At 40.2% G+C, this 101,537-nt stretch carries 91 protein-coding genes (1 of these 91 cut by a window edge); 64 read left to right on the top strand and 27 right to left on the bottom strand.

Annotated features, from left to right (window positions below; translation table 11 throughout):
* Nucleotides 1-97: 97 nt before the first annotated feature.
* The 3 genes from ACFO6W_RS10035 to ACFO6W_RS10025 all read right to left on the bottom strand — a co-directional run bounded on the left by ACFO6W_RS10035 (nucleotide 98) and on the right by ACFO6W_RS10025 (nucleotide 1,982).
* The gene (locus tag ACFO6W_RS10035; protein WP_379995909.1) at nucleotides 98-1,078 is read right to left on the bottom strand and encodes a beta-ketoacyl-ACP synthase III; all 981 of its coding nucleotides are present in this window, start codon (nucleotides 1,076-1,078) and stop codon (nucleotides 98-100) included.
* Between the two features lie 77 nt (nucleotides 1,079-1,155).
* A complete protein-coding gene (gene rpmF / locus ACFO6W_RS10030; RefSeq protein ID WP_379995907.1) occupies nucleotides 1,156-1,341 on the bottom strand; it encodes a 50S ribosomal protein L32 in 186 nt (61 codons plus the stop codon).
* A 65-nt stretch (nucleotides 1,342-1,406) separates the two neighbouring features.
* Nucleotides 1,407-1,982, bottom strand: coding sequence for a YceD family protein (locus tag ACFO6W_RS10025; RefSeq protein ID WP_379995905.1), 576 nt, complete (start codon nucleotides 1,980-1,982; stop codon nucleotides 1,407-1,409).
* Nucleotides 1,983-2,600: 618 nt separating this feature from the next.
* Between ACFO6W_RS10025 and ACFO6W_RS10020 the strand changes: the two genes are divergently transcribed.
* Nucleotides 2,601-4,643, top strand: coding sequence for a copper-translocating P-type ATPase (locus ACFO6W_RS10020; RefSeq protein WP_379995903.1), 2,043 nt, complete (start codon nucleotides 2,601-2,603; stop codon nucleotides 4,641-4,643).
* Between the two features lie 98 nt (nucleotides 4,644-4,741).
* Here ACFO6W_RS10020 and ACFO6W_RS10015 read toward each other — a convergent pair whose 3' ends face one another.
* Entirely contained in the window at nucleotides 4,742-6,346 is a 1,605-nt protein-coding gene (locus ACFO6W_RS10015) for a SusD/RagB family nutrient-binding outer membrane lipoprotein (protein WP_291108015.1), read from the bottom strand.
* A gap of 11 nt (nucleotides 6,347-6,357) precedes the next feature.
* Entirely contained in the window at nucleotides 6,358-9,561 is a 3,204-nt protein-coding gene (locus ACFO6W_RS10010; protein ID WP_379995901.1) for a SusC/RagA family TonB-linked outer membrane protein, read from the bottom strand.
* 599 nt (nucleotides 9,562-10,160) lie between these two features.
* Here ACFO6W_RS10010 and ACFO6W_RS10005 point away from each other — a divergent pair.
* The 14 genes from ACFO6W_RS10005 to ACFO6W_RS09940 all read left to right on the top strand — a co-directional run bounded on the left by ACFO6W_RS10005 (nucleotide 10,161) and on the right by ACFO6W_RS09940 (nucleotide 23,606).
* Nucleotides 10,161-10,529, top strand: a complete 369-nt coding sequence (locus ACFO6W_RS10005; RefSeq protein ID WP_379995899.1) for an NADH-quinone oxidoreductase subunit A — start codon at nucleotides 10,161-10,163, stop codon at nucleotides 10,527-10,529.
* Between the two features lie 106 nt (nucleotides 10,530-10,635).
* Nucleotides 10,636-11,187, top strand: a complete 552-nt coding sequence (locus ACFO6W_RS10000; RefSeq protein WP_379995897.1) for an NADH-quinone oxidoreductase subunit B — start codon at nucleotides 10,636-10,638, stop codon at nucleotides 11,185-11,187.
* A gap of 9 nt (nucleotides 11,188-11,196) precedes the next feature.
* Nucleotides 11,197-11,730, top strand: coding sequence for an NADH-quinone oxidoreductase subunit C (locus ACFO6W_RS09995; protein ID WP_379995895.1), 534 nt, complete (start codon nucleotides 11,197-11,199; stop codon nucleotides 11,728-11,730).
* 14 nt (nucleotides 11,731-11,744) lie between these two features.
* Complete coding sequence (gene nuoD, locus ACFO6W_RS09990) at nucleotides 11,745-12,980, top strand: NADH dehydrogenase (quinone) subunit D (protein ID WP_379995893.1); 1,236 nt, start codon at nucleotides 11,745-11,747, stop codon at nucleotides 12,978-12,980.
* Nucleotides 12,981-13,079: 99 nt separating this feature from the next.
* Nucleotides 13,080-13,607, top strand: a complete 528-nt coding sequence (locus ACFO6W_RS09985; protein WP_379995891.1) for an NADH-quinone oxidoreductase subunit NuoE family protein — start codon at nucleotides 13,080-13,082, stop codon at nucleotides 13,605-13,607.
* A 5-nt stretch (nucleotides 13,608-13,612) separates the two neighbouring features.
* Entirely contained in the window at nucleotides 13,613-14,986 is a 1,374-nt protein-coding gene (gene nuoF, locus ACFO6W_RS09980) for an NADH-quinone oxidoreductase subunit NuoF (protein WP_291107995.1), read from the top strand.
* An 85-nt stretch (nucleotides 14,987-15,071) separates the two neighbouring features.
* A complete protein-coding gene (locus ACFO6W_RS09975; protein WP_379995889.1) occupies nucleotides 15,072-16,118 on the top strand; it encodes an NADH-quinone oxidoreductase subunit G in 1,047 nt (348 codons plus the stop codon).
* A 78-nt stretch (nucleotides 16,119-16,196) separates the two neighbouring features.
* Complete coding sequence (gene nuoH, locus ACFO6W_RS09970; RefSeq protein ID WP_379995887.1) at nucleotides 16,197-17,240, top strand: NADH-quinone oxidoreductase subunit NuoH; 1,044 nt, start codon at nucleotides 16,197-16,199, stop codon at nucleotides 17,238-17,240.
* A 16-nt stretch (nucleotides 17,241-17,256) separates the two neighbouring features.
* Complete coding sequence (locus ACFO6W_RS09965) at nucleotides 17,257-17,793, top strand: NuoI/complex I 23 kDa subunit family protein (RefSeq protein WP_379995885.1); 537 nt, start codon at nucleotides 17,257-17,259, stop codon at nucleotides 17,791-17,793.
* 134 nt (nucleotides 17,794-17,927) lie between these two features.
* Complete coding sequence (locus tag ACFO6W_RS09960; protein ID WP_379995883.1) at nucleotides 17,928-18,431, top strand: NADH-quinone oxidoreductase subunit J family protein; 504 nt, start codon at nucleotides 17,928-17,930, stop codon at nucleotides 18,429-18,431.
* A 3-nt stretch (nucleotides 18,432-18,434) separates the two neighbouring features.
* Nucleotides 18,435-18,758: an NADH-quinone oxidoreductase subunit NuoK gene (nuoK, locus tag ACFO6W_RS09955; protein ID WP_006798591.1), complete on the top strand. Its 324-nt coding sequence runs from the start codon at nucleotides 18,435-18,437 to the stop codon at nucleotides 18,756-18,758.
* A gap of 6 nt (nucleotides 18,759-18,764) precedes the next feature.
* On the top strand, nucleotides 18,765-20,660 hold the full coding sequence (nuoL, locus tag ACFO6W_RS09950; RefSeq protein WP_379995881.1) for an NADH-quinone oxidoreductase subunit L: 1,896 nt from the start codon (nucleotides 18,765-18,767) through the stop codon (nucleotides 20,658-20,660).
* Between the two features lie 16 nt (nucleotides 20,661-20,676).
* Nucleotides 20,677-22,107, top strand: coding sequence for a complex I subunit 4 family protein (locus ACFO6W_RS09945; protein ID WP_379995879.1), 1,431 nt, complete (start codon nucleotides 20,677-20,679; stop codon nucleotides 22,105-22,107).
* 113 nt (nucleotides 22,108-22,220) lie between these two features.
* Nucleotides 22,221-23,606 carry an NADH-quinone oxidoreductase subunit N gene (locus ACFO6W_RS09940; RefSeq protein ID WP_379995877.1) on the top strand — a complete coding sequence of 462 codons (1,386 nt, stop codon included), beginning with the start codon at nucleotides 22,221-22,223 and terminating at the stop codon, nucleotides 23,604-23,606.
* A gap of 57 nt (nucleotides 23,607-23,663) precedes the next feature.
* Here the strand turns inward: ACFO6W_RS09940 and ACFO6W_RS09935 are convergent, their stop codons facing one another.
* Both ACFO6W_RS09935 and ACFO6W_RS09930 read right to left on the bottom strand, forming a co-directional pair.
* Complete coding sequence (locus ACFO6W_RS09935) at nucleotides 23,664-23,864, bottom strand: helix-turn-helix transcriptional regulator (RefSeq protein ID WP_379995874.1); 201 nt, start codon at nucleotides 23,862-23,864, stop codon at nucleotides 23,664-23,666.
* A 5-nt stretch (nucleotides 23,865-23,869) separates the two neighbouring features.
* The gene (locus ACFO6W_RS09930) at nucleotides 23,870-24,223 is read right to left on the bottom strand and encodes a DUF3796 domain-containing protein (RefSeq protein ID WP_379995872.1); all 354 of its coding nucleotides are present in this window, start codon (nucleotides 24,221-24,223) and stop codon (nucleotides 23,870-23,872) included.
* An 803-nt stretch (nucleotides 24,224-25,026) separates the two neighbouring features.
* On the opposite strand from ACFO6W_RS09930, the gene ACFO6W_RS09925 reads away from it, so the two are divergent.
* The 3 genes from ACFO6W_RS09925 (at nucleotide 25,027) to ACFO6W_RS09915 (ending at nucleotide 30,339) form a co-directional block, all read left to right on the top strand.
* Nucleotides 25,027-27,030, top strand: a complete 2,004-nt coding sequence (locus tag ACFO6W_RS09925) for an OPT family oligopeptide transporter (RefSeq protein ID WP_379995869.1) — start codon at nucleotides 25,027-25,029, stop codon at nucleotides 27,028-27,030.
* A 306-nt stretch (nucleotides 27,031-27,336) separates the two neighbouring features.
* Entirely contained in the window at nucleotides 27,337-29,301 is a 1,965-nt protein-coding gene (locus ACFO6W_RS09920) for a carbohydrate-binding domain-containing protein (protein WP_379995867.1), read from the top strand.
* Nucleotides 29,302-29,514: 213 nt separating this feature from the next.
* Nucleotides 29,515-30,339, top strand: coding sequence for a hypothetical protein (locus ACFO6W_RS09915; RefSeq protein WP_379995864.1), 825 nt, complete (start codon nucleotides 29,515-29,517; stop codon nucleotides 30,337-30,339).
* Nucleotides 30,340-30,342: 3 nt separating this feature from the next.
* Here ACFO6W_RS09915 and ACFO6W_RS09910 read toward each other — a convergent pair whose 3' ends face one another.
* The 5 genes from ACFO6W_RS09910 to ACFO6W_RS09890 form a co-directional block, all read right to left on the bottom strand.
* Entirely contained in the window at nucleotides 30,343-31,647 is a 1,305-nt protein-coding gene (locus ACFO6W_RS09910; RefSeq protein WP_379995862.1) for an NAD(P)-dependent oxidoreductase, read from the bottom strand.
* A gap of 488 nt (nucleotides 31,648-32,135) precedes the next feature.
* The gene (locus ACFO6W_RS09905; protein ID WP_379995860.1) at nucleotides 32,136-32,699 is read right to left on the bottom strand and encodes an NUDIX hydrolase; all 564 of its coding nucleotides are present in this window, start codon (nucleotides 32,697-32,699) and stop codon (nucleotides 32,136-32,138) included.
* Nucleotides 32,700-32,720: 21 nt separating this feature from the next.
* Entirely contained in the window at nucleotides 32,721-33,056 is a 336-nt protein-coding gene (locus tag ACFO6W_RS09900; protein ID WP_379995858.1) for a cupin domain-containing protein, read from the bottom strand.
* Between the two features lie 62 nt (nucleotides 33,057-33,118).
* A complete protein-coding gene (locus ACFO6W_RS09895) occupies nucleotides 33,119-33,937 on the bottom strand; it encodes a peptidylprolyl isomerase (RefSeq protein WP_379995855.1) in 819 nt (272 codons plus the stop codon).
* A gap of 36 nt (nucleotides 33,938-33,973) precedes the next feature.
* Nucleotides 33,974-34,678, bottom strand: a complete 705-nt coding sequence (locus ACFO6W_RS09890; protein ID WP_379995853.1) for a hypothetical protein — start codon at nucleotides 34,676-34,678, stop codon at nucleotides 33,974-33,976.
* 502 nt (nucleotides 34,679-35,180) lie between these two features.
* Between ACFO6W_RS09890 and pyrH the strand changes: the two genes are divergently transcribed.
* From pyrH to ACFO6W_RS09850, 8 genes are all read left to right on the top strand, one after another.
* The gene (pyrH, locus tag ACFO6W_RS09885) at nucleotides 35,181-35,891 is read left to right on the top strand and encodes a UMP kinase (RefSeq protein ID WP_379995851.1); all 711 of its coding nucleotides are present in this window, start codon (nucleotides 35,181-35,183) and stop codon (nucleotides 35,889-35,891) included.
* Between the two features lie 115 nt (nucleotides 35,892-36,006).
* On the top strand, nucleotides 36,007-36,567 hold the full coding sequence (frr, locus tag ACFO6W_RS09880; protein WP_379995849.1) for a ribosome recycling factor: 561 nt from the start codon (nucleotides 36,007-36,009) through the stop codon (nucleotides 36,565-36,567).
* Between the two features lie 101 nt (nucleotides 36,568-36,668).
* Nucleotides 36,669-37,595, top strand: a complete 927-nt coding sequence (rsgA, locus tag ACFO6W_RS09875; RefSeq protein ID WP_379995847.1) for a ribosome small subunit-dependent GTPase A — start codon at nucleotides 36,669-36,671, stop codon at nucleotides 37,593-37,595.
* 111 nt (nucleotides 37,596-37,706) lie between these two features.
* Nucleotides 37,707-39,140, top strand: a complete 1,434-nt coding sequence (gene cls, locus ACFO6W_RS09870; RefSeq protein ID WP_379995917.1) for a cardiolipin synthase — start codon at nucleotides 37,707-37,709, stop codon at nucleotides 39,138-39,140.
* 33 nt (nucleotides 39,141-39,173) lie between these two features.
* Nucleotides 39,174-40,370, top strand: coding sequence for a peroxiredoxin family protein (locus ACFO6W_RS09865; RefSeq protein WP_379995845.1), 1,197 nt, complete (start codon nucleotides 39,174-39,176; stop codon nucleotides 40,368-40,370).
* A gap of 159 nt (nucleotides 40,371-40,529) precedes the next feature.
* Nucleotides 40,530-41,684 carry a GDP-mannose 4,6-dehydratase gene (gmd, locus tag ACFO6W_RS09860; protein ID WP_379995842.1) on the top strand — a complete coding sequence of 385 codons (1,155 nt, stop codon included), beginning with the start codon at nucleotides 40,530-40,532 and terminating at the stop codon, nucleotides 41,682-41,684.
* A gap of 23 nt (nucleotides 41,685-41,707) precedes the next feature.
* Nucleotides 41,708-42,805: a GDP-L-fucose synthase family protein gene (locus ACFO6W_RS09855; protein WP_379995915.1), complete on the top strand. Its 1,098-nt coding sequence runs from the start codon at nucleotides 41,708-41,710 to the stop codon at nucleotides 42,803-42,805.
* 36 nt (nucleotides 42,806-42,841) lie between these two features.
* The gene (locus ACFO6W_RS09850; RefSeq protein ID WP_379995840.1) at nucleotides 42,842-43,996 is read left to right on the top strand and encodes an OmpA family protein; all 1,155 of its coding nucleotides are present in this window, start codon (nucleotides 42,842-42,844) and stop codon (nucleotides 43,994-43,996) included.
* 236 nt (nucleotides 43,997-44,232) lie between these two features.
* Here ACFO6W_RS09850 and ACFO6W_RS09845 read toward each other — a convergent pair whose 3' ends face one another.
* The 3 genes from ACFO6W_RS09845 to ACFO6W_RS09835 all read right to left on the bottom strand — a co-directional run bounded on the left by ACFO6W_RS09845 (nucleotide 44,233) and on the right by ACFO6W_RS09835 (nucleotide 46,088).
* Nucleotides 44,233-44,670, bottom strand: a complete 438-nt coding sequence (locus ACFO6W_RS09845) for a DUF5606 family protein (protein WP_291107792.1) — start codon at nucleotides 44,668-44,670, stop codon at nucleotides 44,233-44,235.
* A gap of 144 nt (nucleotides 44,671-44,814) precedes the next feature.
* On the bottom strand, nucleotides 44,815-45,747 hold the full coding sequence (locus ACFO6W_RS09840; RefSeq protein WP_379995838.1) for a bifunctional methionine sulfoxide reductase B/A protein: 933 nt from the start codon (nucleotides 45,745-45,747) through the stop codon (nucleotides 44,815-44,817).
* A gap of 2 nt (nucleotides 45,748-45,749) precedes the next feature.
* A complete protein-coding gene (locus tag ACFO6W_RS09835; RefSeq protein ID WP_379995836.1) occupies nucleotides 45,750-46,088 on the bottom strand; it encodes a hypothetical protein in 339 nt (112 codons plus the stop codon).
* A 115-nt stretch (nucleotides 46,089-46,203) separates the two neighbouring features.
* Here ACFO6W_RS09835 and ACFO6W_RS09830 point away from each other — a divergent pair, with 115 nt between their 5' ends.
* The 4 genes from ACFO6W_RS09830 to ACFO6W_RS09815 all read left to right on the top strand — a co-directional run bounded on the left by ACFO6W_RS09830 (nucleotide 46,204) and on the right by ACFO6W_RS09815 (nucleotide 52,898).
* A complete protein-coding gene (locus tag ACFO6W_RS09830; RefSeq protein WP_379995834.1) occupies nucleotides 46,204-47,463 on the top strand; it encodes a DNA recombination protein RmuC in 1,260 nt (419 codons plus the stop codon).
* Nucleotides 47,464-47,916: 453 nt separating this feature from the next.
* Nucleotides 47,917-51,129: a leucine--tRNA ligase gene (gene leuS, locus ACFO6W_RS09825; protein WP_379995832.1), complete on the top strand. Its 3,213-nt coding sequence runs from the start codon at nucleotides 47,917-47,919 to the stop codon at nucleotides 51,127-51,129.
* 124 nt (nucleotides 51,130-51,253) lie between these two features.
* Nucleotides 51,254-52,120: a YitT family protein gene (locus ACFO6W_RS09820; protein ID WP_379995830.1), complete on the top strand. Its 867-nt coding sequence runs from the start codon at nucleotides 51,254-51,256 to the stop codon at nucleotides 52,118-52,120.
* Between the two features lie 4 nt (nucleotides 52,121-52,124).
* A complete protein-coding gene (locus ACFO6W_RS09815) occupies nucleotides 52,125-52,898 on the top strand; it encodes an SDR family NAD(P)-dependent oxidoreductase (RefSeq protein ID WP_379995828.1) in 774 nt (257 codons plus the stop codon).
* On the opposite strand, the gene ACFO6W_RS09810 is transcribed toward ACFO6W_RS09815, so the two are convergent.
* The gene (locus ACFO6W_RS09810) at nucleotides 52,887-53,456 is read right to left on the bottom strand and encodes a phosphatase PAP2 family protein (RefSeq protein ID WP_379995826.1); all 570 of its coding nucleotides are present in this window, start codon (nucleotides 53,454-53,456) and stop codon (nucleotides 52,887-52,889) included. The two genes, ACFO6W_RS09815 and ACFO6W_RS09810, sit on opposite strands and share 12 nt — an antisense overlap.
* 533 nt (nucleotides 53,457-53,989) lie before the next feature.
* Between ACFO6W_RS09810 and ruvB the strand changes: the two genes are divergently transcribed.
* Together ruvB and ACFO6W_RS09800 are read left to right on the top strand one after the other, a co-directional pair.
* Nucleotides 53,990-55,012 carry a Holliday junction branch migration DNA helicase RuvB gene (gene ruvB / locus ACFO6W_RS09805; protein WP_006798653.1) on the top strand — a complete coding sequence of 341 codons (1,023 nt, stop codon included), beginning with the start codon at nucleotides 53,990-53,992 and terminating at the stop codon, nucleotides 55,010-55,012.
* Nucleotides 55,013-55,090: 78 nt separating this feature from the next.
* Nucleotides 55,091-56,338: an ABC transporter permease gene (locus ACFO6W_RS09800; protein ID WP_379995824.1), complete on the top strand. Its 1,248-nt coding sequence runs from the start codon at nucleotides 55,091-55,093 to the stop codon at nucleotides 56,336-56,338.
* A gap of 89 nt (nucleotides 56,339-56,427) precedes the next feature.
* Here ACFO6W_RS09800 and ACFO6W_RS09795 read toward each other — a convergent pair whose 3' ends face one another.
* The 5 genes from ACFO6W_RS09795 to ACFO6W_RS09775 form a co-directional block, all read right to left on the bottom strand.
* Nucleotides 56,428-58,974, bottom strand: coding sequence for an adenosylcobalamin-dependent ribonucleoside-diphosphate reductase (locus ACFO6W_RS09795; protein WP_379995822.1), 2,547 nt, complete (start codon nucleotides 58,972-58,974; stop codon nucleotides 56,428-56,430).
* Between the two features lie 341 nt (nucleotides 58,975-59,315).
* Nucleotides 59,316-60,071, bottom strand: coding sequence for a zinc ribbon domain-containing protein (locus ACFO6W_RS09790; protein ID WP_379995820.1), 756 nt, complete (start codon nucleotides 60,069-60,071; stop codon nucleotides 59,316-59,318).
* 125 nt (nucleotides 60,072-60,196) lie between these two features.
* Nucleotides 60,197-61,291: a Nif3-like dinuclear metal center hexameric protein gene (locus ACFO6W_RS09785; protein ID WP_379995818.1), complete on the bottom strand. Its 1,095-nt coding sequence runs from the start codon at nucleotides 61,289-61,291 to the stop codon at nucleotides 60,197-60,199.
* Between the two features lie 179 nt (nucleotides 61,292-61,470).
* Nucleotides 61,471-62,616: a molecular chaperone DnaJ gene (gene dnaJ / locus ACFO6W_RS09780; protein WP_379995816.1), complete on the bottom strand. Its 1,146-nt coding sequence runs from the start codon at nucleotides 62,614-62,616 to the stop codon at nucleotides 61,471-61,473.
* Between the two features lie 16 nt (nucleotides 62,617-62,632).
* On the bottom strand, nucleotides 62,633-63,187 hold the full coding sequence (locus tag ACFO6W_RS09775) for a nucleotide exchange factor GrpE (RefSeq protein WP_379995814.1): 555 nt from the start codon (nucleotides 63,185-63,187) through the stop codon (nucleotides 62,633-62,635).
* Between the two features lie 1,046 nt (nucleotides 63,188-64,233).
* Between ACFO6W_RS09775 and ACFO6W_RS09770 the strand changes: the two genes are divergently transcribed.
* The 7 genes from ACFO6W_RS09770 (at nucleotide 64,234) to ACFO6W_RS09740 (ending at nucleotide 69,284) form a co-directional block, all read left to right on the top strand.
* Nucleotides 64,234-65,385: an HlyD family secretion protein gene (locus tag ACFO6W_RS09770; RefSeq protein ID WP_379995812.1), complete on the top strand. Its 1,152-nt coding sequence runs from the start codon at nucleotides 64,234-64,236 to the stop codon at nucleotides 65,383-65,385.
* On the top strand, nucleotides 65,372-67,549 hold the full coding sequence (locus ACFO6W_RS09765) for a peptidase domain-containing ABC transporter (RefSeq protein ID WP_379995809.1): 2,178 nt from the start codon (nucleotides 65,372-65,374) through the stop codon (nucleotides 67,547-67,549). The genes ACFO6W_RS09770 and ACFO6W_RS09765 overlap by 14 nt, the downstream gene beginning before the upstream one ends.
* Nucleotides 67,550-67,567: 18 nt before the next feature.
* Entirely contained in the window at nucleotides 67,568-67,894 is a 327-nt protein-coding gene (locus ACFO6W_RS09760) for an HTH domain-containing protein (protein WP_379995807.1), read from the top strand.
* Nucleotides 67,895-67,957: 63 nt separating this feature from the next.
* A complete protein-coding gene (locus ACFO6W_RS09755; protein WP_379995805.1) occupies nucleotides 67,958-68,125 on the top strand; it encodes a hypothetical protein in 168 nt (55 codons plus the stop codon).
* A gap of 30 nt (nucleotides 68,126-68,155) precedes the next feature.
* Nucleotides 68,156-68,314, top strand: a complete 159-nt coding sequence (locus ACFO6W_RS09750) for a hypothetical protein (RefSeq protein ID WP_379995803.1) — start codon at nucleotides 68,156-68,158, stop codon at nucleotides 68,312-68,314.
* A gap of 30 nt (nucleotides 68,315-68,344) precedes the next feature.
* Nucleotides 68,345-68,506: a hypothetical protein gene (locus tag ACFO6W_RS09745; RefSeq protein WP_379995800.1), complete on the top strand. Its 162-nt coding sequence runs from the start codon at nucleotides 68,345-68,347 to the stop codon at nucleotides 68,504-68,506.
* Between the two features lie 76 nt (nucleotides 68,507-68,582).
* Nucleotides 68,583-69,284 carry a CPBP family glutamic-type intramembrane protease gene (locus tag ACFO6W_RS09740; protein WP_379995798.1) on the top strand — a complete coding sequence of 234 codons (702 nt, stop codon included), beginning with the start codon at nucleotides 68,583-68,585 and terminating at the stop codon, nucleotides 69,282-69,284.
* An 842-nt stretch (nucleotides 69,285-70,126) separates the two neighbouring features.
* Here the strand turns inward: ACFO6W_RS09740 and ACFO6W_RS09735 are convergent.
* From ACFO6W_RS09735 to ACFO6W_RS09725, 3 genes are all read right to left on the bottom strand, one after another.
* Nucleotides 70,127-70,618 carry a metallophosphoesterase family protein gene (locus tag ACFO6W_RS09735; RefSeq protein ID WP_379995796.1) on the bottom strand — a complete coding sequence of 164 codons (492 nt, stop codon included), beginning with the start codon at nucleotides 70,616-70,618 and terminating at the stop codon, nucleotides 70,127-70,129.
* Nucleotides 70,615-71,523, bottom strand: coding sequence for a 1,4-dihydroxy-2-naphthoate octaprenyltransferase (gene menA, locus ACFO6W_RS09730; RefSeq protein ID WP_379995794.1), 909 nt, complete (start codon nucleotides 71,521-71,523; stop codon nucleotides 70,615-70,617). The genes ACFO6W_RS09735 and menA overlap by 4 nt, the downstream gene beginning before the upstream one ends.
* Nucleotides 71,524-71,619: 96 nt before the next feature.
* Nucleotides 71,620-74,073 carry a DUF5686 and carboxypeptidase regulatory-like domain-containing protein gene (locus ACFO6W_RS09725; RefSeq protein WP_379995792.1) on the bottom strand — a complete coding sequence of 818 codons (2,454 nt, stop codon included), beginning with the start codon at nucleotides 74,071-74,073 and terminating at the stop codon, nucleotides 71,620-71,622.
* A 195-nt stretch (nucleotides 74,074-74,268) separates the two neighbouring features.
* Here ACFO6W_RS09725 and ACFO6W_RS09720 point away from each other — a divergent pair, with 195 nt between their 5' ends.
* The 12 genes from ACFO6W_RS09720 to ACFO6W_RS09665 all read left to right on the top strand — a co-directional run bounded on the left by ACFO6W_RS09720 (nucleotide 74,269) and on the right by ACFO6W_RS09665 (nucleotide 86,064).
* Nucleotides 74,269-75,654: an aspartate kinase gene (locus ACFO6W_RS09720; RefSeq protein WP_379995790.1), complete on the top strand. Its 1,386-nt coding sequence runs from the start codon at nucleotides 74,269-74,271 to the stop codon at nucleotides 75,652-75,654.
* A gap of 406 nt (nucleotides 75,655-76,060) precedes the next feature.
* Nucleotides 76,061-76,882: a MotA/TolQ/ExbB proton channel family protein gene (locus ACFO6W_RS09715; protein ID WP_379995788.1), complete on the top strand. Its 822-nt coding sequence runs from the start codon at nucleotides 76,061-76,063 to the stop codon at nucleotides 76,880-76,882.
* 67 nt (nucleotides 76,883-76,949) lie between these two features.
* Nucleotides 76,950-77,561 (top strand): ExbD/TolR family protein, encoded by a 612-nt coding sequence (locus tag ACFO6W_RS09710; RefSeq protein WP_379995786.1) that lies wholly within the window; start codon nucleotides 76,950-76,952, stop codon nucleotides 77,559-77,561.
* A gap of 33 nt (nucleotides 77,562-77,594) precedes the next feature.
* A complete protein-coding gene (locus ACFO6W_RS09705) occupies nucleotides 77,595-78,254 on the top strand; it encodes an ExbD/TolR family protein (protein WP_379995784.1) in 660 nt (219 codons plus the stop codon).
* A gap of 24 nt (nucleotides 78,255-78,278) precedes the next feature.
* Nucleotides 78,279-79,112: an energy transducer TonB gene (locus ACFO6W_RS09700; RefSeq protein ID WP_291107855.1), complete on the top strand. Its 834-nt coding sequence runs from the start codon at nucleotides 78,279-78,281 to the stop codon at nucleotides 79,110-79,112.
* Nucleotides 79,113-79,202: 90 nt separating this feature from the next.
* Nucleotides 79,203-79,400: a hypothetical protein gene (locus tag ACFO6W_RS09695; RefSeq protein WP_379995782.1), complete on the top strand. Its 198-nt coding sequence runs from the start codon at nucleotides 79,203-79,205 to the stop codon at nucleotides 79,398-79,400.
* A gap of 25 nt (nucleotides 79,401-79,425) precedes the next feature.
* On the top strand, nucleotides 79,426-80,400 hold the full coding sequence (locus tag ACFO6W_RS09690; protein WP_379995780.1) for a PstS family phosphate ABC transporter substrate-binding protein: 975 nt from the start codon (nucleotides 79,426-79,428) through the stop codon (nucleotides 80,398-80,400).
* A gap of 63 nt (nucleotides 80,401-80,463) precedes the next feature.
* Nucleotides 80,464-82,113, top strand: coding sequence for a tetratricopeptide repeat protein (locus ACFO6W_RS09685; protein WP_379995778.1), 1,650 nt, complete (start codon nucleotides 80,464-80,466; stop codon nucleotides 82,111-82,113).
* Nucleotides 82,114-82,329: 216 nt separating this feature from the next.
* Nucleotides 82,330-83,598: a methionine adenosyltransferase gene (gene metK / locus ACFO6W_RS09680; protein WP_379995776.1), complete on the top strand. Its 1,269-nt coding sequence runs from the start codon at nucleotides 82,330-82,332 to the stop codon at nucleotides 83,596-83,598.
* Nucleotides 83,599-83,671: 73 nt separating this feature from the next.
* Nucleotides 83,672-84,556 (top strand): DUF4271 domain-containing protein, encoded by an 885-nt coding sequence (locus ACFO6W_RS09675; RefSeq protein WP_379995774.1) that lies wholly within the window; start codon nucleotides 83,672-83,674, stop codon nucleotides 84,554-84,556.
* Nucleotides 84,547-85,305 (top strand): uroporphyrinogen-III synthase, encoded by a 759-nt coding sequence (locus tag ACFO6W_RS09670; protein WP_379995772.1) that lies wholly within the window; start codon nucleotides 84,547-84,549, stop codon nucleotides 85,303-85,305. The genes ACFO6W_RS09675 and ACFO6W_RS09670 overlap by 10 nt, the downstream gene beginning before the upstream one ends.
* A gap of 60 nt (nucleotides 85,306-85,365) precedes the next feature.
* On the top strand, nucleotides 85,366-86,064 hold the full coding sequence (locus ACFO6W_RS09665) for a M48 family metallopeptidase (protein WP_379995770.1): 699 nt from the start codon (nucleotides 85,366-85,368) through the stop codon (nucleotides 86,062-86,064).
* Between the two features lie 87 nt (nucleotides 86,065-86,151).
* Here the strand turns inward: ACFO6W_RS09665 and cdd are convergent, their stop codons facing one another.
* On the bottom strand, nucleotides 86,152-86,634 hold the full coding sequence (gene cdd, locus ACFO6W_RS09660) for a cytidine deaminase (RefSeq protein ID WP_379995768.1): 483 nt from the start codon (nucleotides 86,632-86,634) through the stop codon (nucleotides 86,152-86,154).
* A 126-nt stretch (nucleotides 86,635-86,760) separates the two neighbouring features.
* On the opposite strand from cdd, the gene ACFO6W_RS09655 reads away from it, so the two are divergent.
* From ACFO6W_RS09655 to trmD, 5 genes are all read left to right on the top strand, one after another.
* Nucleotides 86,761-87,696, top strand: coding sequence for a glucosaminidase domain-containing protein (locus tag ACFO6W_RS09655; RefSeq protein WP_379995766.1), 936 nt, complete (start codon nucleotides 86,761-86,763; stop codon nucleotides 87,694-87,696).
* Nucleotides 87,697-87,730: 34 nt separating this feature from the next.
* Nucleotides 87,731-88,612, top strand: a complete 882-nt coding sequence (locus ACFO6W_RS09650; RefSeq protein WP_379995764.1) for a DUF3078 domain-containing protein — start codon at nucleotides 87,731-87,733, stop codon at nucleotides 88,610-88,612.
* A gap of 161 nt (nucleotides 88,613-88,773) precedes the next feature.
* Nucleotides 88,774-89,913: a DUF4468 domain-containing protein gene (locus ACFO6W_RS09645; protein WP_379995761.1), complete on the top strand. Its 1,140-nt coding sequence runs from the start codon at nucleotides 88,774-88,776 to the stop codon at nucleotides 89,911-89,913.
* Between the two features lie 17 nt (nucleotides 89,914-89,930).
* Complete coding sequence (locus ACFO6W_RS09640; RefSeq protein WP_379995759.1) at nucleotides 89,931-90,692, top strand: SDR family NAD(P)-dependent oxidoreductase; 762 nt, start codon at nucleotides 89,931-89,933, stop codon at nucleotides 90,690-90,692.
* Nucleotides 90,693-90,803: 111 nt separating this feature from the next.
* Nucleotides 90,804-91,487 (top strand): tRNA (guanosine(37)-N1)-methyltransferase TrmD, encoded by a 684-nt coding sequence (gene trmD / locus ACFO6W_RS09635; RefSeq protein WP_379995757.1) that lies wholly within the window; start codon nucleotides 90,804-90,806, stop codon nucleotides 91,485-91,487.
* A gap of 18 nt (nucleotides 91,488-91,505) precedes the next feature.
* Here trmD and ACFO6W_RS09630 read toward each other — a convergent pair whose 3' ends face one another.
* Nucleotides 91,506-92,345 carry a hypothetical protein gene (locus tag ACFO6W_RS09630; protein WP_379995755.1) on the bottom strand — a complete coding sequence of 280 codons (840 nt, stop codon included), beginning with the start codon at nucleotides 92,343-92,345 and terminating at the stop codon, nucleotides 91,506-91,508.
* The gene (locus tag ACFO6W_RS09625) at nucleotides 92,342-92,920 is read right to left on the bottom strand and encodes an RNA polymerase sigma factor (RefSeq protein WP_379995753.1); all 579 of its coding nucleotides are present in this window, start codon (nucleotides 92,918-92,920) and stop codon (nucleotides 92,342-92,344) included. Before ACFO6W_RS09625 ends, ACFO6W_RS09630 begins: the two co-directional genes overlap by 4 nt.
* A 186-nt stretch (nucleotides 92,921-93,106) precedes the next feature.
* Between ACFO6W_RS09625 and ACFO6W_RS09620 the strand changes: the two genes are divergently transcribed.
* The 8 genes from ACFO6W_RS09620 to dnaA form a co-directional block, all read left to right on the top strand.
* Nucleotides 93,107-93,304 (top strand): winged helix-turn-helix domain-containing protein, encoded by a 198-nt coding sequence (locus tag ACFO6W_RS09620; RefSeq protein WP_006798623.1) that lies wholly within the window; start codon nucleotides 93,107-93,109, stop codon nucleotides 93,302-93,304.
* A gap of 164 nt (nucleotides 93,305-93,468) precedes the next feature.
* A complete protein-coding gene (locus ACFO6W_RS09615) occupies nucleotides 93,469-93,762 on the top strand; it encodes a hypothetical protein (RefSeq protein WP_379995751.1) in 294 nt (97 codons plus the stop codon).
* 17 nt (nucleotides 93,763-93,779) lie between these two features.
* Nucleotides 93,780-94,085 (top strand): cell division protein ZapA, encoded by a 306-nt coding sequence (locus ACFO6W_RS09610; RefSeq protein ID WP_379995749.1) that lies wholly within the window; start codon nucleotides 93,780-93,782, stop codon nucleotides 94,083-94,085.
* A gap of 118 nt (nucleotides 94,086-94,203) precedes the next feature.
* A complete protein-coding gene (gene rny / locus ACFO6W_RS09605; protein WP_379995747.1) occupies nucleotides 94,204-95,733 on the top strand; it encodes a ribonuclease Y in 1,530 nt (509 codons plus the stop codon).
* 915 nt (nucleotides 95,734-96,648) lie between these two features.
* Entirely contained in the window at nucleotides 96,649-97,659 is a 1,011-nt protein-coding gene (locus ACFO6W_RS09600) for a 2-hydroxyacid dehydrogenase (RefSeq protein WP_379995745.1), read from the top strand.
* A gap of 29 nt (nucleotides 97,660-97,688) precedes the next feature.
* A complete protein-coding gene (locus tag ACFO6W_RS09595; protein WP_379995743.1) occupies nucleotides 97,689-98,960 on the top strand; it encodes an N-acetylmuramoyl-L-alanine amidase family protein in 1,272 nt (423 codons plus the stop codon).
* Nucleotides 98,961-99,093: 133 nt separating this feature from the next.
* Nucleotides 99,094-99,981 (top strand): MlaD family protein, encoded by an 888-nt coding sequence (locus ACFO6W_RS09590; RefSeq protein ID WP_379995741.1) that lies wholly within the window; start codon nucleotides 99,094-99,096, stop codon nucleotides 99,979-99,981.
* Between the two features lie 322 nt (nucleotides 99,982-100,303).
* Nucleotides 100,304-101,537, top strand: the 5' portion of a protein-coding gene (gene dnaA, locus ACFO6W_RS09585; RefSeq protein ID WP_379995739.1) for a chromosomal replication initiator protein DnaA. The gene runs 170 nt beyond the window's last position; 1,234 of the gene's 1,404 nt are visible here — the first part of the coding sequence; its start codon is at nucleotides 100,304-100,306; the stop codon falls past the right edge of the window.

Genomic DNA, 101,537 nt, shown 5'->3' with positions numbered 1-101,537 from the left:
TTAATATCAAATGATTATATAAAAAAATAGTCGGAAGATATTTCTTCCGACCACTCCTGACCGAAGGGTTGTCCTTTTTTAATATTATGGTTTTCGATCAATATGCCCATTTCAGATATACGGCACCCCATGTGAATCCGGCTCCAAATGCTGCAAGGATAACATTATCTCCTTTTTTCAGCTTCGATTCCCATTCATATAAGCATACAGGTATAGTACCCGAACTGGTATTGCCATATTTCTGTATATTTACCATCACCTTATCGGCCGATAAGCCCATACGGTTACCGACGGCTTCAATAATACGAACATTCGCCTGATGAGGAACAAGCCATGCCACGTCATCTTTCGACAGATTATTGCGTTCCATTATTTCTACGGAAGCGTCCGCCATACGCGACACTGCATGCTTGAATACAACCTGGCCTTCCTGATATACATAGTGCATATCGTTATCTACCGTTTCGTGTGAAGCGGGGTAAACCGAACCTCCGCCACGCATATGCAGATGCGGTATACCAACACCATCGACATGTAGTGAAGAATCCATTATACCTACCTCTTCGTCCGTTGGTTCCAGCATAACAGCACCTGCCGCGTCACCAAATAGAGGACAGGTGGTACGGTCTTTATAATTGGTTATCGCGGTCATTTTGTCTCCGGCCACAACAACCACTTTTTTGTATTGTCCCGAACGAATGAAATTAGACCCTATTTCCAATGCATAGATAAAGCCCGAACATGCAGCCTGTATATCGAAGCCTAAGGCATTCTTTATTCCACATGCTTCGGCTGTCATTGCTGCAGTAGACGGAAATATAAAGTCGGGAGTAGTAGTGGCAAAAATTATCACCTCTACCTCCTCGGGCTTCGTATTCGTTTTTTCCAACAACTCCTTCACTGCTTCGGCCCCCATAACAGAAGTGCCGAGACCTTTGCCTAATACATGACGTTCCTTGATACCTACACGCGACATAATCCATTCGTCGGTAGTATCAACAATTTTCGCTAATTCTTCATTGGTCAGGATATCCTTAGGGATATATGCACCAACACCGGTAATTGCGGCTCGAATCATTATTATTTTCTGGTTTTGTGAGTACTTAATAAAAAAAATGCCCTATTTCAGGGCCTGGAGTCTCGGTTAAATATGAATTAAACTTCAGCTCCTTTTTCTATAGCTAATTTGCCTCTGTAGTATCCGCACTCAGGACAAACTGTGTGAAATACATGCCAAGAACCACAGTTAGAACATACAGCTAATGTAGGGGCTACTGCTTTGTCATGAGTTCTTCTTTTAGCCGTTCTTGATTTCGACTGTTTTCGCTTCGGATGTGCCATTTTCTTGTTTTATTTAGTTATTTTTATTTATCTGAATTAGAAAAATCAATTTTCTATTATAGTATTCAATCTTCGTCGACAGGGGCATCTTTGAGGCCATCCCAACGCGAATCGGTAAATGAATCGTCATCGTCCAGCGAGATATCATCATCCGAATCATCGTCCAAATCATCATCCGCACTCTTGGCCCTGTGTTTATTTAACTTGGAAGACATCGCTTTATTGCATGTACCCGGAGGATGTACCTTTTTGGCAGGCAGGCTCAATACAATAAATTCATATAAGAACCATGCAATATTAATCTCTCCGTCTTCTTCCGGTATAATTACGATTTCGTCACTTTCTTCGGAGTATTCCTTTCCGAATTTGACGATCAGTTTGTTCTTTGTATCTACGTCCAGCGAGATATCATCCAGACATCTGTCGCATGGGACATGCACTGTACCGGTTATATCAAAATTCAATTCGAAAGTAACAGAGGTCTTTTTCAAAGATACCACAACTTTCAAATCGCCTTTTTTAACGTCGGCCGTACCGTCGTCGATCAGAGCGAAAAAACTTTTGTCCAAATCGTACCTGAACTCATGTTTTCCTTCCGACAAACCTCTGAGAGGTATATTATATAAGCTAAACTTTCCCACGTCTGTATATATAACTCAAAAAGAACGGCGCAAAGGTACAAAGTTTTTTTTGAATTAAAGAATAAATAATTCAAGTTTTCAGAAATTGGCTTCATCAGGCTTTTCTTCTCTTCATTTTGGATTTCGAAAAGGATAAAACCCCAATAAATTATAAATGTGAAATTCATTTATCTATACAGGAAAAGCTTATAGTTCTTTGAAATGTTGACAGGCCCCCTCAATTGGCTCCGCCGAACGTTGTTTTCCCAAGGCGGACTTACAATGAGGGTAAAAAGTAATAAGTAAAAAAGTGTTACCTTTGTTACCTTTTTTAAGAGTTACAAGTTTGCCTCGCCTTCGCTTCGGCGAATGTTATTTCTGCGCCCTGCGGGCAGTTACAAGTTACAGGTTGGCTAGCGCCCTATTTTGTTTCACGCAAAGACGCAAAGGCGCATTTTTTTTACATCTTACGGGTTAATGACTGTTTACTGATTACTGTTTACTGATATATCTGTTACCTTTGTTACTTTTTTGAGCACAAAACACAGATTATCAATATCAGCGGAAGGATTAGAAGATATATACCAAACTTTATTTAACTTTATAATGTTGATTTATATGAATCTTAATTAAAGAATCATGGCAAACTATCCCGAAAATATTCTCAGCATATCAGACATTGAAAAGATAATAGACGGCGAAGATATTGTAGATATATACAACCATAATCTGTCCGGATTGAAAAAGAATTGTATCTATGCGATGCTGTTCTGCATTCCCTTGCTGGTTATAGTCATTCTTTTCAATAAAATAAATTATGCTAATTATATCATGTGGGTACTGGCCACACCTGTGGTAATCATCTTCGGAAAGCAATTTTTCATTAAGGCATGGAAACAAATCCGGTATTTTACTACCAATGTAGACACCCTGGTGGCTTTAAGCACAGGAACAGCCTATATTGTGAGTGTATTCAATACTTTTTATCCTTCTTTCTGGGCAGGCAAAGGACTGGAAGCATATGTATATTTTGAAGTTTCGGCGGTAATTGTCGCATTCGTTCTATTGGGACGATACCTGGAGTATAAGGCAAAAAGGAATATTACTGTCGCCATTAAACAACTGATAGGGCTACAGCCAAGTACTGCCACAGTATTTAAAGACGGACAACTAATAAAAACCCCTATCAAAGATATCCGGATCGGAGATGAAATATTTGTAAGACCAGGTGAAAGAATTGCAGTAGATGGCAAAATAACCCGGGGCGGTTCTTTTATCAACGAAAGTATGATAAGCGGAGAAGCAATGCCCGTGGAGAAAAATGAAGGAAAGAAAGTGTATGCCGGCACTGTCAATGAGGCCAACAGCTTCTATTTCGAAGCTTACAAGGTAGGACGGAATACCCTGATCGGACAAATTGTAAAAATGGTACAGGATGGTGAAAGTAGCCGTATCCCGGTTATTAAAGCTGTCGACAAAGTTTCATCCATATTTATTCCCATCATAGGGATCACTGCCATTGTAACATTTTTCACATGGTTGCTTTTTTCCCCTGACGATGGCTTTACACAAGGTCTTTCCTCTATGATCGCAGTATTGATCATGGCTTGTCCGTGCGCATTGGGACTTGCAACTCCGACCGCTATCATGGCAGGGATAGACAACGGAGCCGCAAATGGCATCCTGATAAAAGGAGATGAAGCCCTCGAAAATGCAAAAAAACTAACAGCTGTTGTTCTGGACAAAACAGGAACTATAACCGAAGGTATATTCCGTGTTACGGATATGAAATGGCTGACAGAAGCCACACCCGAATTGAAGGGTATATTATACAGAATCGAATCTTATTCGGAACATCCGCTTGCCAATGCGGTAAGAACATATATAAGAGACGATATGCGGGCAGAGCCTGATATGAAAGTATCTTCTTTATCAGGACGCGGACTCATGGGGGAAACCGTTAGCCGCAAGTATTACGTGGGTACCTCCAAACTTCTGGAAGAATATCAGGTTGAAATTTCGGATAAAGAAAAAAAGTGGATAGACAGGGAAACCGAAAAGTCGAATACGATCGTGCTTTTTGCCTGCGAAACTGCTTTATTAGCGATCATAGCTATAACCGACGCCGTAAAAGAGACATCACTAAGTGCTATAGACCGGATGAAAAGGGCCGGATTAAAATTGTATATGCTCACGGGTGACAGTAAACGCTCGGCCGATATGACAGCCGGAAAAGCAGGAATAGATACGGAAAATGTAATGGCCGGAGCTTTACCGGCAGGCAAAGCCGCATTTATAAAGGCTCTGAGAGAACAAGGCGAGACGGTGGCAATGACCGGAGACGGCATCAACGATGTGGGCGCATTGGCAATGGCTGATGTAAGTGTGGCTATGGGAAAAGGCAGCGATATAGCAATGGAAGTGGCACAGGTTACAGTTGTTTCATCAGACCTGAATAAGCTGGTACAGACAATAAACCTGTCGAAGATAACAACGAGAACGATACACCAGAATCTGTTCTGGGCTTTTATCTTCAATGCCATCGGGATACCGGTTGCAGCGGGTATATTATTTCCTGTAAACGGTTTTCTCTTAGAACCGCTGTTTGCAGGGATAGTCATGGCATTAAGTTCTGTGACGGTTATCGGTAATAGCCTCCTATTGAGAAAGAAACCAATATAAAAAGGTAAAGAATCCCTGGAATATCGGTATGCCTATAAAAATCAAGACCGCCCTTTCGAGTGGTCCTGAAATCGTAGTTGTAAAGCGTAAAACTTTCCTTAATTTGCAGATGTGCAATAGTTGGCTTGTTTTGAAGCCCACCAAAGTGGAGAAGATGTTTTATCTCCGTCTCTCAGTTGTGCTACACCTGCATTATATTTTTTCTCGTTTATTAGTTTTTCGCTTTGAGGATATACTGTCCTTTGGATATAATTTTTAGCATTGTGAATATCATCATCTGCCGGATATGTCCCCGCACCACTATCTCTGAATTCAGGGATTTCCAGTGCCGGCAAATTCAATCGTCTTTTATCATTCCATATTTGCAACGACAAGTCCGGATAAAATGCTATATATTTCTGGGTAATTATTTTTTCCAGATTCGTATCTCCTGCCCCTTGCGATTTGTTATATTTAGCCGAAGTACCCCAACTATTCCTACTTTCGGAAGTCAGATATGTAGTCGCATTATCGTCCGACAACCCCCATGTTTTAAATGACTCCCTTACCCCGGCTTCATACCACTCAAGAGCTGTTTTCCCAGTATTTACAGAAAAACGTTCTGTTGCTTCGGCAGCGAGGAAACAAGCTTCCACATATAACATAATATCGGTTTTCTTCGTATCGTTTGGTATTACATAGGTTACACTCATCGCTGAAACTTTTGATCTCATATCTCCTACCTCAACCCTGATTCCCGCTTTCAGACCTTTCCATAAATTATCAGTTGGACTAGGGTCAAAATATCGGCTACCCCTTGGATCTACTTTGGCCGGAGCTGTAGTTGCTGTACCGGAATAATCCATTCCTCCTATATTTGTCAGTGTTTTTTCCATCGATACCATCATCACTTGCCTATCACTCCATCCTACCTGATACATGTAATATGGATATTGATTCCCCCAACCCGCAGAACTACCGATTTTGGCATCGTCTCCCTGTTGCATTATCCCACCATCGGCATTAATAGCCGCTAATGCTTGTGTTTTGCACAAATCAGGAGCAATTTCAGACAGTTTAATAGCCATCCTCAATCTAAGCGTGTTGGCAAAGCGTTTCCACTTAAGTATATCTCCTTTATAAACAGGGTCTTCCCTAACCAAAGTAGGTTTTGAATCATCAAATCCTTTGACTGCATCATCTAATTCCGTGAATAAAACCGGATATAATTCATCAAGTTTCATATAATCCGGATTTGGATCATCAGGATCTAAAGAGAAAGGAGCTGGCCCAAAATAGTCAGTAAACATAGTCTGAATATAGACTCTCCATATACGTGCGATAGCCTTTGTATTCTCCCTGCCTTCATAAAGGTCAGCATCCCTGATTACTGTGTTAAGCACAGCAAGCTGGTTGTTGAAATGGTTTTTCCAATAAAGGGATTGCCAATCATCGTTAGGCGTCCAAACACGGGCGGTACTGTTTCCTCCAACATACTGGACAAAGACATCTATACCTAAAGCTTTAACGCGTTGGTGTGCGTCTGCGCCTTCGTAAGTAGCACCTTTTCTAATCTGGCTTCCTACCAACGCTCTCGAAAAGTCATATTGCTCGTCTGTACGGTCATTAGGATTCTCATTCAAGGCATCAAAACCCGTGGTACATCCTGAACCGAGTAAAATCAGGCTTAATATGAAAGATTGTAATATTATTTTTGTTTTCATGAATTCCGGCTTTAAAATGTAACATTTATATTAAATCCTAAACTACGCATAGTCGGCATTGCTCCATACTCAAAACCTTGAGCATTACCTGTAGAGAAACCAGCTTCAGGGTCAAAGCCATCTGTTTTGCTGTATATCATCCAAAGGTTCCTTCCAACAAAACTTATTTTCGCACTTTGGATAAAGGTCTTAGATAATAATTTACGTGGAAGCTTATAGCCAACGCTTAGTTCTCTCAATCTGACATTTGTGGCGTCATATATCCATGCTTCGCTTATACCGCTCAATACACCATAATATTTTTCGGCGGTTGTAGTTATATTATTAGGAGTACCATCTGCCAATACACCCGGGACAGTCATGGACTCACGTCCTGCTTCTGTCATTTTTAGAGTCCCAGCTGCTGCTCCGGATCTTATCGAGCCCATATATACATTACCTCCGTATCTCATATCTATCTGGAATGAGAAATCAAAGTCCCTATATCGCAGACTATTGGTTATCCCTGCCATCCATTTAGGATTTCCATTACCTAACTTCTTTTCGTCACTATCAATAATAGGTAAGCCGTCAGCACCTATCAATATTTGTCCGTTTTCATGCCTCATGTAGCCTTTGCCATAAAAATCGCCGTAAGAACCACCTTCTTCAGCCACTATTTTCAGCAATCCATTATAGGAAGGGTCACTCAAAACCTGCTGAGTAATACCCTCTGCCAATTCTACTATTTTATTACTGTTTTTGGAAAAATTCAGGCTGACATCCCATGTCAAGTCTTTAGACTGTACAGGCGTGCCGGTAAGTAATATTTCTATCCCCCTGTTTCTGACATTTCCGGCATTAACATACTTATATGAAAATCCGGTTGATGATGGAGTATTCATTTTCAAAATCTGATTTTTCGCTTCTTTATTATAATATGCGAAATCCAGACCTAAACGATTCTGAAAGGCCTTTAATTCCAGTCCAAGTTCATAAGAGTTGACCGTTTCATTCTTCAGATCATATAATGCTTTAGTGTCACTCTTGGTCGGGTTAAGATTCGCCACGCCATTTTCCAAAGGAAGACGCACCGTATAATAGTCATAAAGCTGATAAGGAGATGCATCATTTCCTACCTGCGCATAGGATAGTCGCAATTTACCGTAATTAAGGAAGTCGGGTAAAGAATTACTCTTTTTGAGAGTCTCGGTAAATAGCCAACTTCCGCCAACCGAAGGATAAAAATAAGACCTGTTGTCAGGATTTAAGGTAGATGACCAATCGTTGCGGGCAGTAAGGTCTAAATATAACATATTATCCCAAGCTAAAGATGCAGTAGCATAAAGGGAATTAATTTGTTTACGAGAGAGAGACTCTGTAACATCTTTATTCAACCCGTTTACAATAGAGAAAAAATTCTCAATATAGAGGCCGTTTGCCTGTGTCCAAATATTTTCCGCCCGGGCATACATTATATTCCCTCCGGCTGTTGCAACCAAACCAAGTCTGTCAGAGAGCTGTTTATTGAGAGTTATTAAAAAATCAGCATTCGATTCATAACCATTATCATCACTAAGTATATAATCCCCTGATGACTCCCAATAAGGAGTGTAGGTAGCATGTCTCATGATATATTTAGCTGTGGAAAAATCCATTCCATACCGGCCTTGTATATTCAGCCAATCTGTAATATCATATTTCAAAGATGCAAACCCGATGAAACGGTTCTTTCGATCGTTATTGGTATTATTATACGCGGCCCAATACGGATTTCTAATCAATCCTCCGTATTGATCCGTCCATGAAATCGGTTTTCCTGTCATATCTGTCTTGGTACTGGAACTCACTGTCCCTTTCGGATAGCCATACGGATTGAGGACTTTACCTTCTCCTACATATCCCTTAGTCCCATATGAAAGATCAGAGAAATGTACGGAGCGCGGCATCATCAAATAATTATTAAAGACATTATCAGGGTCACCTCCCAATTTGATCCTATTATCAGTTTTTTGTGTTACATAGGTGATCTTGGAATCCATTGAAAGTTTGTCTGTGAGCTTAGATGTAGCCCGTAGGGTAAATGATGTCTTATTGAAAGAACTATTAGGAACAATACCTTTGTTAGACATATTCATTACCCCGAGACGCATCGTATTCTTATCCGAACTACTAGTCAGTTCCAAGCTGTTAGTCCATGTAGTACCCGTTTCTATAAAATCCTTGAGATTGTTATCGTAAGGAGAATATACTATATCACGTCCTACAAAATCTTTAAATGTTTGTCCTGTCATCTTTTCTCCCCAGCTACTAGTCGCATTAGCAACATATTTATTTCCAGAACCCTGCCCATAGACATTTTGGTATTCAGGTAATTCCATAGGAGAGTCAAACGTCAGATTTGAATTGACCGATATTCCAATACCCTTCTTCCCTGCTCCGGTTTTTGTCGTAATCATGATTACGCCATTTCCTGCACGGGATCCGTAAAGAGCTGCCGCCGCAGGGCCTTTCAGAACTGATATTGTTTCAATATCGTCAGGTGAAATGTCTGCCATACCCGAACCTTTATCAACAGCTCTATTCCCCCAATAATCGTCAGAGCCCCCAGTAGAACTATCAATCGGAACACCATCAACAACTACTAATGGCTGATTATTTCCTCCAATTGAGTTGTTACCACGAAGCACTATACGACTGGAACCCGCAGGACCTGTACCAGACTGTTTTACCTGCAATCCAGCTACTTTTCCCGACAATGAATTAGCAATATTTGCATCTCTGGTCTCTGTCAATTGATCACCTTTTACCTCAGACAAAGCATACCCCAAAGATTTTCGGTCACGTTTAATACCCAAGGCTGTAACGACTACTTCATCAAGTACCTTTGAGTCTTCGACAAGTGAGATTTTGATCGTTGTTTGTCCGCCAACCTCCACTTCTTTTGAGTGAAATCCCACATAGGTCACAGTTAATGTTCCATTAGGAGCAACAGACAGAGTAAAATCTCCATCAACGCCCGTCATTGTTCCGTTTGTAGTACCTTTTTCCGATACTGTAGCTCCGGCCAAAGGTTCTCCGGTAGCATCAGTAACCACACCTTTTACAGTAATCTTACTTCCTGTTTGTGAGTAAACAGCACTACTCAGCATCATGAAAAATGTAAGAAGATAAATGAAAGCATGGACATTCCGTCCAAAAGGATTGATCCTTTTCTTTTTAATTTTACACATCATAGTTCTTTTTATTTAAGGGTTCAGCACATTCACATACAAATGTATAAGAGAAAATAACACAAACGCAACACAAAGTGTTAATTAACAATTTAGATATTTTAAACCTTCCAAAACACCAATAAAATATTAAAACTCTAAAAATGTGATGTTTAACAAAACAAAAACTTGTAAATAAAATAGTTAATTTGTGAAAATGTGTTATTAAACATATTCAGATACTTATACGCAACGGAAAACTACTGCTCAAATCTTAATTAACATTTGATAAAAACCATCTATGTCCCAATAGACCCGATATATGAGAATCACACCCGGAACAACTCTATAGATAAAACGCACCGAAAACAATTACAAGAAAAAGCAAGATATAAAACAAAACTATAGAATCAGATGTATTATAGACACATCTTATAAAACACACCATCAAAAACCTCTTTAAACGCAATTTGCAATCTGCACTGAACAAAATGCTATGTTTTTGTCCCAGTGCGCATTTAATTACCAATATTGATAAAATATATGAGCCATTTTGTTCTTTTTTGATAAATAAAAAAAGTATCTTTGTGTCCTGTAAAACAAAGTATGTTAAAAAGAAAATTATGAGTTCAAATCTATACGATTTTTTACCCATATTGATGCAGATAGCTTTTTCTGTCGTATTTGTCTTTGCTACAGTATTTGCATCGAATATGCTAGGGCCCAAACGCAAAAATGCGCGAAAACAGGCAAATTTCGAATGCGGCCTTGATCCGATAGGCAACGCACGTTCACCTTTCCCTATTAAGTATTTTCTGGTTGCGATACTATTTGTTCTATTCGATATAGAAATCGTATTCATGTACCCTTGGGCTGTAAACTTCAAGGCTATCGGATGGGATGGTTTATTGAAAATGGGCGGATTCATCGCATTACTACTTATAGGTTATCTGTATATAGTGAAGCGTAAAGCTTTAGAGTGGGAAAAATAACTAAAAGAAGATATATAAAGTTATAATCCAGAACCATTATCCATGATCGTTGTTATCACAAGAGAGAGGGATAAATAAGGTTTTAAGATTCTAATATAAAAGAAATATGAGCAAGTCTTCTAATATAAATGTAGTACCAGCTCCTGATGGATACACAGGGCATGGATTCTTTGCTACAAAATTCGATTATGCCATTGGGCTGGCACGAGCCAATTCATTATGGCCTCTGCCTTTTGCCACTTCTTGTTGTGGTATTGAGTTTATGGCAACAATGGCATCAACCTACGACATGGGCCGGTTCGGAGCCGAACGGAATAGTTTTTCTCCACGTCAGGCCGATATGCTGTTAGTAATGGGAACCATATCTAAAAAGATGGCTCCTATCCTACGTCATGTGTATGAACAGATGGCCGAGCCCAAATGGGTTATCGCCGTAGGCGCTTGCGCATCATCAGGCGGTATATTCGACACATACTCGGTACTCCAAGGTATAGACAAAGTGATCCCGGTGGACGTGTACGTGCCCGGATGCCCGCCCCGCCCCGAACAAATACTGGATGGGGTAATGCAGTTACAAGAGCTCGTAAAACATGAATCTATCCATCGCAGGGGTTCGGACAGATACGATAAATTACTTGAATCATATAAATTTGAATAAATCGGCATAATGGCACTTGAAACTACAGTTATTGAAAGTAAGATAAGTGAAAAGTTCGGATCGGAGGTCCTGAACTTCAGAATGGAGCACGATATTTTTGTATTCGAAGCTACACCTGCTGTTATTAAGGACGTAATCCGTTTTATGAAAGAAGACAAAACGCTTCGCTTTAATTTCATGACTGACCTATGCGCTATACATTATCCCGACAATGATAAAGATTCCCGGTTTGCAGTAGTTTACCTGCTTCACAACTGGATAGACAATGTAAGGGTAAGAATAAAGACATACCTGAACGGAGACAAACCGGAAGTGGATACGATGGTAGAAATTTTCGCTGCCGCCAACTGGATGGAACGTGAAACATACGATTTTTACGGCATCATATTCAAAGGACATCCAAACCTGAAACGGATACTGAACGACGAAGGTATGGTTTCCTTTCCTATGCGCAAAGAATTTCCTCTGGAAGATTCGGGCCGTACAGATAAAGACGACCGTTTCTTCGGTAGAACACCGAACAACTATGAACCTAATAAATAAAGCAAAGTAAGGAAATGTCAGACCAACTAATAAATCCCGAACATCGCTTTGCGAAAATAGTAAGAGAACAAAAGTTCGATGACGGAAGAGAGTTGAATATATTAAACTTCGGCCCTACCCATCCTTCTACTCATGGTGTATTCCAGAATATACTGCTGATGGATGGCGAACGCATTCTGGATGCAGATACAACGATCGGATATATCCATCGTGCTTTTGAAAAGATTGCGGAACGCAGGACGTTCTATCAGATCACAACACTTACCGACCGGCTTAATTATTGTTCCTCCCCCATCAACAACATGGCATGGTGGATGACAGTAGAAAAAGCGTTGGGAGTGGAAGTTCCCAAGCGTGCGCAATATATGCGTGTCATAGTAATGGAACTGGCGCGTATCACAGACCATCTTATATGTAATTCTATATTAGGTGTCGATCTGGGCGCATATACTCCTTTCCTGTATGTAATGAAATACCGCGAGCTCGCGTATGAAATCTACGAAGAAATCTGTGGAGCCCGCCTAACTACTAATATGGGGCGTATCGGAGGTTTTGAGCGTGACTGGAGTGAGGCGGCATGGCGCAAACTGGATGAATTCCTTGAAGGCTTCCCTAAGGCATGGGGGCAACTGGAAGCGCTTTTCGTTCGCAATCGCATATTTATGGATCGTATCGTGGGGGTAGGCTCAATTTCGGCCGAAAAAGCAATGAATTACGGTTTCACTGGTCCTAATCTCCGTGCCACCGGCATCGATTATGATGTACGGGTGGCAAAGCCTTACAGTTCATACGAAGATTTCGATTTCACAGTTCCTGTCGGTGAGTCGGGAGACACTTACGACCGTTGGTGTGTACGCGCTGCTGAAATAAAAGAAAGTCTGAAAATAATCCGTCAGGCTCGTGACAATATGCCTGAAGGCCTGTATCATGCTGATGTACCGGATTATTATCTTCCGCCGAAAGAAGAAGTATATACCGAAATGGAAGCACTGATACAACACTTTAAGATTGTAATGGGTGAAGTTCCCGTTCCGGTTACCGAAGTGTACCACTCGGTAGAAGGGGCAAACGGCGAATTGGGAGTGTACATAGTCACAGACGGTTCACGTGTACCATACAGGGTTCATTTCCGCAGGCCATGTTTTATCTATTATCAGGCATTTCCTGAAATGATAAAAGGAGGGCTGTTTTCGGATGCGGTAGCTACACTTTCAAGTATTAATGTTATTGCCGGAGAATTAGATGCATAGCCTGAATATGCCAATATGAGAATGTGCCAATGTGCCAATTGAATATAATAATATAAAAAGAGCTAATAGCTAAAGGCTAACAGCTAACAGCTAAAAACAATGGAACAAGTAAGAGATTACAAACAAATAATAAATATGTCGGAAGAATTGATGGCACGCATCAATGAACTATTGAGCCATTATCCTGCCGACAAAAAGAAATCGGCGCTACTTCCCGTACTTCACGCTGTACAAGATGCTCACGACAACTGGTTGAGCCTCGAACTCATGGACAAAGTAGCCGAAATTTTAGAAATAACTCCTATCGAAGTGTATGAAGTTGTAACATTCTATACAATGTTCAATCAGAAACCGGTAGCAAAATATATGTTCGAATTCTGCCGTACCGCTTGTTGCGGATTACGGGGCGGAGAAGACCTGATGGACTATACCTGCCGGAAACTCGGGGTTAAACAGGGAGAAATTACCCCCGACGGTATGTTCAGTGTTGTGGGTGTAGAGTGTCTCGGCGCATGTGGCTACGGCCCGATGCTTCAATTGGGAGACAACTATCACGAAAACCTGACAAAGGAAAAGATAGACACCCTCATAGAAGATTGTAAAGACGGAAAAGTAAATCTATATTAATTGCGATGGCTAGAAAGATATTATTTGAGAAATTAGATATTCCCGGAATACAGGAATACGAGGTTTATCGCAAAAACGGCGGTTATGCATCTGTAGAGAAAGCATTGAAAACAATGACTCCCGACGAAGTTGTTGAACAAGTGAAGACTTCAGGCATGCGTGGTCGCGGAGGAGCCGGTTTCCCTATGGGTATGAAGTGGAGCTTTATCGACAAAAAGTCCGGAAAGCCGCGGCATCTGGTAGTAAACGCCGACGAATCGGAACCGGGTACATTCAAAGACCGTTTTCTGATGCACCACATTCCTCACTTACTTATCGAAGGTGCTATTGTTTCCAGCTACGCTCTGGAAGCGAATCTCTCCTATATCTATATCCGCGGAGAATACATGTGGATATTCAAGATCCTGGAAAAAGCTATAAAAGAAGCCTATGCCAACGGTTGGCTGGGTAAAAATATATTAGGTACGGGATATGACCTCGACCTCTATGTCCATTGCGGTGCAGGAGCCTACATCTGCGGAGAAGAAACCGCGTTGATAGAATCCCTCGAAGGTAAACGGGGAAATCCCCGTATCAAACCGCCGTTCCCTGCTGTAAGCGGACTTTGGAACGAACCTACTGTAGTAAACAACGTAGAATCTATCTCTACCGTTTCATGGATCATAAATAATGGCGGTGAAGAATATGCAAAAATCGGAGTCGGCAGATCGACCGGCACAAAACTAATGTCAGCTTCGGGACATATCAAAAATCCGGGAGTATACGAAATAGAATTGGGCATGTCCGTCGACGAGTTTTTCAATTCGGATGAATATTGTGGTGGTATGCTGGACGACCGTCCTCTCAAAGCTGTTATCCCGGGCGGATGTTCCGTACCGATTCTGCCTCCTCAATACATATTCAAAACAGCAAACGGAGAAGACCGTCTCTTATCATACGAATCTCTTTCCGACGGTGGATTTGTAACAGGTTCGTCACTGGGCTCAGGAGGATTTATCGTTTATAACGATACTGCCTGTATCGTTCGCAATACTTGGAATTTCTCCCGTTTTTTTCACCACGAAAGCTGCGGACAATGTTCTCCTTGCCGCGAAGGAACAGGATGGATGGATAAAATACTTCACCGTATCGAAACCGGTTTTGGCCGCGAAGAAGATATAGACCTTCTGTGGAGCATACAAAGCAAAATAGAAGGGAACACAATATGCCCGCTGGGTGATGCCGCATCATGGCCTGTGGCTGCTGCGATACGTCACTTCCGCGAAGAATTCGAATATCATGTTCGTTTCCCTGAAAAGATTAAGGACAGGAACCATTTTGTGAATGAACCGATGGAAAAAGTTCGTCATTTATTGAAGCCGTTAGCCAGTAGCCTTTAGCTGTTAGCAAAACGGATTGTCATTATATATTTATATTATTCTAAAAATGCTAATAGCTATAAGCTAAAGGCTAACAGCTAAGAAAATGAAAGTTACAATAGATGGACATACTATAGAGGTCGAAGCAGGGACTACCGTTCTGCAAGCTGCACGCATGATTGGCGGAGCCAGCGTTCCTCCTACTATGTGTTATTATTCCAAACTAGAAGATTGCGGTGGTAAATGCCGCTGCTGCTTAGTGGAAATAAGCAAAGGCAGCGAGAGAGATCCCCGTCCTATGCCAAAACTTCAGCCATCGTGCGTTACTGCCGTACAGGATGGAATGGAAGTACTGAGCGCCGATTCGCGACGTGCATTGGAAGCCCGTCAGGCTGTTACCGAGTTTCTGTTAATCAACCATCCGCTCGACTGTCCTGTTTGTGACCAGGCCGGAGAATGTGATCTGCAAAATCTCGCATATGGCAACGGAAACTTCAAATCGCGCTACATAGAAGAAAAACGTACTTTCGAACCCGAAAATATCGGCCCGTATATACAATTGCACATGAACCGTTGTATTCTGTGCTACCGCTGTGTAAAACTAGCCGAGCAACTGACCCCCGAACGTGTTCATGGTGTAGTCGGACGTGGCGACCATGCAGAGATATCCACTTACATCGAGCGGGCAATTGATAACGACTTTTCGGGAAATGTAATCGACGTATGTCCTGTAGGGGCACTGACTGATAAAACATTCCGCTTCAAATCGCGTGTATGGTTCAACAAACCGTTCAATGCACATCGTCATTGCACCAAATGTTCGGGTAAAGTCACATTATGGATGTTTGGGGATACCGTTCAGCGTGTTACTGCACGCAAGGATGAATGGCATGAGGTAGAGGATTTCATCTGCAACGAATGCCGTTTCGAACATAAGAATGTAGAAGACTGGATTGTGGAAGGCCCTCGTAAGTTTGAGAAGCCATCTGTAATCAATGTCAATAACTATACCACTCATCTGAAAAAGGTAAAAATTGAAACCGAGGAGCTTGTACTCGAAGGCAGGGATGAAGACCGAAAGAAAATAAGTATGTCCGGTTCGCCTTATGATGAAAAGGAAAAAGAAGCTATAGAGAAAACAAAAGAAGAATGATATAAATGATGAGTTATAAGTTATGAATGATGAGTTTACATCATGATAGCTATTAACTGATGACTGATAACTGAATTTATGGAAGTTGCATTTATTTTAGAAAAATTAATCTTTATCGTCCTTGTATTTGCGGTAACAATGCTGTTTGCATTGTATTCCACGTATGCTGAACGAAAAGTCGCCGGATTCCTGCAAGACCGTTACGGGCCTAACCGGGCGGGTCCATTTGGGCTATTGCAACCTATTTGCGACGGAGCAAAACTTTTCTCGAAAGAAGAGTTTATGCCAAACACACCCAATAAGATACTTTTCGTTGTGGCTCCTGCCATTGCGATGTCCGTATCTTTGTTAGGTGTTGCTGTAATTCCCTGGGCTGAAAAGTTCGTCATACCGGGGTATGGTGAAGTAATGGGTTACATTGGAGATGTAAATGTAGCCGTACTCTACATTGTAGCTGTATTATCTACCAGTGTTTACGGTGTAGTAATCGGTGGTTGGGCGTCTAACAACAAATATTCGCTGATGGGAAGTATCCGTGCGGGTGCCCAGATGATTTCATATGAAATAGCAATGGGGCTATCCATCATTGCGCTGGTGATGATGACAGGTTCGCTCAGCCTTGTGGAAATAACCGGACAGCAAAGCGGATGGCACGGAATGCAATGGAATGTCATCTATCAGCCTCTGACCTTTATCATTTTCCTTGTATGTTCTTTCGCGGAATGTAACCGTACACCGTTCGACCTTGCCGAGTGTGAGTCGGAGTTGGTTAACGGCCACCATACCGAATACTCGTCGTTGGGTATGGGATTCTTCATGTTCTCCGAATATGCGAGTATGTTCTTCTCTTCTGCATTCATATCGGTGCTTTTCTTCGGAGGATACAACTATCCAGGTATAGACTGGGTAAACGAAAACTGGGGAGTAAATATAGCAAATGCAATCGGTGTTTTGTCTCTGTTGGCAAAAACAACATTCTTCATATTCTTCTATATGTGGGTGCGCTGGACAATACCGAGATTCAGATACGACCAGCTAATGAAACTGGGATGGAAAATGTTATTCCCGCTGGCTATCGTAAATATCTTCCTTGTAGGAATTGCTATTCTGATTTTTAAATAAAAAATAAGGATTTGAGATGTCATCAATAAAAGATATATCGTTATCAGGCAAAAAAGTGGAAGTTACCGATAAAAAAATGACTTTTATCGAGAGCATTTATTTACCTGCTATTGTGCAAGGGATGTGGATTACGATTAAACATTTCTTCAAAAAGAAAAACACAATCCAGTATCCCGAGCAGCAACGTGAGTTCAGTCCTGTATATCGCGGCCAGCATGTATTGATGCGTGACGATCAGGGACGCGAACGCTGTACGGCTTGTGGATTATGCGCCCTGGCTTGTCCGGCTGAAGCTATTACAATGGTAGCTGCGGAACGTAAGAAAGGCGAGGAACATCTTTACCGGGAAGAAAAATATGCCGCTACATATGAAATCAATATGCTGCGCTGCATATTCTGCGGACTATGTGAAGATGCTTGTCCTAAAGATGCGATCTATCTTACCAAATCCAAGCTTCTGGTAAAACCGAAACTGGAAAGAGAAGATTTTATCTATGGCAAGGATAAGCTGGTGATTTCAGTAGAAGATGGTAAAGCGCGGAAATACGATTAGCCTCCTAATCCCCCCGAGGGGGACTTAGAATGAAATAATGAAATGACTAGAAAATATAATAATATAACGCTCTCCATCGTGGTTTTACCACTCCTCCCTCCGGGGAGGTCGGGAGGGGCTTTAACTAATAATATATGATATCTGTAATTTTTTACATTCTGGCAGCCATTACACTCGGTACAGGTATTTTGACTGTAATATCAAAGAACCCTATCCACAGTGCGGTGTATATGATTATCTGTTTCTTTTCCATATCAGGACATTTTCTGTTGCTGAATGCTTTGTTTCTGGCAGTAATAAATATTGTGGTTTATGCTGGGGCAATTATGGTGTTGTTGCTTTTCACCCTCATGTTGATGAACCTCAGTGAACAACACGAGCCTAAAAAGAAAGTGATTAGCCGTGTAGCCGCCACCGTTTCTTCCTGCCTGATGGGTATTGTATTACTGGCAGCACTAATAAAATCGGCTCCTGTGGTAGAGACATACGAAGCCGAGGGGCTGGATTACCAGTCGGTAAATATTATCGGACAGGTACTACTCGATGAATACCTTGTTCCGTTCGAGTTTGCTTCTATACTGTTGATAACAGCCATGATCGGAGCCGTATTAATTTCTAAAAAAGAGAAAAAAGCTTAAGCTATGCTGAATAATATATTAGAACAAGTAGGAATCGACAATTACATCTACCTCTGCATACTTTTGTTTACGGTAGGTGCGATCGGATTGTTGTATCGTCGGAGTACGATAGTTATGCTGATGTCGGTAGAACTAATGCTTGCAGCTGCCAATATGTTGCTTGCAGTATTTTCGGTTTACCATCAGGATACGAGCGGACAGGTGTTTGTAATTTTCTCGCTGGCAGTAGCCGCCGCCGAGGTTGCCGTAGGGTTGGCTATTCTGGTAGCCATTTACAGGAATATAGGCACTATCGATATTGATGAATTAAAAAACTTAAAAGGATAAACACGGATGGACACACTATTAGTATTAATACTTCTGCTTAGCCCCTTTGTTGGTTTTTTAATCAATCTGCTCGTCGGCAAAAAAATTCTGGGACGGACAATGCCCGGAATTATCGCCACGTCGGCTGTACTTGTCAGTTTTGTTATATCGCTCGTATTTTTTCTCCGCGTACTTTCCTCCGGTGAAGTTGTACATGTAGACTTATTTAAATGGATTGCGCTCGGTGAGTTCACTACAAATCTGGCCTTCACACTTGACCAACTGTCCCTGTTGTGGCTGATGTTTGTTACAGGTATCGGCGCGCTGATCCATATCTATTCGATGGGATATATGCACGACGACAGGAATATAGACCGGTTTTTCGCTTATCTCAACCTCTTTATATTCTTTATGTCGGTACTGGTAGCAGGAAGCAACCTGCTGGTTATGTTCATCGGCTGGGAAGGTGTCGGACTGTGTTCTTATCTGCTGATCGGGTTCTGGTCGAGAAATCAAAAATACAATGACGCGGCAAAGAAAGCCTTTATAATGAACCGTATCGGCGACTTAGGCTTCCTTATCGGTATCTTTACACTCGCTTATCTGTTCAAGACCGTGGATTACGATACATTGAAAACCGCCGTATCTACAACATCCAATCCTGAAGTTTCCACATTACTTGGCGTTGCTACTTTAGCTCTATTTGTTGGAGCAACAGGTAAAAGTGCACAGATACCTCTATATACATGGTTGCCGGATGCGATGGCAGGACCTACCCCTGTTTCCGCACTGATACATGCTGCAACAATGGTAACAGCAGGTATCTTTATGGTGACACGTCTTAACTTCCTTTTCGATCTGACACCGGATATACAGACGCTGATAGCCGTTGTGGGAGCAGTGACAGCATTGTTTGCAGCTTCGATAGCTATTGCACAGACCGATATAAAGAAAGTGCTGGCATACTCCACTGTGTCGCAACTGGGACTTATGTTCCTCGCTTTGGGGCTGGGAGCATACCATGTGGCTGTATTCCATGTTATCACGCATGCTTTCTTCAAGGCCTGTCTCTTCCTTGGTTCGGGTTCGGTTATACACGCGATGGGCGGCGAACAGGACATGCGTAAGATGGGCGGACTAAGGAAAGCTATGCCTAAAACATATTATACATTCTTAGTATCTACACTATCCATTTCGGGAATACCCCTCTTTGCAGGTTTCTTCTCAAAAGATGAAATAATGCTGACAGCTTTCGAGCATAACAAAATACTCTGGATACTCGGCGCTCTGGCATCACTGCTGACAGCCTTCTATATGTTCAGGGTACTGTACCTGACATTCTTCGGAAAATTCAGAGGGACGGAAGAACAGAAGCATCATTTGCACGAGTCACCGAATACAATGACAATGCCGTTAATCATATTAGGCTTCTTAGCTGTATTCGGCGGGGTTATCAGCCTTCCTTCTTTCCTTGGTGTTCATAGCTGGTTAAACGGATTTCTTGCTCCGATACTGCCAAGCGCAACAGCAGAACATCCACCTCTGGACATGCAGCTGACAACAGTGATTATCTCATCTCTGATTGCATTTATAGGTCTTGGACTGGCTTACTTCAAATATATTAAGAAATCGGAAGTACCTGCCGGGGATAATAAAATTACAGGATTTGGAAAAGTGCTTTACAATAAATATTATATCGATGAAATATACAATGCATTATTCGTAAAACCACTTTATGCTCTGGCCGGTTTCTTCGATAAATATATGGAACAATGGCTCAAAGGCTTCTTTAAAGGAGGAGGAGAACTAGTCGAAGCTGTTTCCCCGTACTTCAAGAAGTTGCAGAACGGAAGCCTCGGATTTTACCTGTTCTTCTTTGTGTTAGGTTTCAGTGCACTAATAATCTGTTTATTCCTTGTATAAAAATTTTTAAAGAAACATGAATATCGCTATTATATTAATCATATTATTAGTAGGTGCAATTCTTACTTATTTTTCAGGGAACAGATTTGCCTCCAAGGTTGCCATCCTGTTCAGCGTCGCAGCAGGTATATTCTCTGTTGCCCTATGTCTTAAATACGGTGCCGCAGGTACAAGCTACAGCGCGGAATGGATAAGCAATCCGAGTATATCATTCTCGCTCAAGGCAGATGGATTGGCCATCGCCATGATCCTGCTGACAACAATTTTATTACCCATCATTATACTGGCTGCGCATAACCGTGAGTTTAAAAACGAAAAGCTCTTATTCAGCCTTATCATGTTTATGGCCTTTGCCATGACAGGGGCTTTCCTTAGCAGTGACGCGCTACTATACTATGTATTCTGGGAAATGTCGCTTATCCCGATTTACTTCATCATCATATTATGGGGTAACGGAGAAATGGCCAAGCGCCGCAAGGCTGCCATGACATTCTTCCTGTTTACATTCGCCGGATCATTGTTTATGATGGCTGCAATTATATACATGTATGTAAAAACCGGAAGTTTCCAACTGGAAGCATTTTACAACGCTAACCTGAGCAATACGGAACAGATATGGATATTCCTAGCTTTCTTCCTTGCCTATGCGATAAAAATACCAATTTTCCCATTCCATACATGGCAGGCTAATGTGTACCAGAAGGCCCCGGCTGTAGGTACAATGCTGCTGGCCGGCCTGATGTCGAAAATGGGGGCATACAGCGTTATACGCTGGCAGATACCGACTACGCCTTTTGCCGCGCAGGAACTAAGGACAGTTATTCTTATACTTTGTATCATCGGTGTAGTGTACGGCGCTATAATGGCATTGAGGCAAGATGACCTGAAACGATTTATGGCTTATGCCTCACTTTCCCATGTAGGCTTTGTGGCGGCAGGTGCTTATGCCCTTACCTATGACGGTTTGCAGGGGGCAATAGTGCTAATCATAGCACACGGTTTCGGCATTGTAGGACTGTTCTACTCTGTAGATATAATCCAGAACCGCACCAATACATTATCAATGAGTAAACTCGGAGGAATCGCTTCCCATACGCCTAAATTTACAGTCGCGTTCTTCCTTGCCATATTATCTTCTATCGGTGTGCCGCTGACATTTAACTTTATCGGGGAATTTACCATTATGTATGGCCTCTATGAAGTAAATCCATGGTATGCCCTGGCAATAGGAACATCGTTATTCCTGGGAGCATTATTTATGCTGCGAATGTTTCAGCGCGTTATGCTTGGAGAGCCTTCTGAAACTAAGTTCAGGGATCTGTCCAAAACTGAAATTTTCGTATTCAGCCTGATCGTCGCGGTACTATTATTCTTCGGAGTGTATGTAAAACCGGTGACAGACCTTGTATCTTCCAGTTTAGAAGAGATTGTAATGCATATTAAGTAGCAGATAGTATTTAATGATACATTGTTGAATCATAATTTATTATTGCTGTTTTACATATTAAAATAACAAATAGGTCTGTGACCTTAACAGATAAAAATTTAGTCAGATATATAATGAGTACATTGATAGCCATCTCGGGATTAGGAATTATTTGCCTGTTATTAGAGATTCTCAATTTAAGAAAGATCCTTATACCTGTCACCCTTATCGGATTGATAGCGGCATTGGGATTGACTGTTACCGAATTTTATCTGGGAGAGTCATTCCTTGGCACGGATAAGTACAACATGGTGGTGACAAGCGGGTTTTCGCAAGGGTTTTCCATCTTATTCATCGTCCTTGCCATTCTCATCATAACGATGAGCCCCAAATTCTATCAGGACAAGATGGTAAAAATTGCAGACTATGTAGCCCTGAAAGTATTTATGCTCGCGGGTGCCATAGCAATGGTTTCGTTCGGCAATTTCGCCATATTCTTCATCGGCCTCGAAGTGCTTTCCATTGCAGCCTATATATTGGCGGCAAGCGAACCGAAAAACCTGAAAAGCAACGAAGCGGGTATGAAATATTTCATCATGGGAGCATTTGCCTCCAGTTTCATCCTTTTTGGTCTCGCTTTGGTGTACGGTGCAACAGGCTCATTCGATATAAACGAAATAGCAGTGAACTCGATGCTATCGGGAATGCCTTTATGGTTCAATATCGGTTTTATTATGATATCGGTGGGTATGCTCTTTAAGGCATCTATCGTTCCGTTTCATTTCTGGGCACCCGATGTATATGAAGGTTCTCCTACCCTTGTTACAGCGATGATGAGTACGTTAGTAAAGGTAGCTGCAATAGGCGCTTTATACAAAATAGTAAGTATCCTTGCCGCGGGTATAACCCCTGCTTATCAGATAGCCCTGATCGTACTTTCCATACTGACGATGACCGTAGGTAACATCACTGCAATGAAACAGTCCAATATTAAGCGTATGATGGCTTATTCGGGTATCTCGCATGCAGGATTCATGATGATGACATTACTGGCTATCGGTAGTTCAGCCAACACAGTATTATATTATGCCGCGGCGTACAGTCTTGCCGGAGTAGCGGCATTTGCTGTTATACTGGGTGTATGCAGAGGCAAGGACAACGAAGATATTTCCAATTTCTTCGGGCTGATAAAACGGCAACCTGTGCTGACAGCAGTAATGATATGTGCTTTCCTTTCACTGAGCGGTATTCCGGTCTTTGCAGGATTCTTTGCCAAGTTTTTTGTATTCGGGCAAATGTTGCAAACAAACCATCTGATACTGGTTATATTCGGTATCATCAACTCCGTAATAGCTGTATCATATTATCTTGGTGTTGCCAATGTAATGATTACAAAAGAGCCGGAAACCACCGAACGGCTGAGAGTACCTTTCGAATATAAGGCGGTTGCTGCCGCAGCCATTGTATTGAATTTATTGCTGGGTATCTTCCCCGATTTGATTATGGGATTGGCTTTGTAAAGAACAGATACAAAAGATATAAGGAAAGAGCAGGCCTGGCAGTCTGCTCTTTCTGGTTTATATAAATTCAAATATATCTTCTATCGGTGTTTTAAGGGTTCTGGATATATCAATCCCCAGTTTGAGAGACGGGTTATACTTGCCTGCTTCGAGACGAATAATCGTTTCGCGGCGGACATTTACTTTTTCAGCCAGTTCTTCCTGCGTAAGACCTGCCAATATACGGTATTCCTTGAGATGGCTTATAAATTCCGGCATCGGGATTAGGTATAACGTTCAAAATAGTAGAGGACAGAATAATAAACAATTATTGTCACTCCATAGCCGAGAGATGAAAGTGCAATAAAAAATTCCTTTGTAACAGAAAAATAAGGAATGCACAGAGACATAACAAGCAGTAACAGAAACGGTATTTTGGAAGCAATAAGCCACGCACGCTTACCGTTTTCCAAGAATCTTTCATCTTTTTTTTCCCCGGCAAGTTTACCTATAAAATAATTACCAAAAAACATAAAGAATATAAAACCAAACAATGACTTCGGATCATGATTTATAAAGTAGACTAAGCCCGTGAAACCACCAAATCCCAAAGGCCATGTATACTTATAATAGTACATAATATTTTTGTTTGTTCTCCCCTTTATTTCCATAGCGCTAATAATTTAAAGACTATAATTTGTGACAAATATATCACTTTTTATTATTGTGACAAATATATCACGTAAAAAAACCCAGATTATAACCGAAAAACTTTATCTATAGATAGGAGCTGTCAGCCTTTAGCTTATAGCTATCAGTTCTTTGAAAGAATGAAATGGCCCCCTCAATTGGCTCCGCCGAACGTTGTTTCCCCAAGGCGGACTTACAATGAGGGTAAAAAGTAATAAGTAAAAAAGTGTTACCTTTGTTACCTTTTAACAGTTACAAGTTACTGCGCCCTTCGGGCAGTTACGAGTTACGAGTAGACAAGATACGAGATACAAGATACGAGTTGTTAACTGATGACTGTTTACTGTTAACTGTTCACTGTTCACTGAAACAAGTGTTACTTTTGTTACCTTTTTTAATAGTTACAAGTTACTGCGCCCTGCGGGCAGTTACGAGTTACAAGTTAGTTCACTGTTTACTGTTAACTGATATATCTGTTACTTTTGTTACCTTTTTGGGAATAGTTACAAGTAGACAAGACACGAGATACAAGTTGTTAACTGCTAACTGTTGACTGTTTACTGATATATCTGTTACCTTTGTTACCTTTTAACAGTTACGGGCTACGGGTTGTGGTTGTTTACTGCTAGTTGTTTACTGAAAGATATCCGCTTTCGCTTTTTTCTTTCCGAGAAAAAAATGTAGTTTTGTATTGTCCATAATTCAAGACGTTCTGTCTTGAATCTTTTGTAACCGATAAAACAGCTAACGCGTGAAAACAGAACATGAAGAGAAGGTGACCGGGCTACCTGAAAATGCCTTCCGTGAACTGAAGTCCGGCGAAGAATACAAGCCGGTAATGTCTCCCGACAAACAGTATAAAGAAGTAACTCCATGGTCGGTACTATGGGGGCTGGTAATGGCTGTACTCTTTAGTGCCGCCGCTGCTTACCTCGGCCTGAAGGTGGGTCAGGTCTTTGAAGCAGCCATCCCGATAGCGATCATTGCCGTAGGGTTATCGACAGCTACCAAGAGAAAGAATGCTCTGGGTGAAAATATAATTATCCAATCCATTGGAGCCAGCAGTGGGGTTATTGTGGCAGGTGCGATATTTACGCTTCCGGCTTTATACATCCTGCAATCCAAATATTCCGAAATTAGTGTCGACTTTTTTCAGGTATTCTTAAGTTCCTTGCTGGGTGGTATATTGGGTATTCTCTTCCTGATTCCGTTCCGTAAATATTTTGTATCCGATATGCATGGAAAATATCCTTTCCCCGAAGCTACAGCAACCACACAGGTGCTTGTATCGGGTGAAAAAGGCGGCAGTCAGGCCAAACCCCTTATATTCGCCGGAATCATCGGGGGAGTTTACGATTTTGTCATTGCCACATTCGGCGCATGGTCGGAGACGTTCACGACGCGCGTTTTGCCTTTTGGCGAAGAAATTGCCGATAAAGCCAAAGTGGTCTTCAAAGTAAATATAGGTGCCGCCGTTTTAGGGCTGGGCTATATAATAGGACTGAAATATGCCGCAATAATCTGTGCCGGTTCCGCATTGGTATGGTTCGTTATCGTTCCGCTTCTTCCGTTCCTGGGAGATACTATGCTGACGACTTTGAATCCTACTTTTGCAGGAGTTATCTCTACTATGACGCCGGAAGCAATATTCACTACTTTTGCGCGCCATATTGGTATCGGTGGTATTGCAATGGCCGGAGTTATCGGTATTATAAAATCGTGGGGAATTATAAAGAGCGCCGTCGGTCTGGCATCCAAAGAACTTAGAGGTGGAGCTGCCGATACAAAACAGATAGACAAACGCACACAACGCGACCTGCCGATGAAAATTATCTCTATCGGTATCATTGTTGCGCTGATTGTGACATTCCTTTTCTTCTATTTCGGAGTGATACACAATTTATTGTACGCAATAGTAGGTATTCTTGTTGTTGCCATTATAGCTTTCTTGTTTACCACGGTTGCTGCTAACGCGATCGCGATTGTAGGCACAAATCCGGTTTCGGGTATGACGCTGATGACTCTTATCCTGGCCTCAGTGGTTATGGTAGCGGTAGGATTGAAAGGGACATCGGGTATGGTTGCAGCCCTTATTATAGGTGGTGTGGTTTGTACTGCGTTGTCTATGGCGGGAGGTTTCATTACCGACCTTAAAATAGGTTACTGGCTGGGATCAACACCAGCGAAACAACAGTCATGGAAGTTTTTAGGCACACTGGTTTCCGCAGCAACAGTAGGCGGTGTAATACTGATATTGAATAAAACATACGGATTTACAGGAGCTAATGCTCTGGTAGCACCGCAGGCTAATGCCATGGCTGCAGTTATAGAGCCGCTGATGATGGGAGCCGGGGCACCGTGGGTATTATACGCCGTAGGTGCTTTGATCGCCATTTTACTCACTTTATTACGCGTGCCTGCTCTGGCATTTGCCTTAGGGATGTTTATCCCGATGGAACTGAACGCACCTTTATTAATAGGTGGCGCAGTCAGCTGGTACGTTGGCAGCCGCAGTAAAGATGAAGCCCTGAATGCCGCACGGCTGGAGAAAGGTACATTATTAGCCTCCGGATTTATAGCGGGAGGTGCATTGATGGGTGTAGTCAGCGCTGCTATGCGTTTCGGAGGAGTGAATCTGGTTAATGAAGAATGGTTGGCAAACAGCGGTTCCGAATTACTGGCTCTGGCTATGTATCTGGTTATAATCGGTTATCTGGGATATTCTTCCATGAAGGCAAAGAAAGAAATGTTGTAATACTCTGTATTCTTAAATATAGGGAAAAGGATGGGGCAATTACCCCATCCTTTTCTTTTATCAAAACAAGGCCGTATTTTTTCCGGAAAACTTTATCTATATCATAAATTATCAGCTAAAGAGTTCTTTGATTTTATAAAGCCTTCAATGATGTTCATTGGTACTTGAAAAGAAATTGTTCAAAAAAGGTAATCAGTTAAACTGAACTATTCGTCGATAAAACCACTCTGTTTGTCGAACATTTTTGCCCGATTCTTTTAATAGGAGTAATATTGAAAGCTCAAATTCACAAAAACCTATTAAAGTATGAGAATCCATAAATTCGTTTTTAGCTTTTTTTGTAGTATATGTTTGTTTGTAATATCATCCTGTAGTGATAGTACAGATGACATTATTACTGATGAAGATGGAGTTGACGATGATACTGAAGTTGTTATTGATGACGATTTTGAGACCAACTCCCGGGACTCTGTGTTTTCGAATGCAGTTACCATTACCTTTTCTGATAATGCAGCAATAATTACGAACCCGTATGAAAATGACGGAGTGAATATTACCCAAAGTAGTGGCAATGTAGTTGTTACCTCTACAAATCTGATAACAGAAATTAATTACGTCTTGTCAGGGAGCATACAAAGCGGTTCATTTAAGATTTATAGCGATTATAAATTCGGACTTATGATGAACGGGGTGGATATTACCAGTAGCGATGGTCCTGCCCTCAATGTTCAATCCGGGAAAAAAGTAACTGTAACTCTCGTAAACGGAACAAACAGCAGACTTATCGACAGTAATACTTATACGGCTTACGCTGATGAAGATATGAAAGGTGCATTCTTTAGTGAAGGACAATTGAACTTCGAAGGAGAAGGAAGCCTGCTTGTTTATGGAAGATATAAACATGCTATTTGCAGTGATGATTATATAAGAGTGAAAACAGGAAATATCACAATCGCCACGGCCGTCAGTGATGGTATCCACGCCAAAGATTATTTCCGTATGGATGGTGGAACCCTGAATATTAAAGCTTCAAGCGATGGTATCGATTGCGACGAAGGATATATTCGGATAGATGCCGGAAATATTACAATAAACAGTAGTGATGATGGCATTGTAGCTTCATATGAAGATGCCGATACGACTATCGATCCATACATAACTATCGGTAATGCGACCATAAATATTACTACCACAGGCCAAAAGGCTCAGGGTATAAAAAGTGACTTAGGCTCTTTATCGGTTACTGCCGGAACAATCAACGTAACCACTAAAGGGACTGCTGCCAAGGCCTTCAAGACAGGGGGCGATATGAACATAAGCGGAGGCAACATGACATTGATTACAACCGGAGATGCTTTTTATGATACGGATGATAAAGATATATCATCTGCGGCAGGTATAAAGTGTGACGGAAATCTGACCATTGATAAAGGAACAATCACTATAGAAAGTTCCGGCGCAGGAGGAAAAGGCATCAGTGTAGACGGTGAACTTGTCGTTAATGGTGGAACTATAAAGGTCACAACAACAGGAGGCCAGTTTAAATACGGTTCGGACGACACTGCCGCCAAAGCTATAAAAAGCGATGGAAACCTGACTGTCAATAGTGGAAATATCACGATCAAGACCTCCGGCGTGGAAGCTGAAGGACTGGAAAGTAAAAAGACCCTGACCATCAATGACGGCACAATAGAGATAGAGGCATATGATGACTGTATCAATGCATCCAATCACATAGGGATCAATGGTGGAAATATATACTGCTATAGTGAGAGTAATGACGGTATCGACTCAAACGGCACATTGACCGTTACGGGGGGACTTATCGTTTCGTCGGGCACAAAATCTCCCGAAGAGGGTTTCGACTGTGATAACAACACGTTCAAGATTACTGGCGGAATACTTGTAGGCACCGGCGGAGCAACCAGCAACCCAACAGCGAGTGTCAGTACCCAACGGTCGGTTGTTTATGGAACTACAGGCACAGCCAACCAGATTATACATATAGAATCTGCGGACGGAAAAAGTGTACTGACTTATAAAATACCACGTACATATTCACCACTGACGCTGTTGTTCAGCAGTCCCGATCTGGCAGCAAATACAAGTTACACTATATATACAGGCGGAAGCGTTTCGGGCGGAAGCGATTTCCACGGACTGTATACAGGAACAACATATACAAAAGGTACGGCAGCTACGACTTTTACAACAAGTTCTATGCTGACAACTATCGGAACATCTTCAGGAGGGCCGGGAGGACGGCCCTGATTAATACGTTTTTTAGGTTAATTGTAGAGAGCTATTCCGGGATGGAATGGCTCTTTATCTTTTTCAGATAACTTTATCTATATATAAAAACAGTACTATAGACTGATTTCCGGAGAGAATTATTAGTGAGATCAATCTAAAATGATAATTTGTATATATCGGATTTTAATAATATACTTGTATAAGAATAACCCGTTTATAAAATTTAGCTGTATGAAACAAGCTATTTGTTTTATCTTGATTTTATTGACTGCTACATCCTGCAGTTCTACTTACTTCTTTTCTACATTGAATACGAATAACGAATATGTAGAGAAAGTAGACAATGGAGATTTCCTCCTTGAAACCGATAGTTTATGGATCGCCTATTGTTTCAAGGGAGAAAGCGCTCCCATACAGATTACGGTTTTCAATAAATTGTCTGTTCCGCTATATGTAGATTGGCAACGCTCTGCTCTTATACTGGATGGCACAGCATATTCTTATGCGAAAGACAAACTTAATTTCTCAGGAAGCACTCAAGTATTTGTGGATAATTACAATCTTACTCCGGATAAGACATACAGTTTTGCAGACGGAAGTTTTGCCGGAGATATAGAATCGCCTCAGAATATAAGCTTCATACCTCCCGAGACCATGATTAGCTATATCCCTTTAAGGTTGAATATGAATTTTGATAAATTGGACAAGAAGCTTTATCGAGATTCTTATCTGGGAGATAAAAACAGTAATACAATAAAAATAAAGAGGATAGATTACTCCGAATCTGACAGCCCCTTACACTTCGAAAGTTACCTGACTGTTTATGCCCGACCGGAACACCTTATGACATTCCAGCAAAGCTTCTATATGTCGAATTTAATTAAAACCCAGTCTATAAAGCCATCTAACCTTCCGGGAGATATGGCTGAGAGAGGAGATTTCTTTTATATAGAAAAACCCGCCAACAATACTTTCTGGGAGATACTGTTGGGTACAACACTTGTTGTTGGAGCAGTCGCAATTGAAGTTGCTGTAGACGCGAATACCAGATATTAGAAATCACCCCTCCAACAGCTTAACAGCATCAATGTACCGGGCTATTCCCAGCGCTACTTGCTTAGCTTCACGCATCGCCAAAACAACAGTCTGCGGCGTATGCACTACATCCCCTCCGGCAAAAACACCTTTACGGGTGGTCATACCGTATGGATGTTCTTTAGTTATTACATAGCCGCTATCATTCACCTCAATACCCAGAGATGTAGAGACTATACGGTTGGCTGGCTTTGAGCCTATAGCAATGAAAACACGTTCCATAGGCATTATCTTATCTCCGTCGGGGGTTTCGACACGAATAGCTTTGAGTGTGTTATTTTCTCCGATACATTCTACTGTCCGGCTCTTCCATAGAAAATTAGTGCCTTCCTCTACTGCTTCATTATACTCGGTTCTCAATGCAGGTAACTCATCTTCTGTACCTCTATATATCACATTTACAGAATTAGCTCCCATTCTCAAAGCTGTGCGTGCAGCATCCATAGCTACATTTCCGGCACCGATAATCGCTACGTTCTCACCTTCTACCAAAGGGACTGCATTTCTGCTTATATCACCATTATTATACAGATTGACCATCCTGAGAAAATAAGAAGACTGCAATACCTTATACAGATTAATTCCGGGAATATCCAGCCTATTGGGGACGGAGGTTCCTGAGCCTATAAAAACAGCATCAAATTCATGTGACAGCATTTCATCGACGGTCATTTTTTCTCCAACAAGAAAGTCATTTATGAAAGTAACACCCAAAGCTTCTATTTTCTTGATCTCTCTACGGACAATATCCTTAGGCAAGCGATACTCCGGTATGCCATACATTAATACTCCCCCGGGTTCCTTTTGCCCTTCAAATACAACGACATTAAACCCTTCCCTGGCCAGGTCTCCGGCAACAGTCAGTCCTGCCGGTCCGGAACCTATCACTGCCACTTTTCCTCTTGTCTTGGGTTTCAAGCGCTCTTTTATGAGGTTCATATCACTGTCGAAGTCCGCGATAAAGCGTTCCAATTTGCCTACCCTTACCGGATTGTCTTTTTTATTAAGGATACAATGACCTTCGCATTGTTTCTCATGAGGACATACTCTTCCACATATAGCCGGAAGGTTGCTCTTCTCATTTATTATTTGCATTGCCGCACCAATATTTCCCATTGACAGCTGATTTACAAAACCCGGGATATTATGCTCTATAGGGCAACCTTGTATACATAGCGGGTTTTTACAGTTAAGGCATCGCTTGGCCTCGTCAATGGCTTCTTTAGCGGTGTAACTTACATTTATTTCAGCAAATTTATTACTTCTCATTTTCTCTCCGATTATCTATTTAGTCTATTTTGCAATATAAACATTGCAAATATATATACTTTTTTGTTATGTCAAGATTGCAAAATAAACTTTATTGAAAAAATAATAAGAATAAAAGGGAATTGCGGAAATAGAACTTTACTAACTAAAAAGTAAAATCCTGATTCAGTCATTCCTATATCCTTTCTATATAGATAATCCTTTTAGAAAAAAATAATAAATCAGAGGGTAAAGTTGATAAAATAGTGATTTGAAGGCTTAAAACCGAACAGTTTAATGAAAGGCCATATCAATACGGGTTAAATAAAGTTAATAAACGAAAGAAAAACGCCAAAACATGTTTTATAACATAAAAATCAATTATCTTTGTACTGTGTTTTTCATGGTATTAGATTTAAGGTTAACAATGAAGATTGGTTGTCGTGATGACAACCTTTTCTTTTTTATAGAAGTTCCTTTTTGTTCTACCTGTCTAAAAGTGTACTACTTCAAATTAAATGATTCTCAGCAATATATCTCCATAGCGGCGCAGCTTGAACAGACTGCTTGATACCATCCTTTTTTAATAACGATACAAGTTCATCTGCAGATAGCAAATGTACAGATATATCCTCGGTAGCTTCCAGATTCTGCTCCGAAACCTTTTCTACATCGGTAGCAAGAAAACAATGAGTCATATTGGTATGCGTTCCCGGATTGACGGATATTTCCATATATTTCATCCAGTTACCCTTACCATATCCTGTTTCTTCAAGCAACTCCCGTTGCGCAGAAACCTCAAAGGAAGGGTCATACTTTTCAGCTACTCCCGCGCATAATTCCATAGACGTGTATCCGAGTCCGTGCCTGTATTGGCGTACAAGAATAAATTCCTTGTCCTTTGTGATGGCTATAATATTTACCCAATCAGGGTAGTCGAGCAGGTAGTAATCGGGGATTTCATTTCCGTTCGGCAGTTGTATATGCTCGCGCCGGACTGTAAGCCAAGGTTCCTGAAAAAGATATTCACTATTTAATACTTTCCAGGCTTTGTCATCAGTTTTATTGTTCATTATCGTAATTTGTAGATTATCTTATATAAAATCTTTTCTCACGGGAGAAAATGCATCTATGACCGCACCTTTTTCCTGACAGATAAGTCCGTGTACTGCTCCCGAAGGCACATAAAAGCCGTCACCCTTCACCAGTTCCTCTTTTTTTCCATCTATGGTGACTTCAAATCTGCCGCTTTCTATATATGATGATTGTACATGCGGATGGCTATGCATATCGCCGATGCTTCCTTTTTCAAAAGATACTTTGACCAGCATCAGTTCGTCATTATATCCCAGTATTTGTCTGGTAACACCTTCACCTACGGTTTCGGTGATTATATCTCTTTGAAAAATAAACTCTTTGCTTTCTTTCATATTCAGGTAATCTCCAATGTTTAGCTATATATTGAGTTGTTAAGCCAACAAGGCCAACAGCTTTATTTTTCTAATACTATGACATTCATAAGGATACCTTTCAGTGGTTTATCCTTCTCATTTGTTTTCACATTCTGTATTTTGTCCACTACATCCAGACCTTCGATCACTTCACCAAAGACGGTATATTCATTATCCAGATGCGGCGCTCCTCCCCTGGTTTTATAATATTCGCGCTGCTCGTCGGTATATATTGTTTCCGGTTTCCTTGCACTTGCCTGTTCTTCTGCTTCAGAAAGCATCTTACTTCTTAATTCTGTTATAGCAGAACGGTTCCCTTCCTTATACAGAGCCTTGATTGTATCCATGTTGGCCGACTGGATGCCATTGTAAATGCTTTGTTTCAACCGTTCGAACCGTACTTTTTCCAGTTCGTTCAGTTTATTGTCGAAAGCAAGTTCCCCGGTGACGATATAAAACTGTGAAGCATCGGAAGCTTTTGTCGGGTTTTCGGCATCACCCCAGCGGGCTGCGCCTATGGCTCCCCGTTTATGGTAATGTAGAGGAAATCTTATTTCGGAAGGGATAGTATCTCCCATCGTTTTATCTTCGGGTATAGTATCTCCGTCGGCTATATTCCGGGTTTTAGGGTCACCCCCTTGAATCATAAAATCCTTTATTACCCGGTGAAATGTCAGGTCTTTATAGAACCCTTCCTCAGCCAGTTTAAGAAAATTATCACGATGTACTGGAGTCTCATTATACAGCTTGATTTTTATATTGCCATAGCTGGTCTGTAATAGCACAACGGGTTCTTTCGGTTTGTTACTGCACATAGTTATTGTTAATAGGATTATAGGTATAAACCAAAGTTTCTTCATATCGGTTTCTTTAAGTAGGTGCAAATGTACTCATTCTTAAAACAAGTCATAATAATATGTGCTCATCCTTTCCATGGATTTTGTCATGTCAAAACCGGCCTCTTCCGCTTTCCTCTTCATATCCACTTCATTATCGAATACTTCAGCCTGTTTTGTCGCAAAATGGAATATGACATATTTTATTTCAGTCTTGGAATACGATACCGTTTTTGCCAGCAGCATATTCTTATCAAAAGCAAAAAACGTGATGTTGGAAAGTACATTTTTAGCCTTGTTTGTTTCTTTGACTATATTTTTTATACCGCCTTCATCATCCAGAGTCCCGTATTCCATATCATCTATGGCATTTATAGAATAAGGATATATCAGCGGAATACGATAGCTATCCCTGAATCCGGCATAGGTAAAATATGTTTCGGGGATGATAGAATCCGCAGGCTGCATCGCTTTCAGGCTGTTCATATAAGGAGAATCACCGTAATACATTGTATATGCACCGGCAATAGTTTCTACGGCCTGTTCTTTTATTTCAGGCACTTTCTCAATGACGGTATTAACCCCTTTATATACAAGGTAGACTCCGCAGAAAGCAGCAAGTATAAAGAATAGAATAGCCAACAGGCAACCCGTATCACGGCTTTTTTTATTACTCCATTTTACAATGGCCCAGAATACGGCCACTATCATAAACAAACCTGACAAAAGAGTAACAACCAGAAGAATCAAACCTTTTATAACCATAATTCATATTTTTTTATTCGTATTCCAGGTATTCTTGAAAACAAAAATAGCTAAATATTATCAAATCAGCATATTTTGAACAAGGCAAATGGCTTTTCAGTTAACAGTAAACAGTCATCAGTTAACAATCCATAGCTTGTAAAAACTTCGTGCCTTTGCGTGAAACAAAATAGAGTATCTTGTAACCCCTAACTGTTAAAAGGTAACAAAGGTAACAGATATATCAGTTAACAGTAAACAGTTAGCAGTAAACAGTGAACTAACTTGTAACTCGTAACTGCCCTAGGGCGGAGTAACTTGTAACTACTTTAATCAATCTATCAAAGAACTATCAGCTAACAGCTAAAGGCTATCGGCTCTTATTTTATTGATAAACCTCTTCAAAAAAGATAAAATCCTGTGTGTTTGTCCTGATGTTTTGAAAGAATAAAATCTGAATAGCAGATTTTGTTTTTCATAATTTAGTAAATTATGCTAGATTTGCATATACAAAAAATGAAATATGGCAAAATACGGAAGAATCCTCCTGAAGTTAAGCGGTGAATCCCTGATGGGAGGCCAGCAATACGGTATAGATGTTAACCGGCTGAACTCTTATGCCGAGCAGATAAAGTCTGTCGCTGATATGGGTGTCCAGATCAGCATTGTCATAGGAGGAGGGAATATATTCCGCGGACTGAGTGGAGCTTCGAAAGGTTACGACAGGGTGAAAGGCGACCAGATGGGCATGCTTGCAACAGTAATTAATAGCCTGGCATTAAGTTCGGCTTTGGTTGCTATCGGCCAAAAAGCCAGAGTATTGACTGCTATCCGTATGGAGCCTATCGGCGAAATTTACAGCAAGTGGAAAGCAATAGAGTCTATGGAAAACGGCGAAGTCGTTATTTTATCATGTGGCACGGGAAATCCGTTCTTTACTACGGATACGGGTTCATCGTTGCGTGGAATAGAAATTGAAGCCGATGTTATGCTCAAGGGCACACGCGTAGATGGCGTATATACGGCAGATCCGGAGAAAGACCCGTCAGCCGTTAAATTCGAAAGTATCTCATATGACGAAGTTTATTCCCGAGGGCTGAAAGTAATGGATATGACAGCTACCGTGATGTGTAAAGAGAATAACCTGCCTATCGTCGTCTTCGATATGGATACTCCGGGAAATCTGGAGCGGTTGATGAACGGCGAGAATATAGGCACTTATGTGCATGCGTAGTTAGTAGCAAGTTTGCCTCGCCTTCGCTTCGGCGAATGTTATTCTTTCGCCCTGCCGGACAGTTACGAGTTACAAAAGTCTTTAATCCTGAAATATTAAAATCCTGAAATAAATTATGACAGACCTAAAACAAATCGGAAAAAAAGCAGAAGATAAAATGCAGGCTTCTGTAGAGTTTCTTGATGAAACTCTATCCCGTATACGCGCGGGAAAGGCTAATCCTCATATCCTCGACGGGATAAAACTTGAATATTATGGCTCGCTTACTCCACTTAGCGGCGTAGCGGCAATTAATACACCGGATGCGCGGACTATCGTTATTCAGCCATGGGAAAAACAAATGCTGAAAGAGGTTGAAAAAGCTATTCTTAACTCCGATGTGGGCATTACTCCTGATAACAACGGGGAGATCATCCGCCTGTCCATTCCTCCTTTGACCGAAGAACGCCGTAAACAACTGGTAAAGCAAGCCAAACAAGAGGCTGAGGAAGCAAAAGTGAGTATCCGCAATGCGCGCCGAGATGCTATCGATTCAATCAAAAAGTCGGTAAAAGACGGAGTTGCAGAAGATATGGCAAAGGACGCGGAAAATGACATGCAAAAACTTCACGATAGATACATTAAAAAAATAGATGATGTATTTGCCCTGAAAGAAAAAGAAATATTGACAGTATAAAACTGATTATCTTATTATCTAATATGCCAATGTGCCGATGAAGTTCTGCAATTATTCATCATTGGCACATTGGCATATTAATTCATTGGCACATTAAGTATATGAATGGTCTTGTAATAAAGAATACGGGTAGCTGGTATTTGGTCCGCACTGATGACGGGAAGAATATCGAATGTAAGATAAAAGGGAATTTTCGTCTTAAAGGTATACGCAGTACCAATCCCATAGCTGTAGGAGACAGGGTCGGCATTGTTGAAAACAATGAAGGTACAGCCCTGATAACCGAAATAGAAGACCGGAAGAATTATATTATCCGCCGTTCTTCCAATTTGTCGAAGCAGTCGCATATTTTGGCGGCGAATATCGACCTGTGCTTTCTCATCGTTACCATTAATCATCCGGTGACATCTACTGTTTTTATCGACCGTTTTCTGGCATCGGCAGAGGCATACTGTGTTCCCGTGAATCTTATATTCAATAAAACGGATATTTATACCGAAGACGAGACCGCATATATGGAAGCTCTGATCAGCCTATACAACCACATAGGTTATCCGTGCCTCAGGATCTCGGCTTTAGAAAAAGAAGGAATAGAAACTTTACAAGAAAAGATAAAAGGGAAAATAACATTGTTTTCAGGGCACTCGGGCGTTGGAAAATCTACCCTCATCAATACCCTCATTCCTGATACGGGACTAAAGACGGGAGCAATATCAGGTTATCATGGAAAAGGAATGCATACGACCACTTTTTCCGAAATGATAGAATTATCTCAGGGAGGTTTTATCATAGATACTCCCGGTATCAAAGGCTTTGGCACGGTGGATATGGAAAAGGAGGAGATTTTTCATTTCTTCCCCGATATCTTCAGGTTTTCGAAAGACTGCCGTTTTCACAATTGTATCCATATCAATGAGCCCGATTGTGCGGTGAGGGCTGCTGTAGAAAAACATTACATAAGCGAGAGCCGATACAAGTCATATCTGAATATGATGGAAGAGGATGCTGACGGGAAATACAGGAAATAACCTTGCATGTTATAGAATCTGCGCTTCGACAATAACGATTAAATTTAAAAAGTTAATGCCTAAAACTCATATTTTATTATAACTTTGGTGTTATATGCTATTTGTATGCCAATGGAATCAATGGAAGCTGCAGATAATCTGATCCTTATTTTTCAAATCCTGTATGTTGTTACAGCATTGGGAACGATGGTCGTTGTCATCTCGGAAAACAGGAATCCTTTGAAAACTATTTCATGGGTGCTTATTCTGTTGTTGTTACCGTTGGTTGGGCTCGTTATCTATTATTTTTTCGGGGAGGATAGCCGGAAACAGCGTCTGATCTCCCATAAGATGTATAAGAAACTTAATCGCCGTTCTATCGGTCGCAAAGAGTTGCTCGAGACATTGAATCCGCCTGCCGAGCATAGAGGATTGGTAAATCTCTTGAACAGGCTCAAAGGCGCACCTTTATATGGTGGTAGCAATGTCACTTTTTATTCGGATGGAATAGCAAAATTTTATGCTCTATTCGAGGAATTGGAAAAAGCTAAAAAGCATATCCATATCCAATACTATATTTTTCTTGAAGATGAAATAGGGCGTAAAACGCGGGATATTCTTGTGCGTAAAGCGGCAGAAGGGGTGGAGGTACGTCTTATATATGACGATGTAGGGTCGTGGAAGGCCAAGCGCCGCTTCTTTAAGGAAATGCAGGGGCAGGGCATTGAAGTACAGCCTTTCCTGAAAGTAGCGTTTAAATTCCTGACCAGCCGGGTAAACTACCGTAATCACAGGAAAATCGTAGTCATAGACGGTAAAGTGGGATTTGTAGGAGGGATGAATATTGCAGACAGGTATATTTACGGAGTAAGCTTCGGTACCTGGCGCGACAGCCATATAAAAATTGAAGGAAAAGCCGTAGCCGGATTGCAAACATCTTTTCTGATAGACTGGTATTCTTCACGCAAAGAATTTCTGGCTTCCGATGCCTATTATCCAGCATTGGAAAACAAAGGGGATAATCTCATACAATTGGTTACCAGCGGTCCCGTGGGCCCGTTTAAAGATATACATCTCGGTATTTTGCAGGCAATATCCACCGCCAAGGAATGTGTATATATTCAAACACCATACTTTGTACCTACCGACGCATTATTACTGGCTATCCAGATGGCTTCGATGCGGGGGGTGGATGTAAGGTTGATGCTTCCCCGCCATTCGGATACTACATTTGTACATATTGCATCGATGTCATATTTAAAAGATGTGCTGGACGCAAAAGTAAGTGTGTTTTTCTATGAAGCCGGATTTTTGCATTCGAAGTTAATGGTAATCGACAGCTCCCTGACAATAACAGGTTCGGCAAATATGGATGTGCGGAGTTTCGAACATAATTTTGAAATAGATGCATTTATTTACAATGAAGGCACATGCAATGCTGCAAAAGAAATATTCTTCCGCGACATGGAAAAATCCTCGTTATTATCTGCCGAAGAGTGGGAAAAAAGATCGAGATTTGAGAAATTTAAAGAATCCGTTATGCGGTTGTTTTCACCTTTATTATGACCCGTTCCTCCGATTAAATATTATAAGAAAGCAATGAGTAAAAGACGGTTTTTCCATTATCTGATATATTTTATTCCGCTAATAGCCAATGCTCAGAAAATAAGTATATTATTGCCGCAACAGGCCAATAAGGAGTATGTATTTGTTCTGAGTAAGGGGATACAGCAAGATACTATTCAAAAAGGCATACTTCCCTTTACAGGAGATGTGATAATTAACATACCGGAAAGAGAAAAAGATTATGCGGGTATGGGATCGTTGCAAATAAAGGATGCAAGAGCCTTTAATATGATTGTTAATCACGAAGATTTTAGCGTGACACAAGCCGCAGATCAGAAATACATATTCAAAGATTCCCGTGAAAATGAATATTTATATTCTGTTATACAAGAAGGAGCCCGACCGCCCAAGGATACAACACTCTATGCTTCATCTTTTATCGAACTGGTGCGTTATATGCAGCAATTAAATAAACTGACCTCTCAGGGCGGAAGCCTTATGGAAAAAGCTAATGCCCGTTTGTTTGCGTTAAATCAACTTGATATGGATAAGCTTTATACCAGTGGTATATGGTATAATGTTGTAGACGGATTGGTGAAACTAACCGCTGACCAACAATTGATGGCAGAGGATATGTTTCGTTTAATGAAGCGGATAAACTCACAAGAGATCTTTGAGCATTTCGCAAACAATTTGATTGTTATTACCGAGCAATACGGGTGGGATGACGCATTCGGTATTATTGTGCCGTATATAGAAGAATCAGGCAGAATAGCTATTCCGCAAGGAAGGCTATTCGATGCTTTCGCTTTGGCAAAAGTGCGCAAGGGAACATTAGCACCGGATCTGGATGGGCTAACACCTTTGTTGGGGGAGTCTGGTTATAGACGGACTCTCTTGGTATTCTACCAGCCGGATTGTGAAAACTGCCATGTTCAGATAGACCGGTTGATCAGTGATTATCCGAAACTAAAAGAACAAAACGTACGGATAGTTTCGATATCTTCTGATACCAGTAAAGATACATTTGCCGGAGATGTAAAGCGTTTTCCGTGGTCCGATTCTGACAAGTTGTGTGATTACAAAGGATTTGCCGGTGGCAACTTTGTCAAATATGGAATAATGGGCACTCCTGCGTTCTTTCTCCTGGATGAGAAAGGCTTGGTCATAAAACGTTATGCTTTAGTCACTGATATTGATTTCAGTACCAATGTAAAAGAAGAAAAATGAAGTGTTTTTGCCAAAATAAAGATATTTTTATTTGAATTAGTTAAAAAAACTATATCTTTGTGACTTGTATGTTCTGTTTGGAAAAACAGACTTGATTTGTAGAGTTAAAGAATAATTATTGAAAATAAATCTTAATAAGGTGTTTATTAAGTGAATTTTATGAGCAAAAAAGTTGCACTCATCACAGGCGTTACAGGACAAGATGGAGCATATCTATCTGAATATTTGATAAAAAAGGGCTATACGGTTCATGGTATTAAAAGAAGATCGTCCTTGTTTAATACGGAGCGTATAGATCATTTGTATCAGGACCCTCATGATGAAAATCGAAATATGATACTTCATTACGGAGATATGACAGATAGTATGAATCTGACCCGTATTATAGGAGATGTCCAACCAGATGAAATCTATAACCTTGCGGCAATGAGTCATGTAAAGGTTAGTTTTGATACCCCCGAGTATACAGCAAATGCTGACGGTATCGGTACTCTTCGAGTATTAGAGGCTGTCCGATTGTTAAATTTGACCGGTAAAACCAGGATATATCAGGCGTCAACATCTGAATTATATGGATTGGTGCAGGAAATACCGCAAAAAGAGACTACGCCATTCTATCCCAGAAGCCCTTATGCTGTAGCCAAACTGTATGGATACTGGATTACAGTAAACTACAGAGAGGCATATGGAATGCATGCAAGCAATGGTATTCTGTTTAATCATGAATCACCACTGAGAGGGGAGACTTTTGTGACGAGAAAGGTTACCCGTGCTGTATCTCGTATAGCTCTCGGCCTTCAGAAGAGAGTATATATGGGGAATCTGTCCAGTAAGAGAGACTGGGGCCACGCCAAAGATTATATAAAAGCGATGTATCTTATTCTTCAGCAGGATACTCCTGATGATTATGTAATTTCTACCGGAGTAACAACCACAATCCGTGACTTTATAAAAATGTCGTTTTCGGAATTAGGAGTTGAAGTAGACTTTAAAGGAGAAAATGAAAATGAAGAAGGCTATATTGTTAATGTAAATGACGATGCTTTCTCAAAAACAGTTGGAGAAGAATATCTGTCTTCTTTTAAGAAAAGAATAGGAGATATCGTGGTCGGAGTAGATCCGGCATATTTCCGTCCCACAGAAGTTGAAATACTGATTGGAGATAATACCAAAGCCAGAACCAAGTTGGGATGGGAACCTACTTATGATCTCAGAGCTCTCTGTGAGGATATGGTAAGACATGATATTGAATTGATGAAGAAAGAAGAGTTCTTGAAAAATGGAGGCTATCGGATTTTGAATTACTTTGAGTAAGGAGAAAGGTTGTATAATAAATGATAGAAAAAGACGCTAAAATATATATAGCCGGGCATAGAGGGTTAGTCGGTTCAGCTATCCTCCGGAATCTGAAAGAGAAGGGATACTGTAATTTTATCTTAAAAACCCATGCCGAACTTGATCTAACCAGTCAAGAAGCAGTTGCCGATTTTTTTGCAAAGGAAAAGCCTGAATACGTCTTTTTAGCAGCGGCTAAAGTTGGTGGTATTGTGGCTAATAATACATATCGTGGGCAGTTCATATATGAAAATCTGATGATTCAGAACAATGTTATTCATCAATCATATGTGAATAATGTAAAAAAATTAGTATTTTTGGGTAGTTCATGTATTTATCCGAAGGAAGCACCTCAGCCTATGGCTGAAAATGCGTTGCTGACAGGCCCCTTGGAATATACAAATGAACCATATGCTATAGCGAAAATTGCTGGATTGAAAATGTGTGAAAGCTATAATATTCAGTATAATACCAATTTTATAGCTGTAATGCCTACTAATCTGTACGGACCGAATGATAACTTTAATTTGGAAACATCGCATGTTTTACCTGCGATGATTCGTAAAATTCATTTAGGGAAGTGTCTTGAAACGAATGATTGGCATGCCATAAGGAAGGACTTTGATATACGTCCTATAGAAGATATAACAGGCCGGTCTTCAGAAAAAGAGATTCTTGATATGATGAATAAATATGGTATTAAAAAAGTTGGAAATAGTGTGCAGGTCGAATTATGGGGTTCAGGAAAACCAATGCGGGAGTTTCTATGGAGCGATGAAATGGCTGACGCAACAGTTTTTGTAATGGAATCTGTAAACTTTTTAGACTTAATTAGTGTTATAGAAGGTAAAGAAATACGAAATACGCATATTAATATAGGCACAGGCACTGAGATATCAATAAAAGATGTGGCAAATACTATAAAGAGGATCGTTGATTTTTCAGGGGAACTATGGTTTAATATAGAAAAGCCTGACGGAACTATGAGGAAGTTGTCTGATGTATCTAAATTGAATTCATTAGGGTGGAGACATAAAATTGAAATAGAGGAAGGTTTAAACCGGATGTATTCATGGTATAATAAATATATAGTAGATTAAAATAATAGTGTTTAATTATAATTTAAAAGATTGATTATGAAAAAAGTAAGTTTACTTTTAGTTTTAGTTTTTGCGGCTATTACTATTTCTGCTCAAGAGAGTGGATTTAGCACAAAAGCTGGCCGTAAAGCGACTTTTGCGCGTAACGGTTTTTGGGACAATTGGTTTATCGGACTTGGTGCTGGAGCTAATTTTGTACAAGGCGATAACAACAAAGATGCAGATTTTCTGAATCGTCTTACAGTTGCTCCAACTATTCAGGTTGGTAAATGGTACAACCCTTATATTGGAGGCCGTTTGAAATTCCAGGGAGGTTCTTTGCACAATTTCCAAAACAATGCTACTGACATGATCCATAACAAATATTTCGGTGTAGAAGCTGATGTTATGTGGGATGTTACTAACTATTTAGGTAGGTACAACGAGAAACGTGTTTATAGCCTTATACCTTATGTAGGTATCGGTGGAGCAATCGGTTGGGACTACAAATTGGATGACAAAACACATCCAGGTGGAAAACAAAGAAACTTCACTATCAATGGTGGTATCATCAACAAATTCAAATTCTCGAACAGAGTAGCTTTGGATATCGATTTGTCTGCTATGTTGCTTAAAGAAGCTTTCAACCACGGGGGGGCAAACTCTTATGATGGTTTGGTGGCTGCTTCTGCCAGCTTGGTATTCAAAGTAGGTAAGAAAACTGATTTCTCTGAAGCTTTATTGATGGATCAAGGTCTTATCGATGACTTGAATGGTCAGATCAACAAACTTCGTCAGGAAAACGACAGACTTCGTAACCAACCTGCGAAAGAAGTTATCAAAGAAGTTGTTAAGGATTGCCCTAAATGTCCGGAAGCAACTAAAGGTTCATTCGTGTCTAACGTAGTGTTCTTCCGTTTGGGTAGCGCTAATATCGACAAGAACCAAGAAGTTAGCATCTTTAACACAGCTAAATATCTTCAAGATAATCCTAGCGCTAAAGTTAAAGTTGTAGGTTATGCAGACAAGAAAACAGGTACTCCTTCTATCAATGAAAAACTTTCTGAAAAACGTGCTAAGAATGTAGCAAACGAGTTGATCAAGAAATACAACATCGATAGCAACCGTGTAACTGTAGAATGGAAAGGTGACACAGTACAACCATATGCTGAAAATGCATGGAACCGTGTTGCAATTTTCGTAGCTCAATAATCTGAGTCAGAAATATAGAAAAAGAGAGTAGGATTCCTACTCTCTTTTTTTGTTATGTATTTTCTGATATAGAATAATTAAAGGCGAAACGATGCCTCCTATAAATAGGAGACTGTACGTTAAGTTATATATACAGACAGTCTCGTTATTTCTCTATCTGCAGAAAATAATGAGACCCGGACTATAATATTAGCCGGGTCTTATTATTTCTATAATTAAAGATAAATCTTATCTTTTTATTTTACAGTCTCGGTTTCAGTATCTGCTTTCTCCTCTACTACTTCCTCCTCTTTCTCGAAGTCGATATTTGCATTAATAAGGATATTATACCATCCTATTATCTTCTTGATATCGGTTGGATACACACGGTCCCTGTCAAAGTCAGGAAGTATCTCAAGAAAGTATTTCTTCAATTCCTCCGGTTTTGCACTGGTGTTGATAGAAGCTTTCTCTCCGTTTTCCTTTTGTTTGATGGATGCCAGAATGCCTTTTAACGGGGCGTCATCAGTTTCGGTATAGATAGATATATCTCCAAGGGATACAACTTTGTCCCGTGCATGAATCGGCATTTTCTTGCCATCTACCAATGACTCGACAATGACCATATTCTTTGCACTCGAAATAAGTTTATACAACCCCGGTTTACCGGAAACGGATAAGATTGTCTTTAACATAACAATTTGGTTTAGTTTAATATTATAGTTCTATTCTTTTCAGTTAAGCGACAAAAATAATGCTAAAGCTATTAATATCCATATTTACTGTATGGAAAAATATCAAAGTATTTCTTAAAATATTAAAATACAGGGTATTTACTTTCAGAATATCTTTTTATATACATGGCAATAAGGTTTTGTCCCCTTATGCTCATAATATTGCTGATGATAATCCTCTGCTTTCCAGAATGTAGACAGCGGTTTTAGCATAGTGGCAACCTTATATCCTTTACCCTCCAGTATTTCTATATACTTCTCCGCTATTTCTTTTTCATTCTCGTCCGTATAGAATATGCAAGAGAGATATTGCGGGCCTATGTCGGGACCCTGGCCATTTGTTTGGGTAAAGTCATGCGTTTCGAAGAATAACTTCACTAAGTCTTCATAAGTGGTTTTAGACGTGTCATATTCCACTTCGGTCGTCTCCAGATGTCCTGTATTCTTCTGGCAAACCTGCTCATAACTCGGGTGGTCTACATGCCCCCCCATAAAGCCCACAGATGTATGTGCTACACCTTTGGCCTTCATAAAATAATACTCTGTGCCCCAAAAACAACCTGAGGCGAAATAAGCCTTCTTAATCATTTTATTTTCTTCCGGAATAAATTTTAGAGAAATAGAATTAACGCAATGTCTTGTTTCTTTGGCTGTGAACCCCTCATTGAGGAACACATGCCCGAGATGTGCCCCGCAATTGTTGCATATAATCTCGGTACGCATCCCGTCAGCATCAGGAACACGTTTTACCGCCCCTTTTATTTCATCATCGAAAGAAGGCCATCCGCAATGCGAATCGAACTTATCTGATGAATTATATAATGGGGTATTACATCTTTTGCAGACATATACGCCTTTCCGTTTATTATTTATGTATTCACCTGTATATGGCGCTTCAGTCCCTTTGTGGAGAATTACACGTTCTTCCTCGGCTGTTAGTTTATTGTAATTCATATTTTCATTATTTATTTTGTTTTGGCTCCGGACGCATGATATCCCCATCAGGGCTATGCATAATAAGTATATCAACCGTTTCATATCTATTCTTTCTTTTTATAATAACTACGGAAAGCAAATAGCTTTCTTCTTTTCAAATACGATAGATCATACATCTGGGAATAAGCTTCCCGTTCGAATGAAATATTTTCATATGCTCTTAACCTGTTTTTATATTGTATCAATCTGATGAGCCATTCAAGTATATAGCATAGATAAAATAAAAAGATCAGCATCTCCAGCATTTGCCGGGTGTGAATCCGTTCATGATTCTTTTCTGCCTCACTCAGTGAACCATAGTCCTCGCGTACAATAATTAGCCCGAGCAGATTAATTGCGCCGAAGTCTTTTGGTGGAAAACGTTTACTATATATCATTCTCATCTTGGTTTTGTCCAACAAAAATATCTTCGAAAGCAAATGTTCACAAGTTTTTTGAGGCAAATTTTGTTAAAGGCTATATTTTGAATAACTTTCGCTCTCTTTAAAACAAATCAGTATGGAATTAGTTTATGCCTCTATTATACTAGTACTGGCGATTGTGCTTATCCTTTTTATGCAGAAAGGAAATAAGCAGCGTGAACAGGAATTGAAGAATGAGATCAACCGTTTGTCGGCAGATAAAGATGCCATACAAAAAGAGCAAATGGAGAAAATCCGCGAAATAGCCGAAACAAGGGCTTTGTTACAATCGAAGGATGAACAGCTGCGGCTTCAACAGGAAGAGCTGCTCAATACCCGTGCTCAACTAAATAAGGATTTCCAGATACTGGCCAATCAGATACTGGAAGAGAAAACGCTTCGCTTTACGGATATGAACAGGTCGAATATGGAAGCTATCCTGAAGCCTCTGAATGAAAAGCTTGTAGAGTTTAGGGTGAAAGTAGAGGAAACCTATGATAAAGAATCCAAGCAGCGTTTTTCTCTGGAAGAGCGTATCCGGGAACTTGTCGCCCTTAACAATCAGATAAGCGAAGATGCCAATAATCTGACTAAGGCCTTGAAGGGCAATAACAAAATACAGGGAAACTGGGGTGAGATGATTCTCGAATCTATTCTTGAAAAGTCCGGACTGAAAAAAGGAGAAGAGTATTTTACCCAGGAATTCATTGTGGATGAGAATGGCAGCCGCGTCCGAAATGCACAGGACAAGTATATGCAACCTGATGTTGTTGTGATGTATCCGGGAGGACGGAAGATAATTATAGATTCAAAGGTGTCCCTGAGCGCTTATGTCAAGTATGTGGAGGCAGGGTCCGACGATATTAAGCTGATAGCGGAAAAAGAGCATGTGATATCCATTAAGCAACATATAGACGAACTGAGCCAGAAATCTTATCAGGACTATGTAGAGTCACTCGATTTTGTAATGATGTTTATTCCTAACGAACCTGCATATATTCTGGCAATGCAGCTCGATTCTACTCTTTGGGATTATGCCTACCGCAAGCGTATCCTGCTGATTAGCCCGACTAATCTGATTGCGTCATTGAAGGTTGTTTCCGACTTGTGGAAACGGGAGTATCAGAGCCGTAATGCCATTGAAATTGCCAAGCGGGGCGCTGCTCTCTATGATAAATTTGCAGGCTTTGTGGATACCCTTCAGGATGTAGGTAAGAATATAGAGCGTTCCCAAAAATCGTATGATAAAGCTTTTTCCCAGTTAAAAGAAGGTAATGGAAATCTGATGCGCCAGGCAGAAATGCTTAAAGAATTGGGAGTTAAGGCGCAAAAAGAACTTCCGGATAGTAATATATAGTTAAATATTGCTAATTTTTGAAAGAAAAACACCAAAACATGTTTTATAACATAAAAATCGATTATCTTTGTACTGTGTTTTTCATGGTATTAGATTTAAGGTTAACAATGAAGATTGGTTGTCGGGATGACAACCTTTTCTTTTTTATAGAAGATCCTAAATCTATCTGCAAATTGCTTATAAGTGAAAAGTTGACAAACCTGACACTTTTTACTCTTTTTTATCTGTTATCTTTTCCCAAATCATTTTAGATTCTGTAATTAGATGTCAAAGAACCTTTGATATATAGATAAAGAATTCCGAAAATAATAACTGTCCGTATTTTATAGGATGTATCTATAATTCCGGATAGTAAATGGATTGGCATGTGCAAGAAAGCGCAGTCCTTAATTCGTATTAATGTAAAGAAATAACTATCTTTGCGCCAATAAAAATCGCAATAAAAACCCGGTTATGGAATACAATTTTAAAGAGATTGAAAAACGTTGGCACCAGTATTGGATCGACCACAAAACTTACAAAGTAACGGAAGATAAGAACAAACCAAAATATTATGTACTCGATATGTTTCCTTATCCGTCAGGAGCAGGCTTGCATGTCGGCCATCCACTGGGCTATATCGCCTCTGATATTTTCTCCCGATACAAACGTTTGAAAGGCTTCAATGTCCTTCATCCGATGGGCTATGATGCCTATGGGCTTCCTGCCGAGCAATATGCCATCCAGACAGGTCAGCATCCGGCTGTTACTACAGCGCAGAATATAAACCGCTATCGGGAACAACTGGATAAGATAGGCTTCTCCTTCGACTGGAGCCGTGAAATTCAGACATGCGATCCCAGGTATTATAAGTGGACGCAATGGGCATTTATCCAGATGTTCAACAGCTATTATTGCTATGATGAAGATCAGGCCCGTCCGATCGCTGAACTGATCGCTGCCTTTGAACAAGTGGGCACGAATGGCCTGAACATAGCTTGCAGTGAAGAATTGCAATTTACCGCGGATGAATGGAAAGCATATTCCGACGAGAAAAAACAAGAAATATTACTTAACTACCGCATAGCATATCGCAGCGAAACCAAAGTAAACTGGTGTCAGGCTTTAGGTACTGTATTGGCTAACGATGAGGTTATCAACGGATTGTCGGAGCGTGGCGGATATCCTGTAGAGCAACGTTTGATGCGCCAGTGGAGCTTGCGTGTATCGGCTTATGCTCAACGCCTGCTTGATGGTTTGGACAAGATAGACTGGAGTGAATCCATCAAGGAAACCCAGCGCAACTGGATTGGACGGAGCGAAGGAGCAGAGATCCACCTCCCCCTGGCCCCCTCCAAAAGAGGGGGGAGCGCTACACCACCCAATTACACTACAAATAAATTGGATTGGAATACAAATATAGATAACGCGCGTAAAAACCGTAAGGAGTCTACAGTGGCTGAAAATGCCTTATGGCAGATGTTGCGGAATAAAAACATCGGATATAAATTTAGAAGACAGCATCTCATAGACCGCTTTATTGTAGATTTTGTTTGTTTCGAAAAGTCTGTAATCGTAGAAGTAGATGGGAAATATCATGAAAGTGATGAACAAATGCAGGCTGACCAGCAAAGAACCGATATTTTGAAAAGTCTTGGATATGAAGTTCTTCGCTTCTCTAATGAAGAAGTTATTGGTAATATCGAAGAAGTTTTGCAGAAGATAAAATCGTATTGCGACGCCCAAGTCCCCTCTTTTGGAGGGGATTTAGGGGAGGTGGCTATCTTCACCACCCGTGCCGATACGATTTTCGGGGTTACCTTTATGGTGCTTGCTCCTGAGAGCGATTATGTATCTCAGGTCACCAAGCCGGAACAAAAAGCAGAAGTTGACGCTTATATTCAGGCTACAAAACGCCGTACAGAACGTGACCGCCTGATGGATAAAAAGGTATCCGGCGTATTTACTGGATCATATGCTATAAATCCGCTGAACGGCAAAGAAATTCCTATCTGGATATCGGATTATGTACTTGCCGGATACGGAACGGGCGCTATTATGGCAGTACCCGGACACGATAGCCGTGACCATGCTTTTGCGAAGCATTTTGGATTACCTATCATTCCGTTGATAGAAGGTTGTGATGTATCGGAAGAAAGTTTCGATGCCAAAGAGGGTATCATGATGAATTCCGGTTTCCTGGATGGCCTGACTGTAAAAGAAGCTATCGAAAAAGCCCGTGAATATATCAAAGAACATAAGCTGGGACGTATAAAAGTAAATTATCGTTTACGCGATGCTATTTTCTCACGTCAGCGTTATTGGGGGGAACCATTCCCTGTTTATTATAAAAACGGCTTGCCATACATGCTTCCAATAGATAAGTTGCCTTTGGAATTGCCGGAAGTGGATAAGTATCTGCCGACCGAAACGGGTGAACCACCGTTAGGACGCGCCACAAAATGGGCTTGGGATACAGTAAACAATGTGGTGGTAGAGACATCGAAAATAGATAACAAGACTATATTCCCGCTTGAGTTGAATACCATGCCGGGCTTTGCCGGTTCGTCCGCCTATTATCTGCAATATATGGACCCATATAATGCGAAGGAATTGGTATCGAAAGAAAAAGATGAATACTGGCGCAATGTCGACTTGTATATCGGGGGAACCGAGCATGCTACAGGCCACCTTATATACAGCCGTTTCTGGGATAAGTTCCTATATGATATAGAAGTTTCGTGTGAAGAAGAGCCGTTCAAAAAACTTATCAATCAGGGAATGATACAGGGACGTAGCAACTATGTTTATCGTATAAACGGGACAAATAAATTTGTGTCCTATAATCTGAAAGATCAGTATGAAGTACAGGAACTTCATGTAGATGTCAACATCGTTAGTAATGATATCTTAGATTTGGAAGCATTCAAAAAATGGAGGCCGGAATATGAAACAGCGGAGTTCATTCTCGAGGATGGCAAATATATTTGTGGCTGGGCTGTAGAGAAGATGTCCAAATCATATCATAATGTCGTTAATCCGGATGATATTGCTGAAAAATATGGTGCAGATACCCTTCGCATGTATGAGATGTTTTTAGGACCGTTAGAGCAATCCAAACCTTGGGATACAAACGGTATTGACGGGGTGCACCGTTTCTTGCGCAAAACATGGAATCTGTTTTACAAAGGAGATGATTTTGTGGTAACGGACGGAGAACCGACAAAGGAAGAATTAAAATCATTGCATAAGCTGATAAAGAAAGTTTCGGGCGATATAGAGACATTCTCATTCAATACATCTGTTGCCGCCTTTATGATCTGTGTAAATGAACTGACTGCCGCGAAATGTAGCAAGAGAGCGGTTTTACAAGAGTTTCTTGTCGTTCTTGCGCCATTTGCGCCGTTTGTTGCGGAGGAACTTTGGCGTGCTCTAGGTAACACAACTACTATCTTCGATGCCGAATGGCCGGCATTTAAAGAAGAATATCTGGCAGAAGATTCGTTCCGTTATGGGGTGGCGTTCAATGGTAAAGTACGTTTCGATATAGAATTCCCGGCCGACGCGGTTCAGGCTGATGTAGAAGAAACCGTATTGAAGCATGAACTTGCAAAAAAATGGCTTGAGGGTAAAACTCCTAAGAAAATCATTTTTGTACCTAAGAAAATGATTAACGTTGTGTTGTAAAGAGAAATGAATGCTTTCAGAAATATAAGTAGAAGAAAGCATTTTATGATATGTTTTTTTAGTCTAATTACTTGTTGTATTTAAACTTAATAAAATAATAAATAGGTCCGTGACCTTAGAAGCTATGCCGAAAAGATATTTGAAAGAGTTTTACTGGAAAGATTATGTATCTATATTCTTTGGCCTTGCGCTTTATGCAGTTGGGCTTATCGGATTTATAAAACCGGTCGGGATTGTCACAGGGGGGCTTACAGGTATAGCCCTTCTTGTGGAGTATGCATCGGGAATACCGCTTCAATATACATATTTCTTCACAAACTGTGCATTGCTCCTGGTAGCCTTGAAACTTCTGGGTTTCAAGTTTATGATAAAGACTATTTATGGAGTTATTGTGCTTACATTCCTGCTTACCCTTTGCCAGACATATATAACCGAACCTATTGTGAAAAATGAGCCGCTTCTGTCGGGCGTAATAGGAGGAATGATGTGCGGAACGGGTATAGGCCTTGTTTTCAGTGCCAACGGTAGCACCGGGGGGACGGACATTGTAGTGGCACTGATAAATAAATATAAGAATATTGCTTTTGGCAGGGGGATGCTCCTTTGCGACTTTATTATCATCTCTTCTTCATACTTTCTATTTTACGATTACCAGAAGATCGTATATGCCCTGATCGTAATGGGTGTAATGACGTATTGCATCGATATGGTTATCAATGGGTTCCGGCAGTCGGTACAGGTGCTTGTCTTTTCTGAAAAATACGAAATAATAGCTACCGCGATAAATCAGGAATTACATAGGGGATGCACGGTTTTGGATGGCACAGGCTGGTATTCGAAGAAACCGACCAAAGTGATCATTGTACTGGCCAGAAGAACAGAGGCTGTAGAAATGTTCCGCCTGATAAAAAGTATAGATGAGAAAGCATTTATATCCCAAAGTACGGTACGTGGTGTTTACGGTGAAGGCTTTGACAAAATAAGGACCTGACCTTATGAACCTCAGAGGCAAACATATCATACTCACTGGAGCTTCCTCCGGTATAGGCCGAGAGATGCTCGGTATACTTGCTTCATATAACGGAGTGAAGATTCTTGCTGTAGCCCGTCATATAGATGATATACCGGGGGTAGAGGGCGTGGTGTACCCATTCTCTGCCGATGTCAGCTCTTCAGAGGGTATTGATAAGGTCTTTAGTTATGCACAGCAGGTATTCGGACATATTGATATTTTTATAGCCAATGCAGGGTTTGCATATCTCGAAAGGCTGGAAACCACCGATTGGCAGCATATCCGAAAAATCTACGATCTGAATGTATTTTCTCCGGTTTATTCATTGGAAAGACTTGTTGCTCTCAATAAGGACAGACCGGTAGCTTTTGCCTGTACTATTTCAGGGGCAGGATTGGTTTCCTTGCCGGCCTATTCACTTTATTGTTCTACAAAGGCCGCGCTGCATCATTTTGTACAGACCTACAGGTATGAGAAAGCGGATAACCTCCAATTGACTGCGGTTTATCCTGTAGCTACCCGCACAGCCTTTTTTGATAAGGCTACAGGTGAAAAAGATACACCACTTCCTTTTCCTGCGCAAGATGCGAAGACTGTTGCAAGGAAGTATATAAAAGGTATTGAGAAAGGTAAGAAGAATGTTTATCCATCTACTTTATTCCGTTTATTATATCCTATAGGCAGAGCGTTTCCTTTTTGCCTGAAAGTATATTCGCTACTGGAGAGGAAGAAAGCAGGGAAGTGGTTAGGGCTTTAATAGTTCCTTTTTCTTTTTGAACCTTTGGAAAAGTATGTAACCCGCTATTCCTGTCATTATTCCGAAGATAATTCCTATCATTACGTCGAACGGGTAATGTTTGGCCACGTAAATCCGGCTATATGCAACCACTGCTGCCCATAAGACGGCAATATAACCGTAGAATCTTTTCTTTCGGAAGAAGAGAAGGAAAAATACAGCCATCGTAAAAGTAGTAGCTGAATGGGACGAGAAGAAACTAAAACTATTGCTATATTTTTCTATTGCGTGAATCGTGCCTTCCCATAATTCGTTATGAATAGGGCGGGGCCGTTCTATAATCAGTTTTATTATATTTGTAAGCAGGGCGCTGGCTCCGGTGGATAGGAGAAAAAAGAATACTCCTGTTTTCTTCCATACTTCCGCTTTGAAGTAGATCAGGGCGGACATGGCCAGACAGGCCAGAATCCAGTTTGTGTAGGAACTGAGAAAAAGCATGATAGGATCGAGCCAGTCAGCATGTTTCCCATTGAGGAATAGAAAAAGTTCTTCGTCCCAATACCGTAATTTATCTAACATAATTGTTCATCTATAATGAATTGGAAATGCAAAGGAAATATATTATGGTTATATCCCATAATAATATTTATCTCTTTTGTTTTTTTTGTAAAAGTTTATCTATAAAATAAGAGCCGATAGCCTTTAGCTGTTAGCTGATAGTTCTTTGAAAGATTGATTAAAGTAGTTACAAGTTTGCCTCGCCTTCGCTTCGGCGAATGTTATTTCTGCGCCCTACGGGCAGTTACTAGTTACAAGTTAGTTGACTGTTGACTGACATATCTGTTACTTTTGTTACCTTTTGCGCCTTAGCGTCTCTGCGAGAGAATACTGTTGACTGCTAACTAATATATCTGTTACCTTTGTTACCTTTTAACAGTTAGGAGTTATAAGATACTCTATTTTATTTCACGCAAAGACGCAAAGGCGCGAAGTTTTTATAAGCTATGGATTGTTAACTGATGACTGCTGACTGTTAACTGTAAAAGCTGTTAACTGTTAACTGAAAAGTGTGTGTAAATTAAATATATTGATGTAAATTTGCATCCGAACATATGGAAGAAACATTCGACATACACCGAGGAAATATAAACGACAGCGAAAAGGAGTTTGAAAATGCCCTGCGCCCACTTACCTTTAATAGTTTCAGTGGACAAAGCAAGGTAGTGGAGAATTTGCAGGTTTTTGTCACAGCAGCCAAAATGCGGGGAGAATCACTGGATCATACCCTCTTGCATGGTCCGCCGGGATTAGGTAAAACCACATTGTCGAATATCATAGCAAATGAACTGGGAGTGGGGTTTAAGATAACTTCGGGTCCTGTATTGGATAAACCCGGAGATTTAGCCGGACTTCTGACTTCTCTTGAGCCAAACGATGTGCTTTTTATAGACGAGATACACCGTTTATCACCTGTTGTGGAAGAATATCTCTATAGCGCGATGGAAGATTACCGTATCGATATTATGATAGATAAAGGTCCTAGCGCGCGCTCTATACAGATAGATCTGAATCCGTTTACTCTTATTGGCGCCACTACCCGGAGCGGTTTGCTTACAAGTCCGTTGCGCGCCCGTTTCGGTATCAATATGCATCTGGAGTATTACGATATAGAGACTCTGACGAATATTATTCTGCGTTCGGCTAATATACTCGATGTTCCTACCTCTAAAGAAGCTGCCGTAGAGATAGCTTCCCGTAGCAGGGGTACTCCCCGTATCGCGAACGCATTGCTGCGCCGGGTACGCGATTTTGCGCAGGTAAAAGGTTCCGGCAAGATAGATAAGGCCATTGCGGCCTATTCGCTGGAAGCTCTTAATATAGACAAATATGGATTGGATGAGATAGATAACAAGATCCTCCTGATCCTTATCGATAAATTTAAGGGAGGGCCTGTCGGTATCTCTACTATTGCAACGGCTTTAGGTGAAGACGGAGGTACAATAGAAGAGGTCTATGAACCGTTCCTTATCAAGGAAGGTTTTATGAAACGTACACCCCGCGGGCGTGAAGTCACCGAACTTGCCTATAAGCATTTGGGACGGAAAAGGGAAAGTGAGCAGGGTTTCTTGTTTTAATTATGAATTAAGAGTTATAAGTTATAAGTTATAAGTGGTTCTTACTGATAACTGATAACTGTTGGCTGATAACTGATTTTGAATTTAGAACTATTTATAGCGAAACGTATCCATTTTAATGGAGAGAAAGGGGAGAAGCGGGCTTCTTCTCCTGCCATTAAAATCGCTGTTGCCGGAGTGGCAATAGGTTTGGCGGCTATGATACTGGCTCTGTCTATCGTTGTGGGCTTCAAAAAGGAGGTGCGCAACAAAGTTGTAGGTTTTGGTTCCCATATACAAATCACCAACCTGGCAAACAACAGTACTTACGAAACGCAGCCCGTATGCGTTACTCCTGAACTGATAAGCCAGCTCGAAAAGACAGAAGGGATTAAACATGTGGAGGTCTTTGCCACAAAGCCCGGTATAATAAAGACTGATAGTGCCTTTCAGGGTGTGGTTTTGAAAGGAGTCGGTACAGATTATGATTGGGATTTCTTTAAACAAAATATGATTGCCGGTACGGTAATCAATCCGGATGATACAACTCACGCCAATCAGGCAATTTTGTCCGGGAATATAGCGGGTAAATTAAATCTGAAGACCGGAGACAGCTTCCTTTGCTACTTCGTAGGGGAGAATATCCGTTTCCGTAAGTTTTACATAACAGGTATATATAGCACAAACTTTGAAGACTATGATAAACTGTTCGTAGTAACGGATATCAATCTCATCAAAAAGCTGAACGACTGGGACGATGATGAGGTCAGTGGGATCGAGCTGCTTGTAAATGATTACGACAGGCTGGATGAAATACAACAGCGTGTATTTGTGGATATGATGACCTATCGTGACCATAAGGAGAATACTTTCCTTGCCCGTTCTATCAAGGAGTTGAATCCTATGATATTCAACTGGCTCGAACTTCTGGATATGAATGTTGTGGTTATCATTATACTTATGTTTGCCATATCGGTTTTCACCATGATATCAGGATTACTTATCATAATCCTTGAGCGGACTAATATGATAGGTATGCTGAAAACCCTCGGCGCGCGTAATCTAAGCATTCGCAAGACCTTTCTGTATGTATCCTCATTCCTCATTCTGAAAGGTATGTTCTGGGGTAATGTTATTGCTATTGCGATATTGGTGATTCAGAAGAATTTCGGTCTGGTAAAGCTGGACCCTGAGACGTACTATGTGTCGGAAATGCCGGTGGATATCAATGTCTTATACATCTTATTGATTAATGCCGGTACATTGATCCTTTCCATCGTAGCCATGATAGGACCATCCTATCTGATAGCCAAGATCTATCCGGCTAAATCATTAAGATTCGAATAAAGCCTTCAAAGAATACTAGAGAATAGCCATATAAAAATGCCCCGCTCTTTCAGGGAACGGGGTACTTTGCTATATCTCATATGAGTTGCTTATCCGCATTTGGATGCACCACAGTTTGTACATTTCATACAGCCTTCCTGATATACTAAGGTTTCCAGTCCGCACACAGGGCATTTCTGACCTTTAGCTTCGGTTTCGCTAGGCAGGTATTTCTTGAGGGCGCGTTCTACACCGTTTTTCCAGGTATTGATCGTTTCGCTGTTCAGTTCCAGGCCTTGTACCAGTTTCACAACCTGATCGATAGGCATGCCATAGCGAAGTACACCGGAAATAAGTTTGGCATAGTTCCAGAATTCAGGGTTGAATTTGCCGTTCAATCCTTCGATTGTGGTTTTGTATCCCCTCTTATTCTTGAACTGGAAGTCATAAGAGCGGCTTCCTTCATCATTTAAAGTCTTGATAATGGTTCCGTGGTTAATATTCTTAGGCAGCATCAGACCTTCATCATCATCCGACAATCCGGTGAATATCTCGTATGGGCGTCCGTTGTGTAACCCGATGAACGCAATCCATTTTTCCTTATTGTTCTGGAATTTGATAACATCAGCGGCTAGTTCACGAGGGCGCTCCTGAAGGATTTCCGGACGTTCGTAGCAGTCATCACAATTCTCTTCTGCTTGTTTTTTATCGTCAGCAGCAACCAATACTCCGGCGCGCGAGCCGTCACGGTAAACGGTACAGCCCTTACATCCGCTTCTCCAGGCTTCGATATACAAATCGTTTACAAGGTCTTCCGATACATCGGATGGCAAATTGATTGTTACGCTGATAGAATGATCTACCCATCTTTGGATACGGCCTTGCATTTTCACCTTTTGCAGCCAGTCAACATCGTTTGAGGTTGCTTTATAATATGGAGATTCGGCCACCATAGTCTCTACCTCCTCATTCGTATATTTTTTCGTGGTAGGATAGCCTTTGCTTTCCATCCATGTTACGAATTTGTGATGGAACACAATGTATTCTTCCCATGAGTCTCCATTTTCATCAACGAAGTCAACTCGTACTTCCTTATCATTAGGATTTACTTTGCGGCGGCGTTTATATACCGGCATAAATACCGGCTCAATACCCGATGTGGACTGTGTCATCAAGCTGGTTGTCCCGGTTGGGGCAACTGTAAGACAGGCTATATTACGGCGTCCGTATTTCTCCATGTCTTTGATTAGCTGAGGATCGGCTTCTGCCAAACGGTTGATAAACGGATTTTCCTTTTCACGCTTAAAATCAAAAATTTCAAAGGCCCCACGTTCTTTAGCCAGTTCTACGGATGAACGATAAGCCGCAATAGCCAGAGCCCGGTGTACATCTTCGGCAAAAGCAGTCGCTTCTTCCGTACCATAGCGAAGTCCCATAGCGGCTATCATATCGCCTTCGGCGGTGATACCTACTCCGGTACGACGTCCCTGAAGGGTTTTTGTACGGATCTTTTCCCAAAGGTGTCTTTCAGGCCATCTTACCTCGTCTGTTTCCGGATCGTCATCTATTTTTTGTAATATTTTGTCAATCTTTTCTGTTTCCAGATCAATGATATCATCCATAATACGTTGAGCCAGCCCAACGTGTTTAGAGAATAGTTCGAAGTCGAAATGGGCATCGTCTTTGAACGGATTTACTACATATGAATATAGATTGATCGCTAGCAGGCGGCAACTGTCGTACGGACAAAGAGGTATCTCTCCGCAAGGGTTAGTTGAAATAGTCTTAAATCCGAGATCTGCATAACAATCAGGGACAGACTCCTTAATAATAGTATCCCAGAAAAGAACTCCCGGTTCGGCGGATTTCCATGCATTATGGACTATTTTTCTCCAAAGTTCCGTAGCCTGAATATCTTTTACAGTGGTAGGATTTGATGAATCGATAGGGTATTGCTGCGTATATTTCGATCCGTTTACAACGGCCTGCATAAAAGCATCGTCTATTCTTACAGAAACATTTGCACCTGTAACTTTGCCCTCTGTCATTTTTGCATCGATGAACGATTCCGAATCGGGGTGCTTGATTGATACGCTCAACATAAGGGCACCACGGCGTCCATCCTGAGCAACTTCGCGAGTGGAGTTTGAATACCTTTCCATAAATGGCACCAGTCCGGTAGAAGTCAAAGCCGAGTTCTTTACAGGTGAGCCTTTCGGACGGATATGCGACAAGTCGTGGCCTACACCTCCACGGCGTTTCATCAGTTGCACCTGTTCTTCATCGATACGGATGATAGCTCCGTAAGAGTCAGAAGGGCCGTTCAGGCCTATCACAAAGCAGTTTGATAAGGACGCTATCTGAAAATCATTTCCGATACCGGTCATAGGGCTTCCCTGGGGTACGATGTATTTGAAATGATCGAAGAGATCATACAATTCTTTATTCGTTAAGCCCTTTTCGTATTTTGCCTCGATGCGTCCAATCTCATTTGCCAAGCGCCAGTGCATGTCCTCGGGCGATTGCTCATAGATATTGCCCATTGCATCTTTCAATGCATATTTATTTACCCATACTTTTGCAGCGAGTTCATCACCATCAAAATAACTTAATGCGGCGTTATATGCCTCATCAAAAGTATAAACCTTTTGTGCCATTTGTCTTATATTTTTAGATTTTTTTCAGTCCTTGTTTTTGACGAAAGTCTGCGATATTTTTCACAGTACAATATTACTCAATTCAGAAAGATGAAACAAATTTTGCAACAATATTTTTTTAAAAAAAATAAAAGTTTCCCATAATTTATTTTAATAATCTGATTATTATGTATATAATATTTTGTTTTTTGAAAAAAGTTTTCCGTTTTAAAATTCGAACTGTAAAATGTATAACACTGTCTAAAATACAAAGTTCACAATATATAGATAAAAAAAATCGAAAAAGTTGCATTTAACTTTTCCGATTTTTTGCATATATCAGTTATTTTTTATAACCCGTATTATTCTTCGACTCCAATTAGTTCAGGATCAATCATAATGCGTCCGCAATATTCGCATACGATAATTTTCTTGCCTATCTTAATATCCATTTGTTTCTGAGGTGGTATTTTATTGAAGCATCCTCCGCAGGCACCACGTTCGATACATACTACAGCCAGACCGTTGCGCGCGCTTTTGCGAATACGCTTGAATGCCTGCAATAGACGAGGCTCAACCTCAGTTTCTATTTCCTTAACCTCTTCGCGAAGCTGTTCTTCCTGTTGTTTGGTTTCGGATACTATATTGTCCAGTTCTTCTTTCTTTTGTCCCAGATCGGCAGAACGCTCCTGCAAGAAAGTTTTGCTCTTCTCTACCTGTTCTGTCAGATTTTTGGAGTCTTGTGTAAATTCACGGATTCGTTTCTCTGATAATTCGATTTCCAGTGTTTCGAATTCGATCTCTTTGCTCAGATGGTCAAATTCACGGTTGTTACGCACATTGTCCAATTGTTCTTTGTATTTTTCAATTTTCAGTGTGCTGTCTTTCGCTTTTTGTTTTTGGAAAGAAATTGCAGTCTCGGCTTCTTTCAGTTCAGTCTCGTATTTTTTGATACGGGTCTCCAAACCGATAATTTCATCTTCCAGGTCTGCTACTTCCAACGGAAGTTCTCCGCGGAGAATCTTTATATTATCTATTTCAGATAATTTCTGTTGCAGGGCATAAAGCGTCTTTAGCTTTTCCTCTACTGTAATCTCTTTTTCTTGCTTTTTGGCCATGAGTTTATATCAATATTTAAGTTATAAGACTAGACTATTGTAATAAAAAAATGCAGTAATCAAACAGCATCCGGCTATTCTCTTACTACATCATCCGTAAATAGCGGGAGTATGTCACCGCTTATCTACAAATAGTTCACAGGATTTACATCAAATCCTGACATATATACCGCAAAGGTAGGATATTTTTTTGAGATAATATCGAAAAATATATTCTTTGTGAAAATTTCGGATTCGTAGTGTCCTACTGTCGCCAGCAGAATCTTATCTTCCACATCATAATAATCGTTATACTTAACCTCACCTGTAATAAATACATCGGCACTATATGATATCGCTTTCGGTATCAGGAACGATCCGCTTCCGCTGCAAATGGCTATATCTCTTACAGGCTTCCCCCTTAAGGCGGAATGCTGTATTGTTTTCAGGTGGAATGTATCTTTCAGCAGATAAAGGAAGTCTTCCTCTTCTGTCTCTTCGGGCAATGTGCCTACTATTCCGCTTCCGGCCTGCGACCATGTATTCTCCAGTAAATAGAAATCATATGCAGGCTCTTCATAGGGGTGCACAGCTATCAGTGCGCGTTTTACCTCCGATTGCTTATATATGGGTAGGATTATTTCAATTCTTACTTCCGGTTCGGTATGCAGTTCTCCTATCTCTCCCGTGAAAGGATTTGTATTTTCTCCGGCCTTGAAAGTCCCTTCTCCGGATACATTATAACTGCATGAATCGTAATTTCCTATATTTCCGGCTCCCGCATTGAATAAAGTATTGCGTACCAGCTCGGCATGCGAATGAGGTACGAAAGTCACCAGTTTGAGCAACTTGCCCTTCTGAGGATCGAGAATCCGTACGTGTTGCAGGTTAAGCATTTCTGCCAGATAATGATTGATTCCCTGTGCCGCGTTGTCCAGATTCGTATGTGCAGCATAAACTACAATATCGTGCTTGCAGGCTTTTATCATGCAGCGCTCTACATAGTTTTTTCCCGTCAGTGATTTGAAACTGCGGAAGGCGAGGGGATGGTGTGAAATAATAAGATTACAGCCTAACGCGATGGCTTCGTCCATTACAGCTTCGGTCACGTCAATGCAGACCACAGCACCTTTGGCTTCCTGATTTATATCTCCGATCTGGATACCGCTGTTATCAAAGCTTTCCTGCAATGGTATCGGGGCGAGTTGTTCTATGGTATGTAAGATTTCCTTTATTTTCATGATCTCCCGTATTTAGATCCTCAAAGTTATAATTTTACAGGATATTAAGGTCACAGACCTTCTTATTTCTTTAATTAGCATAACAGCCAAAACTGATTATGGTTCGAAATGACCATTAAATACTATCTGTGTCTTATCCTCTAAAAGCAGTCGATAAGAGACTGCTTTTAGATTTTTTATCAATCAAACATCTTTCTGAAATGATTGAATATCTTCTCTTTTACTGATTTGCTAGGCTGAAAATTTGGAGAGTTTTCGAGTCCGCTTAATGTCGATTTCTCACTATCACTAAGATTTTCAGGGATATATACGCTTATATTTATAAGCAGATCTCCTGTGCCATACCTGTTGATGCTCGGTAATCCTTTATTTTTCAGGCGAAGCACTTTACCCGGCTGTGTTCCCGGCTCTATCGTCACTTTTACCTTTCCGTCTATTGTCGGTACCACTACATTACCTCCTAATGCGGCGGTAGACACGGATAGCAATAGGTTGTAAACAACATCGTTATCATCTCTGAACAGTTCCGGATGTTGTTCTTCTTCTACAAGGATCAGCAGGTCGCCGTTTACACCGCCATGACGGGCCGCGTTTCCTTTGCCGCTCATCGAAAGTTGCATTCCTTCGGCAACTCCGGCAGGTATATTGATGGAGATTACTTCTTCTTCGCGAACGATGCCTTCTCCGGCGCAATGGCTGCACTTTTTGGTAATGCTTTTGCCTTCTCCGTTACAGGTCGGGCAGGTTGTTTGCGTTTGCATCTGCCCCAGAATGGTGTTCATTACGCGGGTTACCACTCCCGAACCTTTACAGGTAGAACAGGTTTCGTATGCTGTACCGCCATCCGCACCTGTACCTCTGCAATGTGAGCAGGAAACGAATTTGTTTACCTTAATTTTTTTCTCAACCCCCTGGGCTATATCTTTTAATGTCAGCTTTACCTTTACGCGTAAGTCCGAACCGCGGTTTTGCCTTGGTCCGCGTTGTCCGCCGAAACCACCAAATCCCCCGCCAAAATGACCGCCGAAGATATCACCGAACTGTGAGAATATGTCGTCCATGGAGAATCCGCCCGAATGTCCGCCGAATCCGCCCGGAGCTTCGTGCCCGTATCTGTCATATTTAGCGCGTTTTTGCTCATCGCTCAGTATTTCATACGCTTCTGCCGCTTCCTTAAACTTTTCTTCAGCTTCGCTGTTTCCCGGATTTTTATCGGGATGAAACTGAATCGCTTTTTTACGGTAAGCTTTTTTTATCTCTTCGAAAGTTGCGGTCTTGGTAACTTCCAGTACTTCGTAATAGTCTCTTTTTGTTGTAGTTGCCATTGGAATCTCTTCTTTTTTATTTTGCAACGATTACTTTGGGGTAACGGATAACTTTATCATCCAACATATATCCTCTCTGGACACTGTCTACGATCTTGTCCTTATCTTCTTCCGACTGTGCGGGAACGGTGGTGATCGCTTCATGTTTGTCGGTATCGAAAGTATGTCCGATTGCTTCTATTTCCTTCACGCCATGTTTTGTAAGGAAGTTGATGAATTTGCTGTAAATCAGATCTACTCCTTCTTTCACTGCTTCCACATCTTCTGTTTTGGATATGTTTTCCAAAGCGCGTTCGAAATCGTCCACAACGGATATTATGTCGATTAGTACACGTTCGCTACCTGATTTCAGTAATTCTGCTTTTTCTTTCAGGGTGCGTTTGCGGTAATTATCGAATTCTGCATTCAGGCGCAAATATGAATCGTTCAATTCATTATATTTGGCCTCCCAGTCAGTCAGATTGTCACCTGTTTCTGCTTCTGCCGTTTCTTCAGGCTGATTATTTGTCATATTATCAGCCTCTGCAGGCTGTCCGTTATCAAACTCCTTTTCGGTAAATTCCTCTTTCATATCTTAGTATCTATTTTATTCAGAATCAATTACAAAAGAATATCATGCAAATCGACAATAGGCGATTTGTATTTCTTCAAATGTGCATTTTATTTATAACAAAAGGCTTGCCAAAGTTACAGGAATTAATCGAAATCCTTATAGATTAACTTTCTTAGTCCATAGAAGAAATTCAATTTTGTTAAAAAGTAACAAAGGTAACAGATATATCAGTAATCAGTCAACAGTTAGCAGTTAACAACTCGTATCTCGTGTCTTGTCGACTTGTAACTATTCCCAAAAAGGTAACAAAAGTAACAGATATATCAGTAAACAGTGAACAGTAAACAGTGAACAACTTGTATTTTGTATCTCGTATCTTGTCTACTCGTAACTCGTAACTGCCCGCAGGGCGGAGTAACTTGTAACTATTAAAAAAGGTAACAAAGGTAAATCGCTTTCGTAATAGGCTGACAGTAAACATATAAACCTACTTTTTAAAAATAGCGAGTAACAAACCAGCAACAAAAATGCAAAAAACAATATCAGTCAGGTAGGTTACTGTATGTAAAGGTACTTTTCTTTTCCGATATTATCAACTACTATTCTTTTCCTTTCCGTGACATCATTATACAGACAATAGCCGGAAGATAAAAAAAGAAAACTGTCATATATTACATGTTTTATTTAAACGGGCTATATTTTGCAGATTTTTAAATTAAAATTTTACATTTGCAATATGCAACAGCCCATTTTGGGGATAAAAACACTAGACGTGTTGGGAATAATTATTATATTTGCCGTGTCGGTTGGTTACATCCGGCAGACATATTGGTAAAAAACAAACATGGAAAGTGTTTGGCTTATCTCTCTATAACGAAATCTGGTAAATTTTGATAGAACGAGAATAAGTTAAATTGTTCCCGTGCCCTTATAGGCGTGTGGACTGTTGCTTATTTTAGTTCTAAGGCTTACCAGAGCCCCGTTATATAAGATATGGCAATGGTTCCACGCTTTCTTTATTTAATTAAATTTCTTTCCGGAACCGAAGGAATTATATTTGCTGTATGAAGCAATTGTTCCCTGCCGGGATTGTGGAAAATACCGTGCAAACACACTGGACGAAACGCCATTCCAAATCGAAGATTATTTATCTTATAATTATCATTGGTCTAATAACCACATTAGTCAGCCTACCCTTTATTTATATCGACGTATCCGTACAAAGTAAAGGGACAGTCCGGTCTGTAAACGAAAATAATAGTATACAGTCGGCAGTTTATGCTGAGGTTGCCCAAATAGCCATTTATGAAAATAAAAGAGTTGAGCAAGGTGACACCCTTATATGGCTCCGTACAGACGAACTGGACGAGCAGATTAACCGGCTGATCGAAAAACAAATAGAAAACGGCTTGTTTATCCGTGATATTGACAGGCTGGTTAATGGCTCCTATTCTGCTGCGACCCCCAAATACCAAACTGAACTGGCACAGTATAGAGCGAAATTAGCGGAACAGGATATAACGCTTTCACAAGCGCAAAACGAATATGCTGTCTCTAAAGAGTTATACGAAAAGGGTGTCGAGGCTAAATACGATTACCAACAGACAGAAAGCCGTTACAAAACAGCAGGCTCGCAAAAAGCATTGGTAAAACAACAGCAAATAAGCAACTGGCAGGCGGAAAGGACACGCCTCGAATATGAGAACAAAGACCTGAATTCCGAATTGCTGCAACTGCAAAAACGGAAAACCCAATATATCATAACCGCACCTGTCATTGGCAATATTGTGCAGTATAACGGCATACAGGCGGGTAATTTTACACAGACAGGGCAATCCATTGCCCAGATTACCGCATCCGATACCCTGTTGATAGAATGCTATATTTCTCCTATCGACATCGGCTATATAGAGAAAGGGCAAAAGGTACAGGTTCAAGCCGACGCCTACAATTACCAGCAATGGGGATTACTATCTGGAGAAGTTACCGAAGTATTACCCGATATCGTGGAAATGAATAACCAGCCTTATTTTCGTGTCAGGTGTACGATGAACCGCAACTACCTTGAACTGGCAAACGGCTACAAAGGCTATATGAAAAAAGGAATGAGTGTTACAGGCAGGTTTTATCAGACCCGCCGGAGCCTGTGGCAATTACTCTTTGACGAAATAGACAACTGGATGAATCCTAAAATAAAAACAGATGAACAAAATTAAGATTGGCAAAAATATAAAAATCAAGCAGCGTGATATAACGGATTGCGGGGCGGCCTGCTTAGCGTCCGTATCGGAACATTACAATTTAAAGCTGCCTGTTTCAAGGATACGTCAGGTAGCGGGCACAGACCAAAGGGGTACGAATGTGCTGGGTATGGTCGAGGCTGCAAAACAACTCGGATTCGAGGCAAAAGGTGTTAAAGGGAAAACGGATAATTTATCTAAAATACCGCTTCCTGCAATAGCCCATGTTATTGTAAAAGATGTATTACAGCATTATATTGTTATTTATCAGGTAACGGAGAAACAGATAAAGTATATAGACCCGGCAGACGGGGAAATGCACAAGGCATGCATTGAAGATTTTGCAAAGATATGGACGGGCGTACTTATCCTGCTCATACCCGGCGATACTTTTGAGGTAAGGAACGAAAAGGTTTCCAATATTGCCCGCTTCTTCTTCCTGCTGAAACCGCACAAAGGGATACTTTTGCAATGCCTGACAGGGGCTATACTTTACACTATACTGGGATTATCCACCTCTTTTTATATCGGGAAGATTACAGACTATGTACTTGTGGGAGGAAATACCAACCTGTTAAACCTGATGAGTACAGGGATGCTGATTATACTGGCGTTAAGGTTTTTTTTAGCTGTATTCCAAAGCCTGTTTATATTGAACACTGGACAGCAGATAGACGCAAGGCTGATATTAGGCTATTACAAACACTTACTAAAGTTGCCCCAACGTTTCTTCGATACAATGCGTGTCGGGGAAATTATATCCCGTGTCAATGACGCTGTTAAAATCAGGGCGTTCATTAACGATGTGGCTATCTCCTTAGTCGTTAATGCCTTTATCGTGCTGTTCTCCTTTATGCTGATGTTTATATACAGTTGGAAGCTGGCTTTGGTGATGCTTATCACAATACCCCTGTATGCCGTTATCTATATCGCTGTAAATAAACTAAACAAAAAGCAGGAGCGTAAAGTAATGGAAGATGCAGCCGAATTGGAGAGCCAGCTTGTGGAATCTTTAAACTCGGTAAAGACTATTAAGCAGTTCGGTATAGAGGAGTTTGCGAATATAAAAACGGAAACACGGTTTATCAAGCTGCTCAATACAATCTACCGTTCAGGCGTTAACTCTATATTCTCTAATGAAAGCTCCGGCTTTATCAATTTCCTATTCACTGTGATACTGCTGTGGTTCGGTTCCTATCTGGTGTTGGATAATGAACTGACTGCCGGAACACTGTTTTCGTTCTATGCGATAATCGGTTATTTTACCTCTCCTGTGGCATCACTTATCGGTGTGAACAAGACAATACAGAATGCCCTGATAGCGGCAGACCGCCTTTTTGAGATTATGGATTTGGAGAGTGAAAGCGATAATGAAAAAGAAAAGATAGAGTTTACGCCTAAAATGAATAGAGATATATTATTCAACAACGTAAGTTTCAGCTACGGCACACGCGCTGAGGTGTTTAAAGACTTTACACTGGAAATACCCAAAGGAAAGATAACGGCGATAATAGGTGAAAGCGGTTCGGGAAAAACAACGCTTGCCGTACTGTTGCAAAAACTCTATACCCTGAACAGTGGGAAAATATATATCGGAGAACATAATATCGACTATTTCAGTATCGACAGTTTGCGGGAGCATGTAGCCACCGTGCCACAGCAACTGGACTTGTTTTCGGGAACGATTATAGAGAATATTGCTCTGGGAGAGTTCAATCCTGATATGGAACGTATAATAAACATCTGTAAGAATTTGGGCATTATCCAATTCATAGAAAACCTTTCTAAAGGCTTTGCAACCCGTATCGGCGAGCATGGTGTCGGCTTGTCAGGCGGGGAACGGCAACGGATTGCCATTGCACGGGCATTGTATCGAAATCCTGAAATACTGGTACTGGATGAAGCGACTTCATCGCTTGATTCGGTTTCGGAACATTATGTACAGCAGGCGATACTGGATTATAACAGGCAAGGAAAAACGGTTATTATTATCGCCCACCGTTTGAGTACGGTGATGTCAGCAGATAAGATTGTGATACTCGAAAAAGGGAAGCTGATAGAAGAAGGGACACATATACAACTCTACAAGGAGGGCACAAGATATTATGAAATGTGGCAGAAACAGATACCAATTATGTAAACATAAATTATTAATGATATGAGTATTTTCAGTACAATAGAACGGATAAACCAGTTACATTCTTTGATAAAGACAGGTAAAACAGGAAATCCAAAAACATTGGCAACGCATTTGTCCATAAGTAGAGCGACATTATATAATTTACTCAATGAATTAAAAACTTTTGGTGCTCCAATTATATATTCTCGTGCCCAAAAGTCATTTCTATATACTAGAGAGTTTAATTTGGAACTAAAGTGTACAATTGAATTAATAGAAACGGATGAATTAACAAGAATTAACGGAGGTGGGTATTCTTTTTTTCTTCCGTTTAATTTTTTAGACGGAAGAAACATACTTTTGTAAAGAAATTAAGTTAAACCGGTTTGCTTTTTTGTGATTATTTATTAATTTAAAAAGCATTTTATTATGAAAAATTTAGATTTAGCTACACTTGGTGTAGAAGAAATGAATGATGCTCAAATGCAGGAAGTTGATGCAGGAAGTTGGCTCAGCGACTTTGCTTGTGCGGATATCACATTTAAGTTGGAACTTATCGGAGCATTCATGAATGGATATAACCAAAACAAGAGATAAATTTAGAACTTAAAAAAGCGTCAGAATATTATGAAAAATTTAGATTCATTTGAATTTATGGAGTTAACCAAAGAGGAATTGGTTAACATAGAAGGAGGTTCTCTGTCTGCTCATGCAAAAACTATTGCTCACTATGTAGGTGCACATGTAGCAGATACAATTGATTTTTGGGATGGTTTTTTTAGCTAAAAATAGGATTAAATTTTTAATATTTCTATTATGAATAAATTAAAACTCGATGATGCTTTAATTGCATTACAGGATGATGAGTTAAGGAGCATTAATGGTGGTTCTCAACAATCATATGAAATGGGGAAAGAGTTCCGTAAAGCTGTGGATAATTTTATACTCTTAACTTCTATATTATCGCCTTTCTGGTAAGCTCACTGAAAACAGAAACAGGAGAGATTAATAATCTTCCTGTTTCTATTTTTTTATCAATAATGAATAACTGTATATGTCAATCTGGTCAATAATTCAGGATATAATATTGTTTTTTAAGTCTTCCTCAGAAGAAAAACTACAAAAGCAAAATTTTTCAAGCACTAATAATAAATTCATCCAGACCTTATTATTATCGCTGAAATGTTACGTAATATTATTTATAGTATTATTAATGCTTAGCTTTTTTTTAGCTCCATTCAAAGTATTCGAACTAGTACCTCCCAGACCTGTATTAGATGAATATCCATTACTCTTAATAATGCTTGTTGCTCCTTTCTATGAAGAAATAATGTTTCGCCTGCCTCTCATATTCGATAAGAAATATATCATTATTTCCATATCAATTGCTATCTTATTTCTAAATAAACATGATTTAATATTTGCAATAATATTATTAGTTGTATTCATTAGTATCTCAACCTTCCTCCTTTACAACAAAAAGATAAAATTGAGTAATACTCTCGAACAATTCTGGACAAATCACTTTAATATAGTATTTTATACGCTATGTATAAGTTTCGGATTACTGCACATCTTCAATTTTAAAGAAATGACAACAGCGCAAGCCATATTGTCGCCTTTGGCGGCATTCCCTCAAATTGTAATGGGATTATTTATGGGATATGTCAGGATACGTTTTAACAACGGTTTGATTATTGCCATTCTGCTACATATATATCAAAATTCAATAACAACTCTTTGGCTTAGTATATAGCCCGGTTATCTTTTGGACACTACTCAAGAAAAGACTACGGAATAAAGGAATATATTTATCCCACTACCATTTGAGAAAATAAAACATATAAAACTACAATTCCAAATTTCAATTTTTAGAACACAAGAGGCTTGATACATGAATTTGTGGAAAACTCTTATAACTAACTCAATATTTCGGACTCTCTAAAGCTATTGGGAACGCTAGCTAGCAAATAACATATATATTCATACCCCTTCACCTGATGCTGTCGCCTGCATCAAATATCTATTTAAATACAAAAAGAAAATCATGATAAACAAATAGGTATAAACCCTATTTTACCTTTTGATATATACCTATTTAATTATTTGATATATAGAAATAGAATACTTCAAAGTAACAGTATATTTTACATAAAATGGAAAAAGTAACAAGATATTTCAATTACGAGTAACAACTTGGTGACAAAAGTAACAAAAAAGTCAATAATTCGATTTGGAAATACAGCGTTTTATAAGCATAATATATATGTTATAACTATTTATATATAAGATTATTAAATTGTATTATTGTAATTTTAATTTTTTGGAGTTTTTTATTTTACCTTTTAAGGTAACAAAGGTAACACTTTTTTACTTATTACTTTTTACCCTCATTGTAAGTCCGCCTTGGGGAAACAACGTTCGGCGGAGCCAATTTAGGGGGCCATTTCAATATTTCAAAGAACTATACGCTATCTATCAAAGTCAGATGGCTTTTGTTATATATAGATAAAGTAATAAATAAAAAATGCCATTGGCCGGGATTTTTCAATTTGACCAAAGGCATTCTCAATTATCTGGTTGAGAGGGAGTACTATTTTAATCCTTCAACTCTATAACTTCCAGATCGGAAATATTACCTTCATTCAATACAAAGCGTATCAGTGTCCTTACTTTATGAAATCCGTATTTTCCGGCCGCCCCGGGGTTTATATGCAGGCAGTTCAGTTTTTTGTCGAACATCACCTTCAATATATGCGAATGTCCGCAAATAAACAGCTTTGGCGGATTGGCGAACAGAACGGAACGGGCTCGCGGGTCGTATTTGCCCGGATAACCGCCTATGTGTGTCATCAGTACGTCCACTCCTTCGAGTGTAAAACGCAGGAATTCGGGATATGCCGCCCGTATCTTGCTGTCGTCGATATTTCCATACACTGCCCTGAATGGTTTAAAGGCTTCGAAGCGCAGGGCCAGACTTATAGAACCGATATCGCCGGCATGCCATATCTCATCGCATTCGGCAAAATACTTTTCATACTTGTCGTCCCACCAGCTATGGGTATCGGATAAAAGACCTATTTTTTTCATTGCAGATTGATACATATAATGAAACAAACGGACAGAACGAATGTGCCCATAGATGTATATTTCAGGTAGGGGTCGAGCAGGCGGTTTTCCTCTATACGAAATATATCTATCAGTAGTTTGATAAAAATAAGGAAACACAACAGGTACAGATACTGGTACCAGTGGGTCGTATGCAGAATTGAATATATAGTAAAACAGGCTAGCGCGCCGAATGTAAGGAAAGCATGATAGTACTTCGCATTTCTGAAACCTATACGTACCGGAATCGTTATTTTACCCGAATTCTTGTCATTCTCCATATCCCGCATATTGTTCAGGTTGAGTACAGCTATAGTCAATAGCCCCAGTCCGGTTGCAGGAAGCCACGGCATGAGATCGACTATGTGTGTATGCAGAAAATAAGTACCCGCTACCGATACCAATCCAAAAAAAGTAAAAGAGAATATATCGCCCAGCCCTTTATACCCATACGGATTTTTACCTGCTGTATATTTTATCGCTGCTACAATGCTGGCGGCACCCAGAATCAAGAATAGAGTGATATATCTCCAGTCCATAAATTGGAGTGCTATATATATAAGGAGTATGCCGACAATTGCAGCTACGCCGATTGCTGTAATAATGGCGTTTTTCATCTGTCCGGGAGTGATAGCTCCGCTTTGCACTGTGCGCTGAGGGCCTACACGTTCGCCGGTGATATCGGTACCATGCTGGTAATCCCCTAAATCGTTTGCCATGTTGGATAATAACTGAAGGATGGTTGCTATCAGCATAGTAAGTATGCAGACGGAAATACTGAAATTTCCGGTGCTGTATGCTATTCCGCTGCCGCACAAGGCGGTTGCAACAGCCAGAAACAGGGTGCGGGGGCGAAGTGCCGATATCCACGATTTGAATGAAGCCATTATTTGTTGCTGAATTTTTGAAGTGCAAATTTACAAGAAATAAAGTACAGGTGATCCCAAATCCGGAATTTTTAATTCCCCTATACCTCCCGATCCTTACTTGAATAGTTTCTTTGACTTTTCCAAATCGAACATGATACGGATTCCGAAGTCCTGATACTCGGCTTTTCTGAAAGAAGCGAATGTCCCGAAATTTAAAAGGCGCGTTATATTGATGGAATAGCCTATTTCCGAATATAGCTTCATATCCGGGGTATATAAATTTTTCAGGTGAAGGCTTTCTGTGAACATTTTGCCTTGCAGAAAAGGCAGGCGTTTCAGGAGCAAATAGTTGCTGTCGTAGTTGAATTCGCCTTTTAGCCAGTGCTTGTTGGTCGACGCTGTATAGTTATCGAGTAACATAAACGAAGTGAACGGCGATCTCAGGCTGATGGTTATGTCCGATGTATTGAACTGCTGGAAGTCGGCAAAATGCATTTTATCCTTATTGCCCAAGAATGCTCCTCCTTCGATGTGATAACCGAAACGGGAGAATTCGCTTAACCTGAGTTGCTGATATATTCCCAGCCTTAGTTTCCTGTATTTCGAATTATTTGTCTGCCACGAAGCGAAAGCTTCGCTATACCTGATGAAGAATACGGGAGAGGCGATTCTTTGATATTTTTTCACGCCGTCGCTCAGTGTGTAATATACATATGGTATATAATCTACTCCTATATTATAGGCCGTTCTGTCGAAGCGGTCACCCGAAAACATATTGGGAGTTATCCTGCTTTTCTTACCCCATGTATAATCCGTATGATTTGACAAGCCCGAGCGTTTTGCAGTTTCAATCCCTGTGATAAGCGTCAGTCCGTGAGTCAGCTCGATATTATTGGACACAGATATGTAATCGTTCTGATAAAAATGGTTGTAGTTTCTCCCTCTGATAAGAGAGTTGGTCGCATTATTGAACCTGTGTATGCCCGTAGGATTGAAGTCTTGACTGGCAGAACCGCCCGAAATTATAAGTTCGCCCATCTTCATACGGGAGTAGAGCAGACTGATATCACCTCCTCCGGCTATTCTTTTTCGGGAAGTTGTGTAATATATATAAGGCGATATACTTAGTCTGTTATTTTTTCCGATTTTGGTGGTCAGATCGAATTTTTGCCCCAGCCATAATCCGTCAACAAAATTGTATTCCGGCACCCCGAGCAATAAACCATCAAATTTGAATGTAAAACGGGTAGAATCCCCGCCAATTTTTCCTCCCGTGAAAATATCCTGAAAGGAGAATTTGGAATTATGATGATCTTTGCGTACCGAATCTATATGCTGCTGTACGGAATCTTTTTTTATATAGCTTACTATTTCCCTCTCTTCCAGCGGTATCGCGCGTATGCTTGCCCAATATGCCGAATCACGTTTGGTGGCAAGGCTGTCTGATTCCGTCTTGTAAAGAGAATCTTTTTTTATTTCGAAATCTCTTTTCTTAGTTTTTTTCTTTTCAGCAAGTTCCTTTACTATCTCTTTATTAATCTCTATATCCTTGTATTTAAGTGAAGCGTAGTAATTGAATGTGAACTTATTACCCAGTATGTCTATATTCGAATTTATGAGATAGGAAACGGGTAGGAAAGCATTTTCCTTCAATTCCTGATAAGTGATGGTATGCTCTTCCTTTACGCCATATACATTACTGGTCAGTTCGGCGGAATAAATATGCCATGTATTGTCGGCAATATAAATATATCCGCTGTATAGTATAGGGTCTTTCATTTTCGGGTCCACTTTAATCTTGTTCACTGTTATATTACCGTCTTCGAAGAAACTTTCATACCTGAACCTGTAGTAAGTAAAGGCTTTAGGATTTAGCGGGGATATGAACATACCGGCCTTAGGCATATACAGGGACGATTGTATTACACCCATCGCATCTTTCGCATCAAGATTATCGGGGATACTGCTCGAAAAGGCTTTTACAGTTTGCCTGTACTTATCCGGGGAGGTGAATTGCACTTCATTAAAGGATTCCTGCACAAATACCTGGTTCTGTAATTCCGATAATTTAATTCCTTCTGCATTTTTCGACAGCCTGTCCACCAGGGAGCCGACTTTTAGTATCTCCCCGTTTCCTTTTATATATACATCGGCTGTGTATTCTTTTATTGCTCCTGCGTAGAGTGGGGCCTTTTCTATGGCTTTCCGCATGATGGGGTAGGCCGGGTCTTCATTGTTGGAGACAGTGACCTCTTTCAGTGTATATGGGTTTTCTTCCAGCGTGATATCCAGGGTTAATGTTTCGTTGCCCTTTATTTGTATTTTCCGTTCCACTCTTTTAAAGCCGAGACACTTATATTCTACACTGTAGTTGCCTGCTGCAAGATTTGTCTGGTAAAACCCATCATCATTACAAACCAGGCCCTGATTTGCTTCATTTATATATATGGAGCTCCCATAGAGGGGTTCCCCCGACTTGCCGGTAATTTTGCCTTTGAAATTCTGCGCGGATAGAGATATGTGGGTCGAGGATAAGGCTAAGAATATGAGTAAGTAAAGGGGTTTCATCAGGATATTCGTTAATTAACTTAGTTTAAATAACTACAAATATATCAGATTTATTATTTAGGTGGAGTGTAACTTTTTCACTAAAGATTAAATTTTTGTTACAAAGGGATGACAATATTCTATAAATGAGTAGAAAATAGGATAATTTTATTATTTTTGCGCAGTTTAAAAAAAGTTGAAGTCTTAAATAATAAAATGCTTACAGTAGAGAAAATTGGCGGAACCTCCATGTCCCAGTTTAAAGATGTGCTGGAAAACGTGATTGTGGGGAAAAGAACACCCGATGAAATGTATAACCGTATATTTGTGGTGTCGGCGTATAATAATGTGACTAACTGGCTGTTGGAACACAAAAAAACGGGTGAGCCGGGAGTTTATGTGCAATTTCTCGAGAACAGCGATTATAGTATAGGACTCGATAGCCTGTGTCAGCGTCTGTTGCTGATAAATAAAGGTTTTGAAGAAATAGGTCTGGACCAGCTCGAAGCCCGCGAGTTTATCACTTATCGTATCAAGCAGGCTAAGACCATGTTGCATAGCCTGAGTAAAGTGATGGCATCGGGTTATGTAAATGCCGATGATATTTGTCTGGCTGCACGGGAGATTCTGGCTTCGCTGGGTGAAGCGCATTCAGCATGGAATTCGGTTAATATTCTCAATAATAATGGTATATCGGCGCGGTTTATAGATTTGTGCGGGTTTAACGACTCCCTGCCGCTGACTATCGATGAACGAATTCACAGAGCATTCAAAGGAATTGATTTTAGTAAAGATTTATGTATAACTACCGGGTATACCAAAGGTACTGAAGGGATTATGCGTGCTTTCGACCGTGGCTATACCGAAGTTACTTTCAGTAAAGTAGCTGTAGAGGTACATGCCAATGAGGCCATTATACATAAGGAATACCATCTTTCGAGCGCCGACCCCAACATTGTCGGGGTCGAGAAAACTGTTCCGGTAGGGCGTACGAATTACATTATAGCAGACCAGCTGGCTGATATCGGTATGGAGGCGATTCACCCCAAGGCGGCTAAACCCCTGGAACTGGCCAATATAGATATCCGTATAAAGAATACGTTCGAGCCGGAGCATCCCGGTACTCTGATAACAAGGAATTATGTGTCAGAAGTGCCTAAAATAGAGATTGTTTCAGGTACAAACAAGGTGCTGGCTATCGAAGTACATGACCCTATGATGGTAGGGGAGGTAGGATTCGACCTTAAAATAATGCAGATATTTGCTAAGTATGGAGTAAGTTATATACTAAAATCGACTAACGCCAACTCCATAACTAACATTGTCTGGGATAATTATAAATCGCGGGAGCTGATCGCCGAACTGGAGCAGAATTTCTATCAGGTAGTTGTAGAACGGGTTGCTTTGGTTTGTGCTATGGGTACTAATATAGCATTGCCGGGATTCCTGTACAGGGCGGCAAAAGCATTGTTTGACAGAGGTATTAACGTGGAAAGTTTCGGGCAGTCGCTGCGTCAGGTAAATATGCAGTTTGTAATCAAAAGGGAATTTTACAATGATGCTGTAATAGCCCTTAATGATGAATTGTGCATAGATAAATAGATTTAATAAGACTTTTTTTATATTTTTTAATTGTGTAGAATCATTTTTAATTCTATTTTTGTTAGCTGTAATAATGGAATATTTTGCAGATTTAATACCTAGTGGACACATCTAGATGTAGAAACTCCACATATACAGATATATAGACCTTTGAATTAATTAGTAATAATTTTTATAAAGTTGTTTTTTTCAAAGAATAAAAACCTATTTTTTACGTTATATTTAACTGAAAGCGTTAGTCGGAGTGCAATTTTGGAACAAAATACATTGAAAGATAAAACGGAATAGTATATTTGTAACCTAAAATTGACGCCCTGAATAGCTTTTTTTGAGTTTGAAATATTGAATGTATAACAATCATAAAACAAAAAATTGATTCACTAAACTTAAATTATTTATTATCATTATGGAAACTAAAAAACAACAATCGAACAAAAAGCCTAGATCAAAAGGTGTTTCAGCTTTTGTAGTAGTTATTGGATGTGCTATCGTAGCTCACCTATTCTTCTATCTGGTAGCCGGTGCAGACAGTAACTTCGACGAAAAAGGACATCCGATCAACGGAAACATACTCGGGACTCTGTTTCAAGGGGGTTTCGTAATTCCTATCGTAATCACGTTGCTGCTTACAGTATTTACCCTTTCTGTTGAAAGATTTTTCGCATTGAACAGAGCTAGCGGTAAAGGAAGTACAGCTAAATTTGTGATGAACGCAAAAGCTAAACTGGAAGCCGGTGATATCGCCGGAGCATCTAAGCTTTGCGACGAGCAGAAAGGTTCGGTTGCTAATATTCTTAAAGCAGGTTTAATCAGATATGCAGATGTTGAGAAATTGACAGACCTGCACAATGACGAAAAAGCTGCGATCATTCAAAAAGAAATTGAAGAAGCTACAACATTGGAACTTCCATATTTGCAACAAAACCTATCGGTAATCGCTACCATCTCTACATTAGGTACATTGATGGGGCTATTCGGTACGGTACTTGGTATGATCAAGTCGTTTGGTGCGATGGGACAAGAAGGAGCTCCGGATTCAACTGCATTGGCAATCGGTATCTCTGAAGCGCTTATGAATACTGCAATGGGTATCGGTACAGGTGCTTGTGCTATCATTTCTTATTCTTACTTCTCCGGAAAAGTTGAAGATATGACTAACGCTGTAGACGAAGTAGGTTTTGCTATTGGCCAGACTTACACTAACCTACACGGAGGTTTAGCTAAATAATTAAAAATTTTCGGAATAATTTGTGGAATTTCTGTGAAATTCTACTCTAATAAGTAAAAACAAGAAGATGGGAAAGATTAAGGTAAAAAAACAGAGCACGTTCATCGACATGACCGCGATGAGTGATGTTACTGTACTCTTGCTCACATTCTTCATGCTTACAGCAACATTCTTGCCAAAAGAGCCGGTACAGGTTTTGACACCGGCGTCAGTATCCGAACGTAAGATCTCTGAATATAATGTATTAACTATATTGATAGACACACAAGGACGGGTATTTCTGAATTTGGACGATGATAATGCCAAAAAATCGGTATTACAGTTGATGGGGCAGGACTATGGTATTACGTTTAATGACAAGCAGGTAAGGTCTTTCGTAGAGCAATCCCATATCGGGGTGCCTATGAGTAGAATGTCCGCTTTCTTAGATTTGCCATTGAGTGCGCAGGATGAAGAAATCAAAAAAATGGGTGTTCCAACCGACAGTACCAACAATCAGTTGACACGTTGGGTGAAACATGCGCGTGAAATAGGTGGTGACAATATGCAGATTGCTATTAAATCAGACCAGACAACACCATATCCCGATGTGGATAAAGTGATGAAAATTCTGGTGGAGATGAAAGAAAACAGGTATAGCCTCGTTACAACTCTCAAGAAAATGCCGGAAGGCTTGTAATAATCAAATTTAGAATTTTAAAAAGAAAAGATTATGGCTTCAATAGAGACCGGTGGGGGAGAAGAAAAAAAAGGTAAACCGAAAAAACAGACACTGAGGGTGGACTTTACCCCCATGGTAGATATGAATATGCTTTTGATCACATTCTTTATGTTCTGTACCACATTGAGTAAGCCGCAGGTAATGGATATCGCGATGCCTACCAATGAGAAACTGAACGAAGATGAAGAAGTAAAGGTGAAAGAATCAAAAGCGATCACCCTTATACTGGGAGAAAATGATAAGGTATATTATTATACAGGTATACCGAATTATGAAGACTATACAACCTTGAAAGAAACAGATTTTTCACCGGAAGGACTTCGTGCGCTGCTTTTGGACAGAAACAAAAGCATTGTGGCAAAAATGAAGGAACTGAAACAAGAGAAGTATGTGACTAACAAGAAAATGTCTGATGAAGAGTTTCAAACAAGATCAAAAGAGATAAAAGGCGATAAGGATGGACAGGTTGTTGTTATCAAGCCTACCGCCGACGCCAATTATGCAAATCTTGTAGACGCTCTGGATGAAATGCAGATTTGCAGTATTGACAAATATGCTATCGTGGATATGACCGAAGGAGACCAATTCCTTCTGGAGAATCTCAAGACTAAGGGAGCTTATGGGGCACAGGCAGCACCACCAAAAAAGTAATCACATTATAAAAAGGAGTAAATTATGTCAAAAGATATCAGATTAAATTCCGCAGAATGGTGTGATGTAGTTTTTGAAGGGAAAAATAAACAGTATGGTGCCTACAGACTACGTCAATCATCCTCGAAGAGACATATCGTAGCATTCCTTGTCGTTTGTGTATTCGCGGCTTTTGTTTCAGCTTTACCAGGATTGGTAAGTGAAATCAAAAAACTTACGCAGAACCAGAGCGGACCAATGGATGAAGCTTATGAAATGTCTAATATTCCGGTAGAACAGGAAATTCCGGAAGAGAACATTATTAAACAAGAAACGGCTCCACCGCCGCCACCGTTAAAAACGACAGTGAAATTCGTTCCGCCAACAATTGCAAGGGATGAAGAAGTAGCTGAAGAAAAAATGGTAGGCCAGGAAGAAATTCAGGAAACTAAAATCCAGATTTCGGTAGCTGACGTAAAAGGTACTGACGACAAACATGGTATCGATATCGCAGAGTTGAGAGAGCACAAACAAATTGTGGAAGAAAAACCTGTGGAAGAGAAACCATTCGTTACAGTAGAGCAGATGCCGAGCTTCCCCGGAGGTGAAACAGAAATGCACCGGTTTATCAATGATAATCTGAAATATCCGGTTGTAGCTCAGGAGTCAGGGATACAAGGTCGTGTTACTATACGTTTCGTTGTTACCAAAACAGGAGCAATCTCAGATGTAACGGTAATCCGTGGTATCGACCCGTCTTGTGATAAAGAAGCAGTAAGGGTTGTAAAAGCGATGCCTAAATGGATTCCGGGTAAGCAAAACGGTTTGAACGTACCGGTTTACTTTACCCTTCCGATTGTATTCCGCCTGAAACAATAATGCATGTTTAAATAACAAACATAAAACTGAGTAAAGAAGAGAAGTTTGAAATTAAAAATCATCTTCTCTTCTTTCCCAATAATAGAAGATATGAAAGAAGAAAACAAGACTCCGGTAAAAAAAATATATGGATTTTTTATGTCTCTATTCTATTTTGGAATAGGTTGTGCATTGTCGTTTACAACAGTATTAGAAAATATTATTCCGGTTGGAGTACCTCGTATCATAGGGGGAGTTTTACTTATTGTATATGGTTTATTCAGGGCTTACAGAGCTTGGAAAGAATAAATTTTGACAGTTTAAAAAAATATTTATGAAAAGGTTGAGCTTTATTTTATTCATCTTATCGCTGGTACTGTATTCGTGTAGCGGGCCCAAAGTTACGCGTACCGATACCCCGACCAGTGGCTTGGCAGCAATAGTTGCTGATGAATGTTTCGCACCTATCGTCCAGGAACAAGTCGATGTGTTCGAAGCATTGAACAGAGATGCTACTATTATCCCTATCTATACCGGTGAAAATCAAGCTTTCGACTTATTCATGAAAGACAGTGTGCGTGTTATTATAGCAGCTCGCGAACTGACAGCAAATGAAAGGCTGATTATAAAAGAAAGAAACCGGGTTGTACGTTCGCAGAAGTATGGTACGGATGCCATTGCTTTGATCGTGAATAAAGCGAATACAGATACACTGATAACAGTAGCAGATATAAAACGGATAATGACAGGGGAGGTTCGTACATGGAAAGAACTTAATCCCAAGTCATCGCTAGGCGAGATCGCCGTAACATTCGATAGCCCCAATTCAAGTACTGTCAGATACCTCAGAGACTCTGTCTGTGGTGGTAGACTGGGTAATAACCTGAAAGCAAGAGCTTCGGATAGTACCAAGACTATTGATTTGTCGGAACGTACACCGAATCAGCAAGTGATAGATTATGTCGCGTCCACACCGAATGCTTTAGGCATCATAGGGGTGAACTGGATCAGTAATCCGTCCGATACAACCAATTTAAGTTTTATTAATAAAATCAATGTGATGGCTGTCAGTAGAGCTGAAGAAGCCACTGATAGAAACAGTTATCAGCCTTTTGCGGCTTATATAGGGTTGGAAAAATACCCTTTAAGCCGGAGTCTGTATATAATAATTTCAGATGTGAGAGGTGGATTGCCATCAGGTTTTGTTAACTTTGCAGCGGGTGAAAGAGGGCAACGTATTGTGTATAAGGCCGGTCTTTACCCTGCATATGGCTTAACACGGGTAGTAAGTGTAAGGCCTTCTTTATAAATACTGTAGCAACTATATAAAATAGAATCATTAATCACAAAAATATTACTTAGAAAGATGAAAATGAAGTATTTTTTAGGCTCTTTTCTGAGCCTTATGATCAGCATTTCGGCCCTAGCGCAAAATAGCCCGGGGGCGGATTACTTGAGCCTCGGAGAATTGAAGCTAGCGAAAGAATATTTTCAAAAAACGTTGAGCCAATCTCCGGCAGAAGCAAATTACTATCTTGGTGAAATTGCATTTCAGGAAGGTAAAACAGCCGAAGCCAAATCATTTTATGAAAAAGCGCTGGCTGCCAATCCTGAGGCTGCCCTCGGTGCTATTGGCTTAGCTAAACTGCAATTAAAATCAGATCCTAAAGCAGCTGAAGACCAACTGAAAGAAATTCAGAAGAAAAATAAGAAAGACGTAGCAGTCATTCTTGCTATTGCTCAGGCATATCTTGATAACGGCATGAAAGAAAAAGCTCTGGAGAAATTGCAGGATGCCCGTAAGGCAGATAAAAAATCTCCATATATATACATATTTGAAGGTGACATGTTAGCTAAAGAAAATAAGCCGGGCGATGCGGCTATGCAATACGACCAGGCTATCAACTTCGATGCTAACTGTGTTCTTGCGTATATGAAAGGAGCCAGAGTTTACGAGTTTATCAACCGTAAAACAGCTACGGATATGTTGAAGAAAGTGATTGAAATAAATCCGAATTACAGTATAGCTTACAAAGCCCTGGCAGACGTGTCGTATCGCGATGGATTCTATCCGGATGCTATTGCAGCCTATAAGGAATACTTCAAAGGTGGCGATTATACAATCGAGGATATTACCCGTTATGCAGCAGCCGAGTATTTCACTCAACAGTATAATGAGGCTAAAACACTTATTAGCGAAGGGTTGAGCAAAGAACCAAACAACTTTGTATTGAATCGTTTGTCAATGTATACCAGCAGCGATTTGAAAGATTATGCAGCAGCCGTATCGGCCGGTGACAAATTCTTTAGCCTGCCTAAAGCGAATGATACGATCAAATATCTGAAGCAGGATTATCTGGCTTATGCAAGTTCTTTGAGCGAAACCGGGAATAAAGCTAAAGCAATCGAGCAATATAAGAAACTAATAGAACTCGATCCTTCTAATGTGGATATATATAAAGAGATAGCAACTATCTGTGCAAACGAGAAAATGTATCCGGAAGCAGCCGAATTCTATAAGAAATATACTGAACTTGGTGGAGAGAAGATCGACGCTCAGGATTACTATCAGCTAGGTTTATATTATACCAATGCAGGTAGGGCGGCTAAAAATGATACAATCAATATGACTGCCGACCAAGCTAAAGCTAAATCGGTAGAATTCTATAAACTGGCTGATGGGGCGTTTGCCACCGTTAGTGAAAGAATGCCTGACAGTTATCTAGGTTTTTATCAGAGAGCACGTACAAACTTTGAGTTAGACCCTGATAGCGAACTAGGCCTGGCTAAACCTCACTATGAGAAAACAATTGAAGTTATTCTGGCTAAAAACGATGGAGAGAACACCAGAATATTGATAGAAGCATACAGCTATCTAAGCTACTACTACTATCTGCAGTTTGATAAAACTAAAAAAGCAGAAGATAAAGCTAATGTAAAATTATATGCAGAGAAGGTCCTGGAACTGGATCCTGAAAATGCAAACGGTAAGGCTTTATTCGAATTTGCAAACGGTAAATAATTCATCCGAATATAGTTGAGGTAACCCGGGCTTGATTAAGTCCGGGTTATTTTTTGTGAAAAAAATGATTAAATAGAGAAAAAACCGTATCTTTGCAGCCAATTAAGTGGATAGATTTGTATTGATTGCAACCACATGAAAAAATGCTAAACCATTTTCTGCACTGCATTATACATATCCTTCCTGTTTTCTTAACAGTAAAATTTTTATATACAAATGAGTTATTTATTTACATCCGAATCTGTTTCGGAAGGACATCCGGATAAAGTTGCAGACCAGATTTCAGACTCCCTGTTAGATGAGTTTCTTGCATACGATGAAAACTCCAAAGTAGCTTGTGAAACACTGGTTACCACCGGACAAGTCGTATTGGCCGGAGAAGTTAAATCAAAAGCATATATTGATATACCGGAAACTGCCCGCAAAGTGATCGAACGTATCGGTTATACAAAAAGTGAATATCAGTTTGAGGCGCAATCTTGTGGCGTTTTGTCTGCCATACACGAACAATCCGACGATATCAACAGAGGAGTGGATGGTAAATCCGACCCGATGGATCAGGGGGCAGGAGACCAAGGTATGATGTTTGGTTACGCTACATCTGAAACGGATAACTATATGCCTCTCGCGCTTGACTTGTCTCATGCTCTTTTATTGGAATTGGCGGCAATCCGTAAGAACGAACTGCAGTTAATGCCTTATCTTCGTCCCGATGCAAAATCTCAGGTAACGATAGAATATGATGATAACGGAACACCATTGCGCATAGATACCATTGTTATCTCTACCCAGCACGACGAGTTTGGAGACGATGCGGCTATGCAGGCCAGAATCAAGAGTGATGTTATCAATATCCTGATACCTCGTGTAAAAGAAAAATATAAGTTCAGAGAGGATATTTCTAAATTATTCAATGACAATATTACCTATCACGTAAATCCTACCGGACGTTTTGTTATCGGAGGGCCTCATGGAGATACCGGGCTTACTGGCCGTAAAATTATTGTCGATACCTATGGAGGTAAAGGTGCTCATGGAGGAGGTGCCTTTTCGGGCAAAGACCCGTCTAAAGTAGACCGCTCGGCAGCCTATGCAGCACGTCATATCGCAAAGAATCTGGTGGCGGCAGGTGTATCTTCCGAAATATTGGTTCAGGTATCATATGCCATAGGTGTGGCCAAACCGATGAATATTTATGTAAATACATACGGTAAGAGCAATTTAAATATTACGGATGGGGAAATAGCCAGGAAAGTTGAAAAACTCTTTGATATGCGCCCTAAAGCGATTGAGCAGAGATTGAAACTGCGCAATCCTATATACGCCGAAACTGCAGCTTATGGCCATATGGGACGTGAACCGCAGGTGGTGACTAAGTTATTCAGATCACGTTACAATCCTGAAGGAGTATCCCGTGAAGTGGAACTGTTTACTTGGGAGAAACTGGATTATGTAGATGCCGTGAAGAAGGAATTTGGCTTGTAATAAGAATAAGCAGGGGGTGCAGGTCCGGAGAATGCAGGATCTGTACCTTTCTGGTAATAACTAACGGATTATTTTGGTAAAAGATTCCATACCTCGTACCGATGTCGCAGGGGATAGCGTCGCTTCAAACGATTCAGCCCGTCAGGATTTCTTTGGACTCCGGTCAGTTCAGGGAGAAGTATTCGATGTGGCAGACGGCAGTACCGATTATAGTCTGTATACAGAAAAAAACGTAAGGAAAGAAAGAACCGGGCATGATGGTGTGCATATACCATTCCATATAGAACAGGCAGACGGAGTATTCGGGCTGTTATTGATCTGTTTTATTTTCTTTGCGCATATATACAATGGAGGAATTGCTTTTCTCAAGGAAAATATATCATTGCTATTCTCCTCCGAAAAAGGGCAAAAGATATATCGCCAGACAACGGTAAGGGAATATTTATATAGTTACTTTCTTATTTTCCAGACAATAGTTCTTATTTCTATTTGTACCTACAATATTTTTATTGAGTTCGATTCACGGTCGGAGGCTGTTCAACGGCCATTCATTTCCATTTTATCATATATAGTACTCATCGGTCTATTTTTAGGAATAAAGGATGTCATGTACCTTATACTGGGATACATCTTCGATGAACAGAAACGGATGGGAGTGTGGAGACGTACCTATATTATCGGCATAGAAATTCTGGGTATGCTTTATTTTATACCTACATTACTGCTTATCTACTCGAACTATTATCATTTGCAGATTATTATTTTCATGTTGATTTTATTTCTAATCGTTCAATTAATACTTTTTTACCAAATAATAATCTTTTTTATTAGGGAAAAATTTAACTTTTTGTATCTGATTGCGTACCTTTGCACCTTTGAAATATTACCATATATATTTCTAATGATCGGCTTGGTTTATTTATATAGAATTGACGTATTTAACACACTATGGCTTTAAAAGTAAAGAAAGTCTTGATCTCGCAGCCTGCACCTGTAACCGAGAAATCTCCATACTATGATATTGCTGAAAAATATCATATACAGTTGGACTTTCGACCGTTCATACGAGTAGAGGGATTAGACGCTAAAGAATTCAGACAACAACGGATAAATATACAGGATTACACGGCTGTTGTATTCACTGCAAAAACCGCTATTGACCATTTCTTTGCCTTGTGCGAAGAGTTTAGGATTGTAATGCCTGAGACGATGAAGTATTTTTGTATTTCGGAAGCGGTCGCTTTGTATCTGCAAAAATATATTGTTTATAGAAAACGTAAAATATTTTTCAGTGCCACAGGTAAAATGGATGGCTTGTCAACAGCCTTGACCAAGCATAATAAAGAGAAATTTATCGTACCTGTGTCTGATGTACATACCGAGGACCTGACAGCAGTTCTGGATGAAAAAAAGGTAGGATATACCAAAGCTGTCATGTACAGGACAGTAAGTAATGATATTACCGAACAGGAAATCCTGTCATATGATATGCTCGTGTTTTTTAGTCCGTCGGGAATCGTATCCCTGTTCAAAAATGCACCTCATTTCAAACAGGAGGAAATAGCCATAGGCTGTTTTGGAGCATCTACGGCAAAAGCTGTCCGTGATGCAGGCCTGAGGCTAGACTGTGAAGCTCCGCTTCCGGGTGTGCCGTCGATGACTGCTGCCTTGGAGAGCTTCATAAAAGAGAATCATAAAGCAAAATAAGTTATTGAAATATAAAAAAGAAAAGCTTAACCGGACAGTTAAGCTTTTTTTGTACGAAGTATGGTGATTAAAGATAAAGATCTGGGCGATATAAAGCTTGTGAAAAATGCACAGGCCCGGAGGATTATTGTCCGTCGCAAAGATGATTACCTGCAATTGACATACCCTCCGGGCGTGAGCATATCCTACATAGAGAAAACAATAGAGGAAATGAAACCGCGCCTGTTCAAGCTTTTGGAAAATAAAAAAAAGCAATATCTGTTCACTCCGCAGACAGAATTCAAAACATTTAGTTTCGCTCTGAAGATATTTGAGAGTGCCCCGACAAGCAATTACTATCTGAAATTGAGGGACGGGATTCTGTCCATCTCTTGTCCGCCGGATACGGAATACGATACTCCTGCAGTGCAAACCACAATAAGAGGCTTAATAGAAAAAGCATTACGCTATGAGGCTAAACGTCTTTTCCCTCAAAAGGTAGAAGCATTAGCGCATCGGCATGGTTTTACATTCTCGAATGTGAAAATCAATCAGAGTCGTACCCGTTGGGGAAGCTGTTCTTCGAAGAAAGATATAAACCTGTCTTATCATTGTATGTTGCTGCCGGAATACCTCGTTGATTTTGTTATCCTCCACGAGCTTTGCCATACCAAAGAAATGAATCACGGAGAGCGTTTCTGGCTATTATTGGATAAGGTATCCGGTGGGAAAGCAAAAGAACTGACGAAAGAACTGAAAACATTCAAAACAGGCTGGTAAATAATGTTTAGTTGCGAGGAAACAAATAAACGAGATACAAGTAACCGAATTATGAGTTGCTTACGCCATTGTTAATTCAATAACAATCTATTCTGACAACGATTCCTTTCCAAAGCTAAGCGGCAACAGGTCTTTAGCCGATTCTACTTCATAAATTTTATCCTTCCCGTACATAATTACCCTGATGGATTTTTCAAACCGGTTCTCCACTTCTACCATAACCTGCCTGCAGCCACCGCAAGGGCAGCAGGGTAAATCGGTGAAATCTCCATCATGAAATGCTGCTATGGCAATAGCTTCTACAGGCGTATCCGGTTTTTGGGAATTTGAGGCAAATATTGCCACCCGTTCGGCACACAGACCTGATGGATATGCGGCGTTTTCCTGATTGTTCCCTGTTATGATTTCACCGTCGGATAAGAGGATTGCAGCACCGACATGAAAGCCCGAATAAGGAGCATATGCCTTTTTTGTAGCTAATTTAGCTTCATTTATAAGCTTTTTTATATTTTCCGTACTTTCATCAAAGCTATAAACGAGTATCTTTGTAGTTAAACTTAAACTTTCCATCGTGAATGTTGTTAATTAGTAGAAGTAAGCATTTAACGATCCGTTTACAGAGTGTAACTTTCTATCGTTGTTTTACTTACAAATGTAATAAAAAGGTCTGAGACCTTAATTAAACATCATAAATATATGAAAAAAGCTTATTGTCTGAAGACTTTATCCCAATTTATTATATTATCTCTGCTTATCTTATTCCCTTCTGTTTCTGCTTTTTCCCAGGCTAAACGATATAAAATTTACGACGACTATATTGATACCTACAAAGGTATTGCGATAGATCATATGAAAAAATATAAAATCCCGGCAAGTATTACGCTTGCTCAGGGCTTACTGGAATCGGGTGCGGGTAAAAGTTCTTTGACTCAGAGTTCGAATAACCATTTTGGTATAAAATGCCACAATGATTGGACAGGCGGTCGGGTATACAAGGCAGATGATACACCGAATGATTGTTTCAGGAAGTATAAAAAAGCGGAAGAATCGTATGAAGACCATTCCCGTTTTTTAGCAGAGAAGCCGCGCTATAAATCGCTTTTTTCTCTGAAGATAACTGATTACCGGGGTTGGGCTAAAGGGTTGCAACAATGCGGATATGCCACGGACAAAGCATATGCAAACAAGTTGATAAAGATTATCGAAGACTATGAACTTTACCAGCATGACAAAAAAGGCGGAGGAAAAGAAAAAGACAAGGACAAGGAAGAGCAAATAGTAATAAGAGAATATAAGCATACTCCATACAAAACTCACAATCTGATCTATGTGAGGGCTGAAGATGGAGATACATACGAAGCCATAGCCGCCGAATTTGGATTTAAGTCCAAAGATCTGTACAAATATAATGAAGTGCCGGAAGGTTTTCCTCTTAAACAGGGAGATTTAGTCTATTTTGAGAAGAAAAAATCGAAAGCAGATAAACCTTATTACGACCATGTGGTACAGGTTGGGGAGTCGATGCACAGTATCTCGCAATTATATGGCATAAAAGTCAAGAATCTTTACAAAATGAACAAAAAGGATTTCGAATACGTTCCTGAAGAAGGAGATGTCTTAAAGTTAAGATGAGAATTAAAACACAAAACTTGAATTTTTATTGAGAATGAAACAATTATTTTTTACAGCTGCCTTTCTTATATTGGCAATGAGCGTTTATGCGCAGGATGACAAGAATAAACTCGAAGATGGGAAATGGTATCTGAAAGGAGTAACAGGACTTAATGCTTCACAAACCGCAGTAAGCAATTGGTCGGCCGGAGGTGAAAATGCGATGGCGGGGACAGCCTACCTGAATGGGTCTCTTGTCCGCAAAAGCGGAAACTGGCTTTTTTCAAATGCGCTCGCTTTGGAATATGGACTGACAAATACCAAATCGCTGGGCACACAGAAAACAAGCGATAAAATAGATTTTACCACTCAGTTGGGGTATTCTACCAATAATAAATGGTATTATACTATAATGGGCGATTTTAAGTCCCAGTTTTATAAAGGATATAATTATCCGGACAAGACGAACTATATATCGAAGTTTTTCGCTCCCGCTTATTCCAATATATCAATAGGTTTCGAATATAGGCCCAACACAAGCTATTCACTCTATTTATCACCGCTTGCGGGAAAACTGACGTTTGTAGAAGATGATTATCTTTCCAGTATAGGAGCATTCGGGGTAGATCCCGGAGATAAATTCAAAGCAGAATTAGGTGCTTACTTCAAAGCCCGTGCAGAGAAGACATTGATGGAAAATGTAAAAGCTATATCGACACTGGATTTCTTTACTGCGTATGACAAGTCTTTTGGTAATGTGGATGTGAATTGGGATTTATTGATTAGCATGAAAATAAATAAAGTATTGTCGGCAAGTGTGAATACGACATTGAAGTACGACGATGATGTAAAAATCATAAATGAAGACGGTACTACCGGCGGCCCGAAAGTTCAGTTCAAAGAAATGATCGGGGTAGGGGTTGCCTATAATTTCTGATATATAAGCAAAGTTCACTATATAAGCGGGATCAGCATTTTGTCGATCCCGCTTTTTTGAATGGAATCCGGTTTTAATAAATAATAAAAGGCCGGAACTTTGTTTGTCGGTTTCTGATTTTATGCTAATTTTATACAATAAACAAATTTAACCCGGCGAATATGAATAAATTCCTTTTAATCTCGTTATGTGCAATTATCCCGGTCCTGTCTTACGCTCAGGAGGATGCAAAATATTTGGCAGGTGCGGTACCTGAGGTTGACGGTAAAGTCATTTTTTCCAAATCCATACCGGTAAAGAATCCTATATCTGATGACGATTTATTCAATATCATGGATAAATGGGCGAATGACAATTATGGTTCTAATCTTAATGAAAATTTAGATAATAGGGTTCTGTTATCTAATAAAGAAGAGAAAGATATAGCATGTCTGGGTGAGAAATTCCTTGTGTTCAAGAAAAGCGCGTTTGTATTGGATCAGGCTAAAATGGTCTATCAGCTGATCCTGAATATAAACGGAGGTAAATGTAATGCCACTGCGCGTTATATCAAGTATGAATATTCGGATAGTAAAACGCCTCTATCTGCCGAAGAAATGATAACGGATAACATTGCGCTGAATAAGAAGGGAGATAAGCTCAACAGGTATTATGATAAATTTCGCAGACAAACGGTTGACAGCATCAATAGTATATTCAATTCTATCGACAAATATTTGAATGGTACCGTTACAACAGGGGTTGTTTCTTCAGCAGTTCCTGCATCGGTAGGTGTTCCGGACAGACAGGAGAATATCTCTCCGGCATTGGCTACAGCGACTAATGCACTTGCTGAAGCTTCCATCCCAGGATTCAAAAAGGTGGATACAGGGAAGATACCTGCGAGCCTGCAAGGCAGCAAAGCTTTAATCCTTTCAGGGACGGTGAGTAGTCCTTCTGTTGTTCCAGCATCGTGGGGAGGCATTACTTCCTTGATGGAAAGACCGGTGGCGTTGAGTAATGTCAATACTGCGCAATATACAACAGGAGCAATAGATAATGCCGGAACTTATACAATATCTTTTTATACCGAGGTATATGGTGATGCATTGAAAGAATTTGAAAATACAAAAGGAAATATTAATGACAAAATAAAGGCTTCCGGGCTTACGCCGGTTATTGCACCTTCAGGCGCACCTGTATTCACAGAAGCATGGATGATTATCGAATGCAAAAAAGCAGGAGTAATGCCGTCTTCCGATCCAAAAGCCGCATCGGATAAAACATATTTGGGTGAAATATTGAACGTTTGGATAAAATAAACACAGAATAAAAGCTTATGAGAAAAATAGCTTTAATCACCGGAGCTACTTCCGGACTAGGTAGAGCAATAGCTTTGAGGTTGGCAAAGGAAGGCTATGATGTAATCATAACCGGACGCCGCAAAGATAGGCTGGAGGAACTGGAACGGGAGATTGAAATAAAATACGAGTCGAAGGTATATTCGCTTTGCTTCGATGTGCGGGTATACAAAGAAGTGGAGAAAGCGATTACTGATCTGCCCGAAGAATGGAAGGCAATCGATATCCTTGTTAATAATGCCGGGCTTGCCGTAGGATTAGACCCTATCCAGCAGGGAGTAATTGATGATTGGGAGCGGATGATAGATACCAACATCAAGGGGCTGTTATATGTGACCCGTGTAGTGTCCCCGGGTATGGTGGCGCGAAAATCGGGGCATATCGTTAATCTTGGTTCCATTGCAGGAAAAGGTGTTTATCCTAACGGAGCGGTATATTGTGCTACCAAGCATGCTGTAGATGCATTGAGCCAGGGTATGCGTATGGATATGCTGCCATATAATATACGGGTTACTCAGGTTTGTCCGGGTGCAGTGAATACAGAATTCTCGCTTGTCCGCTTCAAAGGAAACCAGGATAGAGCCGATTTGGTATATGACGGGTATGATGCCCTGACAGCCGAAAATATTGCCGATGCTGTTTTTTATGCAGTATCCCAGCCACCCCATGTAGATATACAGGATATACTGGTGATGCCGACAGCACAGGCCAATGGCAGCATGTTCCATAAAAATAATTAGACAATGTGCTAATGTGCCAATTAGCCCCCCAAAAATAATTTTAAAAAATAAGAACTTTTTGTCGCTTCGCGCCTTGGCACACCGGCATATTTTCTCATTATCACATTATTTATGCGGATAGATATCATAAGTGTTTTGCCTCAGATGTTCATGGGGCTTGTTGACTGCTCTATACTGAAACGGGCACAGGATAAGAGTCTTGTAAAAATAGTCGTTCATAATCTTCGGGATTATGCTACCAATAAACACCGGAATGTGGATGATTATCCCTTTGGTGGCGAAGCAGGTATGGTAATGCAGATAGAGCCGATTGATAATGCGATAACTGCATTGAAACAACAACGTAATTATGATGAAATAATATATACATCTCCGGATGGCGAAGTTTTCAATCAGAAGATCGCAAATCAGATGTCGGCATATGAAAATATCATCATTCTATGCGGGCACTATAAAGGTATAGATTATCGTGTTCGTGAGCATCTGATAACCCGTGAAATATCGATAGGGGATTATGTGCTTACCGGGGGAGAACTTGCTGCTGCTGTAATGGCAGATGCCATAGTGCGGCTTATCCCGGGGGCAATAGGAGATGAACAGTCGGCTTTGTCGGATTCTTTCCAGGACAATCTGCTGGCTCCGCCTGTCTATACCCGTCCGGCAGAATATAAAGGCTGGAAAGTCCCTGATATATTATTGTCAGGTCATCAGGCCAAGATAGATGAGTGGAAGTTGCATCAGGCAATAGAGCGCACCGAAAGGTTGCGTCCCGACTTATTAAAAAGTGAAGAATAAATCTTCAAAAGTTGATGTTTAGAATTCGACCTTTACAGTAACCCTTTCTTTGCTTCCTGTAGTCCAGCGCGGACCTGACTGGATCAGTCGTATAGCTTCATTATCGGACGTGCCGCACAAACTGTACTTTATATCAAACAAGAATGGCCGCCCCAGGGAATTAACGGAGAATTCCACAGCGACTTTTCCTTTACGGTCCTTGCAAATGTCATCGGTCGGTCGGCGAAGCGATTTTTTCAGATATTCGTTATATTTTTCGTAGCCGCCTATAGGTTCAGGTTTGCCGCTATTTGTTTCTTCCGGACCGGATGTTTTGCTCTCGAAATCATCGGGTACATATATTTCTATAGGTACTTCGCTCATGCGTTTGGCATCTTCCGACAAGATTTCCTGCTCGGCTTTACTCATCGAAGCACTTTCTTCACTTTCTATTTTGAAACGGGAGATATCCGGCTTATAAGCCTTTGCCAGTTCAGAATTCTTTTGTGCGATCACTACTATATTTTCAGCATAATATGCTTCAGGTACATAGATCTCGATGATAGAATTTTCATTTGCCTGTTGGGCATATAGTCCCGATTTATGATAGTCGGTCAGAAAATATCCGCCGATGCCGATTATGATAATAATAGCGGCGGCAGCCGATTGCCACATATGCCTGCCGTTTGCCCTGTTTTCTGTTTTCGATCCGGCCTTTAGCCGGTTTTGTATATTATTGATACGTTCGATATGGTTGTCGTCGATGCTGTCGAATCCGTCTATAGCCTCGTACAAAAACGGATCTTTCATCGAATCTTTTTCTATCCGATGGGCATCTTTACCTTTTCTTTGTCCTTTTATGTAATCTAAGAATTTCATTCTTTCAGATTTTTTTCGATACAAATTTTTAAATTCCGTTTACCGTTTTGTATATAACTTTTTACACTTTTGAGATGAAAGCCTGTTTCATCCACGATGTCCGCATACGATTTGTCTTCGTAAAAAAACTTTTCTACTGCTATCCGTTGAGGTTCCGGCAGTTTTTCCAGGCACTCATTCAGAGCGCTTTCCTTTTCTTCATCCCTGCTGTCATCAAATAGAGTAAAAGAACTGTCCGATTCCATAAGCCGGGAATCGAAATTAACAATAATTTCCTTCTTGTTTTCTTTCAATATATGGAAGCAATGATTCTTTACTACACTATAAAGCCAGTTTTTGAATACCTTGATTTCGTAATCCTGAATCTTTTGCGACAGGTTTTCGTATATATCTATTACCGCATCCTGAGATTGCTCGGGACTTTGCAGATATTTGAGGCAAAGACCGTAAATGAGGGGAATATAACGTTCGTAAAGCTGTTGGAAATATTCAGCTTTACGCGTTTCTTTAAATTTTGACAAGAGGGTCTCGTCGCTATCCGATTGTTTTTTCTTATGTAGGCCAAAGAATTGCAAGGGAAATCATTTTTACACAAATCTACAAGAATTTAATTAAAAATCAAACAGTTTGAAAACTTAACCTGAGTGTCATAATCCTGCATTTTTGTTAAAATTTACGATGTAAAATTGTATAGATGGTTCATTTTATGTACTTTTGTCATTGAAATAATAACGAGTTTAATTTTTTAACGAGCACCCATTATGAAAGAAAAAATTGGATCAAACGCAGGTATTATTTGGACTTACCTAGATGCAGAAGGAAGTAAACCTCTCAAAGACATCAAGAAAGCATGCAAATTGACAGAAAAAGATATGTATGCGGCTTTAGGCTGGCTGGCAAGAGAAGGCAAGATTGCTTTCAATGAGCTAAAGGACGACTTGCAGGTCGTTTTGTTGTAAAAAGCAAGAACAAAAATTTCAGATAAAAGGCCCGCTTATCTCTCGTATAAGCGGGCCTTTTTTTTATTTGTATAGATTTGGTTTCTTTTTAGTAAATTTAGAAGAGTAATAATTTTGTTAATTCGTTGGTATTTTTTATTTTTGTCTAGCATTTTGGCTGCTTTATGACTGAAAATGATGAAAAACTTCTGGCTGAATTCGAAATTAGAATGCGGCAATTAATGTATCTCTGCGATAGGCTAAAGGAAGAGAATGCCTTGTTGAAGCAGGAACTGGCACAGAGAAGTGTGACAATTGAAGGTTTGACATCGGAAGCAGAAGAGCTGAAAAGAAAATATGACAATCTGAAATTTGTAAAATCTTTCTCATCGGAGAACAAAGATACATTGCAGGCAAAGAAACGATTGTCAAAATTAGTGCGAGATGTAGATAAGTGTATCGCCATGCTGAAAAATTAACAGATAAAGACGAAGTTATGGACGAGCATTTAATAATTAATCTACGCGTAGCGGATATGAGATATCCTCTCCGGATAAAACGGCAGGAGGAAGAAATATTCAGGAAAGCTGCGGAGGAAATAGATTATAAAATAGGACAATATAAAAATTATTTTACAGGAGATTCATCCCATTCATTGCAGAATAGCGATTATATGGCAATGACGGCTATACAGGCTGTAGCAGAGAAAGTTGAACATCAATTGCGGGCATGTGGATTTGAATCCAGGATGAAAGAACTGACACAGGAATTGGAAGATTATCTGAAAGGTAACGTAAAATAAAATTATAGTACTGAGAAAAATCTAGAGCACTAATTTTAAGTATGAGAGTAATATTCATACTTAAGTTAGTGTTTTTTAGTTTATATAGATATGGTTTTTTAATAATGAAAATGAAATTATGGATATATTATTTTATGTAATAGCTTTCCTTGCCGGAGCAGTCGTGGCGTGGGTAGCTTTGAATTCTATCGGGAATTCGAAGTTCAAACGTCAGGTCAAAGAGGCGGAACTGGAAGCTGAAGTAATCAAGAAAAATAAATTGCTGGAAGTAAAAGAGCAGGCATTACAGATGAAATCTGAGTTTGAAAAACAAGCTAATGCCCGGAACTCTAAAATACAGGCGGCAGAGAGTAAGATCAAGCAACGCGAGTTGAGCCTGAATCAAAAACAGGAAGAACTCCAACGTAAAAAAAGTGAAGCCGATACGGTTAAAGCTAATCTGGAAAGTCAACTGGAGATAGTAGAAAAGAAAAAACTGGATCTGGATAAACTTCATAAACAGGAAGTAGAAAGGCTCGAAGCCCTTTCAGGGTTGTCGGCCGAAGAAGTGAAGGACAAACTCGTAGAGGCTTTGAAAGATGAGGCGCAAACGCATGCCCAGTCATATATCAATGAGATAATGGAAGAGGCTAAGATGACAGCCAATAAGGAAGCAAAGAAGATCGTAATACAATCTATACAGCGCGTTGCTACGGAAACAGCTATAGAAAATGCAATTACGGTTTTCCATATAGAGTCTGACGAAATCAAGGGACGTATAATTGGCCGTGAAGGACGTAATATACGTGCATTGGAAGCCGCGACAGGTATTGAAATCGTAGTAGACGATACACCGGAAGCGATAGTGCTTTCAGGTTTTGATCCTGTAAGGCGCGAAATAGCCCGTCTGGCATTACACCAGTTGGTAGCGGACGGCCGTATCCATCCTGCCCGTATCGAGGAAGTGGTAGCTAAAGTGAAGAAGCAGATAGAAGAAGAAATTATAGAAACAGGTAAACGTACTACTATCGACCTGGGCATTCATGGTTTGCATCCTGAGTTGATACGCTTGGTAGGTAAAATGAAATACCGTTCGTCATACGGACAGAACTTGTTGCAGCATGCCCGCGAAACAGCCAACCTGTGTGCGGTTATGGCTGCAGAACTGGGCTTGAATGTGAAGAAAGCGAAGAGGGCAGGGCTATTGCACGATATAGGTAAAGTGCCTGATGACGAGCCGGAATTGCCTCACGCTTTATTGGGGATGAAGCTGGCTGAGAAATATAAGGAAAAACCGGATATTTGCAATGCTATCGGGGCTCACCACGATGAGGTGGAAATGACCAGTCTTCTGGCTCCGATTGTACAGGTTTGTGATGCTATATCGGGAGCGCGCCCGGGAGCACGCCGTGAAATTGTAGAAGCGTATATCAAGCGTCTGAATGACCTCGAGCAACTGGCCCTTTCATATCCGGGCGTATTAAAGACCTATGCGATTCAGGCAGGTCGCGAACTACGTGTGATAGTAGGAGCAGACAAGATAGACGATGTGGAAACAGAAAAACTATCAGCCGATATTGCCAAGAAAATACAGGACGAAATGACTTATCCGGGACAGGTGAAAATTACCGTTATCCGTGAAACCCGTGCTGTGAGCTACGCTAAGTAAGGAAAACGATTTTTTATATAATAAAAAACGGAGGCAAACATTGTCTCCGTTTTTTTGTTTAGAAAAAGTAGTGTGTGTTACTCTGATCTCTCGGAGTTGTTTTGTATAAGTAGCTGTTATCACCGAAAGGTCACAGTCAGGGCAAAATTTTTTTGAGATTCAGGAGAAAAAAAAATAAGTTTATCTATATATTAGCTTTTAGCCGTTAGCTTATAGTTCTTTGAAGTATTGACAGGCCCCCTCAATTGGCTCCGCCGAACGTTGTTTCCCCTCGGGGGACTTACAATGAGGGTAAAAAGTAACAGATAAAAAATAGTGGGAAAAGTGTAACTTTTGTAACTTTTTGGATATAGTTACGAGTTTGCCTCGCCTTCGCTTCGGCGAATGTTATTTCTGCGCCCTTTGGGCAGTTACGAGTTACGAGTAGACAAGATACGAGATACAAAATACAAGTTGTTCACTGTTTACTGTTTACTGATATATCTGTTACTTTTGTTACCTTTTTGGGAATAGTTACAAGTAGACAAGACACGAGATACAAGTTGTTAACTGCTAACTGTTTACTGTTTACTGATATATCTGTTACCTTTGTTACTTTTTATATAGTGTTCTTTGTGTAAATCTTTGTGTCCCTTGTGGTAAAGAGTTTTAACCACCAAGTACACGAAGGAAATCACAAAGGGCACAAAGGCTAAAAAGACTGTTACTTTTGTTACCTTTTACGCCTTAGCGTCTCCGCGTGAAATATTGTTGACTGCTTGCTGTTAACTGTAAAAATAATGAGCAGTATGTAAATAAAATGAAAAAAACGGGCGGAAAAAGAACTAATCAATGTAGTTTTTGAGGATAAAGGTTATTTTAATTACTTTTGCAATCAGGTATAAAGGATTAATAATATATATAGTAGATAAAGCTATGGCATATAAAATAGCGGTTTTTGATGCAAAGCCTTATGATATGATTACTTTCAACAAGGCCAACGAAGCATATGGTTTTGAACTGGTTTACCATAAAGAACATCTCGATAAGAACAATGTTCTTTTGGCCAGTGGAACAGATGCTGTTTGTATCTTTGTTAATGCAAAGGTAGATGAAGAGGTGGTAACAAAACTTCATTCCTACGGTGTAAAACTGATCGCATTGCGTTGTGCCGGATTTAATAATGTGGATATAGCTGCCGCGGCTAAAAAAGGTATAACGGTGGTACGTGTCCCTGATTACTCACCACATGCTATTGCCGAACATACACTGGCTCTGATGCTTTGTCTCAACAGGAAAGTACATCGGGCCTTTTTGCGTACGCGTGACGGTAATTTTTCTTTGATAGGGTTTCAGGGATTTGACATGTATGGCAAGACCATCGGTGTGATAGGCACAGGAAAGATAGGGAAAGTCGCTACAGGCCTCTTTCAGGGATTGGGTATGAACGTAGTGGCCTATGACCTGTATCCGGATACAAAATGGGCTGAGGCTACAGGGGTTAAGTATGCGCCTCTGGATGAGTTGTATGCCAACGCGGATATTATTACATTGCATTGTCCGTTAACAAAAGAAACTGAATATCTGATCTGTGACGAATCCATAGCCAAAATGAAAGAAGGTGTGATGATTATCAATACCGGACGCGGAAAGCTGATTCATACAAGACATCTGATAGAAGGGTTACTTAGCGGCAAAGTAGGTTATGCAGGCCTGGACGTGTATGAAGAAGAGGGTGCCTATTTCTATGAAGACCATTCGGATAGTGTGATGACTGATGATGTGCTGGCGCGGTTACTGTCCTTCAATAATGTGATCGTAACCTCTCATCAGGCTTTCTTTACACAGGAGGCCATGTCTAATATCGCACATACGACTATGAATAATATACTTGACTTCTTCAACGGTAAAGAATTGAAGAATGAGGTTGTTTATAATAAAGCTTAATGTAAATTCTTACAGTTCGGATTGCAGGTATGAAACGGTTCTTTATTCTTTTTGTTTATATATTCACGTTCTTGGGAATCACAATTGCAGCTGAGTCTAAGTTTGTCGTTGTTATCGATGCCGGACATGGAGGCAAGGACGGCGGAGCAGTGAGGGGTATATATAAGGAGAAAGATATAAATCTGGGAGTGGCTAAGACTTTGGGTGAGCTGATAGAAGCAAACTTTAATGATGTTAAAGTTGTTTATACCCGTAAGACGGATGTTTTTGTAGACTTGGATAAGCGGACACAGATAGCTAATAAGGCTAAAGCCAATTTGTTTATATCCATCCATACAAATTCAACGGCGGCAAAGATGACCAGCGCTTCCGGTGCTGATACTTACATATTAGGATTGGCGCGTAGTGCTGAAAACCTGGAGGTAGCAAAGCGGGAAAACTCCGTTATCCTGTTGGAGGATAACTATACATCAAAATATGAAGGCTTCGATCCAAATTCGACGGAGTCGTACATTATATTTGAGTTTATATCGAATAAATATATGGAGCAAAGCCTGCAATTTGCAGATTATGTACAAAAAGATTTCAGAGGTATCGCAAAACGCACCGATAGAGGTGTGCGGCAGGCCGGATTTCTTGTGCTAAGAAAAACCAGTATGCCAAGTGTGCTTATCGAACTCGGGTTTATCAATAATCAGGCAGAAGCCAAATATTTATCTTCCCGATTGGGTCAGAGGGCGATGGCGACCGCTATATACTCGGGGTTTAAAAAATATAAAAGGGAATTTGATAAAAAGCAAGGCCGGTATGTTGCAGCTCCGGATAAAAATGAGGAAATCGATGATATTGCAGTTGACGAAGCTATCATAAAAGACAAAGCAGTCATTCAAGATACTTATGCCGTAGAGAAAGTCGATACTCCGGTTGCGAAAGAACCGGCCAGAGTAAAAAATATGGTAGAAGTACCAAAGAAAAGAGAGCAATCTCCAAAGAAGATCGGGGAAATCCCGAAAAAGGAGCCTGAAACTTCTGCAAAAACAGAGAAAGCTGCTACAAAGAATATTAACAATCAGACAGAGTACAGGGTGCAGTTTTTGGTGTCACCAAAGAAGCTCTCAGATAACTCGAAAGAATTTAAAGGTCTTTCACCGGTTTCATTTTATAGAGACGGCAGCAGCTATAAATATACTTATGGCTCAACGGCAGATTATAATGAGATAATTAGAATACAGCACCAAGTCAGGGCTAAATTTAAAGATGCGTTCGTGGTGAAATTTAAGAACGGAGAACGTGTTAAATAAGTAACGGCAAAGCGGTATATGGATGGTAGATGGTTTTAATAGCGTATTATTCCAATATAACTATTTGTTGTATTTAAACTTAACAAGAGAATAAACAGGTCTGCGACCTTAGAATTACATATATTTAATAGTTATGAGTAAAATGTCGAAAGAAGTAAGAATAGGTATAGCCTTTGTAATCGCAATTTTCCTTTTGTATTACGGTATCAGTTTTCTGAAAGGGGTAAATCTTTTTAAACCATCAAATTCATATATTGTCGTATTTGACGATGTGTCCGGGCTGACTCAGTCAACACCCGTTACACTGAATGGTTTTCAGGTGGGTCTGGTGTCTTCGATGGAACTTGACCCTAAAAATCAAAAGCGTGTAATTGTATATCTGAACATGGACAAAGGCATGCAGATACCCAAAGGTAGCAAGATGTCACTGGATGTCTCTGTTCTGGGTACGGCAACAATCATGCTCGAGACTAACCCTTATACAAAAGAGAACCTCTCTTCCACCGATACTATAAAAGGTATCCGGGTGAAAGGCATGATAGATGCGGCTGGCACAATGTTGCCTCAGGTGGAACAACTTATACCGAAGATTGATTCGATACTTGTCGGCCTTCAGACACTGGTCAATAATCCTGCCTTGAACCAGTCACTGACAGATATCAATCAGATTACAGGCGATCTGGCCAAATCTACCAAACAACTGAATTCTATGATGACTGCCTTGAATAAGGATGTTCCTGCCATAACCGGGAATCTGGGTAAGATGTCTAATGACTTAAGCAGTGTGTCTGGCAAGATAAATCAAATGGATTTGGTATCAACATTCAGATCTGTAGATTCTACGATGAAAAATATAGAATATCTTTCTACGAAAATGACATCTAAAGATAATTCTTTGGGCTTATTATTGAATGATCGTCAATTATATGATAGTATTAACGGAACAATTAGTAATGCTTCGTTGTTACTTAAAGACGTAAGGCAAAATCCATCCCGTTATATCAATGTGAAGGTCTTTTAAATCATTTTATTTAGAATCGATCTAAATAAGTAAAAATAATTTTTTTGCTTAATAGTGTCACCCTTATACTTTTCGGGCAGTATTACGAAATTGTTAAAACGTAATTAAAATGCTATTAAAAACATAACTTATTGATAACTAGTTGGTTGTTTGTGGCTGAGGGGGTGATTTTGTAATAACATCATAAGTCGTTGAAATTAAAATAGATGTTTCCAAAACTAGAAATCCAAATTTGGGGGTACTTTTTTTTTATGAAATAAATGATGAAATTTACATTACGAAACTGAGAGAGTAATATAGACAAAAATAACTAAACTAGTAAATGGATTCTTCTTCAACTCAAAATTTATGGGCTAATTGTTTAACGGTCATTCAGGATAATATACCTGAAGCGGCTTTCAAAACATGGTTCTTACCTATTGTACCCTTATCCTATGAAAATAAGGTATTTACAATACAGGTACCAAGCCAATTCTTTTATGAGTATCTGGAAGATAAGTTTGTCGATTTACTGAAAACCACTCTGCATCGCGAAATCGGTAAAGATACAATACTACAGTATCGCATATTGATGGAGAATACAACTAATACAGTTGTAGATTATAGAGGTGACGCTAAGACACTACCTGTTGATAAGGGGTATATTAAAAGCTCCAATAAAGTACCGAACCCTTTTCAGAAAGTTGTCGCAGATGATTTTGATTCGCAGTTGAATCTGAAATATACATTTGATAACTTTTTCGAAGGAGAAAGTAATAAACTGGCCCGGACCGCAGGTGAGACCATAACAAAAAATCCTGGTAAGACGGCTTTTAATCCGTTGTTTCTTCATGGTGCATCCGGTGTGGGTAAAACCCATCTCTGTCATGCTATAGGAACACGCATAAAAGAACTGTTTCCGGAGAAACGTGTATTATATGTGTCGGCTCATTTATTTAAGATTCAGTATGCCGATGCCGGGCGTTATAATACGACCAATGACTTTATCAACTTCTATCAGGGTATCGACGTACTTATCATAGATGATATACATGAATTGGCCGGAATAGAACGTACGCAGAATACACTATTCCACATATTCAATCACTTGCATCAGAATAATAAGCAGCTTATCCTTACTTCGGACAAGGCTCCGTCCGAGCTTCAGGGGGTAGAGGAGCGTTTGCTCACACGTTTCAGGTGGGGGTTGACCACGAAAATAGACCATCCCGATAAAGGCTTGAGGTTAAAGATCCTTCAAAATAAGATTCTTCATGACGGATTGTCCATACCAGAAGATGTAGTGGATTATATCGCAGAAAATGTAACAGATAATGCGCGTGATCTCGAAGGTATTATCGTATCTATAATGGCACACTCGCTAGTATATAACAAAGAGATAGATTTATCTTTGGCCCGGCGTGTTATCGGACAGGCAATAAAGAAAATAGAAGCAAAGAAGATAACCATCGGTGCAATAGAATCTGTTGTTTGTGACTTTTACAATATAAAAAGCGAGTTGATTCATACAGCTTCCCGCAAACGGCAGATAGTGCAAGCCCGCCAGGTGACTATGT

It is taken from the genome of Dysgonomonas termitidis, assembly GCF_042654545.1.
GTDB classification, from domain to species: domain Bacteria; phylum Bacteroidota; class Bacteroidia; order Bacteroidales; family Dysgonomonadaceae; genus Dysgonomonas; species Dysgonomonas termitidis.
This window is presented reverse-complemented; position numbering and strand designations above follow the sequence as displayed.

What these genes read in the sequence shown, in the direction of transcription:
- ACFO6W_RS09810 (WP_379995826.1), bottom strand. Translation starts at nt 53,456, where the DNA reads ATGTTAGATAAATTACGGTATTGGGACGAAGAACTTTTTCTATTCCTC.
- ACFO6W_RS09890 (WP_379995853.1), bottom strand. Translation starts at nt 34,678, where the DNA reads ATGGTTATAAAAGGTTTGATTCTTCTGGTTGTTACTCTTTTGTCAGGT.
- ACFO6W_RS09750 (WP_379995803.1), top strand. Translation starts at nt 68,156, where the DNA reads ATGAAAAATTTAGATTCATTTGAATTTATGGAGTTAACCAAAGAGGAA.
- ACFO6W_RS09935 (WP_379995874.1), bottom strand. Translation starts at nt 23,864, where the DNA reads ATGCCGGAATTTATAAGCCATCTCAAGGAATACCGTATATTGGCAGGT.
- ACFO6W_RS09690 (WP_379995780.1), top strand. Translation starts at nt 79,426, where the DNA reads ATGAAAAGGTTGAGCTTTATTTTATTCATCTTATCGCTGGTACTGTAT.
- rpmF (WP_379995907.1), bottom strand. Translation starts at nt 1,341, where the DNA reads ATGGCACATCCGAAGCGAAAACAGTCGAAATCAAGAACGGCTAAAAGA.
- nuoF (WP_291107995.1), top strand. Translation starts at nt 13,613, where the DNA reads ATGGCTAGAAAGATATTATTTGAGAAATTAGATATTCCCGGAATACAG.
- ACFO6W_RS09930 (WP_379995872.1), bottom strand. Translation starts at nt 24,223, where the DNA reads ATGTACTATTATAAGTATACATGGCCTTTGGGATTTGGTGGTTTCACG.
- metK (WP_379995776.1), top strand. Translation starts at nt 82,330, where the DNA reads ATGAGTTATTTATTTACATCCGAATCTGTTTCGGAAGGACATCCGGAT.
- ACFO6W_RS09600 (WP_379995745.1), top strand. Translation starts at nt 96,649, where the DNA reads ATGGCATATAAAATAGCGGTTTTTGATGCAAAGCCTTATGATATGATT.
- ACFO6W_RS09665 (WP_379995770.1), top strand. Translation starts at nt 85,366, where the DNA reads ATGGTGATTAAAGATAAAGATCTGGGCGATATAAAGCTTGTGAAAAAT.
- ACFO6W_RS09895 (WP_379995855.1), bottom strand. Translation starts at nt 33,937, where the DNA reads ATGAAGAAACTTTGGTTTATACCTATAATCCTATTAACAATAACTATG.
- ACFO6W_RS09720 (WP_379995790.1), top strand. Translation starts at nt 74,269, where the DNA reads ATGCTTACAGTAGAGAAAATTGGCGGAACCTCCATGTCCCAGTTTAAA.
- ACFO6W_RS09670 (WP_379995772.1), top strand. Translation starts at nt 84,547, where the DNA reads ATGGCTTTAAAAGTAAAGAAAGTCTTGATCTCGCAGCCTGCACCTGTA.
- ACFO6W_RS09630 (WP_379995755.1), bottom strand. Translation starts at nt 92,345, where the DNA reads ATGAAATTCTTAGATTACATAAAAGGACAAAGAAAAGGTAAAGATGCC.
- cls (WP_379995917.1), top strand. Translation starts at nt 37,707, where the DNA reads ATGGAATCAATGGAAGCTGCAGATAATCTGATCCTTATTTTTCAAATC.
- ACFO6W_RS09775 (WP_379995814.1), bottom strand. Translation starts at nt 63,187, where the DNA reads ATGAAAGAGGAATTTACCGAAAAGGAGTTTGATAACGGACAGCCTGCA.
- ACFO6W_RS09835 (WP_379995836.1), bottom strand. Translation starts at nt 46,088, where the DNA reads ATGAGAATGATATATAGTAAACGTTTTCCACCAAAAGACTTCGGCGCA.
- ACFO6W_RS09740 (WP_379995798.1), top strand. Translation starts at nt 68,583, where the DNA reads ATGTCAATCTGGTCAATAATTCAGGATATAATATTGTTTTTTAAGTCT.
- ruvB (WP_006798653.1), top strand. Translation starts at nt 53,990, where the DNA reads ATGGAAGAAACATTCGACATACACCGAGGAAATATAAACGACAGCGAA.
- ACFO6W_RS09610 (WP_379995749.1), top strand. Translation starts at nt 93,780, where the DNA reads ATGGACGAGCATTTAATAATTAATCTACGCGTAGCGGATATGAGATAT.
- trmD (WP_379995757.1), top strand. Translation starts at nt 90,804, where the DNA reads ATGCGGATAGATATCATAAGTGTTTTGCCTCAGATGTTCATGGGGCTT.
- ACFO6W_RS09595 (WP_379995743.1), top strand. Translation starts at nt 97,689, where the DNA reads ATGAAACGGTTCTTTATTCTTTTTGTTTATATATTCACGTTCTTGGGA.
- ACFO6W_RS09945 (WP_379995879.1), top strand. Translation starts at nt 20,677, where the DNA reads ATGAATATCGCTATTATATTAATCATATTATTAGTAGGTGCAATTCTT.
- nuoD (WP_379995893.1), top strand. Translation starts at nt 11,745, where the DNA reads ATGTCAGACCAACTAATAAATCCCGAACATCGCTTTGCGAAAATAGTA.
- ACFO6W_RS09695 (WP_379995782.1), top strand. Translation starts at nt 79,203, where the DNA reads ATGAAAGAAGAAAACAAGACTCCGGTAAAAAAAATATATGGATTTTTT.
- ACFO6W_RS09815 (WP_379995828.1), top strand. Translation starts at nt 52,125, where the DNA reads ATGAACCTCAGAGGCAAACATATCATACTCACTGGAGCTTCCTCCGGT.
- ACFO6W_RS09915 (WP_379995864.1), top strand. Translation starts at nt 29,515, where the DNA reads ATGAAACAAGCTATTTGTTTTATCTTGATTTTATTGACTGCTACATCC.
- dnaJ (WP_379995816.1), bottom strand. Translation starts at nt 62,616, where the DNA reads ATGGCAACTACAACAAAAAGAGACTATTACGAAGTACTGGAAGTTACC.
- ACFO6W_RS09900 (WP_379995858.1), bottom strand. Translation starts at nt 33,056, where the DNA reads ATGAAAGAAAGCAAAGAGTTTATTTTTCAAAGAGATATAATCACCGAA.
- ACFO6W_RS09960 (WP_379995883.1), top strand. Translation starts at nt 17,928, where the DNA reads ATGATATCTGTAATTTTTTACATTCTGGCAGCCATTACACTCGGTACA.
- ACFO6W_RS09685 (WP_379995778.1), top strand. Translation starts at nt 80,464, where the DNA reads ATGAAGTATTTTTTAGGCTCTTTTCTGAGCCTTATGATCAGCATTTCG.
- ACFO6W_RS09760 (WP_379995807.1), top strand. Translation starts at nt 67,568, where the DNA reads ATGAGTATTTTCAGTACAATAGAACGGATAAACCAGTTACATTCTTTG.
- ACFO6W_RS09845 (WP_291107792.1), bottom strand. Translation starts at nt 44,670, where the DNA reads ATGTTAAAGACAATCTTATCCGTTTCCGGTAAACCGGGGTTGTATAAA.
- ACFO6W_RS09735 (WP_379995796.1), bottom strand. Translation starts at nt 70,618, where the DNA reads ATGAAAAAAATAGGTCTTTTATCCGATACCCATAGCTGGTGGGACGAC.
- ACFO6W_RS09840 (WP_379995838.1), bottom strand. Translation starts at nt 45,747, where the DNA reads ATGAAACGGTTGATATACTTATTATGCATAGCCCTGATGGGGATATCA.
- ACFO6W_RS10035 (WP_379995909.1), bottom strand. Translation starts at nt 1,078, where the DNA reads ATGATTCGAGCCGCAATTACCGGTGTTGGTGCATATATCCCTAAGGAT.
- ACFO6W_RS09865 (WP_379995845.1), top strand. Translation starts at nt 39,174, where the DNA reads ATGAGTAAAAGACGGTTTTTCCATTATCTGATATATTTTATTCCGCTA.
- ACFO6W_RS09940 (WP_379995877.1), top strand. Translation starts at nt 22,221, where the DNA reads ATGAGTACATTGATAGCCATCTCGGGATTAGGAATTATTTGCCTGTTA.
- ACFO6W_RS09710 (WP_379995786.1), top strand. Translation starts at nt 76,950, where the DNA reads ATGGGAAAGATTAAGGTAAAAAAACAGAGCACGTTCATCGACATGACC.
- ACFO6W_RS09765 (WP_379995809.1), top strand. Translation starts at nt 65,372, where the DNA reads ATGAACAAAATTAAGATTGGCAAAAATATAAAAATCAAGCAGCGTGAT.
- ACFO6W_RS09910 (WP_379995862.1), bottom strand. Translation starts at nt 31,647, where the DNA reads ATGAGAAGTAATAAATTTGCTGAAATAAATGTAAGTTACACCGCTAAA.
- ACFO6W_RS09830 (WP_379995834.1), top strand. Translation starts at nt 46,204, where the DNA reads ATGGAATTAGTTTATGCCTCTATTATACTAGTACTGGCGATTGTGCTT.
- ACFO6W_RS09715 (WP_379995788.1), top strand. Translation starts at nt 76,061, where the DNA reads ATGGAAACTAAAAAACAACAATCGAACAAAAAGCCTAGATCAAAAGGT.
- leuS (WP_379995832.1), top strand. Translation starts at nt 47,917, where the DNA reads ATGGAATACAATTTTAAAGAGATTGAAAAACGTTGGCACCAGTATTGG.
- nuoK (WP_006798591.1), top strand. Translation starts at nt 18,435, where the DNA reads ATGCTGAATAATATATTAGAACAAGTAGGAATCGACAATTACATCTAC.
- pyrH (WP_379995851.1), top strand. Translation starts at nt 35,181, where the DNA reads ATGGCAAAATACGGAAGAATCCTCCTGAAGTTAAGCGGTGAATCCCTG.
- ACFO6W_RS09745 (WP_379995800.1), top strand. Translation starts at nt 68,345, where the DNA reads ATGAATAAATTAAAACTCGATGATGCTTTAATTGCATTACAGGATGAT.
- ACFO6W_RS09655 (WP_379995766.1), top strand. Translation starts at nt 86,761, where the DNA reads ATGAAAAAAGCTTATTGTCTGAAGACTTTATCCCAATTTATTATATTA.
- ACFO6W_RS09700 (WP_291107855.1), top strand. Translation starts at nt 78,279, where the DNA reads ATGTCAAAAGATATCAGATTAAATTCCGCAGAATGGTGTGATGTAGTT.
- ACFO6W_RS09705 (WP_379995784.1), top strand. Translation starts at nt 77,595, where the DNA reads ATGGCTTCAATAGAGACCGGTGGGGGAGAAGAAAAAAAAGGTAAACCG.
- ACFO6W_RS09615 (WP_379995751.1), top strand. Translation starts at nt 93,469, where the DNA reads ATGACTGAAAATGATGAAAAACTTCTGGCTGAATTCGAAATTAGAATG.
- ACFO6W_RS10010 (WP_379995901.1), bottom strand. Translation starts at nt 9,561, where the DNA reads ATGATGTGTAAAATTAAAAAGAAAAGGATCAATCCTTTTGGACGGAAT.
- ACFO6W_RS10020 (WP_379995903.1), top strand. Translation starts at nt 2,601, where the DNA reads ATGGCAAACTATCCCGAAAATATTCTCAGCATATCAGACATTGAAAAG.
- ACFO6W_RS09850 (WP_379995840.1), top strand. Translation starts at nt 42,842, where the DNA reads ATGAAAAAAGTAAGTTTACTTTTAGTTTTAGTTTTTGCGGCTATTACT.
- ACFO6W_RS09920 (WP_379995867.1), top strand. Translation starts at nt 27,337, where the DNA reads ATGAGAATCCATAAATTCGTTTTTAGCTTTTTTTGTAGTATATGTTTG.
- ACFO6W_RS09640 (WP_379995759.1), top strand. Translation starts at nt 89,931, where the DNA reads ATGAGAAAAATAGCTTTAATCACCGGAGCTACTTCCGGACTAGGTAGA.
- rsgA (WP_379995847.1), top strand. Translation starts at nt 36,669, where the DNA reads ATGAATGGTCTTGTAATAAAGAATACGGGTAGCTGGTATTTGGTCCGC.
- nuoH (WP_379995887.1), top strand. Translation starts at nt 16,197, where the DNA reads ATGGAAGTTGCATTTATTTTAGAAAAATTAATCTTTATCGTCCTTGTA.
- gmd (WP_379995842.1), top strand. Translation starts at nt 40,530, where the DNA reads ATGAGCAAAAAAGTTGCACTCATCACAGGCGTTACAGGACAAGATGGA.
- ACFO6W_RS09645 (WP_379995761.1), top strand. Translation starts at nt 88,774, where the DNA reads ATGAATAAATTCCTTTTAATCTCGTTATGTGCAATTATCCCGGTCCTG.
- nuoL (WP_379995881.1), top strand. Translation starts at nt 18,765, where the DNA reads ATGGACACACTATTAGTATTAATACTTCTGCTTAGCCCCTTTGTTGGT.
- menA (WP_379995794.1), bottom strand. Translation starts at nt 71,523, where the DNA reads ATGGCTTCATTCAAATCGTGGATATCGGCACTTCGCCCCCGCACCCTG.
- ACFO6W_RS10000 (WP_379995897.1), top strand. Translation starts at nt 10,636, where the DNA reads ATGAGCAAGTCTTCTAATATAAATGTAGTACCAGCTCCTGATGGATAC.
- ACFO6W_RS09590 (WP_379995741.1), top strand. Translation starts at nt 99,094, where the DNA reads ATGAGTAAAATGTCGAAAGAAGTAAGAATAGGTATAGCCTTTGTAATC.
- ACFO6W_RS09725 (WP_379995792.1), bottom strand. Translation starts at nt 74,073, where the DNA reads ATGAAACCCCTTTACTTACTCATATTCTTAGCCTTATCCTCGACCCAC.
- ACFO6W_RS09755 (WP_379995805.1), top strand. Translation starts at nt 67,958, where the DNA reads ATGAAAAATTTAGATTTAGCTACACTTGGTGTAGAAGAAATGAATGAT.
- ACFO6W_RS09905 (WP_379995860.1), bottom strand. Translation starts at nt 32,699, where the DNA reads ATGAACAATAAAACTGATGACAAAGCCTGGAAAGTATTAAATAGTGAA.
- ACFO6W_RS09995 (WP_379995895.1), top strand. Translation starts at nt 11,197, where the DNA reads ATGGCACTTGAAACTACAGTTATTGAAAGTAAGATAAGTGAAAAGTTC.
- ACFO6W_RS09795 (WP_379995822.1), bottom strand. Translation starts at nt 58,974, where the DNA reads ATGGCACAAAAGGTTTATACTTTTGATGAGGCATATAACGCCGCATTA.
- ACFO6W_RS09785 (WP_379995818.1), bottom strand. Translation starts at nt 61,291, where the DNA reads ATGAAAATAAAGGAAATCTTACATACCATAGAACAACTCGCCCCGATA.
- ACFO6W_RS09790 (WP_379995820.1), bottom strand. Translation starts at nt 60,071, where the DNA reads ATGGCCAAAAAGCAAGAAAAAGAGATTACAGTAGAGGAAAAGCTAAAG.
- cdd (WP_379995768.1), bottom strand. Translation starts at nt 86,634, where the DNA reads ATGGAAAGTTTAAGTTTAACTACAAAGATACTCGTTTATAGCTTTGAT.
- ACFO6W_RS09965 (WP_379995885.1), top strand. Translation starts at nt 17,257, where the DNA reads ATGTCATCAATAAAAGATATATCGTTATCAGGCAAAAAAGTGGAAGTT.
- frr (WP_379995849.1), top strand. Translation starts at nt 36,007, where the DNA reads ATGACAGACCTAAAACAAATCGGAAAAAAAGCAGAAGATAAAATGCAG.
- rny (WP_379995747.1), top strand. Translation starts at nt 94,204, where the DNA reads ATGGATATATTATTTTATGTAATAGCTTTCCTTGCCGGAGCAGTCGTG.
- ACFO6W_RS10015 (WP_291108015.1), bottom strand. Translation starts at nt 6,346, where the DNA reads ATGAAAACAAAAATAATATTACAATCTTTCATATTAAGCCTGATTTTA.
- ACFO6W_RS10005 (WP_379995899.1), top strand. Translation starts at nt 10,161, where the DNA reads ATGAGTTCAAATCTATACGATTTTTTACCCATATTGATGCAGATAGCT.
- ACFO6W_RS09820 (WP_379995830.1), top strand. Translation starts at nt 51,254, where the DNA reads ATGCCGAAAAGATATTTGAAAGAGTTTTACTGGAAAGATTATGTATCT.
- ACFO6W_RS09620 (WP_006798623.1), top strand. Translation starts at nt 93,107, where the DNA reads ATGAAAGAAAAAATTGGATCAAACGCAGGTATTATTTGGACTTACCTA.
- ACFO6W_RS09985 (WP_379995891.1), top strand. Translation starts at nt 13,080, where the DNA reads ATGGAACAAGTAAGAGATTACAAACAAATAATAAATATGTCGGAAGAA.
- ACFO6W_RS09975 (WP_379995889.1), top strand. Translation starts at nt 15,072, where the DNA reads ATGAAAGTTACAATAGATGGACATACTATAGAGGTCGAAGCAGGGACT.
- ACFO6W_RS09770 (WP_379995812.1), top strand. Translation starts at nt 64,234, where the DNA reads ATGAAGCAATTGTTCCCTGCCGGGATTGTGGAAAATACCGTGCAAACA.
- ACFO6W_RS09650 (WP_379995764.1), top strand. Translation starts at nt 87,731, where the DNA reads ATGAAACAATTATTTTTTACAGCTGCCTTTCTTATATTGGCAATGAGC.